General features: G+C 70.2%; 108 protein-coding genes, 5 tRNA genes and 1 pseudogene (1 of these 114 cut by a window edge). 31 read left to right on the forward strand and 83 right to left on the reverse strand.

Annotated features, from left to right (window positions below; genetic code table 11):
* Positions 1-440 precede the first annotated feature (440 nt).
* A complete protein-coding gene (locus tag ACWIHT_RS19470) occupies positions 441-1,247 on the reverse strand; it encodes a DUF4190 domain-containing protein (protein WP_456169354.1) in 807 nt (268 codons plus the stop codon).
* A 209-nt stretch (positions 1,248-1,456) separates the two neighbouring features.
* Between ACWIHT_RS19470 and ACWIHT_RS19475 the strand changes: the two genes are divergently transcribed.
* Both ACWIHT_RS19475 and ACWIHT_RS19480 read left to right on the forward strand, forming a co-directional pair.
* Positions 1,457-2,524 (forward strand): adenosine deaminase, encoded by a 1,068-nt coding sequence (locus ACWIHT_RS19475; RefSeq protein ID WP_456169355.1) that lies wholly within the window; start codon positions 1,457-1,459, stop codon positions 2,522-2,524.
* A 37-nt stretch (positions 2,525-2,561) separates the two neighbouring features.
* Positions 2,562-3,248, forward strand: coding sequence for a glycerophosphodiester phosphodiesterase (locus tag ACWIHT_RS19480; RefSeq protein WP_456169356.1), 687 nt, complete (start codon positions 2,562-2,564; stop codon positions 3,246-3,248).
* On the opposite strand, the gene ACWIHT_RS19485 is transcribed toward ACWIHT_RS19480, so the two are convergent.
* Entirely contained in the window at positions 3,232-3,600 is a 369-nt protein-coding gene (locus ACWIHT_RS19485) for a hypothetical protein (protein WP_456169357.1), read from the reverse strand. The genes ACWIHT_RS19480 and ACWIHT_RS19485 overlap by 17 nt on opposite strands.
* 136 nt (positions 3,601-3,736) lie before the next feature.
* Between ACWIHT_RS19485 and ACWIHT_RS19490 the strand changes: the two are divergent.
* A pseudogene (locus ACWIHT_RS19490) lies at positions 3,737-3,942 on the forward strand (hypothetical protein).
* Here ACWIHT_RS19490 and ACWIHT_RS19495 read toward each other — a convergent pair.
* Both ACWIHT_RS19495 and ACWIHT_RS19500 read right to left on the reverse strand, forming a co-directional pair.
* Entirely contained in the window at positions 3,924-5,795 is a 1,872-nt protein-coding gene (locus ACWIHT_RS19495; protein WP_456169648.1) for an RNA polymerase sigma factor, read from the reverse strand. The pseudogene ACWIHT_RS19490 and the gene ACWIHT_RS19495 overlap by 19 nt on opposite strands.
* A 43-nt stretch (positions 5,796-5,838) precedes the next feature.
* A complete protein-coding gene (locus ACWIHT_RS19500; protein ID WP_456169358.1) occupies positions 5,839-7,158 on the reverse strand; it encodes an alginate lyase family protein in 1,320 nt (439 codons plus the stop codon).
* A gap of 247 nt (positions 7,159-7,405) precedes the next feature.
* On the opposite strand from ACWIHT_RS19500, the gene ACWIHT_RS19505 reads away from it, so the two are divergent.
* The gene (locus tag ACWIHT_RS19505) at positions 7,406-8,599 is read left to right on the forward strand and encodes a serine hydrolase domain-containing protein (protein WP_456169360.1); all 1,194 of its coding nucleotides are present in this window, start codon (positions 7,406-7,408) and stop codon (positions 8,597-8,599) included.
* On the opposite strand, the gene ACWIHT_RS19510 is transcribed toward ACWIHT_RS19505, so the two are convergent.
* Positions 8,592-9,116, reverse strand: coding sequence for a hypothetical protein (locus ACWIHT_RS19510; protein ID WP_456169361.1), 525 nt, complete (start codon positions 9,114-9,116; stop codon positions 8,592-8,594). The two genes, ACWIHT_RS19505 and ACWIHT_RS19510, sit on opposite strands and share 8 nt — an antisense overlap.
* Before the next feature lie 60 nt (positions 9,117-9,176).
* A complete protein-coding gene (locus ACWIHT_RS19515; protein WP_456169649.1) occupies positions 9,177-9,791 on the reverse strand; it encodes a nitroreductase family protein in 615 nt (204 codons plus the stop codon).
* Between ACWIHT_RS19515 and ACWIHT_RS19520 the strand changes: the two genes are divergently transcribed.
* On the forward strand, positions 9,732-10,499 hold the full coding sequence (locus ACWIHT_RS19520; protein WP_456169650.1) for an IclR family transcriptional regulator: 768 nt from the start codon (positions 9,732-9,734) through the stop codon (positions 10,497-10,499). The two genes, ACWIHT_RS19515 and ACWIHT_RS19520, sit on opposite strands and share 60 nt — an antisense overlap.
* Before the next feature lie 6 nt (positions 10,500-10,505).
* Here ACWIHT_RS19520 and ACWIHT_RS19525 read toward each other — a convergent pair whose 3' ends face one another.
* The 7 genes from ACWIHT_RS19525 to ACWIHT_RS19555 all read right to left on the reverse strand — a co-directional run bounded on the left by ACWIHT_RS19525 (position 10,506) and on the right by ACWIHT_RS19555 (position 16,060).
* Positions 10,506-12,134, reverse strand: coding sequence for a carboxylesterase/lipase family protein (locus tag ACWIHT_RS19525; protein WP_456169362.1), 1,629 nt, complete (start codon positions 12,132-12,134; stop codon positions 10,506-10,508).
* Between the two features lie 134 nt (positions 12,135-12,268).
* The gene (locus ACWIHT_RS19530; RefSeq protein WP_456169363.1) at positions 12,269-12,754 is read right to left on the reverse strand and encodes a hypothetical protein; all 486 of its coding nucleotides are present in this window, start codon (positions 12,752-12,754) and stop codon (positions 12,269-12,271) included.
* Positions 12,738-13,229 carry an RNA polymerase sigma factor gene (locus ACWIHT_RS19535; RefSeq protein WP_200716845.1) on the reverse strand — a complete coding sequence of 164 codons (492 nt, stop codon included), beginning with the start codon at positions 13,227-13,229 and terminating at the stop codon, positions 12,738-12,740. The genes ACWIHT_RS19530 and ACWIHT_RS19535 overlap by 17 nt, the downstream gene beginning before the upstream one ends.
* A gap of 121 nt (positions 13,230-13,350) precedes the next feature.
* Entirely contained in the window at positions 13,351-13,989 is a 639-nt protein-coding gene (locus ACWIHT_RS19540; protein WP_456169365.1) for a class F sortase, read from the reverse strand.
* Positions 13,986-14,363 (reverse strand): sortase-dependent protein, encoded by a 378-nt coding sequence (locus tag ACWIHT_RS19545; RefSeq protein WP_456169366.1) that lies wholly within the window; start codon positions 14,361-14,363, stop codon positions 13,986-13,988. The genes ACWIHT_RS19540 and ACWIHT_RS19545 overlap by 4 nt, the downstream gene beginning before the upstream one ends.
* A gap of 171 nt (positions 14,364-14,534) precedes the next feature.
* Positions 14,535-14,894, reverse strand: a complete 360-nt coding sequence (locus tag ACWIHT_RS19550) for a nuclear transport factor 2 family protein (protein WP_456169367.1) — start codon at positions 14,892-14,894, stop codon at positions 14,535-14,537.
* A gap of 122 nt (positions 14,895-15,016) precedes the next feature.
* A complete protein-coding gene (locus ACWIHT_RS19555; RefSeq protein WP_456169369.1) occupies positions 15,017-16,060 on the reverse strand; it encodes an ABC transporter permease in 1,044 nt (347 codons plus the stop codon).
* A 101-nt stretch (positions 16,061-16,161) separates the two neighbouring features.
* On the opposite strand from ACWIHT_RS19555, the gene ACWIHT_RS19560 reads away from it, so the two are divergent.
* On the forward strand, positions 16,162-16,614 hold the full coding sequence (locus tag ACWIHT_RS19560) for a MarR family winged helix-turn-helix transcriptional regulator (protein ID WP_456169370.1): 453 nt from the start codon (positions 16,162-16,164) through the stop codon (positions 16,612-16,614).
* Between the two features lie 49 nt (positions 16,615-16,663).
* Here ACWIHT_RS19560 and ACWIHT_RS19565 read toward each other — a convergent pair whose 3' ends face one another.
* The 3 genes from ACWIHT_RS19565 to ACWIHT_RS19575 all read right to left on the reverse strand — a co-directional run bounded on the left by ACWIHT_RS19565 (position 16,664) and on the right by ACWIHT_RS19575 (position 19,906).
* Positions 16,664-17,854: a polyamine ABC transporter substrate-binding protein gene (locus tag ACWIHT_RS19565; protein ID WP_456169371.1), complete on the reverse strand. Its 1,191-nt coding sequence runs from the start codon at positions 17,852-17,854 to the stop codon at positions 16,664-16,666.
* 109 nt (positions 17,855-17,963) lie between these two features.
* Positions 17,964-19,220, reverse strand: a complete 1,257-nt coding sequence (locus ACWIHT_RS19570; RefSeq protein ID WP_456169372.1) for a sensor histidine kinase — start codon at positions 19,218-19,220, stop codon at positions 17,964-17,966.
* 29 nt (positions 19,221-19,249) lie between these two features.
* The gene (locus tag ACWIHT_RS19575) at positions 19,250-19,906 is read right to left on the reverse strand and encodes a response regulator transcription factor (RefSeq protein ID WP_456169373.1); all 657 of its coding nucleotides are present in this window, start codon (positions 19,904-19,906) and stop codon (positions 19,250-19,252) included.
* Positions 19,907-20,040: 134 nt separating this feature from the next.
* Here ACWIHT_RS19575 and ACWIHT_RS19580 point away from each other — a divergent pair, with 134 nt between their 5' ends.
* Positions 20,041-20,628, forward strand: a complete 588-nt coding sequence (locus tag ACWIHT_RS19580) for a hypothetical protein (RefSeq protein WP_456169374.1) — start codon at positions 20,041-20,043, stop codon at positions 20,626-20,628.
* Between the two features lie 75 nt (positions 20,629-20,703).
* On the opposite strand, the gene ACWIHT_RS19585 is transcribed toward ACWIHT_RS19580, so the two are convergent.
* Positions 20,704-22,143 carry a gamma-aminobutyraldehyde dehydrogenase gene (locus ACWIHT_RS19585; RefSeq protein ID WP_200716816.1) on the reverse strand — a complete coding sequence of 480 codons (1,440 nt, stop codon included), beginning with the start codon at positions 22,141-22,143 and terminating at the stop codon, positions 20,704-20,706.
* 190 nt (positions 22,144-22,333) lie between these two features.
* Between ACWIHT_RS19585 and ACWIHT_RS19590 the strand changes: the two genes are divergently transcribed.
* From ACWIHT_RS19590 to ACWIHT_RS19620, 7 genes are all read left to right on the forward strand, one after another.
* A complete protein-coding gene (locus ACWIHT_RS19590) occupies positions 22,334-22,849 on the forward strand; it encodes an Lrp/AsnC family transcriptional regulator (protein WP_026178557.1) in 516 nt (171 codons plus the stop codon).
* The gene (locus ACWIHT_RS19595) at positions 22,834-24,213 is read left to right on the forward strand and encodes an aspartate aminotransferase family protein (protein WP_456169375.1); all 1,380 of its coding nucleotides are present in this window, start codon (positions 22,834-22,836) and stop codon (positions 24,211-24,213) included. The genes ACWIHT_RS19590 and ACWIHT_RS19595 overlap by 16 nt, the downstream gene beginning before the upstream one ends.
* A 191-nt stretch (positions 24,214-24,404) precedes the next feature.
* A complete protein-coding gene (locus ACWIHT_RS19600; RefSeq protein ID WP_456169376.1) occupies positions 24,405-25,145 on the forward strand; it encodes an ABC transporter ATP-binding protein in 741 nt (246 codons plus the stop codon).
* Positions 25,127-26,476, forward strand: coding sequence for a hypothetical protein (locus ACWIHT_RS19605; RefSeq protein ID WP_456169377.1), 1,350 nt, complete (start codon positions 25,127-25,129; stop codon positions 26,474-26,476). Before ACWIHT_RS19600 ends, ACWIHT_RS19605 begins: the two co-directional genes overlap by 19 nt.
* A 63-nt stretch (positions 26,477-26,539) precedes the next feature.
* On the forward strand, positions 26,540-26,947 hold the full coding sequence (locus tag ACWIHT_RS19610; RefSeq protein ID WP_456169378.1) for a VOC family protein: 408 nt from the start codon (positions 26,540-26,542) through the stop codon (positions 26,945-26,947).
* A 25-nt stretch (positions 26,948-26,972) separates the two neighbouring features.
* Positions 26,973-28,094 carry an LOG family protein gene (locus tag ACWIHT_RS19615; RefSeq protein ID WP_456169379.1) on the forward strand — a complete coding sequence of 374 codons (1,122 nt, stop codon included), beginning with the start codon at positions 26,973-26,975 and terminating at the stop codon, positions 28,092-28,094.
* Positions 28,095-28,255: 161 nt separating this feature from the next.
* Complete coding sequence (locus tag ACWIHT_RS19620; RefSeq protein ID WP_456169380.1) at positions 28,256-28,933, forward strand: LAETG motif-containing sortase-dependent surface protein; 678 nt, start codon at positions 28,256-28,258, stop codon at positions 28,931-28,933.
* A gap of 52 nt (positions 28,934-28,985) precedes the next feature.
* On the opposite strand, the gene ACWIHT_RS19625 is transcribed toward ACWIHT_RS19620, so the two are convergent.
* From ACWIHT_RS19625 to rpsB, 9 genes are all read right to left on the reverse strand, one after another.
* Positions 28,986-30,047, reverse strand: coding sequence for an ABC transporter ATP-binding protein (locus ACWIHT_RS19625; protein ID WP_456169381.1), 1,062 nt, complete (start codon positions 30,045-30,047; stop codon positions 28,986-28,988).
* Positions 30,048-31,649, reverse strand: a complete 1,602-nt coding sequence (locus ACWIHT_RS19630) for an ABC transporter permease (RefSeq protein ID WP_456169382.1) — start codon at positions 31,647-31,649, stop codon at positions 30,048-30,050.
* Between the two features lie 77 nt (positions 31,650-31,726).
* On the reverse strand, positions 31,727-32,806 hold the full coding sequence (locus ACWIHT_RS19635) for a thiamine ABC transporter substrate-binding protein (RefSeq protein WP_456169383.1): 1,080 nt from the start codon (positions 32,804-32,806) through the stop codon (positions 31,727-31,729).
* 153 nt (positions 32,807-32,959) lie between these two features.
* Complete coding sequence (rlmN, locus tag ACWIHT_RS19640) at positions 32,960-34,066, reverse strand: 23S rRNA (adenine(2503)-C(2))-methyltransferase RlmN (RefSeq protein WP_456169385.1); 1,107 nt, start codon at positions 34,064-34,066, stop codon at positions 32,960-32,962.
* 100 nt (positions 34,067-34,166) lie between these two features.
* Entirely contained in the window at positions 34,167-35,372 is a 1,206-nt protein-coding gene (locus ACWIHT_RS19645) for a phosphatidate cytidylyltransferase (protein ID WP_456169386.1), read from the reverse strand.
* Positions 35,372-35,929: a ribosome recycling factor gene (gene frr / locus ACWIHT_RS19650; RefSeq protein WP_200716139.1), complete on the reverse strand. Its 558-nt coding sequence runs from the start codon at positions 35,927-35,929 to the stop codon at positions 35,372-35,374. The genes ACWIHT_RS19645 and frr overlap by 1 nt, the downstream gene beginning before the upstream one ends.
* Before the next feature lie 130 nt (positions 35,930-36,059).
* Positions 36,060-36,818: a UMP kinase gene (gene pyrH, locus ACWIHT_RS19655; protein ID WP_200685070.1), complete on the reverse strand. Its 759-nt coding sequence runs from the start codon at positions 36,816-36,818 to the stop codon at positions 36,060-36,062.
* 204 nt (positions 36,819-37,022) lie between these two features.
* A complete protein-coding gene (gene tsf, locus ACWIHT_RS19660; RefSeq protein ID WP_456169387.1) occupies positions 37,023-37,859 on the reverse strand; it encodes a translation elongation factor Ts in 837 nt (278 codons plus the stop codon).
* Positions 37,860-38,055: 196 nt separating this feature from the next.
* Complete coding sequence (gene rpsB / locus ACWIHT_RS19665) at positions 38,056-39,018, reverse strand: 30S ribosomal protein S2 (RefSeq protein ID WP_456169389.1); 963 nt, start codon at positions 39,016-39,018, stop codon at positions 38,056-38,058.
* 280 nt (positions 39,019-39,298) lie between these two features.
* On the opposite strand from rpsB, the gene ACWIHT_RS19670 reads away from it, so the two are divergent.
* Positions 39,299-39,871, forward strand: a complete 573-nt coding sequence (locus ACWIHT_RS19670) for a murein hydrolase activator EnvC family protein (protein ID WP_456169391.1) — start codon at positions 39,299-39,301, stop codon at positions 39,869-39,871.
* 77 nt (positions 39,872-39,948) lie between these two features.
* Here the strand turns inward: ACWIHT_RS19670 and ACWIHT_RS19675 are convergent, their stop codons facing one another.
* The 18 genes from ACWIHT_RS19675 to proS form a co-directional block, all read right to left on the reverse strand.
* Positions 39,949-40,506, reverse strand: a complete 558-nt coding sequence (locus ACWIHT_RS19675) for a TetR/AcrR family transcriptional regulator (RefSeq protein WP_456169651.1) — start codon at positions 40,504-40,506, stop codon at positions 39,949-39,951.
* Positions 40,507-40,624: 118 nt separating this feature from the next.
* On the reverse strand, positions 40,625-41,467 hold the full coding sequence (gene whiG / locus ACWIHT_RS19680) for an RNA polymerase sigma factor WhiG (protein ID WP_019068776.1): 843 nt from the start codon (positions 41,465-41,467) through the stop codon (positions 40,625-40,627).
* Between the two features lie 283 nt (positions 41,468-41,750).
* Positions 41,751-42,911, reverse strand: a complete 1,161-nt coding sequence (gene dprA / locus ACWIHT_RS19685) for a DNA-processing protein DprA (RefSeq protein WP_456169392.1) — start codon at positions 42,909-42,911, stop codon at positions 41,751-41,753.
* Positions 42,908-44,533, reverse strand: a complete 1,626-nt coding sequence (locus ACWIHT_RS19690) for a YifB family Mg chelatase-like AAA ATPase (protein WP_456169394.1) — start codon at positions 44,531-44,533, stop codon at positions 42,908-42,910. The genes dprA and ACWIHT_RS19690 overlap by 4 nt, the downstream gene beginning before the upstream one ends.
* Before the next feature lies 1 nt (position 44,534).
* On the reverse strand, positions 44,535-44,897 hold the full coding sequence (locus ACWIHT_RS19695; protein WP_456169395.1) for a YraN family protein: 363 nt from the start codon (positions 44,895-44,897) through the stop codon (positions 44,535-44,537).
* Between the two features lie 128 nt (positions 44,898-45,025).
* Positions 45,026-45,334 (reverse strand): DUF2469 domain-containing protein, encoded by a 309-nt coding sequence (locus ACWIHT_RS19700; protein ID WP_003965949.1) that lies wholly within the window; start codon positions 45,332-45,334, stop codon positions 45,026-45,028.
* 56 nt (positions 45,335-45,390) lie between these two features.
* A complete protein-coding gene (locus ACWIHT_RS19705) occupies positions 45,391-45,930 on the reverse strand; it encodes an NUDIX hydrolase (RefSeq protein WP_456169398.1) in 540 nt (179 codons plus the stop codon).
* The gene (lepB, locus tag ACWIHT_RS19710) at positions 45,920-46,699 is read right to left on the reverse strand and encodes a signal peptidase I (RefSeq protein ID WP_456169400.1); all 780 of its coding nucleotides are present in this window, start codon (positions 46,697-46,699) and stop codon (positions 45,920-45,922) included. Before lepB (ACWIHT_RS19710) ends, ACWIHT_RS19705 begins: the two co-directional genes overlap by 11 nt.
* Positions 46,700-46,780: 81 nt before the next feature.
* Entirely contained in the window at positions 46,781-47,752 is a 972-nt protein-coding gene (lepB, locus tag ACWIHT_RS19715) for a signal peptidase I (protein WP_456169401.1), read from the reverse strand.
* Positions 47,640-48,752, reverse strand: a complete 1,113-nt coding sequence (gene lepB / locus ACWIHT_RS19720) for a signal peptidase I (RefSeq protein ID WP_456169403.1) — start codon at positions 48,750-48,752, stop codon at positions 47,640-47,642. Before lepB (ACWIHT_RS19720) ends, lepB (ACWIHT_RS19715) begins: the two co-directional genes overlap by 113 nt.
* Positions 48,745-49,461, reverse strand: coding sequence for a signal peptidase I (gene lepB, locus ACWIHT_RS19725; protein WP_456169405.1), 717 nt, complete (start codon positions 49,459-49,461; stop codon positions 48,745-48,747). The genes lepB (ACWIHT_RS19720) and lepB (ACWIHT_RS19725) overlap by 8 nt, the downstream gene beginning before the upstream one ends.
* 45 nt (positions 49,462-49,506) lie before the next feature.
* Entirely contained in the window at positions 49,507-49,857 is a 351-nt protein-coding gene (gene rplS / locus ACWIHT_RS19730) for a 50S ribosomal protein L19 (protein WP_456169406.1), read from the reverse strand.
* Positions 49,858-49,990: 133 nt separating this feature from the next.
* A complete protein-coding gene (gene trmD, locus ACWIHT_RS19735) occupies positions 49,991-50,824 on the reverse strand; it encodes a tRNA (guanosine(37)-N1)-methyltransferase TrmD (RefSeq protein ID WP_456169407.1) in 834 nt (277 codons plus the stop codon).
* Positions 50,821-51,381, reverse strand: coding sequence for a ribosome maturation factor RimM (gene rimM / locus ACWIHT_RS19740; protein ID WP_262059125.1), 561 nt, complete (start codon positions 51,379-51,381; stop codon positions 50,821-50,823). Before rimM ends, trmD begins: the two co-directional genes overlap by 4 nt.
* Positions 51,382-51,515: 134 nt before the next feature.
* Complete coding sequence (locus ACWIHT_RS19745; RefSeq protein WP_005479813.1) at positions 51,516-51,755, reverse strand: RNA-binding protein; 240 nt, start codon at positions 51,753-51,755, stop codon at positions 51,516-51,518.
* A gap of 2 nt (positions 51,756-51,757) precedes the next feature.
* Entirely contained in the window at positions 51,758-52,177 is a 420-nt protein-coding gene (gene rpsP, locus ACWIHT_RS19750; RefSeq protein WP_399117227.1) for a 30S ribosomal protein S16, read from the reverse strand.
* Between the two features lie 285 nt (positions 52,178-52,462).
* Positions 52,463-53,059 (reverse strand): hypothetical protein, encoded by a 597-nt coding sequence (locus ACWIHT_RS19755; protein WP_019068763.1) that lies wholly within the window; start codon positions 53,057-53,059, stop codon positions 52,463-52,465.
* Between the two features lie 260 nt (positions 53,060-53,319).
* Complete coding sequence (proS, locus tag ACWIHT_RS19760; protein ID WP_456169409.1) at positions 53,320-54,735, reverse strand: proline--tRNA ligase; 1,416 nt, start codon at positions 54,733-54,735, stop codon at positions 53,320-53,322.
* 198 nt (positions 54,736-54,933) lie between these two features.
* On the opposite strand from proS, the gene ACWIHT_RS19765 reads away from it, so the two are divergent.
* Positions 54,934-55,791 carry an SAM-dependent methyltransferase gene (locus ACWIHT_RS19765; RefSeq protein ID WP_456169410.1) on the forward strand — a complete coding sequence of 286 codons (858 nt, stop codon included), beginning with the start codon at positions 54,934-54,936 and terminating at the stop codon, positions 55,789-55,791.
* Positions 55,792-55,797: 6 nt separating this feature from the next.
* On the opposite strand, the gene ftsH is transcribed toward ACWIHT_RS19765, so the two are convergent.
* From ftsH to nsdA, 6 genes are all read right to left on the reverse strand, one after another.
* Positions 55,798-57,735 (reverse strand): ATP-dependent zinc metalloprotease FtsH, encoded by a 1,938-nt coding sequence (gene ftsH, locus ACWIHT_RS19770; protein ID WP_456169411.1) that lies wholly within the window; start codon positions 57,733-57,735, stop codon positions 55,798-55,800.
* A 113-nt stretch (positions 57,736-57,848) separates the two neighbouring features.
* Positions 57,849-59,402 (reverse strand): signal recognition particle protein, encoded by a 1,554-nt coding sequence (ffh, locus tag ACWIHT_RS19775; RefSeq protein WP_456169413.1) that lies wholly within the window; start codon positions 59,400-59,402, stop codon positions 57,849-57,851.
* 223 nt (positions 59,403-59,625) lie between these two features.
* Positions 59,626-62,076: a [protein-PII] uridylyltransferase gene (locus ACWIHT_RS19780; protein ID WP_456169414.1), complete on the reverse strand. Its 2,451-nt coding sequence runs from the start codon at positions 62,074-62,076 to the stop codon at positions 59,626-59,628.
* A 25-nt stretch (positions 62,077-62,101) separates the two neighbouring features.
* The gene (locus tag ACWIHT_RS19785; protein WP_003997576.1) at positions 62,102-62,440 is read right to left on the reverse strand and encodes a P-II family nitrogen regulator; all 339 of its coding nucleotides are present in this window, start codon (positions 62,438-62,440) and stop codon (positions 62,102-62,104) included.
* Positions 62,437-63,771 carry an ammonium transporter gene (locus tag ACWIHT_RS19790; protein WP_456169415.1) on the reverse strand — a complete coding sequence of 445 codons (1,335 nt, stop codon included), beginning with the start codon at positions 63,769-63,771 and terminating at the stop codon, positions 62,437-62,439. The genes ACWIHT_RS19785 and ACWIHT_RS19790 overlap by 4 nt, the downstream gene beginning before the upstream one ends.
* A gap of 572 nt (positions 63,772-64,343) precedes the next feature.
* The gene (nsdA, locus tag ACWIHT_RS19795) at positions 64,344-65,828 is read right to left on the reverse strand and encodes a transcriptional repressor NsdA (RefSeq protein ID WP_456169416.1); all 1,485 of its coding nucleotides are present in this window, start codon (positions 65,826-65,828) and stop codon (positions 64,344-64,346) included.
* A 446-nt stretch (positions 65,829-66,274) separates the two neighbouring features.
* Between nsdA and ACWIHT_RS19800 the strand changes: the two genes are divergently transcribed.
* Positions 66,275-66,940 (forward strand): bifunctional DNA primase/polymerase, encoded by a 666-nt coding sequence (locus ACWIHT_RS19800; protein WP_456169417.1) that lies wholly within the window; start codon positions 66,275-66,277, stop codon positions 66,938-66,940.
* Positions 66,941-67,108: 168 nt separating this feature from the next.
* On the opposite strand, the gene ftsY is transcribed toward ACWIHT_RS19800, so the two are convergent.
* Positions 67,109-68,311: a signal recognition particle-docking protein FtsY gene (gene ftsY, locus ACWIHT_RS19805; protein ID WP_456169419.1), complete on the reverse strand. Its 1,203-nt coding sequence runs from the start codon at positions 68,309-68,311 to the stop codon at positions 67,109-67,111.
* 186 nt (positions 68,312-68,497) lie between these two features.
* On the opposite strand from ftsY, the gene ACWIHT_RS19810 reads away from it, so the two are divergent.
* Both ACWIHT_RS19810 and ACWIHT_RS19815 read left to right on the forward strand, forming a co-directional pair.
* Complete coding sequence (locus ACWIHT_RS19810) at positions 68,498-69,469, forward strand: LLM class flavin-dependent oxidoreductase (protein WP_200709722.1); 972 nt, start codon at positions 68,498-68,500, stop codon at positions 69,467-69,469.
* A gap of 63 nt (positions 69,470-69,532) precedes the next feature.
* A complete protein-coding gene (locus tag ACWIHT_RS19815; RefSeq protein WP_456169420.1) occupies positions 69,533-69,892 on the forward strand; it encodes a hypothetical protein in 360 nt (119 codons plus the stop codon).
* 114 nt (positions 69,893-70,006) lie between these two features.
* Here the strand turns inward: ACWIHT_RS19815 and ACWIHT_RS19820 are convergent, their stop codons facing one another.
* From ACWIHT_RS19820 to ACWIHT_RS19835, 4 genes are all read right to left on the reverse strand, one after another.
* Positions 70,007-71,428: a sugar porter family MFS transporter gene (locus ACWIHT_RS19820; protein ID WP_456169421.1), complete on the reverse strand. Its 1,422-nt coding sequence runs from the start codon at positions 71,426-71,428 to the stop codon at positions 70,007-70,009.
* 220 nt (positions 71,429-71,648) lie between these two features.
* On the reverse strand, positions 71,649-75,254 hold the full coding sequence (gene smc / locus ACWIHT_RS19825; RefSeq protein WP_456169423.1) for a chromosome segregation protein SMC: 3,606 nt from the start codon (positions 75,252-75,254) through the stop codon (positions 71,649-71,651).
* A 229-nt stretch (positions 75,255-75,483) separates the two neighbouring features.
* Complete coding sequence (locus tag ACWIHT_RS19830) at positions 75,484-75,684, reverse strand: hypothetical protein (RefSeq protein WP_019068749.1); 201 nt, start codon at positions 75,682-75,684, stop codon at positions 75,484-75,486.
* A gap of 392 nt (positions 75,685-76,076) precedes the next feature.
* Complete coding sequence (locus tag ACWIHT_RS19835) at positions 76,077-76,358, reverse strand: acylphosphatase (protein WP_317883427.1); 282 nt, start codon at positions 76,356-76,358, stop codon at positions 76,077-76,079.
* A 155-nt stretch (positions 76,359-76,513) separates the two neighbouring features.
* Here ACWIHT_RS19835 and ACWIHT_RS19840 point away from each other — a divergent pair, with 155 nt between their 5' ends.
* A complete protein-coding gene (locus ACWIHT_RS19840) occupies positions 76,514-77,803 on the forward strand; it encodes a CAP domain-containing protein (protein WP_456169425.1) in 1,290 nt (429 codons plus the stop codon).
* A 107-nt stretch (positions 77,804-77,910) separates the two neighbouring features.
* Positions 77,911-78,312, forward strand: a complete 402-nt coding sequence (locus ACWIHT_RS19845) for a winged helix-turn-helix transcriptional regulator (RefSeq protein ID WP_456169427.1) — start codon at positions 77,911-77,913, stop codon at positions 78,310-78,312.
* Here ACWIHT_RS19845 and mutM read toward each other — a convergent pair.
* The 8 genes from mutM to recG form a co-directional block, all read right to left on the reverse strand.
* Positions 78,309-79,163, reverse strand: coding sequence for a bifunctional DNA-formamidopyrimidine glycosylase/DNA-(apurinic or apyrimidinic site) lyase (gene mutM, locus ACWIHT_RS19850; RefSeq protein ID WP_200709715.1), 855 nt, complete (start codon positions 79,161-79,163; stop codon positions 78,309-78,311). The two genes, ACWIHT_RS19845 and mutM, sit on opposite strands and share 4 nt — an antisense overlap.
* 78 nt (positions 79,164-79,241) lie before the next feature.
* Positions 79,242-80,129: a ribonuclease III gene (gene rnc / locus ACWIHT_RS19855; protein WP_456169429.1), complete on the reverse strand. Its 888-nt coding sequence runs from the start codon at positions 80,127-80,129 to the stop codon at positions 79,242-79,244.
* Between the two features lie 19 nt (positions 80,130-80,148).
* On the reverse strand, positions 80,149-80,322 hold the full coding sequence (gene rpmF / locus ACWIHT_RS19860; RefSeq protein ID WP_015657589.1) for a 50S ribosomal protein L32: 174 nt from the start codon (positions 80,320-80,322) through the stop codon (positions 80,149-80,151).
* A gap of 2 nt (positions 80,323-80,324) precedes the next feature.
* Entirely contained in the window at positions 80,325-80,978 is a 654-nt protein-coding gene (locus tag ACWIHT_RS19865; protein WP_456169432.1) for a YceD family protein, read from the reverse strand.
* A 133-nt stretch (positions 80,979-81,111) separates the two neighbouring features.
* Positions 81,112-82,185 (reverse strand): ATP synthase F0 subunit B, encoded by a 1,074-nt coding sequence (locus ACWIHT_RS19870; protein ID WP_456169433.1) that lies wholly within the window; start codon positions 82,183-82,185, stop codon positions 81,112-81,114.
* 100 nt (positions 82,186-82,285) lie between these two features.
* A complete protein-coding gene (gene coaD / locus ACWIHT_RS19875; protein ID WP_456169435.1) occupies positions 82,286-82,765 on the reverse strand; it encodes a pantetheine-phosphate adenylyltransferase in 480 nt (159 codons plus the stop codon).
* A gap of 26 nt (positions 82,766-82,791) precedes the next feature.
* Positions 82,792-83,379, reverse strand: coding sequence for a 16S rRNA (guanine(966)-N(2))-methyltransferase RsmD (gene rsmD, locus ACWIHT_RS19880; RefSeq protein WP_456169436.1), 588 nt, complete (start codon positions 83,377-83,379; stop codon positions 82,792-82,794).
* An 80-nt stretch (positions 83,380-83,459) separates the two neighbouring features.
* Positions 83,460-85,667 (reverse strand): ATP-dependent DNA helicase RecG, encoded by a 2,208-nt coding sequence (gene recG, locus ACWIHT_RS19885; RefSeq protein ID WP_456169437.1) that lies wholly within the window; start codon positions 85,665-85,667, stop codon positions 83,460-83,462.
* A 168-nt stretch (positions 85,668-85,835) separates the two neighbouring features.
* Between recG and ACWIHT_RS19890 the strand changes: the two genes are divergently transcribed.
* Positions 85,836-87,662: an HSP90 family protein gene (locus ACWIHT_RS19890; RefSeq protein WP_456169438.1), complete on the forward strand. Its 1,827-nt coding sequence runs from the start codon at positions 85,836-85,838 to the stop codon at positions 87,660-87,662.
* Entirely contained in the window at positions 87,662-90,619 is a 2,958-nt protein-coding gene (locus ACWIHT_RS19895; RefSeq protein ID WP_456169439.1) for a tetratricopeptide repeat protein, read from the forward strand. The genes ACWIHT_RS19890 and ACWIHT_RS19895 overlap by 1 nt, the downstream gene beginning before the upstream one ends.
* A 3-nt stretch (positions 90,620-90,622) precedes the next feature.
* On the opposite strand, the gene ACWIHT_RS19900 is transcribed toward ACWIHT_RS19895, so the two are convergent.
* Positions 90,623-92,311 carry a DAK2 domain-containing protein gene (locus tag ACWIHT_RS19900; protein ID WP_456169652.1) on the reverse strand — a complete coding sequence of 563 codons (1,689 nt, stop codon included), beginning with the start codon at positions 92,309-92,311 and terminating at the stop codon, positions 90,623-90,625.
* A 257-nt stretch (positions 92,312-92,568) separates the two neighbouring features.
* On the opposite strand from ACWIHT_RS19900, the gene rpmB reads away from it, so the two are divergent.
* Positions 92,569-92,754, forward strand: coding sequence for a 50S ribosomal protein L28 (gene rpmB, locus ACWIHT_RS19905; RefSeq protein ID WP_004924906.1), 186 nt, complete (start codon positions 92,569-92,571; stop codon positions 92,752-92,754).
* 98 nt (positions 92,755-92,852) lie between these two features.
* Here rpmB and thiD read toward each other — a convergent pair whose 3' ends face one another.
* Positions 92,853-93,647, reverse strand: a complete 795-nt coding sequence (thiD, locus tag ACWIHT_RS19910) for a bifunctional hydroxymethylpyrimidine kinase/phosphomethylpyrimidine kinase (RefSeq protein WP_456169440.1) — start codon at positions 93,645-93,647, stop codon at positions 92,853-92,855.
* On the reverse strand, positions 93,644-94,609 hold the full coding sequence (locus ACWIHT_RS19915) for a thiamine-phosphate kinase (RefSeq protein WP_019068733.1): 966 nt from the start codon (positions 94,607-94,609) through the stop codon (positions 93,644-93,646). Before ACWIHT_RS19915 ends, thiD begins: the two co-directional genes overlap by 4 nt.
* 191 nt (positions 94,610-94,800) lie before the next feature.
* Here ACWIHT_RS19915 and ACWIHT_RS19920 point away from each other — a divergent pair, with 191 nt between their 5' ends.
* Positions 94,801-95,034: an Lrp/AsnC family transcriptional regulator gene (locus ACWIHT_RS19920; protein WP_019068732.1), complete on the forward strand. Its 234-nt coding sequence runs from the start codon at positions 94,801-94,803 to the stop codon at positions 95,032-95,034.
* A gap of 20 nt (positions 95,035-95,054) precedes the next feature.
* Positions 95,055-95,546, forward strand: a complete 492-nt coding sequence (locus ACWIHT_RS19925) for a DUF3515 domain-containing protein (protein WP_456169442.1) — start codon at positions 95,055-95,057, stop codon at positions 95,544-95,546.
* Position 95,547: 1 nt separating this feature from the next.
* Here ACWIHT_RS19925 and ACWIHT_RS19930 read toward each other — a convergent pair whose 3' ends face one another.
* The 3 genes from ACWIHT_RS19930 to ACWIHT_RS19940 all read right to left on the reverse strand — a co-directional run bounded on the left by ACWIHT_RS19930 (position 95,548) and on the right by ACWIHT_RS19940 (position 98,636).
* On the reverse strand, positions 95,548-96,705 hold the full coding sequence (locus tag ACWIHT_RS19930) for a D-alanine--D-alanine ligase family protein (RefSeq protein WP_456169443.1): 1,158 nt from the start codon (positions 96,703-96,705) through the stop codon (positions 95,548-95,550).
* Positions 96,706-96,819: 114 nt separating this feature from the next.
* Positions 96,820-97,830, reverse strand: coding sequence for an NAD(P)H-dependent glycerol-3-phosphate dehydrogenase (locus tag ACWIHT_RS19935; protein WP_456169444.1), 1,011 nt, complete (start codon positions 97,828-97,830; stop codon positions 96,820-96,822).
* Positions 97,827-98,636 (reverse strand): lysophospholipid acyltransferase family protein, encoded by an 810-nt coding sequence (locus ACWIHT_RS19940; RefSeq protein ID WP_456169445.1) that lies wholly within the window; start codon positions 98,634-98,636, stop codon positions 97,827-97,829. The genes ACWIHT_RS19935 and ACWIHT_RS19940 overlap by 4 nt, the downstream gene beginning before the upstream one ends.
* A 144-nt stretch (positions 98,637-98,780) precedes the next feature.
* Here ACWIHT_RS19940 and cofC point away from each other — a divergent pair, with 144 nt between their 5' ends.
* Together cofC and ACWIHT_RS19950 are read left to right on the forward strand one after the other, a co-directional pair.
* Complete coding sequence (gene cofC, locus ACWIHT_RS19945; RefSeq protein WP_456169446.1) at positions 98,781-99,440, forward strand: 2-phospho-L-lactate guanylyltransferase; 660 nt, start codon at positions 98,781-98,783, stop codon at positions 99,438-99,440.
* A 9-nt stretch (positions 99,441-99,449) separates the two neighbouring features.
* Positions 99,450-99,653: a hypothetical protein gene (locus ACWIHT_RS19950; protein WP_456169447.1), complete on the forward strand. Its 204-nt coding sequence runs from the start codon at positions 99,450-99,452 to the stop codon at positions 99,651-99,653.
* Between the two features lie 87 nt (positions 99,654-99,740).
* Here ACWIHT_RS19950 and ACWIHT_RS19955 read toward each other — a convergent pair whose 3' ends face one another.
* The 4 genes from ACWIHT_RS19955 to leuC all read right to left on the reverse strand — a co-directional run bounded on the left by ACWIHT_RS19955 (position 99,741) and on the right by leuC (position 103,031).
* The gene (locus ACWIHT_RS19955) at positions 99,741-100,376 is read right to left on the reverse strand and encodes an HU family DNA-binding protein (RefSeq protein WP_200713348.1); all 636 of its coding nucleotides are present in this window, start codon (positions 100,374-100,376) and stop codon (positions 99,741-99,743) included.
* A gap of 137 nt (positions 100,377-100,513) precedes the next feature.
* Entirely contained in the window at positions 100,514-100,744 is a 231-nt protein-coding gene (locus tag ACWIHT_RS19960; protein WP_019068724.1) for an SCO5555 family protein, read from the reverse strand.
* A gap of 263 nt (positions 100,745-101,007) precedes the next feature.
* The gene (leuD, locus tag ACWIHT_RS19965) at positions 101,008-101,601 is read right to left on the reverse strand and encodes a 3-isopropylmalate dehydratase small subunit (RefSeq protein WP_266862695.1); all 594 of its coding nucleotides are present in this window, start codon (positions 101,599-101,601) and stop codon (positions 101,008-101,010) included.
* Positions 101,602-101,606: 5 nt separating this feature from the next.
* Complete coding sequence (gene leuC / locus ACWIHT_RS19970; protein WP_456169448.1) at positions 101,607-103,031, reverse strand: 3-isopropylmalate dehydratase large subunit; 1,425 nt, start codon at positions 103,029-103,031, stop codon at positions 101,607-101,609.
* Between the two features lie 190 nt (positions 103,032-103,221).
* Here leuC and ndgR point away from each other — a divergent pair, with 190 nt between their 5' ends.
* Positions 103,222-103,938, forward strand: a complete 717-nt coding sequence (ndgR, locus tag ACWIHT_RS19975) for an IclR family transcriptional regulator NdgR (protein ID WP_019068721.1) — start codon at positions 103,222-103,224, stop codon at positions 103,936-103,938.
* A gap of 64 nt (positions 103,939-104,002) precedes the next feature.
* Here the strand turns inward: ndgR and ACWIHT_RS19980 are convergent, their stop codons facing one another.
* On the reverse strand, positions 104,003-104,515 hold the full coding sequence (locus tag ACWIHT_RS19980; RefSeq protein WP_456169449.1) for a DUF4188 domain-containing protein: 513 nt from the start codon (positions 104,513-104,515) through the stop codon (positions 104,003-104,005).
* Between the two features lie 79 nt (positions 104,516-104,594).
* On the opposite strand from ACWIHT_RS19980, the gene ACWIHT_RS19985 reads away from it, so the two are divergent.
* Positions 104,595-105,239, forward strand: coding sequence for a MerR family transcriptional regulator (locus tag ACWIHT_RS19985; RefSeq protein WP_456169450.1), 645 nt, complete (start codon positions 104,595-104,597; stop codon positions 105,237-105,239).
* Between the two features lie 61 nt (positions 105,240-105,300).
* On the opposite strand, the gene ACWIHT_RS19990 is transcribed toward ACWIHT_RS19985, so the two are convergent.
* The 9 genes from ACWIHT_RS19990 to ACWIHT_RS20030 all read right to left on the reverse strand — a co-directional run bounded on the left by ACWIHT_RS19990 (position 105,301) and on the right by ACWIHT_RS20030 (position 109,378).
* Positions 105,301-105,373, reverse strand: a tRNA-Glu gene (locus ACWIHT_RS19990).
* A gap of 44 nt (positions 105,374-105,417) precedes the next feature.
* Positions 105,418-105,489: transfer RNA gene (locus ACWIHT_RS19995), tRNA-Gln, on the reverse strand.
* A gap of 20 nt (positions 105,490-105,509) precedes the next feature.
* A tRNA-Glu gene (locus ACWIHT_RS20000) sits at positions 105,510-105,582 on the reverse strand.
* 62 nt (positions 105,583-105,644) lie between these two features.
* Positions 105,645-105,717, reverse strand: a tRNA-Glu gene (locus ACWIHT_RS20005).
* Positions 105,718-105,755: 38 nt separating this feature from the next.
* Positions 105,756-105,827: transfer RNA gene (locus ACWIHT_RS20010), tRNA-Gln, on the reverse strand.
* A gap of 92 nt (positions 105,828-105,919) precedes the next feature.
* Entirely contained in the window at positions 105,920-106,651 is a 732-nt protein-coding gene (locus ACWIHT_RS20015) for an HAD family hydrolase (RefSeq protein ID WP_456169451.1), read from the reverse strand.
* A gap of 61 nt (positions 106,652-106,712) precedes the next feature.
* A complete protein-coding gene (gene gltX / locus ACWIHT_RS20020; protein ID WP_456169452.1) occupies positions 106,713-108,197 on the reverse strand; it encodes a glutamate--tRNA ligase in 1,485 nt (494 codons plus the stop codon).
* Positions 108,190-108,966: a fumarylacetoacetate hydrolase family protein gene (locus ACWIHT_RS20025; protein WP_456169453.1), complete on the reverse strand. Its 777-nt coding sequence runs from the start codon at positions 108,964-108,966 to the stop codon at positions 108,190-108,192. The genes gltX and ACWIHT_RS20025 overlap by 8 nt, the downstream gene beginning before the upstream one ends.
* Positions 108,967-109,192: 226 nt before the next feature.
* Complete coding sequence (locus tag ACWIHT_RS20030) at positions 109,193-109,378, reverse strand: hypothetical protein (protein WP_456169454.1); 186 nt, start codon at positions 109,376-109,378, stop codon at positions 109,193-109,195.
* Between the two features lie 571 nt (positions 109,379-109,949).
* Between ACWIHT_RS20030 and ACWIHT_RS20035 the strand changes: the two genes are divergently transcribed.
* Positions 109,950-113,691 carry the 5' portion of a nitrate- and nitrite sensing domain-containing protein gene (locus tag ACWIHT_RS20035; protein WP_456169455.1) on the forward strand. 173 nt of this gene lie beyond the right edge of the window, so 3,742 of the gene's 3,915 nt are visible here — the first part of the coding sequence; its start codon is at positions 109,950-109,952; the stop codon falls past the right edge of the window.

Here is a 113,691-nt window from a genome sequence, read left to right on the forward strand (position 1 = left end):
TCGGCTGCGGTCGGACTCGCACTGATTGAGGGCCGGGGGCGGCTTCGGTGAGGCGAGCCGCCCGGGGGTCCGTCGGGGGAGGCACTCCGGCCGCGGCTGCACTCGCACTGGTGGAGGGGCGAGAGCAGCCTCAGCGGGGCGAGCTACCCGGGGGCCGGTCGAGGAAGGCGCTTCGGCTGCGGTCGGACTCGCACTGATTGAGGGCCGGGGGCGGCTTCGGTGAGGCGAGCCGCCCGGGGGTCCGTCGGGGGAGGCACTCCGGCCGCGGTTGCACTCGCACTGGTGGGGGGGCGAGAGCAGCCTCAGCGGGGCGAGCCACCCGGGGGGGCCGGTCGAGGAAGGCGCTTCGGCTGCGGTCGGGCTCGCGCTGGTGGACCGCCGAGGGCGGCTTCGGCGAGGCCAGTCGCCGGGGGCGTGTCGGAGGGGCTCGGCTGTTGTGGTCAGTTCTGGGGTGGGATCGGTGACGACAGGCTGGGGGCCGAGTTGTAGGACGAGGTCGAGTCGGAGTCCTGGCGGTCCTGCTCGTGCTGGTAGGCCACGAAGCTGATGCCCAGCAGGGCGATCACGGCGAGGCCGAGGATGATGCCGACGATGCCCGTGATCAGACCCGCCTGGGCCTGACCCCGGTTCGTGGCCTCGCCCCGGTCGGCTCGCTTCTTGCCCTTGACACCGAGAACGATGGCGATGATGCCGAGGACCACGGAGACGATGCCGTAGATGCAGAAGAGGCAGCAGGACAGGATGCCCAGCACCAGGGCCACGGTGCCCAGGTTGTTCTGCGGAGCCATCGGCATACCGGGCCAGCCGTAGCCCTGCGGGTAGCCGGGGTAGCCGTAGCCGCCGGGCATTCCCGGGGCGCCCGGCATACCGGGTCCGGCGGGGGCGTTGGGCGGGCCGTAACCCGGAGCGCCGTAGCTGGGGAGGCCTGGGGGTGTACCGGGCTGGCCGTAGCCGGGTGTGCCGGGAGCGGGCGGGGTTCCGGGCGTGCCGGAGGCAGGCGGGGCGAAGCCGTCGGCCGGGAGGGCGGTCATGGTCGGCTGGTAGTGCAGGGACGGCGGCGGAGGCTGCTGCCCAGCAGTGGGTGGCTGGTCCTGCGGGTGCGGCTGCTGGCCGGAGGCGGGTGGGTAAGGCCCCGGCCCGGGGGCGGGCGGCTGTGCGCCCTTCTCCAGTGATGGTCTGCTTTCCGGGGGCGCCCACGGGTCGTTGTTCGCGCCCGCGCCGCCGTCCGGCTGTGTCTGGTCCCCCATGTCCCGTCCCCGTCCCCGTCAGTCGATCGTCAGGCCGACCATGCTAGAGCGTTGCCCCGACAGTTCCGCTACACGGGCGGACTCCCCGCCCGGCTCCGCCCCCACCCGCGTCCCCGTCCACCCCGGCCTACGATGATCCCGAGTCATCGATCAGCCGATCACCCGCGTCCCGTACGGCACTGCCCGGGGCGCCGTTCCGGGGAGGAACCTTGTCCGACCACAGCGCCGTACCCGCCGCCGGTCAGGCCCGCGAGCTGCATGCCTTCATCGCCGGGCTGCCCAAGGCCGAGCTGCATGTCCATCACGTCGGCTCCGCCTCCCCACGGATCGTCTCGGAGCTGGCCGCCCGGCACTCCGACTCCACGGTGCCCACCGACCCCGAGGCCCTGGTCGACTACTTCAGCTTCACGGACTTCGCGCACTTCATCGACGTGTACTTGTCCGTGGTCGACCTCATTCGGACGCCGGAGGACGTACGGCTGCTGACCTACGAGGTCGCCCGGGACATGGCCCGCCAGCAGGTGCGGTACGCCGAGTTGACCATCACGCCGTTCTCGTCGACGCGGCGCGGGATCGACGAGCGGGCGTTCATGGACGCGATCGAGGACGCCCGCAAGGCGGCCGAGGCCGAGTTCGGGACCGTACTGCGGTGGTGCTTCGACATTCCCGGTGAGGCGGGGTTGGAGGCGGCCGAGGAGACCGTGCGGCTCGCGACCGATGACCGGCTGCGCCCGGAGGGCCTCGTGTCGTTCGGGCTCGGCGGGCCCGAGATCGGGGTGCCCCGGCCGCAGTTCAAGCCGTACTTCGACCGGGCCATCGCGGCCGGTCTGCACTCCGTGCCGCACGCCGGTGAGACCACCGGGCCCGAGACGGTGTGGGACGCGCTCAACGACCTGCGCGCCGAGCGCATCGGGCACGGCACCAGTTCCGCGCAGGACCCCAAGTTGCTCGCCCATCTCGCCGAGCACGGCATCGCGCTGGAGGTCTGCCCGACCTCCAACATCGCCACCCGTGCGGTCCGCACGCTCGACGAGCACCCCATCAAGGAGTTCGTCCGGGCGGGGGTCCTCGTCACGATCAACTCCGACGACCCGCCGATGTTCGGCACCGACCTCAACAACGAGTACGCGGTCGCCGCCCGCCTCCTCGACCTCGACGAACGCGGTGTCGCCGACCTCGCGAAGAACGCCGTGGCGGCCTCCTTCCTGGACGCGGCGGGCAAGGCCCGTATCACCGACGAGATCGACGCCTACACCTCGGCGTGGCTCGCGCCCTGACGGCCGGCGCTCCCGCGACAACCAGCACAATGGGCCCATGGAGAACGTGACCGCCGTGGGCCATCGCGGCGACCCCTACCGTGCCCGTGAGAACACCGCCGACTCACTGCGTTCCGCGCTCGAACAGGGCGCGGACGCAGTCGAGTTCGACGTACGAGTGACCCGTGACGGCGTGCCCGTGCTGCTGCACGACGAGACGCTGCAACGGCTGTGGGAAGTGGACCGGCCGCTCAAGTCGCTGTCGGTGGACGAGGTGCGCGGGCTCACGGACGGCGGGGTGCCGACGCTGGTGGAGGCGCTGGCCGCGACCGAGGGCAGCCGGGTGATGGTCGACCTGCCCGGCGCGGCCGACCCGCGCGCCGCGCGCCGGATCGTGGAGGTGATCCGCGAGTACGGCGCGGCCGACCGGGCGTACTACTGCGCGGGCGCCGACTCGATGCTCGCCGTACGCGCGGCGGACCCGTCCGCGGAGATCGCCCTGACCTGGACCTCGCTCGCGCCTCCGCGCCCCGCCGTGCTGGAAGCGGTACGGCCGCGCTGGCTCAACTACCGCTTCACACTGGTCGATCGGGACCTCGTCGCCCGGGTCCACCGCGACGGCTACCTCCTGTCGGTCTGGACTCCCGACACCCGCCGCTCGATGCGCCGCCTCCTCGACCTGGGCGTCGACTCGATCACCACCAACCGCGTCGGCGTCCTGTGCGGGCTCAGGAAGAAGGGGTGAGGGTGGCGGCGGCTGGGGCGCGCGGGCCCGCCAACTCCCCCGCCGCGAAGGGTTCGCAGCCCACGTCCCGTACCAACTGCCGTACGACCATGAGGGCTTGTTCGTTGTCGGCGCTCAGGGGGACGCCCAGAGGGCGGCCGTCGAACACCGGGGATGTCAGGCGCCAGACGTCCTCGTGGCAGAGGTTGAAGGCCTTGACGACGTGGGTCTCGGGGCCCGCGGCGGCGGAGGGAGTACCCGCGGTGAGCGGGCGGAAGCCTTCGCCGACCGGGTTCGTGCAGTCGATCAACACGCGTCCGGTGAGCGGGAGTTGGCGGGCGGCCTCGATCGCCGCCCGCCACGGCAGTGCCATCAGTACGGCGTCGGTGCCGAAGTCGGCGGCCTGGTGGAGGGTGCCCCAGGCTCCGCTCCAGCGGCGCGCGAGAGCCTCCGCCTGTGCCGAGGATTCCTATTCGCATGGCACGACGGTAGGAAACGGCTCGGGCACCATGTGGTGCGTGACCCCCGAACCCGTGTTTCTCGCCGCCTGCCGGGCCCGGCTCGCCTTCGACCTGCTCGGCAACACCTGGAACCGTGTGGTGCTTTGGGCGCGTTCGGGGCCTGGGCCTTCGAGCACGGGGACGAGGTCATGGCCGCGCAGGACGCCTCCGCGCGGGACGCCTCCGCACGGGACGGTCAGACTCGGGAGGCCTGAGCGACCGTCGCCGGGTCGGCCGGGGTGGTTCGGGTGACGTACTGGGGTACCGGGGCGTTGTCCTTTCCGGTGTCGCGGGTCAGGCCGTAGCGGGTCGCGCCCTGGGTGGGGCCGGTGGTGATGTCCTGTTCCACGGCGTCCCAGGTGGTGGGGAAGACGTTCAGGCCGTAGTCGGCGCCGCGTTCGTTGACGGTGAGGGTGACGCTGCCGTCGACGTAGAAGTACTCGTTCTGCCACATCTGTTGGGTGCCGGTGGGCAGGACGTCGTAGCCGGTGGTCTTGTTGCCCATGCCGGTGGCGGTGGGGTCGGTGGTGCTCACCGGGTCGTCCATACGACGGCCGCCGCCCGAGGCCACGTGGAAGAGCTTGCCCTTCAGAGCGGTCCAACTCGGCATGACCAGCGCGCCGGAGCGGTACTGCGGTGAGACCTGCCAGCGGACGAGGACGTAACCCTGGCCGCTGAGCGTCACGTTGTCCCCGCGGTGGTTCATGGTGGCGTGCGCTCCGCCGGTGCTGGTGACACCCGAGGCCGAGCGGTGCGGGAGGGCCGCGGGCGGGGTGTCGGGGTTCGGGGCCCGGTCCACGGCGTCGACGACCGAGCCGTAAGGGGTGCTGGTCGTCTTCGACGGGGACGGGGAGGAGGAGGGGGTGGGAGTCGGCGAGGGGGAGGCGGACCGCGCGGGCGCTGCGGTGGCGGACCGGGTCGGGAAGGTACCGGCCGTCACTACGGGGGTGATGGCCTTCGGGGCCGGGTCGTCCGGGGTGTGGGTGACGACGTACACACCGCCGGCGACGATCGTGGCACCGGCTGCCACGGCGACGGCCGGTTTGGTCAACACCCCCAGCAACTTGGCCGACCACCCGGCGGGCGCACCGGCGGAACCGGCGGCCCCTGCGGCACCCGAAACTCCCGCCGAGCCCGCCGAACCCACGGCCCCGGACCCGTGCACCGCACCCGCCGCACCCGTCGCGCCCAAGGACCCGGCCGTCCCACCCGCACCAGCAACCCCTGCCGCACCGCTTGCCCCGCCCGCCCCCGTCACGAACGCCGCCCCCGCCACCCCCACCCCAGCCGCCGCCGTCTTCGCGCCGAAGGCCAGGGACAAGGTGAAGCCGAGTGGGAGGGGGACCAAAGCGATGCCGACGAGGAGGCGTTCCGCCGGTACGACGGACTCGCGGGGGTCGCCGCAGTAGGCGCAGCCCCGCAGGTGGCGGGCCACGCGCTTGCGCCAGACCGAGTCCTGGCGGCCGTCCCAACGGGCGGTGACCTCGCGGAGTTCGGGGCAGGCGCCGTCGAGGGCGCGGACGATGGCGCGGGCGGTCTCCAGGCGTTCCTTCATGCGCTGGACGCGGACCGCCGCGTGCTGGCGGCTGATGCCGACGGCCGACGCGAGTTCGCGGCGGGTGAGTTCGCCGCCGACCTCCAGCCACCACAGGGAGAGGAGTTGACGGTCCTCATCGTCGAGCCAGCGGACCGCCTCCGCGACCTCGCGCCGCTGGCCCTCCAACTGGAGCCGGAGGACGGTCAGTTCGGCGAAGTCGGCGGCGTCGCCCGGTAGCCCGTCCGGGAGTTGGTCGGGGGACTTGCGGCGGCGGGCCCGGTCCCGGATCTGGCGCATGGCGATCGCGACCAGCCAGGACCGGAAGCTGTCCGGGTCGCGGAGCGAGCCCAGGTGGTCGACGGCGCGGAGCATCGTCTCCTGGACCACGTCGTCCACGTCGGCGTGGCCGTTGAGGGCGCGGCCGACCACGTTGTAGACCAACGGCAGCCAGCCCGCGACCAGTTCGTCCAGCGCCCGCCGGTCACCGGCCTGTGCCGCCGCGATGGTGGAGCCCCACTGCCGCCCGTCCACGTCGTTCTCCGCCCTTCCCGACCTCACCCGGTCTCCCCCGACGTCACTTGCTGTACAGCAGCGTGCCGAAGCCCATTTGGTCGAAACCGCCGCTGTTGGGGCCGTAGTCGCCGCCACCGCCCTCCGCACGCACCTTCTCAGCCATGAGGCTGATGAAGGGGGTGGTGAGGCGGCGGCGGCGCGCGTAGTGGTTGTGCAGAATCTCCCAAACCGGGCGAACGGCGCCCCGGGCTATGTCGGAGATCACAGGCTGTTCCATGTACCGGCCGTTGCCCTGTCCGCTGCGCCAGGCGTACGTCGTGAACGGCACGGCCGCGCCGAGGTTGTACTTGGCGACGTACTCGGCGGCCTTCATGAACCGGTTGTCGAGGTAGCCGTAGAGGTCGACGCCCTGGTTCCAGGCCATCTCGCAGATCGCGCCCATCAGGCCCATGCCCATCATGGTGTGGCCCTGGTCGCGGCCGCTCTCCTGCCACTGGGCGAGGTTCTGGCCGCCGTAGACGAAGGGGATGGCGTGCTTGAACGAGCCGTTGCCCGCACCGGACTTCATGTACGTCACCGCGCGCTGGAAGTCGGCGCGGTTGTCGCACAGGATGCCGGTCGCCATCAGGGACGCGACGTTGCACAGGTCCCAATTCGCCCAGTAGTTGGTGATGTTGGCGGTGTTGTGGTTGGTCAGGAAGCCGGTGTTCATGGGCAGGAAGACCGTGCGCAGCATCTTCTTGAAGCGGGTGAACTCGAAGTCCGGGTGGTCGCGGACGAGTTCGGCGGCGTTGGCGAACTGGTAGCCGTAGATGCCGGAGGCCAGGAAGCGGTCGGCGTTGCCGTTGACCGAAGTGAGCGTGGCCGACCAGGCGTTGAGGATCGCGACGGCCGTGTCACCGTTGGCCTTGGTGCCGCCGATCCGCCAGCGCAGGGCGTTCTGGTAGGCGGCGTGGATGTCGTTGTAGAGGGTGACGTAGTTCTGGCCGGTGCCGCCGCGTACGACGACGGCCTGCGGGCGGGGCTGCCAGGTGCTCGCGGAGTGCCTGTTGTCGGTGAGCCGCGTCCAGCCCTTCAGCCAGGGGTCCTTGCGGGCGGCGACGCGGACCTTGGCGCGGTGCAGGTCACCGGCGTTGTGCAGCATGCCCGGGTGCGTCAGGGCCTGCGGGCGGGCGGTCGCGGTGCCGACGGCCGCGCCCGGCTGCGCGGCGTCGGCCCCGCCACCCGAGAACGCGGCGATCCCGCCACCGACGACTCCCGCCGCCGCGACTCCGCCACCGAGCGTGAACAGGCCCCGGCGGGTGAGGCGGTGCTTGTTGGCCGGCTTGCGGGCGCCGGTCGGCCGGGGGGCGCCGGTCGGCTCGGGTGCGTTCGTTGCCATGTGGGTGGCTCCGGTGCGTGAGGAAACGGAGGACGCAGAGGGAGACGGGGTGAAGGCTTCGGCGATAACAGTTTTTGCGGCGCCGAGTTGGATCCCGTAGGGGGCAACCCCCGTAAACCCCCTTGTGCGGTAAGGGAGTTGGTCCGGGTGACACCAGGGGTGGGCGCCCTCCTCGCCGACGATCCGGGGACGGGCGTACCGGACGAGGCTGATCACCGACACCCGCCGGAGAATCCAGGAGCAGCCGATGCGCGCCCGCCGTTGCACCACCGTCCTCACCGCCTCCCTCGTCCTCACCCTCGCCCTCGCGGCCGGGCCGTTGGCCGCACCCGCGTTCGCCGTTTCCTCGTCCGCCGTTTCCTCGTCCGCCGTTTCCTCGTCCGCCTCAACTGCCTTACGGGGGACGGCCGGTCCGGATGCCGAGGCGCTGCGGGCCGCGCTCGCCGGGCTGCCGGACGCGGATGCCACGGCGGCTCTCGTGCGGGTGGGAGGGTCGGACGGGAGCTGGCGCGGGAGTGCCGGGGTGCACGATCTGGAGAGCGGGGCCGCCGCCGATCCCGACGCCCGTTTCCGGGCCGGTTCGACGACGAAGGTCGTGACGGCGGCGACCGTGCTGCGGCTGGTGGCGGCGGGGAGGATCGACCTGGACACACCGGTCCAGCGCTATCTGCCGGGGCTGCTCACGACGGCCTTCGAGCCCATATCCGTACGGCAGTTGCTGAACCACACCAGCGGTATCCAGGCTGGTGACGGCTTCGGGGACGCCTTCGAGGACCAGTACGCGCACCGCTTCGACACACTCACGCCCCGGCAGGTCGTCGCGTCGGCGGTGGCGAAGGGGCCCGAGTTCCGGCCGGGCACGCGGCAGGACTACCTCAACATCAACTACACGATTCTCGGGCTGCTGGTCGAGAAGGTGACGGGACACTCGTACGCCTCGGAGGCAACCCGGCTGGTGCTGCGCCCGGCGGGCATGCGGGACACGTACTTCCCGGGCACCGACCCGCGCATCCGGGGCCCGCACAACCACGGCTACCAGGTGGTCCAACAGGCCGACGGAACAACGGAGTTCGTCGACGTCACCGACTGGAACCAGGCGGACCGGTGGGCGGCCGGCGACATGATCTCGACGACCGCCGATCTGGAGCGGCTGATCACGGCACTGTTCCGGGGGCGGATCGTGCCGGGGCCGCAGCTGAAGGAGATGTTCACGGTGCCGGCCGGTGTCGAGGGCGCCAGTTACAGCGCCGGGCTCCAGCGGTTCGAGTACGGCGGGAAGGTGTACTGGCTCAAGTCCGGTGCCCGGTACGGCTACAGCGCGGTGGTCCTCGCCACCCGCGACCTGTCCCGCACCCTTGTCTACTCGGTCAACTCGACGGACGCCAAGGGCGAGTCGATGAACGCGGTCGCGATGCGGATCGCGCTGGCCGCCCTCAAGTAGCCAGCCCTGGCACGGGAGTTGGCGCGAGTGCCGCTTCCAGCCGCTTGATCTTCTTGCGTACGACGTACAGCGGGACGATCCCGATGACTCCGAAGGACATGTCGATCACCGTCCACCAGAGGGGAATTCTGCGGATCGGTCCGCAGATCAGGGCGAGCGGGATGATTCCGGCGCAGGCGATCATCCCGAACTCGACGACCCAGATGTTGCGGACCGGGTCGCGGTAGGGGCCGTAGAAGGCGACCGCGATGACGAGGTGGGCGAAGGCCAGCCAGTCCGTGCCGTAGAGGAGAAAGGGGTAGTCGGTGTCGGCGGTGTCGAGTCCCTGGCGTACGCGCTCGATCCAGTCCGCGAGCGCGGGCAGGTAGTGCGGTACGGACAGGGACGTCAACACGTCCTCGGTCCAGCGGAGTTCGTGGACCAGCGGGAAGGCGGTGGCGCCGCTGAGCACCAGACAGACGACGAACAGGGCAAGCCAGGCGCGGATGCCCTTCAGGAGGGCGGCTCTGTCGTTCATGGCGGCAGCCTACGCCGATAATTGAACGTGTTCAAAACAATCGGCGGGCTCTCTCGTCCGTCACCACGCGTCCCAGTGCAGCACCTCCTCGCGAGGGATCCTGCGGGCCGGGCGGAAGTCCGTGCCGAGGGTGTACGCGACAGGGATCAGGGCCGTCTGCATCACGTAGGTGTAAGGGATGCCGAGCAGACGGGCTGTCTCCTCCTCGTGGACGAGGTTGCCCGTGGTCCAGCAGGTGCCGAGACCACGGGCGCGGGCGGCGAGCATGAAGCCCCAGGCCGCCGGGAGGACGGATCCCCAGGTGCCCGCCTGCTGAAGTACGGGGGCGTCGTCGGTACGGCCCTCCACGCAAGGGACGACGAGTGCCGGGACCTCGTGGAGGTGCTCGTAGAGGTGCGCGGCGCCGGAGTAGACGCGGTCCATGTGGGCGATGTCGGCCCGGCGGATGTCGCGCTGCGAGACGGGGGCGGAGACGCCCGGCGTGCTCACCCCGGCCCGCCACAGCTCGGCGAGGGCGGCTCGTCGCTCCGGGTCGGTGACGATGACGAAGTGCCGGCGCTGGCGGTTGCGTCCGGTGGGCGCCTGGACCGCCAAGTCCACGCATTCTTCGAGGAGTTGACGGGGTACGGGACGGGTGAGGTCCAGGCGGTGGCGGACGGCCCGGGTGGTGGACAGGAGTTCGTCGGAAGAGAGGTCGAGAGTGTGGCCGGGCGGGTCTTCTCGGTGCTGGACGCCTTCGTGGGCGGACCGGACACCCTGCGGCTGACGGACATCGCACGGCGGACGGGACTCCCGGTGCCCACCGCGCTGCGGATGGTGCGGGAACTGGTGGCCTGGGGCCGCCTTGAGCGCGCGGCCGACGGTTCCTACCGCCTGGGCACCCGCATCCGGGCGCTTGGCGCGGCGGCGCCCTGCCCGCGTGGGCTGCTGGACGCGGCGCTGCCCGCGCTCCGCGCGCTGTCCGCGCGCACCGGCGGGCACGCCGATGTCGCCGTACCGGCGGACGGTACGGCGCTGTGCCTGGTCAGCGGCGAGCGGCTGCCGCTGTACGCGACGGCGGCCGGCAAGGTCCTGCTGGCCCACGGCCACGGCCCGCCCGCCACCGTCGAACGCCACACCCCGCACACACTGACCGCACCGGGCCCCCTCGGCGCCCAGCTCGCCCGCATCCGCGCGACGGGATTGGCCACCGCGCACGAGGAGTACCGGCTCGGCGAACTGTCGCTGGCCGCACCGGTGTTGAGGGCCGGCATCACCGTCGCCGCCGTCTCGGTCACGGCGGTCACCAGCACGCCCTACGACCGGCTGGGCGCCGCCGTACGGGAGGCCGCCGTCGCGGTGGGCCGGGCACTCGACGAGCCGCCGCGCGCGGGGCGACCGTAACTCCCGTCAACCACTCGCTGTCCCGAGTCTCCCCCAGAAGTCCAGGTCGTGTTCCTCGGCGAAGCCTCGCGTGGCCTTGGAGCAGGCAGCCGGGGGTGCGTTGCTCGACGGGGCCGTGTCGCAGGCCTTCAGGGACATCAACTCCCCTGTCTCCGTACGGTACTTCGGCCAGTTCGGGGTGCCGGAGCCGTTCGGGTCGCCCGTCGCGGTGAAGTGGTCCCAGAAGGTGATCATCTGGTGGGACAGCTCCAACTGGTCGTCGTCGTACGGCAGCGTCTGGCCGAGGTAGTCCCAGAGGTAGCCGAGGTCGTCGACGTGGATGGCGCCGCCGAAGGGGAAGTCGCGGGCCGTGGCGCTCTGTTGCTGGAGGCGGAAGATCGAGGTGAAGTGCGGGGTGTCGCTCTCGGCGAACTCGTAGGCGTACGTCGGCACCCAGCGCGACAGCCGTGCCATCAGCTGTTGGCGGTCGTAGGAGGTCGAGCCGTTCTGGACGACGGTCCAGGCCTGGCCCGGAGTCGGGTAGGCGGTCAGCGGGTATTCGGCGAGGACCTTGTCCGCGTTCGTGCCGTACGTCGACTTCACCGACTGGGTGTACTGGTCGGCGGTCATCGGTGTGCCGAGGTAGTCGTAGTTCTGGAAGGTGAACAGGCCGCGTTCGCTGTTGGTCTGGCCCAGCATGACCGGAACTCTGGTGAAGGCGCCGGTAGTTACGGCCGTTCCCGGGTCGGTCGGGAAGGCGGTGCCGCCGAGGGACGGGCGGACCGGGGCCTTGAGCTGGGCGGCGACGATCGCGGAGGTGGGCTTGGCGCGCAGACAGGCGAGGACGTCCGAGGCGGTGGCGCAGCCGATCTCCTGGACGAAGGCCCGGCTCTGCGTCTCACCGGCCGCCGCCGACTGGAGTGCGCAGCTGCCGCTCATGATGACCGCGCGGGCGAACAGGCCCTTGGCGGTGGGTGAGGCGAGCTGGTCGCAGACCGAACTGCCGCCCGCGGACTGGCCCGCGATGGTGACGTTCCTGGCGTCGCCGCCGAAGTGCCCGATGTTGGAGCGCACCCAGCGCAGGGCCGCCTGCTGGTCCAACAGGCCGTAGTTTCCGGCGCCGTTGGCGTTCTCGGCGCGGAGTTCGGGGAGGTTGAGGTAACCGAGCGGGCCCAGGCGGTAGTTGACGGTGACGACGACCGCGCCGGTCTGCTGGACGAACTTGCGGGGGTTGGTGTCCTGGCCCGCGCCGCCGAAGAAGCCGCCGCCGTGGATCCAGACCACGACCGGGGCGTCGGCGCTACTCCCTTGCGGGGCATAGACGTTGAGGCCGAGGCAGTCCTCGGTGGTGATCGCCTTCTCGTAGCCGGGGTCCCAGCCAGAGGGCTGAGCGCAGCGGTCGCTGAAACGGGTGGCGTCGCGGACGCCCGTCCAGGAGGCGGCCGGGCGAGGGGCGGTCCAGCGGTCGGCGGCGGTGGGGGTGGCGGCGTACGGGATGCCGAGCCAGGCGTCGTATCCGGTCCCCGCCTGTCCCTTCACCTTGCCTGCGACGGTGGACACCACCAGCGATGTGCGGTGCGAACTCCCTTGTGCGGGAGGGGACTTGAGCGCGTGTACGGCGATCGGGGGCAGAAGCCCGAGGCCGAGCACGCTCACGGTTGCCAGGATGGTGCGGACTCTGCCGCGGAGTGTCGTCGTCCTTCCCATGACTCACTTGTGTAACCGCTTGGCAATATTGTCGGCAAGATGCGCGACACGATTGGCTGCAATTGCCCCTGCGGGCGCGGGAGTTACCGCGTGCGGGTCGGTACGGCCGAAGGGGCGACGGTCCGGGTCGCGGGTGAGGCCAATGCCGATGCCGCTGCGGATGCCGATGCCGATGCCGTGGGGATCCTGGACGGTTCCGTGGTGGGGGCGCTCGTGTGGTTCGGGTCCGCGCTGGGGGTGGGTGCATGGGTGGCGGGCGGGGCGGGCGGAGTCGTAGGAGTGCTGCTCGCGGGGGGTGGGGCGAGCGGGACCGTGGGGGTCACGGGTGAGTCGTGGTGGGCCAGGCGGAACGGGAGGGCGGCGAGGACGAGGACCGCGCAGGTCGCTCCGGCGCCGGCCGCCGCGCGGAGCAGGCGGCGGCGGTGCGCGCCGCGGCGGATCGACTCGTAGCGGCCGGGGGGCGGGCCCAGGTACTCGGCGGAGGAGGGCCGCAGGATGACCGTGAGGGGGTCGTCGAGGGCGAGATCGGGCTCACGCCCCTCGTCCTCCTCGTCAAAGTGTGTGGTCAAGGCTTCTCCTCAGATGGGCTCGGAGCAGTTCGCGGGCCGCGTGGAGGTCGGCCTTGATGGTTCCTTCCTTGCGCCCGGTCAGCACGGACACCTCCCGGATCGGCATGTCAGCGTAGTAGTGCAGGAGGATCGGGACGCGCAGTCGTTCCGGCAGCGACTGGACGAGCAGTCGTACGGACGGGTCGGTCTGTTCGGTGGGCGGTCGTATCGCTTCCTCGGTGGTGGCGCGGCGCACGGCCCGGCGTTCGCGCTCCAGTTTGCGCCAGTGGTCCCGGACCAGGTTGGCGGCGGTGACGTAGAGGAAGCCGCGCGGTTCCGCGACCTTCGTCCAGCGGGCCCAGAGCCGGGTGAAGGCCTCGGAGGCGATCTCGTGGGCCGTCTCGTCGTCGTCGACGAGCCGGCGGCACCAGCCGGCGAGGCGCGGGTAGACGGCGGCGAACAGTTCGGACGCTGCCGTCTCGCGGGACCGTTTCAACATGCTCCGTAGGGGGTGGTGAGGTTCACCGGGGAAGACCCCGGACCGCCGGCGGGGGTTCCGGCGGCCCGGGATCCGAACCGGGTCAGGGGTCCGGACCGGGTCAGAGATCCGAACCGGGTCAGGGGCTCGCGGAGGTCAGGGCCGCGAAGACGATCACGTTGTCGAGGTAGCCCGTACCGGTACGGGTTCCGCCGCAGGTGATGAGGCGCAGTTCGGGGCGGTCCACGTTCCCGTACACCTCGTCCGACGGGAAGTCGGCCTTGGCGACCGTCCGTACGGCGGTGACCGCGAACACGGCCGTCGTGCCGTTCTCCAGGACGACATCGATCCGGTTCCCCGTGCGCAGCCGCGCGAGATGCCGGAAGACCCCGTCACCGTACGCGCCGACCGTCACATGCCCGAGGATCACCGACGGCCCGGTCCGGCCGGGGGTCGGCGAGTACCGGTACCAGCCCGCCCGGTCGTGGGCCGTGATCGGCGGTACCTGCACGGTGCCGTCCGTGGCCAGCCCCAGCCGCATGACCGGGGTGTCGACCCCGATGGCCGGGACGCGCAGGGTGACCGGGACGGACCGGGCGAGGGCGTGGACCGGCTTCGCGGCGGCGGACGGCGCGGCGGGCGTCGGGCTTCCCTGCTCCGAACTCCCCTGTCTCGCGGCGGAGTTCGTGGCCGGGGCGGTCCCGTCTCCGCCGCCGCAGCCGGTGAGCAGGGCCGCCGCCGACGCCGTGACGAAGGCGCGCCTGGAGAGCGAGGTCATGCCCCGGTCGCCCTCCGGCGCCGTACGACGACGAAGGCGCCGCCACCGACGACGGCCGCGGCGGCCGCTCCCCCGACCAGCGTGGTCGAGAGGTCGGACGACGACTTCGACTCCGGCGCGACACCGGTGTCCGGGGCGCCGCGGGGAACGGTGGCGACCTGGCTGGGCGCCACGGTCGGTTCGGCGGAGGGCGCGGCGCTCGGGCTGCGGGTGGGTTCGGCGCTGGCGCTGGGGACCGGGCTCGGCGCCGTGGTCGGTGCGGCGGTCGCGGCACGGCTGGGTGACGCGGTCGCCCCGTCGGCGAACGCGGGCACGGTGCTCGCCAGTACGGCGCCGCACGCGAGTGCCATGGCGCTGAGGACAGTTCGGCGCATGAATCGCTCTCTCTCGTCGGCCGGCCCGCCGGGTCCGCCGGTGGTGCACCGGCGGGGCGGGTCACGGATCGAGCGGAGAGACGAGCCGGCGGGAGAGCGGGTTGTAAAGAGCGGGCAAAGTCCTGGAGGCGTACGGGAGTTCACCCACCGCGCCGCGCCGTCCCGCGTGGCTCAGGCGTGGAGCGGGGCCAGGTCGACGTAGACGCGGAAGTCGTCGATGAGGCCGGTCTCGTCGACGTGCCACATGGTGACGGCGGGGACGGTGACGGTGTCGCCGGTCAGCCGGAAGTAGTCCACCGTCTCCTCGACGATGGCGTCGGCCCCGGTGTACCACTCACGTACGACGTTGTGGCGCAGCCCTTTGATGGTGCTGAAGAAGCCGCCGATGCCGGCCGCTATCTCCTCGGGTCCGGTCATCGGCGCGGCGTTCCCGAAGCGCATCCGGCCCTGTAAGGCGAACAGGCGGCTGAAGCCTACGGCGTCGGTCCCGTCGACCAGGGCGAAGACCCTGGCAGCGAATTCTGTGGGCATGGCGGGCTCCCTCAAGTCGAGACTCCGGTGACGGCACCGGCGGCCCGGTCCCCTTGTACGGCGTCGAGCCTAGTCGGCGCCGATCGGCCCTGGTCCGCGCCGGGGCAAGGGAGTTGACCTCTTCACGCGGACACGGCGGCCCGTTCGGCGGCCGGGGTGCCGCGGCGGTACACGTCCTTGAGGTAGAGGACGAGGGCGGCGCCGAGGATCCACACCGGGAGGATCACCAGGGCGCGGGTGAGGCCGTCGTTCTGGAAGCGGGACAGGCCCTGCATCGCGCGGACGCCGACGCCGACCGGCAGGATCTCGGAGAGCGGGCGCAGCCAGCCGGGCAGATAGGCGGCCGGCATGATGCCGCCGCTGCTGCTGTTGCCGAGGATCAGCATGAGGATCGAGGCGAGGCTGACGCCGGCCGAGCCGCACAGCCGTAGCAACACCATGGTCGTGCCGCCGACGGCCGCGCCCATCAGCGCGATGACCGTGACGAGCGGCAGGAAGGAGCCGGGCAGCGCGCCGAAGCCGGTGCTTCCGGCGATGGTCGCGATCAGGAGTCCGCCGACGATGCCGAACAGGGCCAGGCTGGCCATCCGCCAGCGGTACTGGAGGCGGGGCGCGAGCTGGTAGGTGGTCATACCGAAGAGGTAGCCCGCGAGGACCAGGCCGAAGGCCGCGTAGAAGACGGAGAGGCCGCGGGTGTCCCCTGCCGCCGCCGGGGCCACGTCCTCGACGGCGAGTTCGTGGTGCTCGGCGTGGGCGACGGAGCCGAAGGCGGTGGTGACGGTCGCGGTGACGGCGGCGCCGTTCGCGCTGCCGTAGAGGAGTTTGCCGTCGCCGAGGTAGGCCGCGTAGACCTTCCTGTCCTGTACGGCGTTCCGGGCGGCGGACTCATCGGGGTAGGTCTCGACGGCGAAGCCGCCCGGGGCGACGCGCTCCAGGTCCTGGCTCAGGTGGGTCTGCGCGGTGCCTATCTCCGTTGTGCCGACGCGGAGTTGGTGGGGGCTCGGGGCGTGGAAGGCGGCGAGGTAGACGCTGACGAACACGGTGCCGATCAGCAGCACGACCGCGACGGGGAGCAGGACGGCGCGCGTGTTTCCGGGGCCCGGGGGCGGGTGGGCCACGTCCAGGGCGTGCTTGTGAGCTTGTCGGACGGCGACTTGCTGGGACATCGGTACGGTCCTAGATTAGAAGGCAACTGATATTATTTGTACATCACAATCAGCTGCCTTACAAAAATGTTCCCGTGAATCCCCGGAAGAGGTCCCGCTCCGTGCAACATCCCGACCGCCGCACCGGCTACGTCACCTGGCAGATCGGCCAGATCATGGCGGCCCGGATGGAGCGCGCCCTGCGCCCGCTCCGGCTGACCCTCGCCCAGCACCGGGCCCTGATGCAGGCCGTGCTCGATCCGGGGGTCTCCAGCGCGACCGCGGCACGGCGCGCGGCGATCACCCCGCAGTCCATGGGCACCGCGGTCAACGGGCTGGTGGAGCGGGGGATGCTGGAACGCCGGACCACGCCGGGCGACCGGCGCACTCAGCGGCTGCACGCCACGGAGGCGGGCGTCCGACTCGCGGCCCAGGCCGCCGAAACGGTGGACACGGCCCACGCGGAGGCGCTCCAGGCCCTGACACCGGCGGAACAGGAACAGGCACACACGCTGCTGCTGAAGCTGCTCGCTTCGCTGAATCCGTCGGCGCTGGAGGGGGGTGGGGAGGAGTAGCGCGGGCACGCGATTTCACGGACCGGCCAGTGCGGGACCCCCCGCACGACTACAACCCCACGATCTTGTTCCACTCCTTCGCGAACTCCACCCGTTCCGTCGACGTGATGTCGCGGGCGATGGCGAGGTGCTTGCGCATGGTCGTGTCCGGGAAGATCAGGGGGTTTTCGGCGAGGGCCGCGGTGTCCTTGTCCTTTGAGGCCGCGAGGACGTCCTGGGCGGCGGGGACGGGGCAGACGTAGTTGACCCAGGCGGCGAGTTCGGCGGCGACCTCGGGCTCGTAGTAGTAGTCGATCAGTTTCTCGGCGTTGGTCTTGTGCCGGGCCAGGTCGGGGATCATCAGGGAGTCCGCCCAGAGCTCGGCGCCCTCCTCGGGGACGACGAAGCGGATGTCGGGGTTGTCGGCCTGGAGCTGGATGACGTCGCCTGAGTACGCCTGACAGGCCAGGACGTCACCGCTGACCAGGTCCTTGGTGTAGTCGTTGCCGGTGAAGCGGCGGATCTGGTTCCTGCTGATCTGGGTCTGGACCTGGTCGCACACCTTGTGGAAGTCCGCGGCGGTCCACTTCGTGATGTCGACGCCGTTGCCCTGCATCAGCAGCGCGAACGCCTCGTCGAGCCCGGAGAGCAGGGTGACCCGGCCCTTGAGGTCGCTCGCCCACAGGTCGGAGACGTGCCGGATCTCGCGGCCGAGCTTGCGGTGGTTGTACGCGATGCCCGTGATGCCCGACTGCCACGGCACCGTGTAGCGGCGGCCCGGGTCGAAGGCGGGCGAGCTGAGCTGCGGGTCGAGGTACTTCGCCACGTTGGGCTGCGCGGCCCGGTCCATCCGCTGGACCCAGCCGAGGCGGACGAACCGCGCGCACATCCAGTCGCTCATGACGATCAGGTCGCGGCCGGTCTGCTGGTGGTTCATGAGGGCCGGGCTGATCTTGCCGAAGAACTCGTCGTTGTCGTTGATCTCCTCGATGTAGTCGACGGAGATCCCGGTGCGCTTCTCGAAGGCGTCGAGGGTGGGCCGCTTGGTCGCGTCGTCGTCATCGGTGTCGATGTACAGCGGCCAGTTCGCCCAGGTCAGCCGCTTGTCCTTGGTGGACAGATCGGCACCGGCACGGTCTCCCGCCTTCACATAGGCGGCGGGCACACCGCACCCGGCGAGGCCGCCGAGCGCAGCGGCGGAGCCGACCGCGCGCAGCAGGGAGCGGCGGGAGGGCGAGTACGACTTCGGAGTCTTGGGCACCCGCGCAGCATGACCCGCCGACCCGTGTCCGATCAATGGACGCTGCGTCCAGCGCCTACCCGCGGACCCGACACCTTGTCGATCGGTTGTCTGTGAAGTAACCGCCAGTTCACACGGGAGGCGCGGGGTGCGAGATCCCGGCCGTCGCGGGGGCGGGAGCAGGGGTGGCGGCCGGGCTCCGGTGCTCGGCCGGGGCGTATGACGGGACGTACGGCGGGGCATACGGCGGCAGGGTCACCTCCACCACGAGGCCTCCCTGCGGACGGGTCCGCGCCCGCACCCGTCCGCCGTGCGCGGCGACGACCGCCGCCACGATGGACATCCCGAGGCCGAGGCCTTCCCATCTGCCGTCCCGCGTGCCCTCCCGCTTGCCGATCCGCTCCGCGCCGAGCCGCCGGAACGGCTGGAACAGTCCGGCGGCCTGGTCGGCCGGAATCACCGGCCCGCTGTTCTCGATCCGCAGCCCGGGCCGCCCCCGCGCATCGAGCCCGGTCCACACACTCACCCAACTCCCCTCCCCCGCCGGAAGGTTGTGCCGTACGGCGTTGTCCGTCAGGTTGACGACCAGCCGCTCGACGAGCTGTGGATCACCGAGGACGGGAGCGGATTCGAGCCGGGCGCGCACCGGCAGTTCCACGCCCCGCAGCCGCTCCCCCACGACCGTCGCGAGGTCCACGAACTCCCTTGTCTCAAGCCCGCGTTGACTGCGCGCGAGGGTCAACAGCGCGTCGATCAGCCGTTCCTGCTCCTGCCCGGCCGCCCTTACCCGGGCCAGCGCGGCCCGCAGCACCTGCGCCGAGGCGTCCGGGTCGGCGAGGGTGACGTCCACGATCGCCTGCTGGAGCGTGAGCGGGGTGCGCAGTTCGTGCGAGGCGTTGGCGACGAACTGCTTCTGCGCCTCGAACGCGCCCTCCAGCCTTGCCAGTACGGCGTCGAAGGTGTCCGCCACCGCCTTCAACTCGTCGTCGGGACCGGACACCGCGAGCCGTTCGTGCAGGTTGTCGGCGGAGATCCGGCGCGCCGAGGCAGTCATCGCGCGCAGCGGAGACAGCACCCGGCCGGCCATCAGCCAGCCCAGCGCGAGCGAGGCAAGCGCCATCACCGCGAGCGCGACACAGGCCTCGACGAGCAGTTGGTGCCGCTGGTCCGCGCGGACGGCGGCGACGACGGCGGTGACCGTCGTCGCGGCTCCGGGGCCGGACACGCCGCTCACCAGCCGCGGCCCCTCGGAGGAAGGGGCGGCCTGCCCGGCCTCGTTGTGCGCGTAGAGGAGATAGGTGAAGGCCAGCAGCAGCGCCGCGGCCACCACGAACAGCGAGCTGTAGAGCAGGGTCAGCCGCCACCGGACAGTACGCGGGCCGCGCACCCGCACCCTCCGTAGAGCCGCCCGCGCCCTCATCGGATGCGGTACCCGGCCCGGTCCACCGTCTCGACCAACGGCGGCTCCCCCAGCTTCCGGCGGAGTCTGCTGACGGTGACCTTGACGGTCTGGCTGAAGGGATCGGCGGCTTCGTCCCATGCCCGCTCCAGGAGTTCCTCGGTGGACACGACCGTCCCCTGCGCGCCGAGCAGGAGTTCGAGCACGGCGAACTCCTTGGGACTGAGCGGCAGTTGGCAGCCGTCCCGGGTGGCTTCCCGGCGGGCCGGGTCGAGCCGTAGTTCGCCGCGCACCAGGACCGGCGGCAGCGCGGGCTGCGCACGGCGGGCCAACGCCCTTATGCGGGCGACGAGTTCGGTGAACGCGAACGGCTTGGGCAGATAGTCGTCGGCGCCGAGTCCGAGCCCCGCGACCCGGTCGGCGACCGTCCCGGACGCGGTGAGCATCAGCACCCGCGCCCGGCTGTTTCCCGCCGCGAGCGTCCGGCACACCTGGTCGCCGTGGACGCCGGGGAGATCGCGGTCGAGCACGACGACGTCGTAGCCGTTGATCTCCGCGCGCTCCAGGGCCGTAGGACCGTCGAAGGCGAGGTCGACCGCCATGCCCTCGCGCCGCAGGCCCGCCGCCACGGTCTCGGCGAGTTCTTCGTGGTCCTCGACCACCAGCACACGCATGGCCGTCAGTGTGGCGGGCGGGCGGTTACACGGGAGTAAGGGCGGCCGTTCCCGTGGTGTAACCGCCGGGGCGGTTGTGTGGGCCACGTCCAGCGACACCCGCACGCAGCACGTCACATCAGCAGGAGGAAACCATGCGCGCTCTGGCGACCAGGTCGCAGCGGCTCGCCCTCGGGATCGCCGTACTGTCGGCCGCCGCGCTCGGCACGGTCACCACGTCGGCGGCCCAGGCGTCCGACACCGCGACCGCCAAGTCCCCCCGTACGGTCGAGTCCGGGACGACCGTCGTACAGGAGAAGGGCAAGGGCAAGGGGAAGGGGACGGGGACGGGCACCGCGAAACACTTCGAGCCCCCCAAGGCCGCCGCGTTCGCGGTCGCCTACCACCCGACCGCGAACGCGCCCGCCGATCTCAACACCGCGAACGGCGACTTCGCCACCTGCATGCGCGCGCAGCGGCAGTCGGCGTTCCCCCACCTCCACGCGTCCAAGGACTCGAACGGGCGCGTCCAGCTTCAAGTACGGATGACCGGCGGGGACTTCGACCCGACGACGGCCGGCTACAAGAACGCCGTCAAGGTGTGCGGCCCGATCCTGAAGAAGGCCGGCATCACCTTCCCGAACCCGGTCGACCTACCGCTGCCGGCCCCCGACAACCCGGGCAAGCCAGGCAAGGCCACCTCCGAACTGCCCTCCCTCACCCGCGCCTTCGAGAACTCCTGACCATCCGGAGGGGGAACAGCGCGGCCCCGGACGGGTCAACTCCCGTCCGGGGCCGCGCACTTGCGCTCGTGACAACTACTCGCCCAGCGACGTCATCACGTGCTTGATCCGCGTGTAGTCCTCGAAGCCGTAGGCCGAAAGGTCCTTGCCGTAGCCGGACTTCTTGAAGCCGCCGTGCGGCATCTCCGCGACCAGCGGGATGTGGGTGTTGATCCACACGCAGCCGAAGTCCAGGGCCTTCGACAGGCGCATCGCGCGGGCGTGGTCCTTCGTCCACACGGACGACGCGAGTGCGTAGTCGACGCCGTTGGCCCACTCGATGGCCTGGGCCTCGTCCGTGAACGACTGGACGGTGATGACCGGTCCGAAGACCTCGTTCTGGATGATCTCGTCGTCCTGCTTGAGGCCGGAGACGACGGTCGGGGCGTAGAAGTAGCCGACGTCACCGACTCGTTGACCGCCCGCCTCCACCTTCGCGTGCGCGGGCAGCCGCTCGATGAAGCCGGTGACCTGCTTGAGTTGGTTCGGGTTGTTGAGCGGGCCGTAGAGCACGTCCTCGTCGTCCGGCTGGCCCGTCTTCGTCTCGGCCGCCGCCTTCGCGAGCGCGGCCACGAACTCGTCGTGGATGCCCTCCTGGACGAGGACGCGCGTCGCGGCCGTACAGTCCTGGCCCGCGTTGAAGAAGCCCGCGACCGAGATGTCCTCGACGGCCTTGGCGATGTCGGTGTCCTCGAAGACCACGACCGGCGCCTTGCCGCCCAACTCCAGGTGGACCCGCTTGAGGTCCTTGGACGCGGACTCGGCGACCGACATGCCGGCGCGCACGGAGCCGGTGATGGAGGCCATCGCCGGGGTGTGGTGCTCGACCATCAGGCGGCCGGTGTCGCGGTCGCCGGTGACGACGTTGAAGACGCCCTTGGGGAGGATCGAGCCGAGGATCTCGGCGATCAGGACGGTGGAGGCCGGGGTGGTGTCCGAGGGCTTCAACACCACCGTGTTACCGGCGGCCAGCGCCGGGGCGAACTTCCACACCGCCATCATCATCGGGTAGTTCCATGGCGCGACCTGCGCGCAGACGCCGATCGGCTCGCGGCGGATGATGGAGGTCATGCCCTCCATGTACTCGCCCGCGCTTCGCCCTTCCAACATCCGGGCCGCGCCCGCGAAGAAGCGGATCTGGTCGACCATCGGCGGGATTTCCTCGGAGCGGGTCAGCCCGATCGGCTTGCCGGTGTTCTCCACCTCGGCCGCGATCAGTTCCTCGGCCCGCTCCTCGAACGCGTCCGCGATCTTCAGCAGGGCCCGCTGGCGCGCCGCAGGAGTCTCGTCCCGCCAGGCCGGGAACGCGGCGGCGGCGGCCGCCATCGCGGCGTCCACGTCCGCCGGCCCGGACAGCGGCGCGGTCGCGTACGCCTCGCCCGTCGCGGGATTGACCACCTCGGTGGTCCGTCCGTCGGCGGCGTCCCGGAACTCACCGTCGATGTAATTGCGCAGACGACGCAGCTCGGTACTCACTGCCGGCCCTCCAAGGTCTGGGTCAAGGTGTGGGTCAAGGTCGGGGTGTCCATTCACTGAGACACCCACCCTAATCGCCCAGCCCACGTTTTCAACACCCCTGATCGCATCAAGACTACGAAATCCGCAAGTCTCGACCACGTAAACAACGAATTTCATCGAAGCGGCCTTGCGGAACGGTCGAGACGTCGTGCACAGTGAAGCCGTGGCCAGTCGTAGCGCAGAACACAGGGACTCCCGCGAGTCCAGGAACGGGACTCCGCATCTGGATTCCGTCTCCCTCGCCATCATCGAGCAGCTCCAGGAGGACGGCCGTCGGCCGTACGCCGCGATCGGCAAGGCCGTCGGCCTCTCCGAGGCGGCCGTGCGCCAGCGCGTCCAGAAGCTGCTCGACCAGGGCGTCATGCAGATCGTCGCCGTCACGGACCCGCTCACCGTGGGCTTCCGCAGACAGGCGATGGTCGGTGTCAACGTCGAGGGCGATGTCGAGAACGTGGCGGACGCGCTGACGGCCATGCCGGAAGTGGAGTACGTGGTGATGACCGCGGGCTCGTACGACCTCCTCGCCGAGATCGTCTGCGAGGACGACGACCACCTGCTGGACGTCATCAACAAACGCATTCGGGCGCTGCCCGGGGTGCGCTCCACCGAGAGCTTCGTTTATCTGAAGCTCAAGAAGCAGACCTACATGTGGGGAACCCGATAACCGTGAGCAAGGACCTCAGCCGCACCGCGTACGACCACCTGTGGATGCACTTCACCCGCATGTCCTCGTACGAGAACGCGCCCGTTCCCACGATCGTCCGTGGTGAGGGCACCTACATCTACGACGACAAGGGCAAGCGCTACCTCGACGGTCTCGCGGGTCTGTTCGTGGTCCAGGCCGGTCACGGCCGCGCCGAGCTGGCCGAGACCGCCGCCAAGCAGGCGCAGGAGCTGGCGTTCTTCCCCATCTGGTCGTACGCCCACCCGAAGGCCGTGGAACTCGCCGAGCGTCTGGCCCACTACGCGCCGGGCGACCTGAACAAGGTCTTCTTCACCACCGGCGGCGGCGAGGCCGTCGAGACCGCCTGGAAGCTCGCCAAGCAGTACTTCAAGCTGGTCGGCAAGCCCACCAAGTACAAGGTCATCTCGCGCGCGGTCGCCTACCACGGCACCCCGCAGGGAGCCCTGTCCATCACCGGACTCCCGGCCCTGAAGGCCCCGTTCGAGCCCCTCGTGCCCGGCGCGCACAAGGTCCCGAACACCAACATCTACCGCGCCCCGCTGTTCGGCGACGACCCGGAGGCCTTCGGCCGCTGGGCCGCCGACCAGATCGAGCAGCAGATCCTGTTCGAGGGCCCGGAGACGGTCGCCGCGGTCTTCCTGGAGCCCGTGCAGAACGCGGGCGGCTGCTTCCCGCCCCCGCCCGGCTACTTCCAGCGGGTCCGCGAGATCTGCGACCAGTACGACGTGCTCCTGGTCTCCGACGAGGTCATCTGCGCCTTCGGCCGCCTCGGCACGATGTTCGCCTGCGACAAGTTCGACTACGTGCCGGACATGATCACCTGCGCCAAGGGCATGACCTCGGGCTACTCCCCGATCGGCGCCTGCATCATCTCCGACCGCCTGGCCGAGCCGTTCTACAAGGGCGACAACACCTTCCTGCACGGCTACACCTTCGGCGGCCACCCGGTCTCCGCCGCGGTCGGCCTCGCCAACCTCGACATCTTCGAGCGCGAGGGCCTCAACCAGCACGTCCTCGACAACGAGGCCAACTTCCTCCAGACCCTCCAGAAGCTGCACGACCTCCCGATCGTCGGCGACGTCCGCGGCAACGGCTTCTTCTACGGCATCGAACTGGTCAAGGACAAGGCCACCAAGGAGACCTTCACGGACGAGGAGTCGGAGCGCGTGCTCTACGGCTTCGTCTCCAAGAAGCTCTTCGAGTACGGCCTCTACTGCCGCGCCGACGACCGCGGTGACCCGGTCATCCAGCTGTCGCCGCCGCTGATCTCCGACCAGTCGACCTTCGACGAGATCGAGGGCATCGTCCGCCAGGTCCTCACGGAGGCCTGGACGAAGCTCTAGCCTTCGGCGATTCAGCGGTTTATACGGCCAGGGGTGCACCCGCACGAGTGAGAAGGGCGCACCCCTGGCCGTGTGCTGTCCGGGGTCACGCCCCCCGCTCCTTAGCGTGCCTGGTAACCGATCGGCCCCGTCCTCGTTCCCCCGCTCGGGGGACGCGGTACGGAAAACGGATCTGAACGAGGTGTACGCGCATGGTGGCCCCGCCGGACAACGACGTGCTCTGGGCACGTGCCCTGCACTTCCAGCACCAGGACGGAACTCCCGCGCTCGGCGGGGTCTCGCTCGGCGTCCGGGAGGGCGAGATCCTCGCGGTCTGCGGCCCGCGCGGCAGCGGCAAGACGACCCTGCTGCGCTGTCTCTCGGGGCTTGAGCGTCCGAGCCGCGGCGAGGTCTGGTTCAACAGCGTGCCCGTGCACACCATGGGCCCGATGACCCGCGAACGGCTGCGCCGCGACCGCTTCGGCTGGATCGACCCGGCGCCCGTGCTCGTCCCGGAGCTGAACGTCTGGGAGAACGCGGCCCTCCCCCTGATGCTGCGCGGCACCAGCCGCCGTCGGGCCAAGACCGCCGCCCTGGAGTGGCTGGACCGCCTCGACATCGGCGACCACGCCCGCAAACGCCCGCACGAACTGCGTCAGGCGGAGCGCCAGCGCGTCTCCATCGCCCGCGCGCTGGCCCCGGCGCCGACCGTCCTGTTCGCCGACGAGCCGACGGCCCCGCTGCACAGCGCGGACCGCGCCCAGGTCCTGCGCACGCTCACGACGGCCGCCCGTTCACACGGCATCACGGTCGTCCTCGCGACCCACGAGGCGGAGACCGCGGCCCTCGCGGACCGTACGGTGTCGCTCCTCGACGGACGCCGTGTGAACACCGTCCACCTGCCCCCGGTCACCGAGGCGGAAGGCCGGGCCGCGTGCTCGCTCTCCGTCTGACCCGCGGCTCGCAGCCCGCCGTCCAACTGCGCCGCCTGCTGGTCGCGTTGGCCTCGGCGGGCACGGGCTTCCTGCTCCTCTGCACCCTCGGCTACGCGATGGGCCACCCCGACTCCCCCGCCGCCGCGGCCCTCCGCCTCGGCTGGTGCGCGACCCCGTTGGCCGCCACCGTGTACTTCGCGATGGCCGTCGCCCGCACCGACCCGGCGACCAAACCCCGCCCCGGCCTCTCCGCGATCGGCCTCGGCCCCGCCCGCCTGATGGCCATCTCGGCGACCACGACCGCCCTGGCCTGCACCCTCGGCTCCATGCTGGCGCTCCTCTTCTTCCTCCACCTCCGCGGCGACCTCACGGGCATGCCCTTCGACGGAGCGGCAGCGGAGTTCCTGGCCTCGGAGCAGCCCCTGCCGCTCCCGGCAGCGCTGACCCTGCTGGCACTCGTACCAGTCATCGCATCCGTCTCCGTGGCCCTCGCCCTGCGCCCGCGCGACCTCCGCCCCGCCTCCGAGAAGGGCCCGGCGAGGTCGTACGGCCGCTTCGGCGTGCAGGGCCGTCCGGGTTCCCGCGAGACCTTCGGGGCGTACGGCCGTTTCGGCGCGCACCTGCGCACGGCGGCGCGCGGCGGCGAGCCGGAGGCCGAGCCGACCGAACAGCCCTCGCCGGACGGGCAGTCGGAGGCCACGAGCAACCACCCCGACCCCTCGCGCCCCCCGGCTCCCAGGGAAGCCCCCCGGGGTCTCCCCTGGGGCATCGCGGTACTGGCCGCCGGGCTCGCCGTGGAGGCGTACGCGAGCCGGGCGAAGGACGGCGGCGGGCTGTCGCTGCCCGGCGGTCTCGCCGACGGCCCCGCGAGCGTCCTGGCCGGCTGGGTGCTGACCGCGATCGGTCTCGCGCTGGCAGGCCCCGGACTCACCCATCTCTGCGGGCGGCTGCTCCAGTCCGTCGGCCCCGGCGCGCTGCGGCTGCTGGCCGGGCGGGTGCTGATGGAGGAGGCGACCCGGATCGGGCGCCCGCTGGGCGTGGTGTGCGCGGTGGCGTCCGGCGGCTTCGCGATGACGGCGCTCTACGACGCGGACGCCCCGGCCTTCGGCCCGCTGACCACCCTCGGCCTGCTGCTGGTCACCGGCTGTACGGTGGCGACCCTGCTCACCGCCGCGCTGGAGGCCAAGCACGCCCGCGCCGACACCACGGCCGCGCTGCTGCGCCTCGGTGCCCCCGCGACGATGCTCCGCAGCGCGGCGGCCCTGCGTGCGGGCGCGCTGCTGGCCCTGTTCCTGCCGCTGACCCTGTTCGTGGCCGAGCTGGCGGCGCTGCCGCTGGCCGGCCGATGAGTTTCGTACGGACGGCCGGTCTACCCACCGAACAGCACACCCGCCCGATGGGAGAGACCTCGCATGTACCAGCAGATGATCTTCGTGAACCTGGCCGTGAACGACGTCGACGCGTCGAGGAAGTTCTTCACGGAACTCGGCTACTCGATCAACCCCCAGTTCAGCACCGACGAATGCGCCTGTGTCGTGATCAGCGACACGATCGTCGCGATGCTGCTCGGCAAGCAGCGGTACAGCGACTTCACCAAGAAGGAGATCGCCGACTCGACGAAGACCAGCGAGGTGCTGCTGTGTCTGAGCGCCGAGAGCCGCGAGAAGGTCGACGAGCTGGTGGACAAGGCCATCGCGTCCGGCGGCACGGGCAGCGGTGACGCCATCGACCAGGGCTTCATGTACGGGCGTTCCTTCGACGACCTCGACGGGCACACCTGGGAGGTCATGTGGATGGACCCGGCGGCGGTCCAGGGCTGACCGGGTCACTGCCTAGCATGGGCGCGTGCAGACGAGCCCGGCCCATGCGGCCCCTCACGACGAACGCGAGATCGAGACGGTCGAGGACTTCGACGCGACCGTCTCGGCCCGCGGCACCCTCGCCGGGTACCGCGTCCAGGCCGTCGATCTGACGGACCGTACAAAGGAGTTGCTCACCACCAGCACCGCGGGCGCCGTCTTCCTCGGCTGCCCGATGCGCGAGGAGGCCGCGGCCAAGCTCCGCGCCGACGGCGCCCTGGTCTTCCCGCCGGTCCCGCATCTCCCCTTCGACCCCTACCGCGGCCATCTCTACACGCCGGACGAGCTGTTCGCCTCGCTCGACAAGGGGTACGAGGGGACTCCGGACGCGCTCGCGTACGCCTGGTTCCAGCGGACCAAGGCGGACGGCGACATATACGCCTCCATGCTGCGCGCCGTGCACGACGACTCGATCTCCGACGCCCTCGACGAACTCCTGCGCGGGGCGCGGGTGGTGGGCGTGATGGGCGGCCACGCGATGGCACGCGGGACGGAGGCCTACGGCGGTGCCGCGCGCCTGGGCCGGGAGTTGAGCCGCTCCGGGTTCACGGTGGCCACCGGCGGCGGTCCCGGCGCGATGGAGGCGGCGAACCTGGGCGCGTACGCGGCGCCGTACGAGGACGCGATGCTGGAGGAGGCCTGCGAACTCCTCGCCGGATCACCGTCGTTCAGCCCTTCCATCACCGACTGGGCCCAACGCGCCTTCGAGGTCCGCACCCGCTGGCCCAAGGGCAACCACTCGATCGGCATCCCTACCTGGTTCTACGGCCATGAGCCGCCGAACGCCTTCGCCTCGCACATCGCCAAGTACTTCGCCAACGCCACCCGCGAGGACGGGCTGTTGGCCCGCTCGAACGCGGGGGTGGTGTTCCTGCCGGGCGCGGCCGGGACCGTACAGGAGATCTTCGACAACGCGACGCCGAACTACTACGAGTCGCGCGGCGAGCCCACGCCGATGGTTCTGGTGGACCGGGAGCACTGGACGGAGCGGCTGCCGGCGTGGCCGCTGCTGTGTGCACTTGCCCGGGAACGGTCGATGGAGAGCCGTATCGCCCTCGTTGACCGGATCGAGGAGGCTCCGGAGGCGCTGAAACGCCTCGCTCATTAAAGTGCAGGTAAAGCCAACGGCCGCACACCACATATGCGTTGACACTGCTTACGCAGCACTTATAGACCAGTGAGACTCCTGGGGGTGGTGGTGCCTCACCTCGAACACTGCCTCATCTCCCCCTAAACCCCCCGCAGTTGCACATCCCGTGAAGGGCAAACGTGTCCATATCTCGACGTTCCGTACGCATCCTCGGTGTCGCGTCCGCCTCGGCCGCGCTCGCGCTCGGATTCGCGGGCAACGCGCTCGCCTGCGAAATCGGCGATTTCTCCGCTGAAGCCGGCTGCGACGGCGCCAAGGGCGTCATCACCGTGACCGACACGGACGCCTCCAAGACCGAGGCGACCGTCACCGTGTTCCTGGAGAGCAACAACGCCGACGTGCGGCAGGTCGGCGAGGCACAGACCGCCAAGGGCTCGGCCAAGGGCGTCAGCATCACCTTCGCCGAGGACTGGCAGGCGAATGCCACCTACCGTGTCCACGTCGAAGCAGGCAAGGTCAATGACGACCTCGACCTCCTGACCACCCCCTCCAAGGCCTGCGCCACGGAGTCGCCCACCCCGACTCCGACCGAGGCCTCCCCGACCCCGTCGGAGACCCCCTCGGCCCCGGCCGAGTCCGACACCCCGACCCCGTCAGCCTCGGAGAGCAGCAGCACCACCCCCGCCACGACGACGGACAACGCGCCGTCCCCGGCGGCCGGTAGCTCGAACCTCGCCGAGACCGGTGCCAACTCCAACACCGGCATGATCGCCGGTATCGCGGGCGCGTTCGTCGTCGCGGGCGGCGGAGCCGTCTACTACGGCATGCGCCGCCGCGGTGCGACCAACGGCCGCTGATCCACCCGTTGTTGTGGCCCGCCCGGTTCGTGGGGGCGGGCCACACGCATGTCTACGCGCCGTCGAGTACGACGACCTCGGCCGCGTCGAACTCCACCCCGACCGTGTCCCCGACCTCCGGCGCCGCCCGCAGCGCACACGCCGCCTCAAGCCGCGGCGCGCCCTCCGGTTGCAGCTGTACGGCGACATGCGTGCCCCTGAAGGTACGGGCGACGACCGTGCAGCGCAGGCCCTCCTCGGCGGGCAACAGGCGTACTCCCGCGGGGCGTACGAGGAGCGTGCGGGCGCCCTGCGGGGCGTCCTCGGGGACCGGCACCTTGCCCCAGGGGGTGTCGGCGGCCTCTCCGGCGACCGTGGCCCCGACCACGTTGTCGAAGCCGAGGAAGCGGGCCACGAACTCGTCGGCGGGGCGCTGCCAGACCTCAAGTGGCGTACCGGACTGGGCGATCCGCCCGTCCCGCATCACCACGACCCGGTCGGCGAGCGCGAACGCCTCGCCCTGGTCGTGCGTGACCGCGAGCACGGTCGTGCCCAACACCCCGAACAGCTCGCGGAGTTCGACGACCAGCCGCTCCCGCAGTGACCGGTCCAGCTGACCGAGCGGTTCGTCGAGCATGAGGAGCCGGGGGCGCGGCGCGAGGGCGCGGGCGAGCGCCACCCGCTGCTGCTCACCGCCGGACAGCCCCGCGACGGCACGGCGGGCGGCACCCGGGAGTCCGACGAGGTCGAGCAACTCCCCCACCTGAGCCTCCTGTTGCCGCTTCGACGCCCCGCGCATGCGCGGCCCGAAGGCCACGTTGCCGGCCACGTCCCGCTGCGGGAACAGCTGATGGTCCTGGAACATCAGACCCACCCCCCGCTTGTGCGCGGGCACGGTCGCCTGATCCCGGCCGTCGAGCAACACCCGCCCGGAGTCCAGAGGTTGCAGCCCGGCGACTGCCCGGAGCAGGGTGGACTTGCCGCTGCCGCTGGGCCCGAGCACACACACGATCTCGTGCTCGGCGACCCCGAGGTCCACGGCGTCCAGCACCGGGCGCCCGCCGAACCGTACGGTCGCGCCCGCGAGGCTGAGCAGCATGTTCGGCGACGTTTTCGGCGGCATGTTCGGCGGCATCTAGAACTCCCCCGTCCGGTCGGTGCGCAGCCGCTCCAGGACCAGCAGGGCCACCGCGCACACCACCATCAGAATCGTCGAAAGGGCCATCGCCTGGCCGTAGTTGAGATCACCGGGCCGGGACAGCAGCCGGGCCACCGCGACCGGCAGCGTCGGGTTGTCGGGCCGCGCGATGAACACGGTCGCCCCGAACTCCCCCAGCGACACCGCGAACGCGAACCCGGCGGCAATCAGCAACGCCCGCCGCACCAACGGCAGATCGACCTCCCGCCACACCCGCCACGGCGAGGCCCCGAGCACGGCCGCCGCCTCCCGCAGCCGCCCGTCCACCGCGCGCAGCACGGGCAGCATCGTCCGTACGACGAAGGGAACGCCGACCAGCGCCTGCGCGAGCGGCACCAGGATCCATGAACTCCGCAGATCCACCGGGGGTTTGTCGAGCGAGATCAGGAACCCGAAGCCGACGGTCACCGCCGACACCCCGAGCGGCAACATCAGCAGCGCGTCGAACCCCCGCACCAGCCGCCCCGCGTCGCGCCGGGTCAGGGCCGCGGCGGCGAGTCCGCCGATCACCACGGCGATGGCGGTGGCGGCGACGGCGTACTCCAGCGAGTTGCCGATCGCGGCGATCGGCGGGACCAGGAAGGTGCCGCCGTCGTCGTGGGTCAGCGCCCGGTAGTAGCCGAAGTCGGGTGTGTCGAGCGACCGTTGGACCAGCACGGCGAGCGGCAGCACGAGCAGCAGGAGGATCGAGACGAGGACTCCGGCGAGCAGGGACCACTGGCCCGCTCCACGCGGGCGGCGGGCGGTCATGGAGGGGTCGACCAGCCGTAGGGCCGTCTCCCGTCGCCGTACGGTCCAGGCGTGGACGGCGAGGATCGTGCCCACCGCGACGAACTGGACGATGGTGAGCACGGCCGCCGTGGAGAGGTCGAAGATCTCCGAGGTCTGGCGGTAGATCTCCACTTCGAGGGTCGAGAAGGTCGGGCCGCCGAGGATCTGCACCACGCCGAAGGACGTGAAGGTGAAGAGGAAGACCATCAGCGCGGCGGCGGCCACGGCGGGCGCGAGCGCGGGCAGCGTCACCTTCCGCCAGGCCCGCAGCCGGGAGGCGCCGAGCATCCGCGCGGCCTCCTCCTGACGCGGGTCGAGTTGGCCCCAGAGGCCGCCCACCGTCCGTACGACGACCGCGTAGTTGAAAAAGACGTGCGCGAGCAGGATGGCCCACACGGTGGTGTCCAGCCGTACGCCCCACAGGTCGTCGAGGAGTCCGCCCCGGCCGACGAGCGCGAGGAAGGCCGTACCGACGACGACCGTGGGCAGCACGAAGGGGACCGTCACGACGGCCCGCAGCATGTGTCTTCCCGGGAAGTCGAAGCGCGCGAAGACATACGCGCCGGGGAGCGCGATCAGCAGCGTGAGCGCGGTGGAGGCGAGCGCCTGCCAGGTGGTGAACCACAGGACGTGCCGGATGTCGGACTGGGCCAGCACATCCCCGATCCGGCCCAACTGCCAGGCGCCGTCCACCTTCAGGCCCCGCCCGACGATCGCGACGACCGGGTAGGCGAAGAACACCGCGAAGAACGCGACGGGCAGGGCCATGAGACCCAGCCGCGTCGCACTGCCCCTGTTGACAAGGGACTTACGCGGTGCCGCTTCCGCTGCTTCGGCTGCTTCGGCTACTTCAGTACGAGTGAGGTCCACGACTTGACCCACTGGTCCCGGTCGGCGGCGATCTTCGCGGGGGCCATGGTCTCGGGGTCCTTGGCCTGCGGACCGTACTCCGTGAACTCGGCCGGTACCGTCGCACCCTCGACCACCGGGTAGACGAACATGTTGAGCGGCATGTCCTGCTGGAACTCCTTGGTCAGCAGGAAGTCGATGAAGGCCTTGCCGCCCTTGGTGTTCTTGGCGTTGCTGAGCAGCCCCGCGTACTCGGTCTGCCTGAAGCAGGTGCCGTACGACACTCCGGTGGGCGCGGTGGTCGGCTTCGGGTCGGCGTAGATGACCTCGGCGGGCGGCGAGGAGGCGTACGAGACGACCAGGGGCCGGTCACCGCCCGCCTTCTTGCCGCCGGCGGAACCGGAGAACTCCTGATCGTAGGCCTGCTCCCAGCCGTCGACGACCTTGACGCCGTTCGCCTGGAGCTTCTTCCAGTACGCCTGCCAGCCTTCGTCCCCGAACTGCGCCGCGCTGCCGAGCAGGAAGCCGAGGCCGGGTGAGGAGGTGGCCGCGTTCTCGGTGACGAGGAGGTTCTTGTACTCGGGCTTGACCAGGTCCGCGAAGGTGGTCGGCGGGGTCAGCTTGTGCTTGCTGAAGTAGGCCTTGTCGTAGTTGACGCAGATGTCGCCGGTGTCGATGGCCGTGACCCGGTGCTTGGCCTCGTCGACGCGGTACGCGGGCTTGACGGTGGCGGAGCCCTTCGCGTCGTAGGACTGGAAGAGGCCGTTGTCGAGCGCGCGGGAGAGCAGGGTGTTGTCGACGCCGAAGAAGACGTCGCCCTGGGGGTTGTCCTTGGTCAGGATCGCCTTGTTGACGGCCTGGCCCGCGTCGCCGTCCTTGAGGACCTTGACCGTGTAGCCGGACTGCTTCTCGAAGTCCTTGAGGACGGTCTTCGAGACGGCCCACGAGTCGTGGCTGACGAGCGTGACGGTCTTGTCGGATCCGGAGCCGCCGCTCCCGTCCGACCCCGACCCGCACGCGGAGAGCGTGACCAGGCCGAGGCCCACGAGGACAGCACAGTACTTCTTGGTGTTCACGGTGATGACCGAACTTCCTACCCAGAATGACCTGGGCGAGGTTCAGAGGGTCTGCGGCCCGATTGCCGCACTCTCAGCGCTGCGCGCTCCCCTGTCGGATATGAAGGTGTACGTACTGGTCGTAATGGTCGTACGGGGTGGTACGGGTGAAGATTACCGCTCGGTGGCCGCGAGCTGGCCACACGCTCCGTCGATCTCCTGGCCACGGGTGTCCCGGACGGTGACCGGTACCCCGTGGGCCGCGATGGCCTCGACGAACGCCTTCTCGTCCTCGGGACGGGAGGCCGTCCACTTGGAGCCGGGTGTCGGGTTGAGCGGGATCAGATTGACGTGCACCGGCTTGCCCTTGAGGAGGCGGCCGAGCCGGTCACCGCGCCACGCCTGGTCGTTGATGTCGCGGATCAGCGCGTACTCGATGGACAGCCGGCGTCCCGACTTCGCGGCGTACTCCCAGCCGGCGTCCAGGACCTCGCGGACCTTCCAGCGGGTGTTGACGGGGACCAGGGTGTCGCGCAGGTCGTCGTCGGGCGCGTGCAGCGAGATCGCGAGGCGGCACTTGAAGCCCTCGTCCGCGAAGCGGTGGATCGCCGGGACGAGTCCGACCGTCGAGACGGTGATCCCGCGCTGCGAGAGGGCGAGGCCGTCGGGCTCGGGGTCGGTGAGGGCGCGGATCGACTGGACGACCCGCTTGTAGTTGGCAAGGGGCTCGCCCATGCCCATGAAGACGATGTTGGAGAGACGGGCGGGACCGCCCGGGATCTCCCCGTCGCGCAGCGCGCGCATGCCGTCCACGATCTGGTGCACGATCTCGCCGGTGGACAGATTGCGGTCCAGTCCGGCCTGACCGGTCGCGCAGAACGGGCAGTTCATCCCGCAGCCCGCCTGCGAGCTGATGCACATGGTGACGCGGTCCGGGTACCGCATCAGCACGGACTCGACGAGCGTCCCGTCGAACAGCCGCCACAGCGTCTTGCGGGTGGTCTCCTGGTCGGTCGACAGATGCCGTACGACCGTCATCAGCTCAGGGAGCAGGGCTTCCTGGAGCTTGGCGCGCGAACCGGCGGGGATGTCGGTCCACTCCGCCGGGTCGTGCGCGAGGCGCGCGAAGTAGTGCTGCGAGAGCTGCTTGGCGCGAAACGGCTTCTCCCCGATCGCGGCGACGGCTTCCTTGCGCTCGGCGGGCGTGAGATCGGCAAGGTGCCGCGGCGGCTTCTGGGCTCCGCGGGGGGCGACGAATGTGAGTTCTCCGGGCTTAGGCATGGCCCTACCAGTGTCGCAGACATACGAAGAGGGACTCGCCGCCCTGTGGACAACGAGCCCCTCCTCAGCAAAACCGCAGGTCAGCTGGTTTTTTGGCTTGTCAGCCGGACCCGACGAAGAGCACGAACATCAGCCACACCACCGGAGCGGTCGGCAGCAAGGAGTCCAACCGGTCCATGATGCCGCCGTGGCCCGGCAGCAGCGTGCCCATGTCCTTGATGCCGAGGTCCCGCTTGATCATAGACTCGCCGAGGTCGCCCAGCGTGGCGCTGGCCGCGACCGCGAGGCCCAGGACGAGGCCCTGCCACCAGCTGCCGTCGTCGATCAGGAACTGCATGCACAGCGCGCCCGCCACCATCGCGAAGGACACCGCTCCGAACAGTCCCTCGCGGGTCTTTCCGGGGCTGATGCGCGGGGCGAGCTTGTGCGTGCCGAAGCGCCAGCCGATGGCGTACGCCCCGGTGTCGCTGACGACCGTCAGCAGCAGGAACGTCAGGACCCGCCAGGCGCCGTCGTCGGCGGTGAGCATCAGGGCGACGAACGTGGCCAGGAACGGCACGTAGAACGCCGCGAAGACGCCCGCCGTGACGTCCTTGAGGTAGCCCTCCGGCGGTTCCGTCATCCGCCATACGAGGACGGCGAGCGCCGTGAGCGCCATGGCGACCCAGGCGCCCTCGGCACCCCGGACGTAACCGGCGACGACCATCGCGGCCCCACCGACCGCCAGGGGCACGAGGGGCGCCTTGATGCCCTTGCGCTCCTGGAGCCGCGAGGTGAGCTCCCACAGACCGACCACGACCGCGACCGCTATCACTCCGACGAACGCGGCCTTCACCACGAAGAGGGAGGCGACGATCACCACGGCGAGCCCGACCCCGACCCCTATGGCCGCACCCAGGTCCCGGCCCGCGCTCTTCTTCTGCGGGGCGGGCGCCGGTGGCGGGACGTCGGGCATGGGCTCCGGATTCTGCGGCACCGCCCCGAAGGGCTGCGCCTGCGGCGTGTCAAAGGGCTGCGTCCGCGGGTCGTACGACGGCGACTGCCGTACGTCGTACGGCGGTCGCTGCGTCTCGTCGCGGAACGTCTCGTCGCGGAACAAGGGGCCGCTCAGCCGAGCGGCCCCCCGGTCGTCATCCTGGTGTCCGCCGTATGCGGGCTCGTCGGGCACGATGGGCATGGGGCGAGTCTGCTGCGCCTCAGGCGCATCGTACGTGGGACCCGCCGGGGCAGCCCCCTGGACAGGCCCCTGGTCGGACGGCCCCCAGTACCCGGCTTGTGGCGGTGCCCCCCAGGAAGAGTCGTTCATCAGACCTCTAGCAGCTCCGCTTCCTTGTGCTTGAGGAGTTCGTCCACCTGGGCGACGTACTTCGCCGTGGTGTCGTCGAGCTCCTTCTCGGCGCGGCGGCCCTCGTCCTCGCCGATGTCGCCGTCCTTGATCGCCTTGTCGATCGCTTCCTTGGCCTTGCGGCGGATGGAACGGATCGAGATCTTGGAGTCCTCGGCCTTGGTCTTGGCGACCTTGATGTACTCCTTGCGGCGCTCTCCGGTCAGCTCCGGGAACGTCACACGGATGATGTTGCCGTCGTTGCTCGGGTTGACGCCGAGGTCCGAGTCCCGGATCGCCTGCTCGATGTTGCGCAGCGCGCTCTTGTCGAACGGGGTCACCACGGCCATGCGCGGCTCCGGCACGGAGAACGAAGCCAGCTGGTTGATCGGTGTCAGTGCGCCGTAATAGTCGGCCACGATCTTGTTGAACATCGCCGGGTGCGCACGGCCGGTGCGGATCGCGGCGAAGTCCTCCTTGGCGACCACGACGGCCTTCTCCATCTTCTCCTCGGCTTCGAGGAGGGTCTCTTCGATCACCACTTGCTCCTGCGTGTCTTGAGTAGGCCCGGCTGCTGTGCTGTGTCGGCGTCGGCGGCCGGCTGCGTCGCGTCTTCTTCCTGCACGGTTCCCGACCGGCAGGACATTGTCCATCCCCCGGTCAGGGTGATCAGCCCTGGCTGCCTTGGTCACCCACAAGCGTGCCGATCTTCTCACCCTTGACGGCGCGGGCGATATTGCCCTCCGCCAGAAGCTCGAAGACCAGGATCGGAAGCTTGTTGTCGCGGCACAGGGTGATGGCGGTCATGTCCGCGACCTTGAGGTCCTGGGTGATGACCTCGCCGTAGCTGAGCGCGTCGAACTTGACGGCCTCGGAGTTCGTCTTCGGGTCGGAGTCGTAGACCCCGTCCACACCGTTCTTGCCCATGAGCAGCGCCTCGGCGTTGATCTCCAGGGCGCGCTGGGCGGCGGTGGTGTCGGTGGAGAAGTACGGCATGCCCATACCGGCGCCGAAGATGACCACGCGGCCCTTCTCCAGGTGGCGCACGGCCCGCAGCGGGATGTACGGCTCGGCGACCTGGCCCATGGTGATGGCGGTCTGGACGCGGCTGTCAATGCCCTCCTTCTCCAGGAAGTCCTGGAGGGCGAGGCAGTTCATCACGGTGCCGAGCATGCCCATGTAGTCGGAGCGGGCCCGGTCCATGCCGCGCTGCTGGAGTTCGGCGCCACGGAAGAAGTTGCCGCCGCCGATGACGACGGCGACCTCCGCTCCGTCCCGGACGACGGCCGCGATCTCACGGGCGATCTTGTGCACCACGTCGGGGTCGACGCCCAGGCCCCCGCCGCCGGAGAAGGCCTCTCCGGACAGCTTCAACATGAACCGGCCGCGTACCTTGCCGTCGTCGCTCTTCTGGGCCTTGGTGGTCATGACGTTCTCGCCTCTTTTACGTGGTCGCACATACGAAGAAGGCCACTGCCGGTGGGGTGTCTGTCGCATCCCATGCTCGGCAATGGCCTCCTCGTCAGATCTGCTGTCGTCCGCCACGCGCGCGTGCGCGACGGCGTACCGGGCCGACTGCGTACGACCCTAGCGGGATTCCGCGGGGCGCCGCGCGTCGATCGCGGTACGGACTCAGATGCCGACCTTGATGCGCGTGAAGCGCTTCAGGGTGACACCCGCCTCGTCCAGAACCTTCTGGACGGACTTCTTGGGGTCGAGCGCGTACGGCTGACCGAGCAGCGTCGCGTCCTTGAAGAAGCCGTTGACGCGACCCTCGACGATCTTGGCGATCGCGGCCTCGGGCTTGCCCTCGGCGCGGGTGACCTCCTCGGCGATACGGCGCTCGGACTCGACGACCTCGGCCGGCACGTCGTCCTTGGCCAGGTACTTCGGCGCGAAGGCGGCGATGTGCTGGGCGACACCGCGAGCTACCTCGGCGTTCGGCTTGTCCAGCTCCACAAGCACACCGATCTGCGGCGGCAGGTCGGGCATCGTGCGGTGCATGTACGCGGAGACGTAGCCGTCGGAGTACTGGGCGAAGCGGTCCAGGACGATCTTCTCGCCCAGGTTCGCGTTGGCCTCGTCGACGAACGCCTGGACCGTCTTGCCGGACTCGATCTCGGACGCGAGGAGCGCCGCGATGTCGGCCGGGGAGGTCGCGGCGACGTGCTGCGCGATCTGGTTGGCGACGGACTGGAACTTCTCGCCCTTGGCGACGAAGTCCGTCTCGCACTTCAGCTCGACCAGGACACCGGAGGTGTTGTCGTCGGCGATGACGGAGACCACGGCGCCGTTCTCGGCGGAGCGGCCTTCGCGCTTGGCGACGCCCTTCTGGCCCTTGATGCGGAGCGCCTCGACGGCCTTCTCGACGTTGCCGTCGGCCTCGTCCAGCGCCTTCTTGCAGTCCATCATGCCGGCGCCGGTGAGCTCACGGAGCTTCTTGACGTCGGCGGCGGTGTAGTTCGCCATGATCTGAAAATCTCTTCTCGGAGTTCGAAGTCTCGAAGTCGGCGGCGGCCGCGTGGTGAGCGGGCTTCCGCCAAAGATCTACGGGCTACGAAGATCTAGGGGCTGTGAGTGAACGGCGGGTGGCGCGGTCGGCACCACCCGCCGTCACTTCAGCTCAGCCCTTTGGCCCGGAAGGTCAGGCCGTTGGCCGGAGGGGTCAGGCCTGCTCGGCGTCGGCGACCGGAGCGGCCTCGACCTCGGCAGCGGCTTCGGCGGCGGGCGCCTCGACCTCGGCAGCGGCCTCCTCGACGGCGGCCGGAGCCTCGGCCTGCTCGGCGTCGGCGACCTTCTCCGTCTCGGCGGAGGTCTGGACCTCGGCGTCGGCGGCCGGGGCCTCGTCGGCCTTCTTCTCGCCTTCGAGCAGGTCGCGCTCCCACGCGGCGAGCGGCTCGCCGGCGGCCTTGTCACCCTTGGCCTCGGCGGCGACACCGGAGCGGCTGATGAGGCCCTCGGCGACGGCGTCGGCGATCACGCGGGTGAGCAGGGTGACGGAGCGGATCGCGTCGTCGTTGCCCGGGATCTTGTAGTCGACCTCGTCGGGGTCGCAGTTCGTGTCGAGGATGGCGACGACCGGAATGTTGAGCTTCCGGGCCTCACCGACCGCGATGTGCTCCTTCTTGGTGTCCACGATCCAGACGGCGCTGGGAACCTTGGACATCTCGCGGATACCACCGAGGGTCTTCTCCAGCTTGGCCTTCTCGCGCGACAGCACGAGAAGCTCCTTCTTGGTGAGACCGGACGCGGCGACGTCCTCGAAGTCGATCTGCTCCAGCTCCTTGAGGCGCTGCAGACGCTTGTAGACGGTGGAGAAGTTGGTGAGCATGCCGCCCAGCCAGCGCTGGTTGACGTAGGGCATGCCGACGCGGGTGGCCTGCTCGGCGATGGCCTCCTGCGCCTGCTTCTTCGTGCCGACGAACATGACCGTGCCGCCGTGGGCGACGGTCTCCTTGACGAACTCGTAGGCGCGGTCGATGTACGACAGCGACTGGAGCAGGTCGATGATGTAGATGCCGTTGCGCTCGGTGAAGATGAAGCGCTTCATCTTCGGGTTCCAGCGACGGGTCTGGTGACCGAAGTGGACGCCGCTTTCCAGCAGCTCCCGCATCGTGACGACGGCCATGGCCGTTCTCCTTGAGTTTCTCGGTTGTGCCGCGGGTGCCGGGACGGCACTCGCGCCTGACGCCCACGTGCGCGTGCCCAGAGGACCGAGGAGCGCTGACATCGGATTCGTCTCTCGACGGAGGACCGGATGTCGGGGCGTGCGAAGTCGACCCGGTGACCCGGATCGCCAAAGGAAGTGTACGGGACCCGCGAGGTACCGGGTGACGCCGTTGTCCACAGGCACCCGGCGGTCCACAGGTCCCGGCCATGATCGCCACGGGTACGGCACGGTTTGTGCCATGCGAACGCGACCTCTACCCGTGGCCCTGACCCTGCTCCTGGGCCTCCTGCTGACCCTCCTGACCTGCGCGGCCAGGGCGGACGACAGTCCTCCACCACCCTCCGGTCCCCCGCCCCCTCCCGTCCCGGCCATCGCCCGCACCTGGCCCGTCGGCTCCCACCCCTTGGTCCTACGAGGCTGGGAACCCCCGGCGACGCTCTACGCCCGCGGCCATCGGGGCGTGGATCTGGCGACCCCGGCGGGCGCTCCGGTACGGGCGGTGGCACCGGGCCGGGTGTCGTTCGCGGGGCGGGTGGCAGGGAGAGGGGTGGTCGCGGTGGAACTGACGGGCACGGACCTTCGCACGACCTACGAACCGGTGACCGCGACGGTGAAGAGGGGGGACGAGGTGGAGGCGGGCGAGTTGGTGGGGACGGTGGAGCTCACGGGCTCACACTGCGGCGCGACTCCGTGCGTGCACTGGGGCTTGCTGAGAGGGGAGGTGTACTTGGACCCGCTGGGTCTACTGCCACCGTGGCTGCTGAACAGGGGGCCGTCACGCTTGCTGCCGGTGCTTGGAGTGCCCCTTTAGGGGCGCGGGGCTGCATCGATTTGCGGCTCCGCCGCGTGGCGCGACCAGCCCCCACCCACCGGGCCCGCAGGCAAAACTCAACCCTCAACGCCCCGCAAAGCCATACTCACCGCAGCCTCAGTAATCACCGAAGGATCCTCCGCGGCCCCCAGCTCGATCCGCCGCACAGCCGCGTCGACAACCCCCTGAAGCAACATCGCCGCCAACCGCGGCTCCGCATGCCCCATCTCCGCCAGCGCCTCGACGATCATCGCGACCAGCCCACCGTGCGCGGCGCGGATCTTCTCCCGCGCCCCGGCGTCCAGTTCACTCGCGGAGATGGCGACGACGGCCCGATGCCGCCGGTCCCCGACCAGGGCAAGCTGCTGCCGCACATACGCTTCGACCTTGCCCTCGGCGGAGCCGGCCCGCTCCATCGCCACCGACACATCCGACGCCCAGACGGGGAAGTCGACCTCGCAGAGTTCCTCGACGACGGCGGCCCGGGAGCGGAAGTACTCGTACACGGAGGACCGCGCGAGACCCGTCCGCTCGGCCAGGGCCGGGAAGGTCAGCGCCTCCGTCCCGCCCTCGGACAGCAGGGAACGAGCCGCGTCCAGCAGGGCGGCTCGCTGCATCGACCGGTGCTCGGCCACGGAGGCCGCTCGAATCCTTGGCACGTCAACCACTCTACGGACGGTCCACCCCCGGCGGGAGTGACCTGGGCCATGCAGGCACGATTCTGCGAGGTCGAGAAGGCGGTACGGCTTTCGCTCAACGGCCGAAACTCGCCAGCTTGGCGCGCAGCTGGAGCACCGACTTGGTGTGGATCTGGCTGACCCGGCTCTCGGTCACCCCGAGCACGTTGCCGATCTCGGCGAGGGTCAGCCCCTCGTAGTAGTAGAGCGTGACGACGGTCTTCTCCCGCTCGGGCAACGTGTTGATCGCCCGCGCCAGGAACCGCCGCAGCTCCCGCCCCTCGGCCACCTCGACCGGGTTGTCGGCGGCGGTGTCCTCCAGGGTGTCCATCAGGCTGAGCCGGTCGCCGCCCTCGCCGCCGGCGTGCAGCAGCTCCTCCAGCGCCACCACGTTGGCCAGCGACAACTGGCTGAAGACGGCGTGGAGTTCGTCCACCGCGATGCCCATCTCGGCGGCCACCTCGCCCTCGCTGGGGGTGCGCCTGAGCCGCGCCTCCAGCGTGGCGTACGCCCGCTCGACGTTCCGCGCCTTCTGCCGCACCGAGCGGGGGATCCAGTCGAGGGCGCGCAGCTCGTCGATCATCGCGCCCCGGATACGGGTGATCGCGTACGTCTCGAACTTGATCTCCCGCTCGATGTCGAACTTCTCGATGGCGTCGATCAGTCCGAACACCCCCGACGACACGAAGTCCGCCTGCTCGACGTTGGGCGGCAGCCCGACGCTCACCCGTCCCGCGACGTATTTCACGAGCGGCGAGTAGTGCAGGATCAGCTGCTCCCGCAGCCGCTCGTCGCCCGTCGTCTTGTACGACCGCCACAGCTCGTCGAGCGTCGAGGGAGCGGGCGGCCGGACGCTGCCACCGTCACGGGCGGCTGGGGGGATCGCCGCCCGGTCGGACCCGGAGGTGTGCTGAGGCATTCGTCGCCTTGTGCCGTTCTGCAGTGAAGTGGGGTTGCCTGGGTGAGCTGTCGGAGTGGTGTGGAGTTACCAGCCTGTTGGCCGGTCTGTGCCGGAATCCCCGTGAGCGTAGCGTGACTGGAGTGTCGCGGTGTGCGAAGGGAAGGGCTCGGACCGGCCACGGACGCGTTCGACAGGGCGCCGGAACGGGTCGCTCCAGTCGCTCTGCGTGATCATCGGAATGCGCCAACTGCGGGAATTCCCAAGGGTGTCGGGGATCCCCCGGACGGCCGAACACACTCGGTCAGCGGCGCCCCCGATCCGGCCGGACCGAGATCATCGCCTGGCGTGTCAACTTCCAGCCGTCGCCGTGTCGTTCGACGTAACCAAGTGCTCGGAGTTCGTACAGTCTCGCGACCGCGTCGTCCTCCGTGGTCTGCGCACCCCGGGCGATCTCCCGCACCGTTGCCGCCCTGTTGCCGGGGAGCGCGGCGAGGATGCGGCGGGCGGCCGGTTCCAACAGGTCGCGCGGGAGCACCGGTCCGCGCCTGTCCGGGGCCAGTTCGCCCATGTCACCGACCAGTTCGACGACTTCGGCGGCGTCGGTGACCAGCACCGCGTCCCCGCGCAGGAGTTCGTGCACACCGGCGGACAGCCCGCTGGTGGCCGGGCCGGGTACCCCTATGGTGTGGCGCCCCAACCGCTGCGCCGCCCGGGCCGTGACGAGCGATCCGCTGCGATACGCGGCCTCGACCACCACGGTGCCTCTGGTGAGCGCGGCGATCACCCGGTTCCGGAGGATGAACCTGCTCGGTGTCGGATGCTCGCCGGGCGGCAACTCGCCCACCACGAGCCCCTGTTCGGCGATCCTGCCGATCAACTGGGCGTGGCCGATCGGATAGGGCCGGTCCACTCCGCAGGCGAGTACGGCGACGGTGGCACCGCCCGCGCCGAGGGCGCCGCGATGTGCGGCACCGTCGACTCCGTAGGCACCCCCGGACACGACGATCCAGCCGTCCTGGGCGAGGTCGGCGGCGAGGGTGGCCGCCATGTGTGCGCCGTACTCGGTGCAGGCGCGGGCACCGACGACGGCGACCGACTTGAGCGCCCACACCCGCAGGCTGGGCCGGCCGCGCACCCACAGTCCGACGGGCCGCGCGTCCCCGAGGTCGTCGAGCTGGGCGGGCCACTCGGTGTCGCCGGGGCACACGTACCGCACCCCGGCCTCCTCCGCGACCTCCAGGTCCCGCCCCGGCTCGACCGACTCGGCCCGCGCGCGCAGCCCGGCCCACCGTTTGTCGGTGACCCCGGTGAGCTGTGGCCCTCCGTCCCGCAGCCGCCGGGCCACTTCGGCGGCTCCCAGTTCACGAATCCACCGACCGGCCACTTCGTCGCCGGGTTCGACGACCCGGGTGAGGAGGACACGGGCGTGGAACTCGTCGCCCGGGTCCTCGTGCGCGGTCATACCAGCGCCCCGAGGTTCATCGACGCGCCTCGTGAGACACCGGTGCGCAGTTGCAGGGCGAGGAGCACGTCCGTGTCGTCGGGCCGGTCGTGACCCTTGAGGTCCGCGACCGTCCAGGCCACCCGCAGGACCCGGTCGATCCCGCGCGCGGTCAGCGCGCCCCGCTCCAGACTGCGTTCGGCCTCGTCCATCGCCCCGCGCACGGCGTGCCAGCGGGTGCGCAGTTCACTGCCTGGCACCTCGCTGTTGGTGTGCCAGGGAGTGTCCGCGAGGCGTGCCGCCGCCCGCTCCCTCGCCTCCCGCACCCGGTCCGCGACCGTCGCCGTGGTCTCTCCTCGCGCGCCGTACGCGCTGAGTTCCTCCCGCGTGACGCGGTCCACCGTGACCCGTAGGTCCACCCGGTCGAGCAGTGGGCCGGAGAGCCGGGCCTGATAGCGGCGGATCGACATGGACGGGCAGTCGCAGAGGTCCTCCTTCTGGGAGTAGCGGCCACAGGGGCACGGATTGGCCGCGAGCACCATCTGGAACCGCGCCGGGAACCGCACCACACCCGCGCTCCGGGCGATGACCACGTACCCCGACTCCAGTGGCTGTCGTAGCGCGTCGAGGGCCTGGCCGCTGAACTCCGGAGTCTCGTCGAGGAAGAGAATTCCCCTGTGCGACAGGGACACCGCTCCGGGCCTCGCCATATGGGATCCGCCCCCGACGAGGGCCTGCATCGTGGCCGAGTGGTGCGGGGCGCAGTAGGGGGCGACGTCGATCAGCGGTTTCCCCGGAGGCAGCAGGCCCGCCACCGAGTGGACCGCCGTGACCTCCAGGGAGTCCTGTCGGCTGAGGCGGGGCAGGATCGCGGGCATCCGCTCGGCCAGCATGGTCTTGCCCGCACCCGGCGGACCTTCGAGGAAGAGGTGGTGTCCGCCGGCCGCGGCGATCTCCGTCGCTGTGCGCGCCGGGATCTGCCCGACGACATCGGCGAGGTCATGACCGGGGTCGTAGTGTGCCGCTCCCATGCTGTGCATGCCCGTGGCCGCCCCGGTGCCCGGCATGCGCAGCCCGGCGAGGAGTGGATCGGGCCGTCCCAGGTCGTCCGGTTCCTCGTCGGGGACGGGCTCGTCCGCGAGTACGGCGATCAGTTGCCGCAGGCTGCGGACGCCCAGCACGGACACCCCGGGCACGAGGGACGCCTCGGCGGCGGCGCACTCCGGCACCACCACCTGCTCGTACCCCGCGTCCGCCGCCGCCAGCACCGACGGCAGGATTCCCCGGACCGGGCGGACCCTCCCGTCGAGTCCCAGCTCTCCGATCATCACGATGTCGGCGAGCACCCGGGGATCGATCCGTTCGGCCGCGCCGAGTACCGCCGCGGCGACGGCCATGTCGAAGCCGCTGCCGCTCTTCGGTACGGACGCCGGGCTCAGGCCCACCGTCAGTTTCTTCTGCGGCCAGGCGGCGCCCGAGTTGACGACCGCGGCCCGCACCCGGTCCTTGCTCTCCGTCAGGCTCTTGTCGGGCAGTCCCACCAGCGTGAACGCGGCGACGCCGGGTTCGAGGTCGGCCTGGACCTCGACGACCACGCCCTCGACGCCCACCAGCGCCACCGAGCACGTACGAGCGAACCCCATCTCAGACCACCCCCCGCGCGTGCTCGACGACGGCTGCGCCGCGGCCTGACACGAGCACGCCCACCAGGTCGATGCGGACACCACCCGGTGGTGCCCCTCCGTGGGCGTGGATCCAGCATTCGGCGAGGCCGCGCAGGCGCTCCGCCTTCTCGGGGGTCACCGCGGCCATCGGGTGCTCGTAGGCACCGACCCGCCGTGTCTTGACCTCGCAGACGACCAGGACGTCGCCGTCCCGCGCCACGATGTCGATCTCGCCGGACCTGCCATAGCGCCAGTTGCGCTCCAGGACCGTCATACCGGCCGCGACCAGCCGTCGTGCGGCCACCGTCTCGCCGTACTTGCCGAGTGCACTGCGTGCGTTCATGTCGGCACCACCTCCGGCGCCAACCGTCACGCGGAACGGCCCACCGAGTGGATCTTGGTGGACCGTTCAGTGCTTGTGGAGAACTCCGTCACCCGCACGAGCGACGGGCGCCCCGCGAAGAGCCGCCGTCAGCCGCCCGGCAGCTCCAGATCGCTCTTGTTCAGCTCCTCGATGTTCACGTCCTTGAATGTGAGGACCCTGACCTGCTTGACGAAGCGAGCCGGTCGATACATGTCCCACACCCAGGCATCCGCCATGGACACCTCGAAGAAAACCTCGCCCTGGACCGAGTGCACCTGCATCTCGTAGTCGTTGGTGAGGTAGAAGCGCCGTTCGGTCTCGATCACGTATTTGAACAGACCGACGACATCGCGGTACTCCCGGTAGAGCTTCAGCTCCATCTCGGTCTCGTACTTTTCGAGGTCCTCGGCGCTCATGGCATGTTCCCCTTCAGCCGTGCGATCCCACCATTGTGCGCCAGTCCCGTGCGCCCCTAGACGATTTCCGTGTCAAGGGTCACCGGCCCGGCCGGGGGCCCTTCGTCGATCAGCCTGCGGAGCAGCTCGGCGAGTCTGGTCGGATACACCGTCTCATGCGCCCGCTCCAGTTCCCGGCACGTCCACCAACGTGCTCCGGAGACGCTGCGCCGCTCCAGCTCGGTGAGGGCCGTGGCGCCGGGCACCCCGTCTGCCGTGGCGGGCGTCCTGGCCAGGTAGTACCACTCGTCCTGGTCCCAGCGGCGGCCCGCGAACGGGAAGGAGCAGGTCCGGGTCCACAGCACCGGGCCGAGTTCCACCCGAGTGATCCCGGTCTCCTCCGCCAGCTCCCGCAGCGCGGCCTCCTCGTGGGTCTCGTCGCCCTCCAGGCCGCCGCCGGGCGTGAACCACCAGTCGTCGGCCGGATCGTCCGGCTCGTGGCCGTGCAGCAGCAGGATGCGGTCCTGCGGGTCGAGGAGGATCACCCGGGCGACCCTGCGCAGCCCGCCCTCGTACGAGTCGCCGTACGCGCCCTCCTCGGTGGCCTCAGCGGGCACCGGCGGGCTCCGTACGGGTCCGGGTGCGGCGGCCGGCCAGCAGCTTGGCGACCGGGCCGTAGGCACCGCCGCCGAGGACGAGCACCGCGCCCGCGACGATGAGGGCGACGACCGTGCGCAGCGGGCCGGTCTGGGAGAGGCCGCCGAGTTCCTCGAAGCCGGTGGGGCGCTCCAGCATGCCCTTCATGGGCCATACGACGGCGTCCACGCGGGCGTTCACGGCACTGCTGGCGACGGTGCCGCTCGCCACGTCCGTGAGGTGGGCGCTGGAGTCCAGGGAGCCCTGGCGCTCGTCGCCGAGCAGGAACAGACGGCCCTTGGGGACCTTCACCGTCGGGATCGTCTTGTCCTCGACCGCGCCGCCCTTGAGGTAACCCTCGTCGATCTGCTTGCCGTTGACGACCAGCTTGCCGTCCGTGCAGCAGGAGACGGTGTCCCCGCCGACCGCGACCACGCGCTTGACCACGGGCGCGTTCGTCACCCAGGTCTTGTCGGTGAAGACGACGACGTCGCCCCGGCGCACCTCGCTGCCGTCGATGCGCTGCGCCAGCACCCGGTCGCCCATGTCGATGGTCGGCGTCATGGAACTGGTGGGCACCGTGTACGGCCGGTAGACCACCGCTCCCCAGCCGAATCCGCCGAGGAACAGCACAAGGCCCAGTGCGACGGCCAGTCCGGACAACCGCTGTCCGGTCCGGCTGCCCACCGGGCCCTTGCCAGTGCCACCGCCGGTACGCGGGGCCGTACGTGTTGCGCTCTCGCCACCCATGGGTCCGCACCCTACCCGGCGGTACCGAGGGTGGTCAGCCCTTCCTCCGGGACCGAGGTCACAAGCTCTACAAGGCCTTTACTAGGCCTTGGCGGACCGCCTGCGGCGCCACAGGGCCAGCGGCAGCACGCCGACGAGGGCGAGGCCCTCCGGAGCGGCCGTCAGGAGGCGGGAGGCCGAGGCCCGGGTGTTGATGCCGGTCTGGTCGAAGGTGTCCGGGATCGGCAGCGTGCCCCAGCGGTTGATGGGCCAGGCCTTGACGATCGCGCGGCCGACGACCTCCTTCACCGGGACCATGCCGTGGTACTTGTCGGACTGGTTGTAACGCGAGTCCCGCGAGTTCTGCCGGTGGTCGCCCATCACCCAGATGTAGCCCTTGGGGACCTTGACGGTGAACTGGCCGCCCTGGTCGTCGTTGGTGCACGGGGTGTTGCCCGCGTAGACGTACGGCTCGTTCAGCGCCTTGCCGTTGACCGTCAGCGGGCCGGTGCCGCTGCACGCGACCGTGTCGCCGCCGACGCCGATGACCCGCTTGATGAGGTCCTTCTCCTGGGCGGACGGCATCAGGCCGATCCAACTGAGCACCGTCTGAAGGGCGTTGGGGTTCGCCGCGGGCTCGCCGTCCAGCCAGTGGCCCGGGTCGTGGAAGACGACCACCTCACCGCGCTCGGGCTTGGAACCGAACCACGGGGTGAGCTTGTCGACCAGGACGCGGTCACCCTGCTGGAGGGTGTTCTGCATCGAGTCGGAGGGGATCGAGAACGCCTGCACCAGGAACGTCTTGATCAGCAGCGCGAGGACGAGCGCGATGACGATGAGAATCGGCAGCTCCTTCCAGAAGGAGCGCGGCTTCTTCACCGGAGGGGTCGAGTCGCCCGACCCCACTTCCTCGGTCCGGGTCGCGTCGCCCGGCGCCGTACCGTCCTCGTCCGCTCCGGCGTCACTCCCGGAGGTCACGGCGCTGTCCGCGGCCGGGACGGGTGCTTCCACGGGATGTCCCTGGTGCTCCTCGCCGTCGTGTCCGGACCGTGCGCCAACCGCCACATCCCCCACGCCAACTCCTTACTCTGTGCCGCCGCCTGCCCCATCCTCGGCGCAGGCCCACCACTCCCATAACGAGCGGGAGTTCCGCAGGGCTCGGGAGTTGGACCGATCCGTTCGGATCGACCGGGGCAACCCTATGCGACAGTTCGGGACCGGCGGTCGTCCCCGACACCGAGTTGGAAACCGATGCGAAGGTTTTAGGTTCGTTCAGGCTGGTCCAGTGGCCCATCGGCCAGGCGATCATCTTGGCCCGCCCCACCACCGAGGTGAGCGCGACCGTGCCGCCGTAGCTCGTGTTCTGGTGTGCGCGGGAGTCCGCCGAGTTGCCGCGGTGGTCGCCCATCACCCACAGCCGGCCCTTGGGGACGGTGATGTCGAACGCCGTCTCGGACGGCGCGTTACCGGGATACAGGTAGTCGGCCTCGGTCAGGGGAACCCCGTTGACGGTCACCCGCCCTTGCGCGTCACAGCACTTGACGTGGTCACCGCCGACGCCGATGACCCGCTTGATGAGGTCCTTCTCGTTGTCGGACGGCAGCAGGCCGATGAACTGGAGCCCCTCCTTGACCTGCTTGATCACGACGGGGTCGTTCTTCTTGGTGGTCTCCTCGTCTCCCAGCCAGCCGCCCGGGTCGTGGAAGACGACGACGTCGCCGCGCTTGGGCTCGGAGCCGAACCACGGGGTGAACTTGTCGACCAGGACCCGGTCCCCGATCCGGATCGTCTGCTCCATGGAGCCCGACGGGATCACGAACGCCTGGACGAGGAAGGTCTTCAGGACGAGCGCTATGAGGACGGCGACGCCCACCAGGAGGGGTATCTCCCGGACCGCGCCGCGCCTGCGCCGCCGCTTGACCTTGCGCTGGAGCTTGCGCCGCTCGGCCCGGCTGCGGCCGGCGCCGCCCGCCGGGGCGAGCGCGCCCGCGCGCCGGAAGCCGGTGGGCAGCAGGTTCTCGTTCCCGAAGTTGCCGCCCGGCGCCGCGCCGCGCGGTTTGCCGCGGTTACCCATGGGCGCCGTCCGCGGCGGGTACGCGCGCGTAGGCACCGGGTCGGACGAGGTGGGTCCAGTGCCCGGCGGGCCAGACGATCCAATCGGCTCGTCCGATGACGTCACCAACGGGAATCATGCCTCCGCCCGGGTCGCCCAGGTGATCCCGGGAGTCGCTTGAGTCGCCGCGGTGGTCACCGAGGACGAAGAGTGTGCCGGAGGGCACCACCACGTCGAACGGCACGCTGGACGGGGTGTCACCGGGGTACAGGAACGCCGTCTCGTCGACCGACCGCCCGTTCACCTGGAGCCTCCCCTTCTCGTCGCAGCAGACCACGCGGTCTCCCCCCACACCCACAACGCGCTTGATGTAGTCGGCGTCCCCGAAATAGCCGGTGCCGTCGAACACAACGATGTCGCCGCGCCTCGGATGGGCACCAAAACGGTACGCCAACTTATTTACGAGAACGCGGTCGCCGATCCTCAATCCGGATTCCATGGATCCGCTGGGAATCTGGAAAGGCTGGACCAAGAAAGTGTTGAGCAGCAGCAGAAACACCAGACAGACCAGGGCAGTCAGGGTGATCCGGCCACCGGGCAGCCATTCGACGACACGCGACAGCAACGCGAAACGCGACCGCCCCTCCGGTCCTCCGGTGTCCGAGATGTCCTCGGAGTCGGAAGGGCGGGAGGAGCGGTCGCGCTCTGTCGGCTGTGATTCGGTGTCCATCGGAGCCAGATGCTATCCGGCCCCGGTATGAACCCCGCAGGGCGACTAGTTGTCGCGCTTCTCCTTGATCTTCGCGGCCTTGCCGCGCAGGTCACGGAGGTAGTACAGCTTCGCGCGACGGACGTCGCCACGGGTCACGAGCTCGATCTTCTCGACGATCGGGGTGTGCACCGGGAAGGTACGCTCCACGCCGACGGAGAACGAGACCTTGCGGACCGTGAAGGTCTCGCGGACGCCGGAGCCCTGGCGACGGATGACTACGCCCTTGAACTGCTGCACACGGGAGCGGTTGCCCTCGATGACGCGGACGTGGACGTTGACGGTGTCGCCCGGGCGGAAGGCCGGGATGTCGGTGCGCAGCGAGGCGCCGTCGACGGTGTCGAGCAGGTGGGACATTTCGTCTGCTTTCTTCGCCGATGCCACAGGTCATCAGCGGGAGCTGGGTTTCCGGAAGGATGCTGTCCGTGCCGGGGCGGGCGTCGTGTCCCCCTGTGGCAGGGGCGCACGCCGGACGACGCACAACAGCGGTCTATTCTTCCACGCCGTCCGGCCTGCGCCAAAATCGGCCGTACGGCTCCCCCGTCGGGTCCGGGGCCCAGCCCAGGATCGAGAGCATCTCGCGGTCCTTCTTGTCGAAGGCCTTGGGCTCGCAGCGCTCGATCAGGTCGGGCCGGTGGGCGGCCGTGCGCTTCAGCGCCTCGTCGCGCCGCCAGCGGGCGATCTTTCCGTGGTGCCCGCTGAGCAGCACGTCCGGGATCTCGCGGTCGCGCCAGACGGGCGGCTTGGTGTAGATCGGCCCCTCCAGGAGGTTGGCCATGGCCCCGGGCGCGAAGGAGTCGTCGCGGTGGGACTCGGCGTTGCCCAGGACACCGGGCAGGAGCCGTGCCACGGCCTCCGTGACGACCAGGACGGCCGCCTCTCCGCCGGCGAGGACGTAGTCGCCGATGGACACCTCGTAGACGGGCATACGGGTCGCGTACTCGTCGATGACCCGTCGGTCGATGCCTTCGTAGCGGGCGGGTGTGAAGACCAGCCAGGGGCGCTCGGAGAGCTCCACGGCGAGTTCCTGGGTGAAGGGCCGGCCGCTGGGGGTGGGCACGATGAGTGCGGGCGCGCCGGAGCCCGTCTCGTAGCCGTCGGCGAGGACGGAGTCCAGGGCGTCGCCCCAGGGCTCGGTCTTCATGACCATGCCGGGGCCGCCGCCGTAGGGGGTGTCGTCGACGGTGTTGTGGCGGTCGTACGTCCAGGAGCGCAGATCATGCACGTGCACATTCAGCTGTCCACGCGCGCGTGCCTTGCCGACGAGGGAGACGTTCAGCGGTTCGAGGTACTCGGGGAAGATCGTGACGACGTCGAGCCTCATGCGTCCGTGTCCTCCGAGGAGTCTTCCCGGCTCGACACGATCTCCGCGCGGTCGTCGATCAGCCCGGGCGGCGGGTCGATGACCGCGCGCTGCTCCTCCAGGTCGATCTCGATCACGATCGACTCGACGAAGGGGATCATCACCTCGCTGCCGTCGGGCCGCTCGACGATGAAGAGGTCCTGGGAGGGCAGGTGCGAGATCTCGGTGATCCGGCCGACCTCCTCGCCGTCCTTGGTGACGACGTCGAGGTCCATCAGCTGGTGGTCGTAGTACTCGTCCTCCTCCTCCGGCAGCTCCTCCGGGTCGATCTCGGCGATCAGGAGGGTGTTGCGCAGGGCCTCGGCGCCGGTGCGGTCACTGACGCCCTCGAAGCGCAGCAGGAGCCGGCCGCTGTGGACCCGGCCGGTCTCGATGGTCAGGGGGCCGGTGGCGGCGGGTTCGGTGGCCAGGACGGCTCCGGGGGCGAGCCTGAGTTCCGGCTCGTCGGTGCGTACCTCGACGGTGACCTCGCCCTTGATGCCGTGGGCGCGGCCGATGCGAGCGACTACCAGCTGCACTGTGCTTGCTCTCCTGTTTGCGACGAGTACGACGAGTACGACGAGTACGACGACCAGTACGAGGACTGGTTACGACAACGGGCCGGGGACGGCCGGTGTGGCCCTCCCCGGCCCGAGCCGGTGTGCGAAAAACGTCAGCGGACGTGGTCCACGTCGACAAGGTCGACGCGTACACCCCGGCCGCCGATTGCGCCCACGACGGTGCGCAGAGCGCGAGCGGTGCGGCCGTTGCGGCCGATCACCTTGCCGAGGTCGTCGGGGTGCACCCGGACCTCCAGCACGCGCCCGCGACGCAGGTCGCGCGAGGCGACCTGCACATCGTCGGGGTTGTCGACAATGCCCTTCACGAGGTGCTCAAGAGCCTCCTCAAGCACGCTCAGGCCTCAGTCGACTCGGACTCGGCGGCGGCCTCGTCCTTCTTCTCAGCCTTCTTCTTCTGGGTGATGGCCTCGCCCTTGCCCGCGTCGTCGCCACCGAGGGCGTCGAACACGGGGCGTGCGGCCTTCGGCGCGGCCACGAGCAGCGGAGCCGGGGCCGGCAGGCCCTTGAACTTCTGCCAGTCGCCGGTGAGCTTCAGGATGGCGAGGACGGGCTCGGTCGGCTGCGCGCCGACACCCAGCCAGTACTGCGCGCGGTCGGTGTCGACCTCGATGCGCGAGGGGTTCTGCACCGGGTGGTACAGACCGATCTCCTCGATGGCCCGGCCGTCACGGCGGGTACGGGAGTCGGCGACGACGATGCGGTAGTGAGGCGAACGGATCTTGCCCAGACGCTTCAGCTTGATCTTGACTGCCACGGGAGTGGGTTCTCCTGGTTTTGACGTGGTTGGGCACGGCAGATGGCCGCGTGGGGTTGCGGTACCCGAGTGCCCGATGGACGCGTCAGCCGGAGGCGAGAGGGTTCCTGTGCGGCTGTCGAGTACAGCTAGCCATTGTGCCACACCCTGGCGGTTCGCCCGACCGGGGAGCATGCCCCCGCATGCCCCGGCCCATGCGGAAGCGACACCCGGCGCCGGGAGGTGACCGGCGCGGGTGTACGCAACCCGCCCTGCGGGGTGCGGCTGCCACGAGCAGCCGCGCCCTCAGGCCGCGCCCACGACCTCCGGGATGCGGAAGGGCTTGCCGCAGCCCCCGCACACGATCGGCGCCTGGGCCAGCACCGACGGGACGACCCGTACGTTACGACCGCAGTCGCACACCGCCTTGACGCGGACGCCCCCGCCGGACGAACCGTGCCGGGCGGCCGGGCCGCGGAAGGTGCGGGAGGTGTCGGCGGAAGTGGCGACGGTGTGGGCCTTCAGCGCGCGCTGGAGACGCTCCATCGTCGGCCGGTAGCGCCGCTTGGCCTCGGGGTTGAGCTGGACCAGCGAGAAACCGCTGCTGGGGTGCGGTTCGTCGGGGTGGTCCAGGCCCAGCTCCTCGGCGATCGCGAGGAATCTGCGGTTGTGGTAGCGGCCGGCACGGGACGTGTCGCGCACGCCGCGCGCGGCGGCGATGCCATGGACTGCCTCATGGAGCAGTCGCTCGAAGGAGAGTTCGTGTCCGCAGGCGGACGACGACTCTCCGATCAGGGACTCGGGCGCGGCCAGATCGGGCAGTTCGGGGTGGTACCGCTGAATGTCGGCCCACGCCTCTGCCAGCTCTGCGGCGAGAACAGGTGGTGTCTGTGTCGTGCTCACGTAATGACAACGAGCCGGAGTGCCCCTGTGTTCCGATTCCGGGCCATCCCAAATAATTTGCACGTACCCGTCAGTTGGCACTGATGCGTCCTGACGAGGGCAGGTGCGCTGATCTGCGGAGAAGCCTCACAGCTCATACCAAGCTGGTGCGTAGTCCGAGATACGACCCGGCGCGTAGACGGTGTCCGCGCGCCGGGGGAGCTGTTGTCCGCCGTTGCGCAAGAGGCCTTTCGGTCGCTCTGCCGCCGGAGCCCGCTACTTCAGTAAGTGCGCGCGACGACCGCGACGTTACCGGGTGCCTTGTCGGCGTCCGGTACCGACCCGTCCTCGGCGACCAGACACCGTACGGTGACCGCGTGCTCGGCCAGCTCGGCCTCGCCTTCTTCGCCCAGTGTCGCCCACGGGATGCGCGCCCAGCCGCCGGAGGTGGCGGCCTCGACGGCCTCCCCGATCGTGGACACCTCGGAGGTGCGGGACTCGCGCCGCTCGCGGGACTGCTTCAGCAGCAGCGCCTGGTCCTCCTCAAGGATGACGGGAAGCCGCTCCACTAGGGAGTCGATCGCCACCGGCTCCTTGCCTCCGGGGATGCGGCGGGCCAGCATCGCCGTGCCGTTCTCCAGGTCACGGGGCCCGATCTCGATCCGTACGGGGACGCCCTTCAGCTCCCAGTCGACGGCCCGGCGCCCGAAGGGGACGTCCGTGCGGTCGTCGACACGGACCCGCACGCCCGCCGCCTTGAGCTGGTCCCCGAGTTCGCGGACCTTGGCCAGAACCGCCTCGTCGCCCTTGATCGCGAGAACGACGACCTGGATGTGCGCCAGCCGCGGCGGCACCCTCAGTCCGTCGTCGTCGCCGTGCATCATCACCAGGGCGCCGATCATGCGGGTGGTGGAGCCCCAGGAGGTCTGCCAGACCAGTTCCTGCTTGCCCTCCTTGGACAGGTACTGGGTGTTGAAGGCCTTGGCGAAGTTCTGGCCCAGCTCGTGACTGGTCGCCATCTGCAACGCCTTGCCGTCGCCCATCATCCCTTCCAGGGTGAGCGTGTTGATCGCGCCCGCGAACCGCTCCTTGACGGTCTTGCGTCCCGGTACGACGTCCATCGCGAGGACGTTGACCATGAAGTCCTCGTAGACCTTCCGGTGGATGTGCGCGGCGAAGTCGCGCGCCTCCTCGTGGGTCGCGTGCGCGGTGTGGCCCTCCTGCCAGAGGAACTCGCTCGTGCGGAGGAAGAGCCGGGGGCGCAGCTCCCAACGGACCACGTTCGCCCACTGGTTGATCAGCAGGGGCAGGTCGCGGTAGCTCTGCACCCACTTCGAGAAGTACTCGTTGATGATCATCTCGGAGGTGGGCCGGACGACCGCGGGCTCCTCAAGCTCCTTGCCGCCGCCGTGCGTGACCACGGCCAGCTCGGGCGCGAAGCCCTCGATGTGGTCGGCCTCGCGGGCGAGGTAGGACTGCGGGATCAGCAGCGGGAAGTACGCGTTCTCGGTGCCCGTCTCCTTGATCCGGGCGTCCATCTCGGCCTGCATCCGCTCCCAAAGGCCGTACCCGTACGGTCGGATGACCATGGAGCCGCGCACTGGGCCGTTGTCGGCCAGCTCGGCCTTGCTGATCAGATCCTGGTACCAGCGGGGGAAATCTTCCGCCCGGGGCGTGAGTACGGGTGCCTTGGCCATGTCGAGATCGTACGGGCCCACGTTGCCGTCATGTGAATTCTCGCCACTCCCACAGAGAAGCCACAAGCCGGGCCCCACAAACCCTGGACGCCGTAGCGAGCGCGGAGTTTGCTGGCATACGGGGGAAGTGCGAGCGCACATCACGGGGGCCTCGGAAACGGGCACGGCCACAACTCTCGGCGGATTGGGGCGCTTTCGATGACACCTACGCTCGTGCGGCACTACCTGCCTCATACGGGGCCCGCGCCCCGTGTGGACCTGGGTGCACGCGCGCGTGACTGGTCCGAGATCCAGGAGCGGATGCTGGTACCGCTCTACGAAGCCGTCTACGAGCGACTCGAAGTGGGGCCCGGCACCCGGCTGCTCGGCCTCGGCTGCGGCTCCGGGCTCGCCCTGCTGATGGCGGCCTCCAGAGGCGCGTCGGTGACCGGTGTCGAGCGCTCCTCCCCCGAACGCCTGGCCCTCGCCCGGGAGCGACTCCTGCCGGACCCGTGGTCCCCACGCGCGCGTGCGCACACCCGGCTCGTCTACGGCTCCTCCAGGGACGCGGGCGACGCGGAGACGCCCGCGTACACCCTGGTGACCGCCTTCGAGCCCATCGGGTGTCTCGCGGGCGACGCGGAGGGACTCGGTGAACTGCTCGCGTCCGCCACGCCGTTGACCGGGCACGGGACGCCCGTGGTGCTGGCCGGCTGGGGTCCGCCGGAGCGCTGCGCCACGTCGTCCGTGCTGCGGGTGGCCGCGAGGATGGCGGATCCGCTGCGCAGCGCGGGCAGTTGGCGCCCCGCCCTGCGCGACGACCTGGAGGAGGTCGCCCAGCGCGCCGGACTCAGGCCCGACGGCTCCGGGCGGGTGTCGTGCCCCTTCGGGTACGCCGATGTGGAGAGTGCCGTACGAGGGCTGCTGTCCACGGGGCTCTTCGACGCGGCGATCGCCGCGACGGATCAGGTGCAGGTGGAGAAGGAGTTGGCGGAGGCGTTGCATCCGTATCGGCGGCAGGACGGCACGGTGTGGATGCCGAACGTCTTCCGGTATGTGATCGCGCGTACGACCTGAGGATGACTACGGCTCTTCCTTGAAGAGGCGCGTGACGCCCGCGATGCGGTACGCGTCCGTCTCCTCCAGCGTCTCGTTCTCCAGGAGTGCCTCGGCGAGCGAGTCCAACTGGCCGCGGTGGTCGCGGAGTTTGCGGATCGCCTCCTCGTAGCACTCGTCCACGATGCGGCGCATCTCGTCGTCGATCACGTCCAGGGTCTGCGGTGCGGCGGCGAGGCCGTAGGCCTGCTGGGCGTCGTTCGGGAGGGCGGAGAGGCGGCCGACGCGCTCGCTCATGCCCCAGCGGGCGACCATCCCGCGCGCGATGTTGGTGACCTGTTCGAGGTCGCTCTCGGCGCCGGTGGTGATCACCCCGTAGACGACCTGTTCCGCGGCCATGCCGCCGAGGGCGCCGATGATCCGGCCGCGCAGATACTCCTCGGTGTACGCGTACTTGTCGGAGTCCGGGGTGGAGAGCGTGACGCCGAGTGCCCTCCCGCGCGGGACGATGGTGATCTTGCGGACCGGGTCGGCGCCGGGCTGGAGCATGCCCAGGAGGGCGTGGCCGCTCTCGTGGTACGCGGTGCGCCGGCGTTCCTCCTCGGGCATCACCAGCGGGCGTTCGGCGCCCAGTTGGACCTTCTCCAGGGCCTCCGAGAGGTCGGCCTGCGTGACCTCGCTCTGCTTGCGCTTGACGGCGAGGAGGGCGGCCTCGTTGGCGAGGTTGGCGAGTTCGGCGCCGGTCATGCCCGGGGTCGTACGGGCGACCTGGGCGAGGTTCACGTCCTTCGCGAGCGGGATCTGCCGGGTGTGGATCTCCAGGATCGCCTTCCGGCCACCGCGGTCGGGCGGCGAGACCACGACCACCCGGTCGAAGCGGCCGGGGCGGGTCAGCGCCGGGTCCAGGACGTCGGCGCGGTTGGTGGCCGCGATGACGATGACGCCCTCGGAGCCGGAGAAGCCGTCCATCTCGGTGAGGATCTGGTTCAGGGTCTGCTCGCGCTCGTCGTGACCGCCCATCCCGGAGCCTCCGCCACGCGCCCGCCCGATGGTGTCGATCTCGTCGATGAAGATGATCGAGGGGGCCACCTTGCGGGCCTCCGCGAACAGTTCACGCACGCGTGAGGCACCGACACCGACGATCATCTCGATGAACTCGGAGGCCGACGCCGAGAAGAACGGCACCCCCGCCTCCCCCGCGACCGCCCGCGCGAGCAGCGTCTTGCCGGTGCCGGGCGGGCCCGCGAGGAGCACGCCCCGGGGCATCTTGGCGCCCATCTTCCGGTATTCGTCGGGGTTCTTGAGGAAGTCGACGACGTCGTTCAGCTCGCCCTCGACCTCGTCGATACCGGCCACGTCCTCGAAGGTCGTGCGCTGCTTGCCCGGCTCCAGCTCGACCGGTTTCGGCGGGGCCTTGCGGCCGAGCATGCCGCCCGCGCCGCCGAGCCCCGAGCTCATCCGCCGTGCGATGAAGAGCCACAGAACGACCAGCAGCAGCATCGGGGCCAGCGAGATCAGCAGATTGGCCAGAAAACTACGGTGTTGTACGACCGGTTCCGCCGTGACCGTGACGTTGTGCTTGGTCAGGTCCTCCCAGAGCTGGTCGTCCGCGAAGGTCGGCCGCTCGGTGTCGAACTTGGTGTACTTGCCGCCGCCGTCCGGGTTGTCCTGGCCCTTCTTCAGCTGGCCCTGGATCGCGTTGCCCTTGGCGTAGATCTTGGTGACGTTGCCCGCGTCGACCTGCTTGCTGAACTCCGTGTACGAGATCGTCGGCTCGTCGCCCTCGTTGAAGAAGGAGAGGATGAGGTTCGCGACGAGGTACACCACGAGCGCGGTGAGGATGAGACTCCACCAGCCGCCGCGCATCTTCTTCCCGCCCGGCGACGGCTTCGGGGGCTCGTCCGGGGTGCCTTCCGTTCGCCAGGGCTGGTCGGGGGACTTGCGCGGCGGCGCGGGGTTGGTCATACCGGCAAGTTACGACACGCGCCAGGCGTCGGCACGCCCGGCATACGCCGAGGGCGCCCTTCCGGAGAGGGGCGCCCTCGGTGACGTAGAAGACGAGCGTGACAGACGGACTGTCAGCCCATGAACTTCTTGAACTCGTCCGGCAGCTCGAAGTCCTGGGCGCCCTGCTGCGGCAGACCGAACGCGTTGCCGCCCTGGGCGGCACCGGCCTCGCGGCGCTGCGCCTCCTCCAGCTCCTGCTGCTTGCGCTTCATCGGGTTGCCGGAGCGCTGCTTGCCCTTGGCCTGCTTGGGCTGCTTCTTGGTGCGGCCGGGGCCGCCGCCCATGCCCGGCATCCCCGGCATGCCGGGCATCCCGCCGCCCTGCGCCATGCGGGACATCATCTTGCGGGCCTCGAAGAACCGCTCGACCAGACCCTTCACGGCGCTGACCTCGACGCCGGAACCCTTGGCGATACGGGCGCGGCGCGAGCCGTTGATGATGGTCGGCTCGGCGCGCTCGGCGGGCGTCATCGACTTGATGATGGCCGCCGTACGGTCGACATCGCGCTCGTCGAGGTTGTTGATCTGGTCCTTGATCTGCCCCATCCCGGGCAGCATCCCGAGCAGCTTGCTGATGCTGCCCATCTTCCTGACCTGCTCCATCTGGGACAGGAAGTCGTCCAGGGTGAAGTCCTGGCCCTTCTTGGACGCCAGCTTCGAGGCCATCTTCTCGGCCTCTTCTTGGCTGAACGTCTTCTCCGCCTGCTCGATCAGGGTGAGCAGGTCACCCATGTCGAGGATGCGGGAGGCCATCCGGTCCGGGTGGAAGGCGTCGAAGTCGTCGAGCTTCTCGCCGTTCGACGCGAACATGATCGGCTTGCCGGTGACCGAGGCGATCGACAGGGCCGCACCACCGCGGGCGTCACCGTCGAGCTTGGAGAGCACCACGCCGTCGAAGCCGACGCCGTCGCGGAAGGACTCGGCGGTGTTGACCGCGTCCTGACCGATCATCGCGTCGACGACGAAGAGGATCTCGTCCGGGCTGACCGCGTCGCGGATGTCCGCGGCCTGCCGCATCAGTTCCTGGTCGATGCCGAGGCGGCCCGCGGTGTCCACGATCACGATGTCGTGGACCTTCGACTTGGCGAACTCGATGGAGTCCTTGGCGACCTTGACCGGGTCCCCGACGCCGTTGCCCGGCTCGGGCGCGTAGACCGCGACACCGGCGCGCTCGGCGACGACGCTCAGCTGGTTCACCGCGTTCGGGCGCTGGAGGTCGGCGGCGACGAGCAGCGGCGAGTGCCCCTGGTCCTTGAGCCACTTGCCGAGCTTGCCCGCGAGGGTCGTCTTACCGGCACCCTGGAGACCCGCGAGCATGATCACGGTCGGCGGGTTCTTGGCGAAGCGGAGTCGGCGGGTCTCGCCGCCGAGCACCCGGACCAGCTCTTCGTTGACGATCTTGAGGACCTGCTGGGCAGGATTCAGCGCCTTGTTGACTTCGGAGCTGAGGGCACGCTCCTTGACATTCTTGATGAACGTGCGGACAACGGGCAGGGCAACGTCGGCTTCGAGGAGGGCGATGCGGATTTCGCGCGCCGTGGCGTCGATGTCCGCTTCGCTCAAGCGCCCCTTGCCGCGCAAGTTCTTGAAGGTCGCTGAAAGGCGATCGGAGAGAGTATCGAACACGGCGGAGTCGGTCCTCGGAGTCGGGGGCAGTGTGGGCGTCTTCCAGGGTATCTGGCCGCGCAAGACAATCGTCCCCGCCTGCTGGGTTCAACGGGCGGGGACTGACAGAAACCCCGCGTCGGCGGGGAGCAAGTATCGCCTCCGAGGATCGTGGCGAGTTCCTCAGGACCACCCCCGCAGCTGCGAGGAGCACATACGGTCAATGCATAGCATGACCTCACGGTCAGGCCCGCAACGTCTCCTCCAGCTTCCGCGCCACCGCCGTCGCCTCGTCCCCCGGCAGAGGCGTGCCCTGCCCCCCGGTGACATAAAAGGCATCCACCGCGTTCGACCCCAGCGTGCTGACGTGCATGCTCCGGACCCGGACCTTCGCCTCGTCCAGTGCCCGGCCGATCCGGTGCAGCAGCCCGGGTGCGTCGGGTGCGCGCACCTCGATGACCGTGGCGTGCTGGGAGGCGGCCGGGGCGACCGTCACGCGGGCCGCCGGTGCCACGACACCCCGGCGGCGCGGGTACGCCGCGTCCCGCTCGGCCAGCCGCCCCGCGATGTCCAACGACCCGTCCAGGGCCCGTACGAGATCCGCGCGCAGCCGGGCGGCCTGGGGCAGGGAGCCGTACTCGGCGGCGACCCGCCAGTTCAGCAGCAGGACCGAACCCTCCACGCCGTCCGGCAGGTCCAGCGCGCGCAACTCCGCCGTGCGGACCGTCAGGCGGTGCATCGCGAGCACACCCGCCACCGCCGGGAGTACGCCCGGCTGGTCCGGTACGGCGATCAGGAGTTCCACGCCGAGGGGTTCGGGGTCGCCGACGGGCTCGTCCTCGGACGGGGGTTCGGTCTGGGCGCGCAGCGCCAGCACCGGGCCGCCCGTCGCCACCGCCTCGATCGCGAGCCGTTCCTGTTCCGCCGTGGCCGCGCCCGCCTCGGGCTCCTCGGGGGCGTCCCCGGAGAGGACCGCGGCGACCCGCTTCACCAGGTCGGCGACGAGGGAGGCCCGCCAGGACGACCACGCGGCCGGGCCGGTGGCCAGCGCGTCCGCCTCCGTCAGCGCGTGCAGCAGCTCCAGCGTGCCGGTCGTACCGACCGCCTCGGCGACCGAGCGGACCGTCGCCGGGTCCTCCAGGTCGCGCCGGGTGGCCGTGTCGATGAGGAGGAGGTGATGGCGTACGAGCGTCGCGAGTACGGCGACGTCCGCGCGGTCGAAGCCGATGCGGGCGGCCACGTCCTTGGCGATGATCTCGCCGGCCACGGAGTGGTCGCCGGGCCAGCCCTTGCCGATGTCGTGCAGCAGCGCGGAGACCAGCAGGAGGTCGGGGCGGCTGACGCGGCGGGCGAACTCCGAGGCGCGGACGGCGGTTTCGATCAGGTGCCGGTCTACGGTCCAGATGTGCACGGCGTTGCGCTGCGGGCGGCAGCGCACCCGCTCCCAGTCCGGGAGGAGGCGGGTGATCAGGCCCTCCGCCTCCAGCGCCTCCCATACGTCGACCGTGGGCTGGCCGGAGCCGAGCAGCGTCACCAGCTGTTCGCGCGCCTCGGCGGGCCAGGGCGTGGGCAGAGGGCGCGCGGTCGTCGCCATGCGCCGTACGGCGTGCAGCGAGAGCGGGAGTCCGGCCTGCGCGGCGGCAGCGGCGGCGCGGAGCGGGAGGACGGGGTCGCGTTCGGGGCGGGCGGCGCGGGCGAGCACCACCTCGCCGTCCTGCTCGACCACGCCTTCGGCGAGCGGCGAGCGCTCGGCGGTCGGCTTGGCGCCCCCGCCCAGCATGGCGCGCAGCCTCGGCCGCACGGCACGGGACCGCAGCACGCGCCCCACCTCACGCCAGGTGACATCACTGGCGTACGACACGACGCGTGCCGCTTCGTAGACCTGGCGCAGCAGGGTGTCCGCGTCGAGGAGGCCCAGCTCGGCGGCGACCTGGTCCTGTTCCTGGAGCGCGAGCCGGTCGGTCGCGCGGCCGGTGGTGAGGTGCAGGGCGTCGCGCACGTCGAGGAGACGGCGGCGCGCGTCGGCGAGGCCCTCGCGCGGGGCGTCGGCGAGCCAGGAGGCGGCTACGGCGCGCAGCGCGGTGGCGTCGCGCAGGCCGCCGCGGGCCTCCTTGAGGTCGGGTTCGAGGAGGTACTGCAACTCGCCCTGGCGCTGGGCGCGTTCGGCGCAGAGTTCCTGAAGTTCGGGGAGGCGCTTGGGCGCCTGGTTGCGCCAGTCGGCGAGGACGGCCGTGCGCAGGGAGGCGGTCAGGCCGAGGTCGCCGGCGATGTGGCGGGCGTCGAGGAGGCCGAGTTGGACCTTGAGGTCCTCGCCGGCGGTCTTGCGCGCCTCGGCGGGCGTACGGACGGAGTGGTCGAGGGCGAGGCCGAGGTCCCAGACCGGGTACCAGATGCGGTCGGCGAGCGCGGCGACCGCGCCGGAGTCGGAGCCGTCGTGCAGGAGGAGCAGGTCGAGGTCGCTGCGCGGGGAGAGTTCGCCGCGGCCGTAGCCGCCGACGGCGACCAGGGAGACGCCCTTGGGTGCTTCGTTGCCGGCGGTGAAGAGGCCGGTCAGCCAGTCGTCGGTCAGTTCGGCGAGGGCCGCACGGCGCGGCGGCCCGGACCGCGCCCCCTCAGTGAGGAGGCGCAGCCGGGCCGCCGCGTAGCCGCTGGGTCCGGAGTCCTCTGCATCCTTGCGCACGTCCGTACTCGTCACCCAGCGACTCCTGTTCTGTTGCTTTTTACAGCGCGTCCGGTCCGCGCTCGCCGGTCCTGACCCGGACGGCCGTCTCGACCGGGAGGGACCAGACCTTGCCGTCACCGATCTTGCCGGTTCGGGCGGCCTTGACGATGACGTCGATCAGCTGCTCGGCGTCGTCGTCCTCGGCCAGCACCTCGATGCGGATCTTGGGGACCAGGTCGACCGTGTACTCGGCGCCCCGGTAGACCTCGGTGTGTCCCCGCTGACGACCGTAGCCGCTCGCCTCGGTGACCGTCAGACCGTGGACCCCGAAGGCCTGGAGGGCTTCCTTGATCTCGTCGAGCCGGTGGGGCTTCACGACGGCGGTGATGAGCTTCATGCGTCCACCTTCTTCGTCTCCGTGGCGGTGGCGAGCGAGCCGCCGCCGAGGCCGCCGCCGGCGCCGCTGAAGTCGTATGCGGTCTCGGCGTGCTCCGCCTGGTCGATGCCCGCGACCTCTTCGTCCTCGGTGACCCGCATGCCGATGGTCTTGTCGATGAGGAAGGCGAGGACCGCGGAGGCGACCAGGGAGTAGCCGAGGACCGCGCCGACACCGGCGAACTGCTTCCACAGCTGGGTGAAGGAGTGGTCGCCGTAGAAGACGCCGGTCGCGGCGGACTGGCCCTTGCCGGTGGCGAAGAAGCCGATGAGCAGGGAGCCGAGGATACCGCCGACCATGTGGACGCCGACGACGTCGAGGGAGTCGTCGATGTTGAACTTGTACTTCAGGCCGACGGCCGCGGCACAGCCGACACCGGCGATGGCGCCGACGGCGATCGCGCCGATCGGGGAGACCGCGCCACCGGACGGGGTGATGGCGACCAGACCGGCGACGGCACCCGAGGCCGCGCCCAGCGTGGTGAACGCGCCGTGGCGGATCTTCTCGTAGGCGAGCCAGGCGAGCATGGCGGCGGCGGTGGCGACCTGGGTGTTGACGAACATCAGCGCGCCGACGCCGTCGTCGTTGCCGAGCCACGAACCGGCGTTGAAGCCGAACCAGCCGAACCACAGGAGACCGGCGCCGAGCATGACCAGCGGAAGGCTGTGCGGACGCATGGGGTCACGCTTGAAGCCGACGCGCTTGCCGATGACCAGGATGACGCCGAGGGCGCCGGCACCGGCGTTGATGTGGACCGCGGTACCACCGGCGAAGTCGATCACACCGAGCTTGAAGGCCCAGCCGTCGGCGCCCCACACCCAGTGGGCGACGGGGACGTAGACGACGGTCAGCCACAGGGCGACGAAGAGGCACCAGGCCGAGAACTTCACGCGGTCGGCGATGGCACCGCTTATCAGGGCCGGGGTGATGACGGCGAACATCATCTGGAAGACCATGAAGACGAAGATCGGGATGGTGTAGCCGGGCCAGAGGTCCGTCAGTCCGACGTCGCTCATGCCGAGCCAGTGGGAGTCGTAGCCGATGAAGCCGTTACTCGAACCGAAGGCGAGCGAGAAGCCGTAGAGGACCCACAGGATGGTGACGATCCCGATGCTGATGAAGCTCATCATCAGCATGTTCAGGGTGCTCTTGACCCGGACCATGCCTCCGTAGAAGAAGGCGAGTCCCGGTGTCATGAGCAACACCAGGGCGGAACAGATGAGCATGAAGCCTGTGTTCGCGGAGGACAGTTTGGGTGCCTCCGCGGCAAGCGTGATGGCGGCTGATGCCATCGGCGTCTCCTCGTCGGTTGTACGGCCCCGTGCGGGCGAAGCCTGGATGCGGTCCGGTCAAGGCGGGGGGTCCGGTTATGCGCCATGAGATTGGCGCAGCGCGGTTTCGGTCGAAGCCCCACGTTGTTTCGCCGGGGTGACGAAGGCGCCGTGCGTGTTACGCGTCGATGAACTGCCGGATCTCCGGCCGGGCGATCGTTATCGTCGCGCAACCTTCCCCGGCGGCGGGAAACCGGCCGCGGCCGGAGTTCCGGCGGCGGGCGCGGGGGCGCCGGGGCATGGGGTCCTGGCCCCTTCGGCGTGCTCCCGCGGCCCGTTCGGGAGCCTCCCGGCGAGCCCGCCGATTCCGGCCGGACCACCGGGGCCGCGCACCACCGCGCGGACGGTCTTTCGAATACGAGTCACAAGGGGCCGGACGGTCCTTTGACCACCCGGCCCGCACTGCCGTACCGGCCGCCGCCCGATCCGCGGACGCACATGAAACCGGCCGCGGTCGGCCTTCCGATGACCTGGCATGGGGGAGCCGAGTCGGGCTGTTCGGGAAGACCGGCCGCGGCCGGGGCCTGGGTGGGTCAGACCGCCTCGGCGGTCTCGGGGAGCTCGATGGCGAGCCGGTCGGTGAGGTCGATGACCTCGGCCAGTTCGCCGAAGTCGCGGACGGCCGTGTCGATGGTCTTTCGGATACGAGTGTTCACGCGCTCGGAGCGCACCTTCTTGGCGACGGTCATCGCCTCGGCCGCGAGCACCGCGCCCTGCTCCGGCTCCCGCTGCAACAGGTGCACGGTGGCCATGCCGATGAGATTGAGCGCGTACGACCGCTTGTGGTCGTCGTCCTTGGCGAAGAGGTCCACCGCCCGCTGCATGACGGGCTCGGCCAGCGAGGCGTAGGCGGGGCTGCGGCCGGCGACGTAGGCGAGGTCGCGATAGGAGTGCGAGTTCTCGCCGTACAGCTCGGCCTCGGAGAAGAAGCGGATCCAGTCCGGGTCCGGGTCGTCCCACTCGTGCACGTCGGCGAAGGTGTCCTCGGCCATCCGGACGGCCCGCTTGCACTTCCCGGGCTGCCCCATGTTGGCGTAGGCGCGGGCCTCCATCGCATACAGCATCGACTGGGTGCGCGGACTGGCGCAGTCCCGGCTGCCGTACTGCGCGAGGTGGATCAACTCCAGCGCGTCGTCGGGCCGTCCGAGGTGGATCATCTGGCGGCTCATGCTGGACAGCACGTACGACCCGAGCGGCTTGTCGCCCGCTTCCTTCGCGGCGTGCAGGGCGAGGACGAAGTACTTCTGCGCGGTGGGCTGGAGCCCCACGTCGTACGACATCCACCCGGCCAGCTCGGCGAGTTCGGCGGCGACCTTGAACAACTTGCGGTTGGTGGCGTCGGGTTGGGACTCCTGGAGAAGGTCGGTCACCTCGTGCAGCTGCCCCACGACCGCCTTGCGGCGCAGGCCGCCGCCGCACTGGGCGTCCCACTTGCGGAACATCGCCGTGGTGGACTCAAGCAGCTCCAACTCCGGCTTGGAGAGCCGCCCGACGTGCCGGGAGGAGCCCGACGGCTCGGGCTCCGGCGGGAGGGCCGAGGGGCCGGGGACCAGCCAGCGCTGCATGGGTTCGATGAGGGACGGCCCCGCGGACAGGGCCAGCGAGGTTCCGAGGAAGCCGCGCCGCGCCAGCATGAGGTCGCTGCGCGAGAACTCGCTGAGCAGCGCCACCGTCTGCGGGGCCGTCCAGGGCAGGTCGACGCCGGACACGGACGGTGCCTGGCGGGCGGCGCGCAGGCCCAGGTCCTCGACCGAGACGACACAGCCGAAGCGCTCGGAGAACAGCTCCGAGAGGATCCTCGGGATCGGCTCGCGCGGGTTCTCGCCGTCCAGCCAGCGGCGCACGCGGGAGGTGTCCGTGGAGATGTGGTTGGCGCCCAACTGGCGTGCCCGGCGGTTCACTTGGCGTGCCAGCTCGCCCTTGGACCAGCCGCTGCGCACGAACCACGAGCCGAGCAGCTCGTTGGGGCGCTTGTCCGTACTGGCCGCGGTCGTCCCGCCTCCGCCGTTGCCGCCCACTGGAACGCCCCCATCCCTGGAACCACTTGTCGCCGCTGTGCGCCAAGCCCTATCAGAATGCCGGTAAATACGGCTTCCCGTCCCGCACTTGTCACCCTTCGAACGAGATGACGAGTTGCCTCCGGCATACCCACAAGTGCATGTGCCCCGAGGACTTGTGCACACAAAGTAATCCTACGATCACCCGTCCAGCCACGGCGATCCCGGAAACGCCACCATTCGCCACCCCTTCGAATGAACCTACGGTTGCCTCCGCACGATTCACTTGACATAGGACGGCCGGAGGTGGGCGCAGCGGTGCACGCGGGGGCGCGTGCCGCCGAACACACCACCCGGGATGCTCCTGGGCGCCGCCTGGACCCAGCGGCACCGGGTAGGCGTGGACGCAGAGTGACGATCCGCATCCGTCTCGTAACCACCGGTGCGTCGGACCCGTTGGAGGGGGCATGGGCTTCACGATCGGCAGCAGCCGGGGTATCCGCGACATCCGGTCCGGCACGCGCCGTCGCGGCCGCACCTCGGAGTGCACGGCCGTGGCCGAGTTCACCGGGCTGTGGGGCTGGGACGTGGTCGCGGGCGCGCGGGCCGCGGGCGGCGCGTGTTCCTGCGGCGACACCAAGTGCCCCGCGCCGGGCGCGCATCCCCTTGCCTTCGCCCCCGAGGTGCGGGCAGGCGCGACCCTCGACGAAGTCACCGAGGCCTGGGCCGAGTTGCCGGGCGCGTCGGTGATGCTGCCGGTGGGCCGCGCCTTCGACGTCATCGAGGTGGCCGAGCCCGCGGGCCGACGCGCACTCGCCCGCCTGGAGCGGATGGGCCTCCCGCTCGGCCCGGTGGCGGCGACCCCCGACCACCGCGCCCACTTCTTCGTGGCCCCCGGCGCAGCCGCCGAACTCCCCTCCCTCCTCTACCGCATGGGCTGGGACGACCCCACCTCCCTCGACCTGCGCGGCCTGGGGCCCGGCACCCACATCACGGCCCCACCTTCCGACCGAGCAGGCCTGGGCCCGGTCCGCTGGCTCCGCTCCCCCGCCCTCGACTCGGCAACAAGGCCCCCGGCGGCACGCTTGCTCCTGGGCACGCTGGCGTATGTGGCACACAGGTCGCGCGCATAGGTCGTAGAACGACGAAGTGCCCGTCCCTAATGGTGAGTTGAGGGACGGGCACTTCTTGGGAGAGGGCCGACTAAAGCGCGCCCTTTAGGGGCGCGGGGCTGTGACATTTGCGGCTCCGCCGCGTGGGCGCGACCAGCCCCCACCGCCCCGCAGCGAACAAACAGCCGATCAGTCCCCAATAAGGGCATCGACAAACGCCTCCGGCTCAAAGGGCGCCAAGTCATCCGCCCCCTCACCGAGCCCGATCAACTTCACCGGCACCCCCAGTTCCCGCTGCACGGCAACCACGATGCCCCCCTTCGCCGTACCGTCCAGCTTGGTCAGCACGATGCCCGTGATGTCCACGACCTCGGCAAAGACCCGCGCCTGCACCAGCCCGTTCTGCCCGGTCGTCGCGTCCAGCACAAGCAGCACCTCATCGAGCGGCGCATGCTTCTCCACGACCCGCTTGACCTTGCCCAGCTCATCCATGAGCCCGGTCTTCGTGTGCAACCGCCCGGCCGTGTCGATGAGGACGACGTCGACCCCCATCTCCTTGCCCTCCTTCACCGCGTCGAACGCGACGGAGGCGGGATCCCCGGCCTCGGGCCCGCGCACGGTGTGGGCACCGACCCGCTCGCCCCAGGTCTGCAACTGGTCGGCCGCGGCGGCCCGGAACGTGTCGGCGGCACCGAGCACGACCGTACGGCCGTCGGCGACAAGCACCCGGGCCAGCTTGCCGGTGGTCGTGGTCTTGCCGGTGCCGTTGACCCCGACGACCATCACGATCCCGGGCTTGCGGTCCTCAGGCTCGGTCTTCACGGTCCGGTCGACATCCGTGCCGACCAGCTTGAGCAGTTCCTCGCGGAGCAGCGCGCGCAGTTCCTGCGGGGTCCGGGTGCCGAGCACCTTGACCCGCTCGCGCAGCGCGTCGACCAGCTCCTGGGTGGGCGCGACGCCGACGTCCGCGGTGAGGAGGGTGTCCTCGATCTCCTCCCACGTGTCCTCGTCGAGGTGCTCGCGGGACAGCAGCGTGAGCAGCCCCTGCCCGAGCGCGTTCTGCGAGCGGGAGAGCCGGGTGCGGAGCCGGACGAGCCGTCCGGCGGTCGGCTCGGGGACGTCCAGTACGGGGACATCCGGTACGGGCGGTTCCTCGACGGCGACCGGGGCCGAACCGTCGGGAAGATCCACCTCCTCTATGGTCCGGCGCGCTTCGTCGCGCGGCGTCTCGGCCTCGTCGCCGATGTGCGGCTCGGCCGGCGGGGCGGTGATGTCGGGCACGGAGGTGGGCGGCGGGGGCAGCGGCTTCTTGCGCCGACTGCCGACGACGAGCCCGCCGAGCGCACCGAGCACGACCACGGCGATGACTACAGCAAGGATGACGGTTTCCATAACCCACCCAGTATCAGCCATGGGCCTGGCCGGGGCCCAGCGCGGGCGGCGCGCGGCCGGGTGGTCGGCGTCGGGGGCACCGTCACCGCCACCATCGCCCGGCCCCAAACCGCCGCAGTCACACCCATGGCCATCTGACATACCGTCAGCTAACGTCCCCCACCACACACGGAAGGGGGACCTCCCATGCCCGTCTCGGTCGTCCGCTTCAACCTCGTCGAACCCGGCGCCACCCCCGCCTCGCTGAGCGCCCGCTACCGGGCCGCCTTGGAGATGACCGCGTACGCCGACGAGCACGGAATCACCACCGTGCAGACGGAGGAGCACCACGGCGTCGCCAACAACTGGATGCCGTCGCCGTTCGCCTTCGCGGGCGCGGTCTTCGGCGCCACCCGACACATCGCGGTGACCGTCTCCGCGGTCATCGGCCCGCTGCACGACCCGCTCCGGCTGGCCGAAGACATCGCCGTACTGGACCTGTTGAGCGGCGGACGGCTCGTGACCGTGGCCGGGATCGGCTACCGCCCGGAGGAATACGCCCAGTTCGACGTGGAGTGGAAGCAACGGGGCAGGCTCCAGGACGAGTTGCTGGAGACGGTCCTGAAGGCGTGGTCCGGCGAGGAGTTCGAGTACCGGGGCCGTACGGTACGGGTCACCCCGCGCCCCTTCTCCGACCCGCACCCCCTGCTGCTGGTCGGCGGCTCCTCCAAGGCAGCCGCGCGCCGGGCCGCCCGGTTGGGCCTGCCGTTCTTCCCCAGCGCGCATCTGCCGGACCTGGAGGCCTACTACAAGGACCGGCTCGTCGAGTACGGCACCGAGGGCTGGACCATGATGCCGGGTGCGGAGACCCCGCTGCTGCACATCGCCGAGGACCCGGACCGGGCCTGGGCCGAGTACGGCGCGCATTTCCTGCACGAGGCGCGGACCTACGCCTCCTGGCAGTCCGGGGAGATCCGCTCGGCGGTGAAGTCGGGGGCCACCACCGTGGCCGAGCTGCGCGCGGAGGGCGTGTACCGGATTCTCACTCCGGACCAGTGCGTGGCGCTGGGCCTGGACAACCTCGTACTGCATCCGCTGGCGGGCGGGATGCCGGTCGACGAGGGATGGCGCAGCCTGCGGCTGTTCGCGGAGCGGGTGCTGCCGGTGCTCGGGGAGTGAGCACCGGGTGACTCTTACCCGTAACCGGTGGACCGGCCGGTCCACCGGTGGTCCACTGCGGTCATGACCTTGGCAGTGGATGTGTTCCTGCGTGACGCGGACGGCCAGTGGAACGTGCTCGACGTTCCGGAGGGGTGCAACGACTCGGCCGGCTTCGAGAACTGGCGGGAGACCGTGTGGGGTTCGCCGGCCGTACGGTCGCTCGGTGCCACGTACCTTCCCGTGCTGGCGTCCAGCGATCTGTACGTCGAGGCCTCGGACGTACCGGAGTTCCTGCGCGAGGTCGCGCTGCTGCGGGCGCATCTCGACGCTGTCGCCGCGGCCGTGGGAGAGGCTCCCGACCTGGTCGGGAGCCGCCTGGACAACATCGAGTCGGCCGCCCTGCGCGCCCGGGAGATCGGCGGCGGCGTACTCATCTGGTGAGCTCACAGCCGTAGGACGGAAAAGGGATTCGGGGAGACGGGCGGCGGGGGATGGAGCCCGTCTCCCCGAGCTTGTGGGGCCCGCCTTCGCGGGCCCGGTCCGTGGGAGGGCCGGTCAGCCCATGTCCTCCAGCTTCTTGCCCTTCGTCTCCTTCACGAACTTCAGGACGAACGGGATGGAGAGCGCGGCGAAGACCGTGTAGATCACGTAGGTCGCGGAGAGGTTCCAGTCGGCCAGCGACGGGAAGCTCGCGGTGATGGCCCAGTTGGCGATCCACTGCGCGGAGGCGGCGACGCCGAGGGCGGCGGCGCGGATCTTGTTCGGGAACATCTCGCCGAGGAAGACCCAGACCACGACACCCCAGGACAGGGCGAAGAAGAGGACGAAGACGTGGGCCGCGACGAGCGCGGTCCAGCCCTGGGCACTGGGCAGCTTGCCGTCGACCAGATGGTACGAGAAGGCCCAGGCCTCCAGCGCGAGACCGACGACCATGCCGACCGAGCCGATGAGGGCCAGTGGCTTACGGCCGATGCGGTCCACGAAGATCATGGCGATCACGGTGCCGATGATGTTCACGATCGACGTCGTGAAGGAGTAGAAGAACGACTGCGTGGGGTCGACGCCGACCGACTGCCACAGCGTCGAGGAGTAGTAGAACGCGACGTTGATGCCGACGAGTTGCTGGAAGGCCGAGAGGCCGATGCCGACCCAGACGATCGGCTTGAAGTAGAAGCCGCCACCGCCGAGCAGGTCCTTGAAGGTCGACTTGTGCTCGCTCTTCATCGCGTGCTCGATCTCGGCGACTCGGGCGTCCAGGTCGATGTCGTCGCCCTCGACCTCGCGCAGCACCGCGTGGGCGCGGTCCAGCTTGCCCGCGGAGATCAGGAAGCGCGGGGACTCGGGGATCGCGAAGGAGAGCAGGCCGTAGAGGATGGCCGGGATCACCATGACGCCGAGCATCACCTGCCAGGCCTCCAGGCCCATCAGCTTGCCGCGCTGGTCGCCGTCGGCGGCGTTCAGCAGACCCCAGTTGACCAGCTGCGAGATCGCGATGCCGATGACGATCGCGGCCTGCTGGAAGGAGCCGAGCCGGCCGCGGTAGGCGGGCGGCGAGACCTCGGCGATGTAGGCGGGGCCGATGACGGAGGCCATGCCGATGGCGAAGCCGCCGATGATCCGCCAGAAGGCGAGGTCCCAGAGCGCGAAGGGCAGCGCGGAGCCGACGGCGCTGATCGTGAACATCACCGCGGAGATCTGCATACAGCGGATACGGCCGATGCGGTCGGCGATACGGCCGGCGGTCGCGGCACCGATCGCACAGCCGATCAGGGCGATCGCGATGACCTGGGCGAGGGCCGCGGAGCCGATGTCGTAGCGACTGCGGATCGCCTCGACGGCGCCGTTGATCACGGAGCTGTCGTAGCCGAAGAGGAAGCCGCCCATCGCGGCCGCCGCCGCGATGAAGATGACGTGCCCGAGATGTTCGGGATGAGCCGACCCGGCTCCTGACTGAGGTGCCTGCGCAGTGCTGGTCACGTGTAACTCCTGAGGCCACCGGCGTCGCTGCCGGGGTGCGGGGGGCGACCCTTCCAGTGGCGCACAGCTTCCCGCTGCCCACCACCTGAAGGTAAAAGCAACGCTGAAGAGACTATGCCTTCAAGTTTCGAAGTCAACAGGGGGTCTCCTGTGAAGTTCAGCGCCACAGATCGCCGCAGGTGGTCACCTCGCATTCAAGACTTGAACACTTGGTGGAGGTCTAGCGAAGGCGCTGCGAGATGACCTTCGAGACCCCGTCGCCCTGCATGGAGACGCCGTACAACGCGTCGGCGACCTCCATCGTGCGCTTCTGGTGGGTGATCACGATCAGCTGCGAGGCCTCCTGAAGCTCCTGCATGATCCGGATCAGCCGCTGGAGGTTGGTGTCGTCGAGAGCCGCCTCGACCTCGTCCATCACATAGAACGGGCTGGGCCGCGCCTTGAAGATCGACACCAGCAGCGCCACGGCGGTCAGGGACCGCTCCCCGCCGGAGAGCAGCGAGAGCCGCTTGACCTTCTTGCCGGGCGGCCGGGCCTCGACATCGACACCCGTGGTCAGCATGTTGTCGGGATCGGTCAGGATCAGCCGCCCCTCGCCACCCGGGAACAGCCGGCTGAACACACCCTCGAACTGGATCGCCGTGTCCCGATACGCCTCGGTGAAGACCTGCTCGACGCGCTCGTCGACCTCCTTCACCACTTGAAGCAGGTCGGCGCGGGTCTTCTTCAGGTCCTCCAGCTGCTCGCTGAGGAACTTGTGCCGCTCCTCAAGCGCCGAGAACTCCTCCAGCGCGAGGGGGTTCACTTTCCCGAGCTGCTGGTACGCCCGTTCGGCCGACTTGAGCCGCTTCTCCTGCTCGGCGCGGTGGAACGTACGGGGCTGGTTGCGCGGATCCTCCGGGTCCTCCGGCAGCACCTCGCCCTCGGCGGCGAGCGAGGGCGGCACGAGCTGGTGCGGCCCGTACTCCTCGATCAGCCCCGCCGGCTCCACCCCCAACTCCTCCAGCGCCTTGGTCTCCAGCTGCTCGATCCGCATCCGCTTCTCGGCCCCGAGCACCTCGCCCCGGTGCACCGAGTCCGTCAGCTTGTCGAGCTCGCCCTTGAGGTCACGCCCCTGATTGCGGGCGGCGGTCAGCTCCTGCTCCCGCCGCGCCTTGGCGGCATCGGCGGCGGTACGCTCCGCGTCGGCACGTCCGAGGGACACCTCGACATGCGCGAGCAGCTGCCGCGCCCCGAACGCAACAGCTTCGGCGACCGCGGCCTCATGCCGCAACCGCGCGAGCCGCTGCTCCGCCCGAGCCCGCGCCTCACGCTCCGCCCGGGCCCCCCGATCCAGCGAATCGGCCCGCCCGGCAAGCCCCTTGACCCGCTCCTCATGCGTACGGACCTGAAGCCGCGCCTCCATCTCGGTCTGCCGAGCGTTGGCCCCATCGGCCGCGAGCCGGTCCCGCACGGAGGTGTCGGGCTCCTCCTCGACCGGCATCTCCTCAGCGACAGCCAGCCGTTCGGCCAGCACTTCAGCCTCTTCTACGGCCTTGTCGAGCGCGTCCTGGGCCCGTGCCGCCGCCGCGGTCGACCGCTCGGCCTCGCCCGCGGCGCCCCGCGCCTGTCCCGCCAGTCGGCCCAACTGCTGCGCCACGGCCGACTTTTCGCGCTCTGCGGCGCGGCGCCGCTCCCCCAACTCCTCCACCAGCGCGGCACATTCCTTGCGGCGATCGGCCGCGGACTGCTGGGCGGCGGTCAACTCCTCGCAACGGACGGCCAGTTCCTCCAGTTCGGCGGCGGCTTCGTCCACGGAGGCCTGTACTTCGAGGAGGCTGGGGGCACCGGCTGAGCCGCCGTGGGCGAAGTGGGCGCCGAGGAGGTCGCCTTCGGCAGTCACTGCGGTCAACTCGGGGTGCGTATATACGAGTTGCTCGGCGTCTTCGAGGGTGTCCACTACGACGATGTTGTGGAGGAGGCGGCGGACTGCGGGGGTGAGGTCCGCGGGGGCGCGGACCAGGTCTGCCGCGAATTGTCGTTGGGCGTCTACAGGTACATCGTGGCTGGGCGCGCCCCGCGGCGGAGCCGCAAATGGATGCTGCCCCGCGCCCCTTTGGGGCGCCGGCTCTCCCGCCAGTAGCAAAGCCGCCCTCCCCCCATCCTGCTTGCGCAGCAGGCGGATTGCGTCGGCCGCCGACGCAGGCGTCGTCACCGCGATCGCGTCCGCCGCCGCGCCGAAGGCTGCCGCCAGGGCGACCTCGTGGCCCGGGGTCACCGTCAGCAGTTCGGCCGCCGGGCCCAGCAGGCCCGTGAGGCGGTCCCGGGCGTCGAGCAGTATCCCCGTGCCGTCCTTCCGCCGTAGGCCCAGTGCCAGTGCGTCGCGGCGGGCCTGGGTGGCGGCGCGTTGGCGTTCCGCGGCGGTGGACGCCTCGCGGGCGGCGGACTGGGCGGCCTCCGCCTCCGCCAGTGCGGCCCGGGCCGCCTTGTGCTGTTCGGAGAGTTCCTCGTCGCCCGCGTCGAGGCCGTCGACCTCGGCCTGGAGCGTCTCGTACTCCTCCTGTGCCGCCGTTGCCCGTTCCTGAGCCTCGTCGCGGGCGGCGGCGAGGCGGTCGATCTCGGCCTGGGCGGAGGCGGCACGTGAACGGGCCGCGTTGACCTGGCCGTTGAGCCGGGCGAGGCCCTCTCTGCGGTCGGCGATGGAACGGGCCACGTCCTTCAACCGCCGTTCCTCGGCGATGAGTTCACGCTCCAGTTCGGAGCGGTGGGCGACCGTTTCCTCCAGGGCGTGTTCGGCGGCCTCCAGGGCCGCTTCCAACTCAGCCTCCTGCTCGCGGATCCGGGCGGCCTCGCGCTCCATGTCCTCGGGGTCACGGCCGCGCCGTTCCTCGGGGGGCGCCGAAGTCGCGCTCTTCACGCGTGCGTCGGCCAGTGAGATCGTGCCGCGTACCCGCTCGGCCAGCTGGGACAACTCGTACCAGGTCTGCTGGGCGCGCTGGAGGCGCGGGGTGAGCTGCCGTACTTCGTCCTCCAGGAGCCCTTCGCGCTGGAGCGCCTTCCTCAACTCCAGTTCGGCGGCTTCCTTGCGTTCCTTGAGCGCGGCCTCGTCGGCGATCTCGGTGTTCAGCGCCTGGCGGAGTCGTACGAGATCGTCGGCCAAGAGCCTCAGGCGCGCGTCTCGGAGGTCGGCCTGGATGACGGCGGCGCGGCGGGCTACGGCGGCCTGGCGGCCCAGGGGCTTGAGCTGGCGGCGGAGTTCGTCGGTGAGGTCCTGCACGCGGGCGAGGTTGGCCTGCATCGCGTCCAGTTTGCGGAGCGCCTTCTCCTTGCGCTTGCGGTGCTTGAGGACGCCGGCCGCCTCCTCGATGAAGGCGCGGCGGCCCATGGGGTCGGCGTGCAGGACGGAGTCGAGCTGGCCCTGGCCGACGATGACGTGCATCTCGCGGCCGATGCCGGAGTCGGAGAGGAGTTCCTGGATGTCGAGGAGGCGACACGTGTCGCCGTTGATCTGGTACTCGCTGCCGCCGTTGCGGAACATGATCCGCGTGATGGTGACCTCGGCGTACTCGATGGGCAGCGCGCCGTCGGAGTTGTCGATGGTCAGGGACACCTCGGCGCGGCCCAGCGGGGGGCGGCCGGTGGTGCCGGCGAAGATGACGTCCTCCATCTTGCCGCCGCGCAGCGACTTGGCGCCCTGTTCGCCCATGACCCAGCTGAGCGCGTCCACGACATTGGACTTGCCCGAGCCGTTCGGACCGACGACACACGTGATCCCCGGCTCGAACCGGAGCGTGGTCGCCGAGGCGAACGACTTGAACCCCCGCAGGGTCAGGGCCTTGAGGTGCACGGCGCTGGACTCTACCTTCCGCTGCTCGCTCTCTCCATGAACGTCCGGTTCCCCGCGGTTTCGCCCTTGAACGTGCAGGGCACACCAAACGTTAAAGAGGGTGGAGGCTTGCGGGGGAAAGAAAGAAGGGACGCCGAAGCGTCCCTTGCAAACTCTGACAACTTAGCGGTTGATACAGGCCGCCCAACCACTGCTTGTCATGATGCGGTGCAGTGATGCGGTGCAGTGATCAGGTGAGCGCGGGCTCCGCCTGGCGTGCGTCGAGCTCAAGAAGCGAATCGTGAGTTGCGGCAGCCGTCAACGCGTCGTTCTCTTCCTGGATCCGTACGAGCTCGGATTCCAGGTCCTGGACGCGTTGCTGGAGCCGTCGCATCTCGGCGAGGAGTCGCGGGTCGGAGCCGCCGACGTAACCGAGAAGCGCCTTTGCCATGATGGATGGTCCTCCACACTGAGTGACCGACCGAAGCGGTGTGGGTCGTGAGGGAATCGCACCCGCGATGCTTGACACAATCAAGGGTTGCTCTGCTGTTCTTCCATGCCAAACAGCTAAGGTGCGCGGGGTTTTCAGCGTCTCACCAAAATGTTTGACGGTCAACACGATCACGCCCCGTATTGGCGGGCGACCCGGGGGCGCGCGGCCCTGACCGGGCGGCGCTGCGGCTCCTGCGGGGCCTGACGGGACTGGCGATCATCCTTAGGTGCGGAGCCTGCCAGAGCGAGTCGTTCTTGGCAACCACCAGGCCCTTTCCACTGTGGGCAGGTGCGGGTGGCATGTCCCCGCGCTTCCGTCAGGGCCGCTTTACACCTTTTCGCAGAATGTGCTCAGCGGATCGCGAAGCCGTCGTAGCCGCCGCGAGGTGTGTCCCAGATCTCGGTGACGCCGTCCACGCGCCCGGGCGTGTCGTGTCCCTGGAGCCAGTCGAGGAGTCCTTCGCAGCCTTCGCGCGATCCCTCCGCGACCACTTGCACGCGTCCGTCGCCCAAATTGAGAGCAAAACCACTCAGGCCCCCGATCTCCAGAGCCTTGGCACGGGTAAACCACCGAAAACCCACACCTTGCACACGCCCTCGCACCCAGGCGACCAACCGCACATCCTCGCTCATGGCTGCAACCTAACCGGCCAATGTCTCTCCGGACACTTGCTCCCCTGGCGCCATGCGGTACCGTCCGCCCCAATGAATCTCATATGAAACTCACTCGATCGAGTGAGCTGGGTCACCGCACGGACGAGTTGACCGCAAGGACGAAAGGCAAGGACATGGGACGCCACCGACGCTCCGCCGCCGGCCGCGCCGCCACGAGCCGCGCCACGGGGGTCACAGAGACGCACGGCTCATACACGAGCGGCTACGACCCGCATGACTCGTACGACTGGAACGACCGCGCCGACGGCTCCGACTGGAACGCCGCCGACGGCTCGACGATCGGCATGGCGCCCTATCTGCACCCGGAGGGCCCCGCCGAGTTCCACCCGAACCGCCAGGCCCACACCGACCGCCAGGCCCACACCGACCACCAGATGCGCCCCGACAGCCAGGTCCGCGCGAACCGCGGGGGCGAGGCCGGCTACGAGGCCCCTCCGAAGTCGGAGGCCCGGCTGCGGGCCGAGAGCCGACTGAAGTCCGACTCCCGGATGAAGAGCGAGGCCTATCTCTTCGCCACCGAGGAGGACTACGCCGTGGTCTTCCCCGAGGCGGCCACCTCCCGGGGCGACGGCTCACGCCCGGCCAACGGCCGTGGGCGCCGCCGCAAGCGCAAGGCCGTGACACCTGTCAAGACGGGCCTGATCGGGGTCTCCGCCGCCGTCGCCATCGGCACGGTCGCGGTCGCCGCGGGCGCGATGCCGGGGCTGGACAACTACAAGCTCGGCGGCGGCGGCAACAGCGACAAGGTGCAGGCCGCGGGCTCGCCGTCCAACTCGGCGACCGAGCAGGGCGGCACCTCCGGCAGCGCGGAGTCCCGTGACTCCGGCTCGTCCACGAGCCGTGACGCGGATCGCGCGGCCTCCCCGTCGGCGGCTCCGACCAAGTCCGCCACGGCTCCCGCCACCAAGGCCCCGGCGAAGAAGCCGGCGGCCACCCCGACCGAGGAGCCGACGACCTCGACTCCCTCGGCGAAGCCCACCCCGACGCCGACACAGTCCGCCGACACTCCGGTGACGGTCTCCGCGGAGGCCGCCGCCGAGGCCGAGGTGCTCAAGCTCGTCAACGAGCAGCGCGCGATCGCCGGTTGCAGCCCGGTGGCCGCCAACAGCTCGCTGACCACGCTGGCCGAGAACTTCAGCCAGCAGATGGCCGACGAGGACTTCTTCGACCACACCGACCCCAGCGGGGCCACCCCGTGGGACCGGGCGGAGAAGCTCGGCATCACCAACCTCGGCGGCGAGAACATCGCCCGCGGCCAGGCGGACGCCGCCGCGGTCATGGACGCCTGGATGAACAGCCCCGGCCACAAGGCCAACATCCTGAACTGCGACTTCAAGACCCTGGGCGTCGGTGTGCACTTGGGCACCGGCGGTCCGTGGTGGACGCAGGACTTCGGGTACTAGTCCGACGCCGACAAGCACCGGCCAACACCAGCAAGCACCGGCAGGGAGCGCTAACCAACGGTTAGTGCTCCCTTCTGGTTAGCGCTGCGTTCGCGTACGCTGAAGAAATGGACAGCACCCAGGAGCGTACGGAGGAGCAGAACTACCCGTACAGCGTGTTCGCCAAAGCCTGCCCCTCCCGAGCCACCCTGGAGCACATCACGGGCCGCTGGGGCGGACTCACCCTGTGCGCGCTACAGGAGGGCTCGCTGCGCTTCAACGAGCTGCGGCGGCGCGTCGACGGCGTGAGCGAGAAGATGCTCTCCCAGACCCTGCACCAGCTGGAGCGCGACGGCCTGGTGCTCCGCGACGCCCAGCCGACGAACCCGCCCCGCGTGGACTACGAACTGACCCCGCTCGGACGCGCCGTCGCCGAACACCTGAAGGGACTCGTCGACTTCATGGAGAGCCGCATGGACGACGTCCTCGCGGCCCGCACGCGCTACGACGAGACGCGGGACGGCCGCTAACTCCTGGGCGCCCGCTGGCACTTCGGGCAGAAGTAGCTCGACCGGTTCATCCACGCCTGCCGCTTCATGGGCGTACCGCAGCGTCGGCACGGCAGGCCCTCGCGGCCGTACGCGTCGAGCGAGCGGTCGAAGTAGCCCGACTCGCCGTTCACGTTGACGTACAGGCTGTCGAAGCTGGTGCCGCCCACGTCGAGTGCCGCGGTCATCACATCCCGTGCGTGGCCCAGGAGTTCGGCGGTGCGCGGGCGGGTGAAGGTCGCGGTCGGGCGTTCGTAGTGGACACGGGCCCGCCAAAGGGCCTCGTCCGCATAGATGTTGCCGACTCCGCTGATCAACGACTGGTCGAGCAGGGCCCGTTTGATGGTCGTGCGCTTGCGGCGCAGGGCCTGGTGGAACAACTCGTCGTCGAACAGGGGGTCCAGGGGGTCGCGCGCGATATGCGCGATGACGTCCGGCAGCCCGTCCGGGGTGGTGTCGTGCAACGACAGCCCGCCGAAGGTGCGTTGGTCGACGAAGCGGAGTTCGGTACCGAGGGTGTCGGCGAACCGGACCCGGATGCGCAGGTGCTTCTCGTCCGGGAACTCGTGCTGCTGGACGAGGAGTTGACCGCTCATCCCGAGGTGGGCCAGTACCGCCTGGTGGGTGTCCTCAAGCGGCAGCCACAGGTACTTGCCGCGGCGGCTCGGGGTGCCGATGCGATGCCCCTTGAGCCGGTGCGCGAAGTCGTCGGCGCCGGCGACATGACGTCGTACCGCACGCGGATGCAGTACCTCGGTGTCGGTGACGGTGCGCTGGGCGACCCACCGCTCCAGACCTCGCCGGACGACCTCGACCTCGGGCAACTCGGGCATGGGCATCCCCTGGTGGTCACGTGAACGATCCGAGCGCCCGCCCCATTCGGGGACAGGCGCTCGGGTCACACTGTTCGGTCAGGCGGACGCCGACGACGGGTCGGCGCTCTCCTCGGCAGGCTGCTCAGCGGCCTCGGCGACGACCTCGGCGGACTGTTCGGCCGCCTCCTTCGCCTTCTTGGCGGTCTCGACGGCCAGTTGTCCGGCCGCTTCCTCCGCCTTCTTGGCGCGCTCGTCCGCGTCGGCCCGGATGGACCGCCAGGCGGACTCGGCGGCCTGCTGCTCCGCCTCCTTCTTGCTGCGGCCGGTGCCGGTGCCGTACGAGACGCCTCCGACGCGGGCGGCAGCAGTGAAGGTCTTCTCGTGATCGGGGCCGGTCTCCGTGACCAGGTACTCGGGAACACCGAGTCCTTCGGTCGCGGTGAGCTCCTGGAGACTGGTCTTCCAGTCCAGGCCGGCACCGAGGTTCGAGGACTTCTCGATGAGCGGGTCGAACAGGCGGTGCACCAGTTCGGAGGCCGCGTCGAGGCCTTGATCGAGATAGACCGCGCCGATCACCGCTTCAAGGGTGTCGGCGAGGATGGACGCCTTGTCCCGGCCGCCCGTGCCCTCTTCGCCCCGGCCGAGCCGGATGAAGGAGCCGAGTTCCAGACCGCGACCGACCTCCGCCAGCGCACGAGAATTGACCACCGCGGCCCGCAGCTTGGCCAGTTGGCCCTCGGGCAGGTCGGGGTGGGTCGTGTACAGCGTGTCCGTGACGACGAGGCCGAGCACGGAGTCCCCGAGGAACTCCAGCCGCTCGTTCGTCGGCAGACCGCCGTTCTCGTACGCGTACGAACGGTGGGTCAGCGCGCGCACCAGAAGGGCGGACTCAAGGTGATACCCGAGCCGCCCTTCCAACAGCGTGTGGGACGAGGCCGTGTCCGCCTGCTTCTTGGCGACTGAGTCCGCCTTGACATCAGACATGGAGCCTCTCACCAGCCGCTCAGACCTCTAGGACCTGGCGCTTGTTGTACGTGCCGCAAGACGGGCACGCGATGTGCTGCTGCTTGGGCTCGTGGCAGCGCTCGCACGCAACCAGAGGGGTGACCGCAGCCTTCCACTGCGACCGGCGGTGGCGCGTGTTGCTGCGCGACATCTTCCGCTTCGGAACAGCCACGGCTACTTCTCCTGCTTCTCGTTGGCGCGCGCCGGTCGGGGCGCTTCGCCACTGATCTCGTCCTTCTCGCCGTCTTCGAGTGAACCGGCGAGTCCCTGCAATGCCGCCCAACGGATGTCGACGGCGTCATGGTGGTGGTCCGGGTCGTCCGCGAGCCGCGCTCCACACTCGGAGCACAGGCCCGGACAGTCGTCCTGGCACACCGGCTGCATCGGCAGTGCGAGCACCACCGCATCACGCAGCACGGGTTCGAGGTCGAACAGGCCGTCCTCGATGAAGAGCCTGTCCTCGTCTTCCTCGGCGTCGTCGACCGGCTCCGCTGTGGGGCGGCCCCGGTCGTCGGCGTCAGGGTACGAGAACATCTCCTGGAATTCCGCTTCGAGCGACAGCTCAAGCGGCTCCAGACACCTTACGCACTCCCCCTTGGCCTGTGCACGGGCGGTGCCTGTGACAAGCACCCCTTCCATGACCGACTCAAGGCGGAGGTCGAGCTTCACCGGGGCGCCTTCCGGCACTCCGATGACTCCCTGGATCCCGAGATCCTTGGGAGCGTCGATCGAACGGGTCAGGCGCTGGAGCGCACCAGGACGCCGCCCCAGCTCGTGAGTGTCGAACACGAGAGGGTTGCGGTGGTCAAGGCGGGCGTTCAGGGCCATTCCTGTCTTTCGGTCTGCTGAGCTCAAGGAGCGCTGCCCTTCGGTGCTTCCGGGCAGCGTGGATCGCGGACGTACACGCGACCGAAGAGCCAGGATACTGGACCTTTCGCTCACGGCCCAATCCGGTGGTCCCTTACAGGCCTCGGCCCTGCTCGTACGCCCGCAGCTGCTCGGCGCTGATCATGCCGGTGTCGAAGAGACTGGTCTCGTCGAGGGCGTAGCCCTGCTGTCCCTGTTGGTCCAGCTGCTGGGCCTGCTGGAGCTGGTTCGGGTCGTACACGGGCTGCTGGCCGGTGTCGTAGCCCTGGTAGGCGTACGGGTCGGCCTGCTGGTACCCGTAGGGGTCCTGCTGCTGGGGCTGGGCGTACTGCTGCTGATAGCCGTACTGGTCCTGCTGCTGGCCCGGCTGCTGGTAGTCGTAGGCCGCCTGCGGGGCGTAGTCCTGCTGCTCGGGCTGGACCGGGGTGTTCGAGACCGGGGTGTCCGTGACGGTCGCGAGGTCGGCGAGGTAGTCGGCGTCGCTGGTGTGCTGGACCTGGCCGCCGTCGGCATCGAAGGCGAGGGCGCCGAGGTCGTCGCTGGCAATCCGGCCGTGCAGCTTCTGCCGGCCCTTGCCCACGGCCTCCAGGGTCTTGGCGAGGACCGCCTCGAAGGCGCCGAGCTTGACGTCCACGTACGCGTCGGCGTCGCGGCGCAGGGTCTCCGGGTCGTGGCTGCGCTCGGGGGCGTCCTCGTCCTCGTAACCCTGGTCGTCGATGCCGGGTCCGGTGCCGAGCAGCTTCTCGCGGCCCCGCCCGACCGAGCCGAGGGTCTTGGTGAGGACGACCTCGAAGTTGGCGAGCTTGGAGTCGACGTAGTCGTCGGCCTCAGCCCGGACCTCCTCGGCCTCCTGGCGGGCCTCGGCGAGGATGCGGTCCGCCTCGTTCTGCGAGCGGCGGGCGACCTCGGTGTCGGAGATCAGCGAGCCGCGCTCGGCGTGCGCGGTCTGGATGATCCGCTCGGCCTCCTGGCGGGCCTGCTCGACCATCTCGTGCCGGCCGCCGATCAGCTCCTGCGCCTCGGCCAGCGAGTCGGGCAACGCCGCGCGCACCTCTTCGAGCAGCGTGAGCAGCTCGGCGCGGTTGACCACGCAGGAGGCCGACATGGGCATGGACCGGGCGCTGGAGACCGAGGCGACGATCTCGTCGAGCTTCTTCTGCACGTCCACCGTGTGCTCGCCACTCTCTACCGACGTGTTGGAGACGGACGGGGTCGACTGTACGACCCCTCCCGTCCCGCCCGACACCGGGTGACGCACAGTCAGTCCCTCAGGCCTTGCCGATACGGCCCTTGAGCGCGTCCAGGACCAGCGGGGGGACCAGGTGGGAGATGTCGCCGCCCCAGGTCGCGACCTCCTTGACCAGCGAGGACGACAGGAAGCTGTAGGTGGGGCTGGTCGGGATGAACAGGGTTTCGACGCCCGAGAGTCCGTTGTTCATCTGGGCCATCTGCAACTCGTAGTCGAAGTCGCTGACCGCGCGCAGGCCCTTGACGATGGCCGGGATGTCGCGCTGCTTGCAGTAGTCGACGAGGAGGCCGTGGTACGCCTCGACCTGGACGTTGCCGAACTCGGCGGTGACCTCGCGGATGAGTTCGATCCGCTCGTCGACGGTGAACAGGCCCTTCTTCGACTGGTTGATCATCACGACGACATGCACGACGTCGTACAGCCGGGAGGCACGGGCGATGATGTCGAGGTGTCCATTGGTGATGGGGTCGAAGGACCCCGGACAAACAGCGCGGCGCACTTGATTTCCCTCGCTCTCCGGTCCGGTCATCGTGCGTCTTCGCACGTAGAGGCGGCGCGACCGTACCAAAAGGTCCCCTCGCCGTAGCGACGGGCCCGGATCCCTTCGAAACCGTCCGGCCACCCGAATTCGCCGCCTCTGGTGCTGCGCTCCACGGTGACGAGCGCGTCCGGCGCGAGCCAGCCCCCCGACCGGAGTGTGAGGAGAATCTCCCGAAGATCGTGATCTGGGACAACATACGGCGGATCGAGAAACACGATGTCGTACGGGTCGGTCGGCGCCGCCGTCTGGACGACCTGCTCGGCCTTGCCCGCCCGGACCTCGGCGCCGGGGAGGCCGACGTTCTTGACGTTCTCCCTGATGACCCGGGCGGCCTTGGCGTCGGCCTCGACGAGGAGGGTGTGGCCGGCTCCTCGGGACAGGGCCTCCAGGCCTACGGCGCCCGAGCCCGCGTAGAGGTCGAGGACCCGTTCGCCGTTCAGGGGGGCGCCCAGGAGGGACTGCCAGGTGGAGAAGAGGCCCTCGCGTGCGCGGTCGGAGGTGGGGCGGGTTCCGGTGCCGGGCGGGACGGCGAGTCGACGTCCACCGGCTTCGCCGGCGATCACGCGGGTCATCTTGGGTCCTTGCTGGTGGGCGGCTTCAGGTATCAGTGTGGCTGGTCGCGCGGTTCCCCGCGCCCCTGGGTGTCTCCAGTTCACCCCTTTTCCAAGTACTGCTCCCTCTCCTCGTCCAGGAGGGCGTCCAGGGCTGTCCGCAGGCCGGAAAGTCCCGTCAGTTCCGGATCACTCGCCACCACCGCCGTCGCCTCCTCCCTCGCCTCCGCGATGATCTCCTCGTCCTCGATGACCGACAGCACCCGCAGGGACGTACGGGCACCGGACTGCGCCTGACCCAACACATCGCCCTCTCTCCGCTGTTCGAGGTCGATGCGGGAGAGCTCGAAGCCGTCGAGGGTGGAGGCGACGGAGTTGAGACGTTGGCGGGCCGGGCTGGCCTCCGGCATCTCGGAGACCAGGAGGCAGAGGCCGGGAGCGGAACCGCGCCCCACCCGGCCTCGTAGCTGGTGGAGCTGGGAGACGCCGAAGCGGTCGGCGTCCATGATCACCATCGCCGTGGCGTTGGGCACGTTGACGCCGACCTCGATGACCGTGGTGGCGACCAGGACGTCGGTGTCACCGGCGGCGAAGCGGCGCATCACCGCGTCCTTGTCGTCGGGGTGCATACGGCCGTGCAGCACCTCGATCTTCAGTCCCTGGAGGGGGCCCTTGGCGAGCTGGGCGGCGATGTCGAGGACGGCGAGCGGTGGGCGCTTCTCGGCCTCGTCCTCGGCGGACTTCTTCTTGCCGGCCTTCTTGGGGTCGTCCTCCTCGTCGCCGATGCGCGGGCAGACGACGTACGCCTGATGGCCGTTGCCCACTTCCTCGCGCACGCGCTCCCAGGCGCGGGCCAGGAAGTGGGGTTTGTCGGCGGCGGGGACGACATGGCTGGCGATGGGTGAGCGGCCGGCCGGGAGCTGGTCGAGGACCGAGGTCTCCAGGTCGCCGAAGACCGTCATGGCGACCGTGCGCGGGATGGGGGTGGCGGTCATGACGAGGAGGTGCGGGGGCTGTTTGCCCTTGCCGCGCAGGGCGTCGCGCTGCTCGACGCCGAAGCGGTGCTGTTCGTCGACCACGACCAGGCCCAGGTCGTGGAACTGCACCTTGTCCTCGATCAACGCGTGCGTGCCGATCACGATCCCGGCCTCGCCGGTGACGAGGTCCAGGAGTGCCTGTCGCCGGGCGGCCGTCCCCATCGACCCGGTGAGCAGCGTGACCTTGGTGGCCCGCTCGGCCCCGCCCAGCATCCCGCCCTCGGCCAGCTCCCCCATCATCTCGGTGATGGACCGGTGATGCTGCTGCGCGAGCACTTCGGTGGGCGCGAGCATCGCGGCCTGCCCGCCCGCGTCCACCACGGCGAGCATGGCTCGGAGGGCCACCATGGTCTTCCCGCTACCCACCTCCCCCTGTAGCAGTCGGTGCATCGGATGCTCCGTCGCCAAGTCGTCGAAGATCTCCTTGGAGACCTTCAACTGCCCGTCCGTGAGGGTGAACGGGAGGCGGTCGTCGAAGGCCGTGAGGAGGCCGTCGGGCGATGGTTTGCGGGCTACTGCCGGGAGTTGGGCGTCCGTATGGCGGCGGCGGGCCAGGGCTACCTGGAGGACGAAGGCCTCGTCCCACTTGAGGCGGTCGCGGGCGGCTGCGATGTCCGCCTTGGTGTGGGGGCGGTGGATCTTGAGGAGGGCTTCCGGGAGGGAGATCAGGCCGCGGCCCTCTCGGAGGGAGCCCGGGAGGGGGTCGACGGCCTCCTGGGCGCTGGGCAGGGCTGTCTGGAGGGCCTTGCCGATCTTCCAGGACTCCAGTTTGGCGGTGGCGGGGTAGATGGGGATCAGGGTGCCCGCCCAGGTCTCGACCGCTTCCTCGGTGTCGCCCTTCAGCAACTCGTATGCCGGATGGGCGAGTTGCAGTCGGCGGTTGAAGACGGAGACCTTGCCGGCGAACATCGCGCGTGTGCCCGGCAGGAGTTCCTTGTGGGGTTTGTGGACTCCCGAGCCGAAGAAGACGAGTTGGAGCCGGCCGCTGCCGTCCGTGATCGTGACTTCGAGTCGCTGGCCCTTGCCCCGGGGGGCCTTGCTGGACGCGAAGGTGTGCAGCCGGGCGTCGGCGACCTGGGCGACCACGGTGACGTGCTCGTCCATCGGCAGGTCGGCGAGGTGCGTGAGCTGGCCGCGCTCCTCGTATCTGCGCGGGTAGTGGTGCAGGAGGTCGCCCACTGTGTGCAGGCCGAGATGCTCGGCCATCACCTTCGCGGTGGCGGGGCCGAGCACCTTTTTGAGTGGTTCTTCCAGTGCGGGCACGAGATCCATTGCACACCACGCCACTGACATTGCCGTATACGTCTCCCGAAACCCCTGGTCAGGCGGGTCGTTCGGGCCTAGGATGACGCGCTCCGGCCATCCCCCGCGGTCACCGCCTCACAGGGACCGCCCGACCCTCGCGCCGTTCGCACCTTCCCCCACCTCGGCGCTGCGACGATGGATTCCCAGACCTCACAGTCATCCCAGGCATCACAGTCACCTCACACGTTCCAGGTCGACCTGCGCGGTCTGGTGGACCTGCTCTCCCATCACCTCTACTCCAGCCCCAAGGTCTACCTGCGCGAACTGCTACAGAACGCCGTGGACGCGATCACCGCCCGCCGGGTCGAACAGCCCGACTCCCCTGCTCTGGTACGGCTGTACGCCGACGGGGGCACCCTGCGCGTCGAGGACTCCGGCGTCGGGCTCACCGAGGCGGACGTGCACAACCTCCTCGCGACGATCGGCCGTAGCTCCAAGCGCGCCGACGGGCTCCAGGAGGTCCGCTCCGATTTTCTCGGGCAGTTCGGCATCGGGCTGCTCGCCTGTTTCGTGGTCGCCGAGCGGATCCGGGTCGTCAGCCGCAGCGCCCGTACGCCCGACGCGCCGCCCGTGGAGTGGACGGCGACGGACGACGGGTCATACACCGTGCGGACCCTGCCCGCCGCCGAGCACCCCGAACCGGGCACCACCGTCCATCTGGTGGCGCGCGCCGGGGCCGGTGAGTGGCTCGCCAAGGAGCGGGTGCTCGCGCTGGCGCGGGACTTCGGGGCGCTGCTTCCGTACGACGTGCGGGTGGACGGTGAGGCGATCACCGATCTGCCGGCGCCCTGGGACCGGCCGTATCCGAGTCCCGGCGCCCGGCGTGTGGCGCTGGCCCGGCACTGTCACGAGCTGTTCGGGTTCACGCCGTTGGACTCGATCGAGCTGTCCGTGCCGCTCGCCGGGATCCGCGGGGTGGCCTATGTGCTGCCGTCGGCGGTGAGCCCGGCGCAGCGTGCCACGCACCGGGTGCATCTCAAGGGCATGCTGCTGACCGAGCGGGCCGAACAGCTGCTGCCCGACTGGGCGTTCTTCGTGCGCTGTGTGCTGGACACGGACAGTCTGCGGCCCACGGCCTCGCGCGAGTCGCTGTACGAGGACGAGACGCTGGCCGCCGTGCGGGAGGCGCTCGGGGAAAGGATTCGCTCCTGGCTGACCGGGCTGGCGGGCGGTGATCCGGAGCGGCTGGCCGCGTTCCTGTCGGTGCACCACCTGGGGGTGAAGTCCCTGGCGCGGCACGACCCGGAGATGCTGCGCACGATGCTGCCGTGGCTGCCCTTCGAGACGACCGACGGACGGGTCTCCCTGGAGGAGTTCGCGCAGCGGCACCCGGTGGTGCACTTCACGCGGACCGTCGAGGAGTACCGGCAGGTCGCCCCGATCGCGTCCGCGCAGGGCATCGGGGTGATCAACGGCGGCTACACCTACGACGGCGAGCTGGTCGAGGCGCTGCCGTCGGTGCGCCCGGGGACGGTGATCGCCGAGCTGGACTCGGACACCGTGACCGCGCATCTGGACTCGGTCGATCCGGCCGAGGAGCTGGCGCTGGCGGACTTCCTGGCCGCCGCGCGGGCCAAGTTGGACCCCCTGGGGTGTGATGTGGTCCTCCGGGCGTTCCATCCGCTGTCGGTGCCCGCGCTGCATCTGGACGACCGGTCGGCCCGGCACGAGCAGGCCCGCGCGGAGGCCGAGGAGCAGGCCGACGACCTGTGGGCGGGCATTCTCGGCTCGCTGCGGGGCAGTGCGCCACGCGCGCGTCTGGTGCTGAACCATCTCAACCCGCTGGTCCGGCGGATCAGTTCGCTCAAGGACAGGGACCTGATCGGGACGGCCACGGAGTCGCTCTACGGGCAGGCACTTCTCATGGCGCAGCGACCACTGCGCCCCGCCGACTCGGCACTGCTGAACCGGGCGTTCATCGGCCTCCTGGAGTGGGCCACACACGGGGAGGGCGACCACTGATGACAGGGATCACGGACTTCGACGCGCTGCGCCGGGCGATGGCCGAGAACTCCGAGGAACCGGAGGGACCGGCCCGCAACGCGCGCGCGGAGCAACTGCTGGGCGAGGCGGAGAAGTTGGACATCCCGCTCGCCGTGATCGAGGCGCTCGGACACCAGCTGAAGGTCTACAACTACAGCTCCGAGAAGGACAAGATGTTCGTCCCCTTCGCGCGCCTGCTGCGCATGTGGGACGAACGGCCCGAGGACTTCGACGAGTACGAGATCCACTCGCTGCACTGGGTCTTCAAGTGGATGTCGTCCGGAATGCTCGGCCAGCCGCACATCCCGCTCGCGTCGATCGAGAAGTGGCTCGCCGAGATGGAGCACCGCTACCGGCTGGCCGGTCACTCCGAACGGGCGGTGCGCAGCGCGGAGTTCAGTGTCGCCTCGCACGTCGGGGACCAGGCGCGGGCCGAGCGGGCGTACACGGCGTGGCTGGCCGCCGACCGGGACACCATGGCCGACTGCCACGCGTGCGAGCTGCACAGCCAGGGCGAGTGGCAGGTCGAGCGCGGGCGGGACGCCGAGGCCCTCGACCTGTGGGGCCCCGTCCTGGAGGGCGAGTTCACCTGCGCCCACGAACCCCACACCGTCCTCGCGTCCTCCCTGGCCCCCCTGCTGCGCCTGGGGAGGGCCGACGAGGCACGCGCCCACCACCTGCGGGGCTTCCGGCTCGTACGGCCCATGGAGAGCATGCGGGGCGCGTACGCGGACCATGTGGAGTTCTGCGCGCTGAGCGGCAACGAGGCGCGCGGTCTGGAGTTGCTGGCGGAGCGTCCGGCGTACTTCACTGACTCCGGGAACCCGCGCAGCGGGCTGGAGTTCCTGTCCGCGGTGACGCTGCTGATGGACCGGCTGACGGAGTTGGGGCTCGGCGACCAGCGGGTGCCGGGACCGGCCGGCCGGCCCTGGACGGCACGTGAACTCGGCGCCCACGCGCGCGTGGAGACCCTCGCGCTGGCCGCCCGCTTCGACGAGCGCAACGGCACGGTCCATGTCGGCGACCGGGCACGCGCGCGCATGGATCAGCGCCCCCTGGTGGAACGGCTGCCCCTAGGAGTGCGTTCGGCGGGCCGACCGACCACGGCACCGGTGACCGTCCCCGCCCCCGGACCGGCACCGGAGAAGGACCTCCCCGCGCTGCTCGCGGAGGCACGCCGTCTGTCGGACACGCTGCAACCGCACGCCGTGGAGGCCTGGTTGGCGGTCGCGCGGGCCGCCGAGGGCGTCGAGCTGGCCGCCCTCGACCGCGCGGAGATCGCCGACCATCAGGCGATGGACCGGGGTCCCGAGGGCCTCGCCCTGTTCGAGCGCGCGGCCGAGCTGTACGCGGAGGCGGGCGACCCCGGGGAGGCATGGGCGGCACGCGCGCGTGGAGCGTACGTACGCGCTCTCAAGGGCGAACTCGACGAGGCCCTCGCGGCGATCGCCGAGCCGTACGACGGGGTGCTCGCCCTGTACGCCGAGGGCGCCACGGGCGTCCGGCAGGCGGCGGGCGTGCTGATGAGCCGGGCGCGCGTCCTGATGCGGGGCGTCCACGAGGACCCCTCGGGGGACTCCCCCGACGCCGAGGTCCTGGCCGCCGCCGAGGCCGCCGTACGGGAGGTGCTCGCCTTGGTCGACGGGCACACCGGGGATGACGTGCGGCTGGCCGCGCGGGCCGCCGAGGGGCAGGCGATGCTGGCCGAACTCGCGCTGCGGGGCGGGGACCCGGTGACCGCCGTCCGGCTGTTCGCGAAGGCGTCGACGGCGTTCGTGGACGCGGGGCTGCCGTGGTTCGCGGTGGAGTACGAGGCCCGGTTGGCGGGGCTCGCCCATCAGCTCGGTGACATCGCGGAGACGGAGCGGGCGCTGCGGGCCGCCCTGGAGCACGGCGGGCCGTATCTGGAGGCGCCGGGGCGGGCACAGCTGCACCTCCAGCTCGCCGAGGTGCTCGGCGGCCGGGGCCGGTCCCAGGAGGCGGCGGAGCACGCCCTGGAGGCCGCGCACTGGTCCGACGAGGCGGGCGAGGGCCCGACGCTGGGCGCCTGGGCCCGGCACCAGCTCGGCGGCTTCCTGCTGCGTCAGGGCCGGTGGGCCGAGGCCGCGGAGGTGCTGGAGTCGGCGCTGCCCGACCTGAGCGCCGAGACGCACGGCGACGGCGCGGTCGTACAGACGCAGTGGTGGCTCGGGGACTGTCTCAGCGAGCTGGGTGAGCACCGCGCGGCGGCCGAACGGCGGTTGCAGGCGGCCGAGATCGCCCGGCACTGGCCCGAGCAGCACGACCACGCGACGCTCGCCCATCTCGCCGCCGAGTCCCTGGGGCAGGCGGAGCTGCACACCGAGGCGGACCAGGCGTACACGCGCGCGGGCGACCTGTGGCGGTCCCTGGGGAACGTGCACGGGCTCGTGCGTTCGCTGCGCGCCCGGGCCTGGCTGGCGTTGCGCGCGGACCTGGCGGACCAGGGCCAGGACGGCGCGCGGGAGTTGATGTCGGCCGCGATCGAGGAGTGCGAGGCCGCGCTGCTGGTGACGGACGACGAGGAGGCGCGGCAGCGGCTCACCGGTGAACTCGGCCACACGCACCGGCAGTTCGGCGAGCTGCTGGCCCGTTCGGTCGCCGAGGAGGCCGAGGACACCGCGATCCAGGGCGCGTTCGAGGACGCGCTCACGCAGACCGCGGAGGCCGTCGCCGTTTTCGCCGCCCTCGGGGAGGGCGCCGTGCACACCCGTACCGCCGCCGAACTCGCCGCGGGCTGGCTGGAGGCGGACCTCAGCCGTCCCGCGGACGCGGCGGCACGCGCGCGTGGCGTGCTGAAGGCCTACGAGGGTGCCGACGACGGCGACGAGACGGTACGGGCCCGTCGCGACGAGGCGCGGCAGCTGCTCCAGCTGATGGAGGAGCAGAACGACAACAAGCAGAACGACAACAAGTAGTCCCTACTCGACGCCGATGAGCAGCAGGGCGCCCTGGCGGCCGCCGCGGTACACGACCGTGTCGACGGCGAGGTACGACTCGCGGACGTGGACCTCCAGGACGTCGGCGACGCTCTCGGGGGCGTCGTCGCCCAGGACGAGCGTGACGAGTTCGCCGCCCGCCGCGAGCATGCGGTCCAGGACGGCCCGGGCGGTGGCCGTGACGTCGGCGCCGATCACCGCAACGTCGCCGTCGACGAGGCCCAGGACGTCCCCGGCCTGGCAGATGCCGGCCATGGTCCAGGACTGGCGTTCGGCGACGGCGACCTCGGCGTAGCGGGTCGCGCCCGCCGCCGAGGTCATCGAGACGACGTCCTCGTCGAAGCGGCGCTCGGGCTCGTGCACGGCGAGCGCGGCGATCCCCTGGACCGCCGACCGGGTCGGGATCAGCGCGACCCGGATGCCCTCGGCACGGGCCTGCTCGGCCGCTGCCGCCGCGGTGTGCCGCAGGTCGGCGTCGTTGGGCAGCAGCACGACCTCACGCGCGTGTGCCCGCCGCACGGCCGCGACCAACTCCCCGCTGGCGGGCGGCTCCCCGGGGCGCGCGAGCACGGTGGTCGCGCCCGCCTCACCGTAGAGCCCCGCCAGTCCCTCGCCCGGGACGACGGCGACGACGGCCCGCTGGGCGCGCTCCCGGGGCGGCCGTTCGGCACCGGTGGTGTGGACGTCGCCGAGCCCGAAGTGGGTGATCCGGATGCGGTACGGCCGCCCGGCCTCGACGCCCGCCTCGACGGCGGCGCCCGCGTCGTCGACGTGCACATGGACGTTCCACAGGCCGTCGCCGCCGACCACGACGAGCGAGTCACCGAGCGCGTCGAGCCGGTCCCGCAGCCGTGTCACGGCCGTGTCCTCGGCCTCCAGGAGGTAGATCACCTCGTAGGCGGGACCGCCCTCCTGGAGCGCCTCCGGACCGTCCTCGCAAACAGCCGCATCAGGAGCACCGGTAGCACCAGCAGCCGAAACGGCCTCCACGCGCGCGTGCCCCCGGAAGACGGGCGCTTCCCGGGTGAACGTCTCCACCAGCGCGGCCAGCACCGCCACCAGCCCGCGTCCGCCCGCGTCGACCACTCCCGCGCGCTCCAGGACGGCCAGCTGCCCCGGGGTCGCGGCCAGCGCCGCGCACGCCCCGTCGTAGGCGGCCCGTGCCACCGTCCCGCAGTCGCCCTCGGTGTCGTCGGCCGCGTCGGCCGCCGCCGAGGCGACCGAAAGGACCGTGCCCTCGACCGGGTGCGCCACGGCCTGCCGGGCGGAGTCGGCCGCGTGCCGCAGCGCGAGCCGCAGCCCGTCCCCGTCCGTGTGAGCCGTCTCACCGTCGGCGGCGAGCACCTGGGCCATACCGCGCAGCAGCTGCGCGAGGATCGTCCCGGAGTTGCCGCGCGCCCCTATGAGGGCCCCGTGGGCCATCGCCCCGGCGGCGTCGGCCAGCGGCGGCTGCTGCCCGGTCAGGGTGCCGTGTCCGGCGAACACCGCCTCGACGGCCGTGACGGCGGACTCCATGGTCAGGTAGAGGTTGGTGCCGGTGTCCCCGTCGGCCACGGGATACACGTTGATGGCGTCGATCTCCTCACGCGCACGACCCAGCGCGCGCAGCGCGAGACCGCACCAGGTACGCACCGCGAGAGCATCGAAGAATGTCTGCGGCACCTGCGGCACCTGCGCCTCCTTGAGCTGCTGGACTGGCACGCAGCGTAGACCCCGGAGGGGGCCGGGCCCGAGGAGGGCCGGAGCAGGCCCTCGACCAGGCATGGTAGTTTCGTTGAACCGGCGCAGTCGTTGTATGCTGCTCCGGTTGCCCGATCCCGATCGGGCCATCCCCCCTGGCAGTGCCACTTCAGATCCTAGATCCTGATCCCGGCATGCCGGGATCATCCGTAAGTGCATCTGTGCATCTGAAGTCTTTGGAGTGACCCGTGGCTGCCAACTGCGACGTCTGCGGCAAGGGGCCGGGCTTCGGCAACAACATCTCGCACTCGCACCGCCGTACGCCGCGTCGCTGGAACCCGAACATCCAGCGCGTTCGTACCGTGGTCGGCGGGACGCCGAAGCGCGTGAACGCTTGCACCTCGTGCATCAAGGCCGGCAAGGTCTCGCGCTGACGTACTGCTAGCGCGCGGCCACTGCTGGTTCGCTGCATCGAGCCGGTCCACCTCATGTGGGCCGGCTTTTTGCCGTGCCATGTCAGAAGAGCGGCGCTTCAGGAAAGCCCGCGCCGCAGCGCCCATCCATGATCCACCGGCCCGATCCCGCCCCCCAGCGCGAACCCCGCCGCGATCGCCCCGGTGACGTACTCCTTCGCCGCCGTCACCGCCTCCGGCACAGACCGCCCCATCGCGAGGTACACGGCGATCGCCGAGGCGAGCGTGCACCCCGTGCCGTGGGTGTGCCGGTTGTCGTACCGGGGCGCGCGCAGCCAGTGTTCCTCGGTGCCGTCGGAGAGCAGGTCCACGGCGTCGCCGGACAGATGCCCGCCCTTGACGAGCACCCACCGCGGCCCGTACGCCAGCACGGCCGCCGCGGCCTCCCGCAACCCCGCCTCCGTCTCGACCCGCACCCCGGTGAGCTGCGCCACCTCGTCGAGGTTCGGCGTCGCCACGGTCGCCACCGGAAGCAGCTTCGTGCGTACGGCGTCCAGCGCGGAGTCCGCCAGCAGCGAGTCCCCGTGCTTCGAGATGCCGACCGGGTCGACGACCGCCGGGGCGTCCGTCCCCGCGAGCAACTCCGCGACGGTCTCGACGAGTTCGGCCGACGCGAGCATGCCGGTCTTCACGGCCTGTACGCCGATGTCGTCGACGACGCTTCGGTACTGGGCGCGCACCGCCTCGGCCGGAAGTTCCCAAGCGCCTTGCACACCAAGGGAGTTCTGCGCGGTGACGGCGGTGACGACGCTCATGCCGTGCACGCCGAGCGCGAGCATCGTCTTCAAGTCGGCCTGGATTCCGGCCCCTCCACCGGAGTCGGAGCCGGCGACCGTAAGGACGTTGGGCTTCACGACTCGATGTCCCCGAAGTGGTCCCAGCCGCCCTTGCTGGTCCACGGCGCTCCGTCGACCGTCACCTGGGGCAGCGCGGAGGGGTTGAGGACCTCACCGATGACCTTCCAGCGGGCGGGCAGTTTCACGTCCGGGGCGAAGGTCGCCACGATCGCGTGGTCCTCTCCCCCGGTGAGCACCCACTGGATGGGGTCGACGCCGACGGCCTGCCCGATGTCGTGCATCTGGGTCGGGATGTCGATCGCGCCCGAGCGGATGTCGATCCGGACCTTGCTCGACTCGGCGATGTGCCCGAGGTCGGCGATCAGCCCGTCGCTGACGTCGCACATCGAGGTCGCCCCGAGCCCGGCCGCCGCCGGACCCGCGTGGTACGGCGGCTCGGGGCGCCGGTGCGCCTCCACGAACGCGCGCGGCGAGCGGAAACCCCGCGACAGCACCGCGTAACCGGCCGCGGACCAGCCCAGCCAGCCGGTCACCGCGACCACGTCACCGGGCTGCGCACCGGCCCGGGTGACCGGCTCCCGGCCGCGCAGATCGCCGAGCGCGGTGATCGACACCATGATCGTGTCGCCTCGTACGACATCGCCGCCGACCACCGAGGCGCCGGCGACCTGGCACTCGTCGCGCAGGCCGTCCATCAGCTCCATGGGCCAGGTGACCGGGAGTTCGGCCGGCACGACCAGGCCGAGCAGCAGCGCGGTCGGTACGGCGCCCATCGCGGCGATGTCCGCGAGGTTCTGCGCGGCGGCCTTGCGTCCGACGTCGTAGGCGGTGGACCAGTCGCGGCGGAAGTGCCGCCCCTCCAGCAGGATGTCGGTGCTCGCCACGACCCTGCGGTCGGGCGCGGCGACGACCGCGGCGTCGTCGCCGGGGCCGACCCGGACCGAGGGAGTGGTGGTGAGCCGGGAAGTGAGCTCCCTGATGAGCCCGAACTCCCCCAACTCACCGACGGTGCCCTTCATCGTTCGTCCTCTTCTCGTGACGGCAGCGCCCGGTCGCGAGCCGTCGGTGTGCTCGGTACGGTCGAGGTGACCGTCGACTTCAGTCGTGCCCACGTCCCGGCACGGCCGCGGGTCTCCCCGCGGTGAGCGGCGACGCGATACCGTGGCGTTCCTTTTCCCCACATGATCCTCGTGGCCGCCCTGGAGGTTCCGTGGTACAGGCGTACATCCTGATCCAGACGGAGGTCGGCAAGGCGTCGACCGTCGCCGACACGATCAGCAAGATTCCCGGAGTGATCCAGGCCGAGGACGTGACAGGACCGTACGACGTGATCGTGCGCGCCCAGGCCGACACCGTCGACGATCTCGGCCGCATGGTGGTCGCCAAAGTCCAGCAAGTGGACGGGATCACCCGCACCCTGACCTGCCCGGTGGTGCATCTGTAGCCCCCGTCTACCCTTGGCCGGTGAACTCTCTCCGTCACCGGCGCCGTTCTGTCATCGGGCTGTCCGTGCTCGCCCCGCTGATCACCCTCGCGGGCTGCTCCTCGGCAGACGACAGCGCGTCGGCGGCGGTTCCCTCACCGGGCGCGAAGGTCACCGGGCTGTGCCGGAATCTGGACAAGGTGCTGCCGTCGAAGATCGACGGCCAGGGCCGCCGGGATCCCGAGCCCGCGTCCGCGCTGACCGCGGGCTGGGGGAACCCGGCGATCATACTGCGCTGCGGTGTCGTGCGACCCGCGAAGATGAACGACCCGGAGGCCGACGGCGTCGAGGTGAACGGGGTCGGCTGGCTGCTCCAGAAGCAGGACGACGGCTCGTTCCGTTTCACCACGACGCTGCGGAAGGCGTACGTCGAGGTGACCATTCCGAAGGAGCGGACCGGAGACGGCCTGGCGCCCCTGGTGGACCTGGCGAAGGCCGTCGAGAAGGCGATCCCCGCGGGGATCGCCGACTAGCTCAGCGCAGTCCGGTCGAGCGGCGCAGCGCGGCGCGGATCAGAAGCTCCACCAGCTCGGGGTAGCTCACCCCGCTCGCCTGCCACATCTGCGGGTACATCGAGATCGGTGTCATGCCGGGCATGGTGTTGATCTCGTTGATGACGAACTCGCCGTCCTCGGTGAGGAAGAAGTCCGCGCGGACGAGCCCCTCGCAGGAGGCCGCCTCGAAGGCCTCCACCGCGAGCCGCTGGACCTCGGCGGTCTCCTCGGGCGTCAGCGGGGCGGGCACGATGCCGGGCGTCGAGTCGATGTACTTCGCCTCGAAGTCGTAGTACGCGTGGGCGTCCGGCGGCGGGATCTCCGAGGGCACGCTGGCCCGCGGCCCGTCCTCGAACTCCAGCACCCCGCACTCGATCTCGCGTCCGCGCAGCGCGGCCTCCACGAGGATCTTCGGGTCGTGCCGCTGCGCCTCCTCGATCGCCTCGTCGAGTCCGGACAGGTCGTCGACCTTGGTGATGCCGATCGACGAACCCGCGCGCGCGGGCTTCACGAAGAGCGGCCAGCCGTGCTCACCGGCGAAGTCGACGATCTTCTTACGCGCGGCCGATTCGTCGTGCTCCCACTCGCGCGGCCGGATCACCACGTAGGGGCCCACCTTGAGGCCGAACGAGGTGAACACCCGCTTCATGTACTCCTTGTCCTGGCCGACGGCCGAGGCGAGCACACCCGCACCCACGTACGGCACACCGGACAGCTCCAGGAGTCCCTGGAGGGTGCCGTCCTCGCCGTAGGGGCCGTGCAGGACGGGGAAGACGACGTCGACCTCGCCGAGGGCCTTGGGCACGGATCCCGGTTCGCTCAGGACGACTTCGCGGTTTCCGGGGTCGAGCGGGAGCACCACTCCGCCCTCGCTCGACTCGGTGAGCTGGTCGACGTCGGGCGTACGGCGGTCGGTGATCGCCATGCGTTCCGGTGCGTCGGCGGTGAGGGCCCAGCGGCCTTCGCGGGTGATGCCGATCGGCAGGACGTCGTACTTGGTCCGGTCGATGGCCGCGAGGACGGCGCCGGCGGTGACCACGGAGATCCCGTGTTCGGAGCTGCGGCCGCCGAACACGACGGCCACACGCGGCTTGCGAGGCGGCTGCTCAGGGCTCTGGGAGAGGTTCTCGGTGCTCATATCGCGATGAGAGTACCCGGTGGCCCTGCCCTTAGTCAGCGTCCGTTGACGGCGGGCGGTTCGTACGGCGCCCTGAAACGGGCGGTCGGACAGCGCCCCGACCCAGCGGAGCGTTCAGCGTCGCTCGGGCTTCGCGCTGCGCGACATCAGCTCCTTGACCGCGACCACCGGCGACTTCCCCTCGTGCACGATCTCGAAGACCGTCTCGGTGATCGGCATGTCGACATCGTGCCTGCGGGCCAAGTCCAGTACGGACTCACAGGACTTGACGCCCTCCGCGGTCTGCTTGGTGACCGCGATGGTCTCCTGGAGGGTCATGCCCTTGCCGAGGTTGGTGCCGAAGGTGTGGTTGCGCGACAGCGGCGAGGAGCAGGTCGCCACCAGGTCGCCGAGGCCCGCGAGCCCGGAGAACGTGAGCGGATCCGCGCCCATCGCGATCCCGAGCCGGGTCGTCTCGACGAGACCCCGGGTGATGAGCGAGCCCTTCGCGTTGTCCCCGAGTCCCATGCCGTCCGCGATGCCGACGGCGAGCCCGATCACGTTCTTCACCGCGCCGCCGAGCTCGCAGCCCACGACGTCGGTGATGGTGTACGGCCTGAAGTACGGGGTGTGGCAGGCGGTTTGGAGCCGGCGGGCCACGGCCTCGTCGGTGCAGGCGACCACCGCGGCGGCCGGCATCCGGGAGGCGATCTCGCGCGCGAGGTTGGGTCCGGAGACCACGGCGATCCGGTCCCGGCCGACCTTCGCGACATCCTCGATGACCTCGCTCATCCGCATGACGGAGCCGAGCTCGACGCCCTTCATGAGGGAGACGAGGACCGTGTCGGGCGCCAACAGGGGTGCCCAGTCGGCCAAGTTGGCGCGCAGGGTCTGCGAAGGGACCGACAGGACGGTGAAGTCGGCGTCGGCGGCGGCCTCGGCGGGGTCGGTGGTGGCCCGCAGGTTCTCCGGGAGTTCGACGCCCGGGAAGTAATCGGGGTTCGTACGCGTGGAGTTGATGGCCTCGACGACCTCCGCGCGACGCCCCCACAGCGTGACCTCGCACCCCGCGTCGGCGAGCACCATGCCGAAGGCCGTGCCCCATGAACCGGCGCTGAAAACGGCCGCCTTGACCGGCTTGCTCACGTGCCCTGCCCCTCTTCCTGCTCGACCTTCGGCTCGGTCGCCGACTCGGCCCTGGACTCCAACTGCTCGGTCTCCGCGGCCGTCCGGCGCCGCTGCTCGATCCGCTCGCGGCGCGGATCGTAGGGCGTCTCGGGTGCCTTGGCGCCGCGGATCTGCTCCAACAGGCGTGTGATGTCGGCCATGATGACCTCGGTCGCCTCTTTGAGGAGGTCCGGGCTCATGTCCTTGCCGTAGAAACGCGTGAGGTCCACCGGCGGGCCCGCGAGCACATGGCTGGTCTTGCGCGGGAAGACGTGCAGCTTCTTGGCGTACGGCGGCAGCAGTTCGTTGGCGCCCCACTGGGCGACGGGAATCACCGGGCACTTGGTCTGGAGGGCCACGCGCGCGGCACCGGTCTTGGCGGTCATGGGCCACTGGTCGGGGTCCCGGGTGATGGTGCCCTCGGGATAGAACGCGACGCATTCACCGCGCTCAACGGCGTCGATCGCGGCGCGGAAGGCGCTCAGCGCGTCCGTGGTCTCGCGATAGACGGGGATCTGTCCGGTGCCGCGCATCGCGGCGCCGACGAATCCCTTGCGGAATAGCCCGCTCTTCGCCAGGAATCGCGGAACGCGCCCGGTGTTGTACTGAAAGTGAGCGTACGCGAGGGGATCTACGTGTGAATTGTGGTTCACCGCGGTGATAAATCCGCCCTCGGCCGGAATGTGTTCCATTCCACGCCAGTCCCGCTTGATCAGAACCAGCAGCGGCGGTTTGCAGAGGACCGCTGCGAAGCGGTACCAGAACCCGATTCTGCGGCGGGGCACGCGAACACCTTCCTCTAGGACCTGGGGGGCCGCACAAGTGTCGCCCCAGGCCGTCGGTCTGTCGAGAACACCGTACGCCCCGCCACCGACAACGCCAGGGGCGCCGGGTGACAATGACCGTGACAAGAGAGGGACGGAACCCGCGTGCAGTGGACCTTGGTCATACCCCTGAAGTCTCTGGCGCGAGCCAAGACCAGGCTCTCGGACACGGCCGGCGACGGGCTGCGGCCGGGGCTGGCCCTCGCCTTCGCGCAGGACACCGTGGCGGCCGCGCTGGCCTGCCCGGCGGTCCGCGATGTGGCGGTCGTCACGGGCGACGCCCTGGCCGGGCGCGAACTGGCCGCGCTGGGCGCCCGTATCGTCGCGGACGAGCCGGGAGACGGCCTGAACGCCGCTCTGCGGCACGCGGCGACGGTCGTGCGGGTTTCCCGACCCGAAAGCGCGGTGGCGGCCCTGAACGCCGATCTGCCGGCTCTGCGCCCCTTGGAATTGGCGCGGGTCCTGGACGCGGCGGCGGAATTCCCGCGCGCTTTTCTCGCGGACGCCGCCGCAATCGGCACCACCTTGCTCACCGCGCGCGCGGGCCGTGAATTGCGTCCGGCATTCGGCACCGATTCCCGCGCCCGCCATCGCGCCTCCGGCGCCGCCGAACTCGCCCTGGACGCGGTGGATTCCGTACGGCAGGACGTGGACACGGGTGAGGACCTGCGCGCGGCGCTGGCCCTGGGCGTGGGGCCGCGCACGGCGGCGGCGGCCGCGGGGCTGCTGATTCCGGGACGGCCGGGGGCGGTGGGCGGGCAGTAGGCTGCGGCCATGCAGGCGACCGCTTTCACCTACGACGCCGGGACCCGTACCGGCAGTGTGCTGCTCGACGACGGCACCCCGGTGTCCTTCGACGCCGCCGCGTTCGACGCGGGCGGGCTGCGGCTGCTGCGGCCGGGACAGCGGGTGCGGATCGAGACCGAGGGGCCGCGGGACGGCCTCAGGGTCACACTGGTGACGCTGCAAACCTTCTGAACGCCCGTGCACGGGCCGTGAACACGCCGCGGGCCGGACTCCCATGGGGAGTCCGGCCCGGCGCGTGAGTGCCGTGCGTTCCGCCGACTAGCGGGTGGCGGTGGCCTTCTTGGCGGTGGTCTTGCGTGTGGTCGACTTCTTGGCCGGGGCCTTCTTGGCGGTGGCCTTCTTGGCCGCCGCCTTCTTGGCGGTGCCGGTGGCCTTCTTGGCCGCCGTCTTCTTGGCCGTCGCCGTGGTCTTCTTGGCGGTCGCCTTCTTGGCGACGGTCTTCTTGGCGGTGGCCGTCTTGGCCGCCGTCTTCTTCGCCACGGTCTTCTTCGCGGTGGCCGTCGCCCTCTTGGCGGTGGTCTTCTTGGCCGCGGCCTTCTTGACCGTCGCCGAAGCGGTGCCGCTCAGGCTGCCCTTGGGCGCCTTCTTGACGGCGACCTCGCCACCACGCGGGAGCTTCTTCGAGCCGCTCACCAGGTCCTTGAAACCCTGGCCCGCGCGGAAGCGCGGAACGGAGGTCTTCTTGACCCGAACCCGCTCGCCCGTCTGGGGGTTGCGGGCGTAACGGGCCGGACGGTCGACCTTCTCGAACGAACCGAAGCCGGTGACCGAGACCCGGTCCCCACTGACGACGGCACGGACGATGGCGTCCAGTACCGCGTCGACCGCCTCGGCGGCCTGCTGACGGCCACCGACCTTGTCCGCAATCGCTTCTACGAGCTGCGCCTTGTTCACGTCTTCCCCTTCGGAGACATTGCCGGAACGAAAGTGTTCAGGCTTTTCCGCACGTTAGGCAGATATATACCGCAAATCAAACACGAAACGGGCTAATCACCCGTGCGCCGCAACGAACTCGGCTGTCCTGGACTTGTTCAGCGTTCCTCTTCGGGGAATCGACCCGCGTCGAGGTCGGCCGTGAACCGGTCCAGTCGCCTTGTCGCGTCGGCGAGATCGTGCTTGGCCGCGGCCGTAATGACCAGCAGCTTCCGGGCCAGCGCCATCCGTACGCCCTCCGGGACTTGCAGTGCGCGCACCCTTGTGTGCGCTTCCTTGAGTTGGTCCGCGACTGCCGCATAGAGCTTGAGTTGGCCGTCGTGTTCCATGCACAGATTGTGCCATCTGGGGCGAGTTGTCGCCTGCGGGGGTCGCAACTGGTGCCTCGAACGGCCTGACGGAGCCCGGCGGCAGCCTTGGCTCAAAGCTGCGCCTACCCAGTCAACACCCTGTCTAACATGGGAAGTTGAGGGATGCGTTGGAGGCGCGCGGGGCCGTTCGAGTGCAGACATGGCTGTACCCCCAATCGTGGCGATCGGGGGTACAGAGGGTGTCGCGGTGGCCGGATCTCGACCTGGTGCGGGGGTTGGGGTCAGACCTGGACCGTCCGCGGCTTGTACGAGGGGCGCTTGGCCTCGTACGCGGAGATGTCGCCCTCGTTCTGGAGGGTGATGGAGATGTCGTCCAGTCCGTTCAGCAGCCGCCAGCGGGCGTTCTCGTCGAGTTCGAAGGCGGCGGTGATGCCCTCGGCGCGCACCTCACGGGCCTCCAGGTCGACCGTGATCTCGGCCTGCGGGTCCTTCTCGGCGAGTTCCTGCAACGCGTCCACGATCTTCTGCTCCAGAACGACCGTGAGCAGGCCGTTCTTCAGCGAGTTGCCGCGGAAGATGTCGGCGAAGCGGGAGGAGATGACAGCCTTGAAGCCGTAGTTCTGGAGCGCCCACACGGCGTGCTCGCGGGAGGAGCCGGTGCCGAAGTCGGGTCCGGCCACCAGGACCGTCGCGCCCTTGCGCTCGGGGCGGTTGAGGATGAAGTTCTCGTCCTTGCGCCAGGCCTCGAACAGCCCGTCCTCGAACCCGTCCCTGGTCACCTTCTTGAGCCAGTGCGCGGGGATGATCTGGTCGGTGTCCACGTTGCTGCGGCGCAGCGGGACGGCCCGGCCGGTGTGCGTGGTGAATGCTTCCATGACTCTCAGACTCCAGCGGGCACAGGGGCGTCGGACAGATCGGCGGGCGAGGCCAGGTGGCCCAGCACGGCGGTCGCGGCGGCGACCTGCGGCGAGACCAGGTGCGTACGGCCGCCCTTGCCCTGCCTGCCCTCGAAGTTGCGGTTGGAGGTGGACGCGGAGCGCTCACCGGGCGCCAACTGGTCCGGGTTCATGCCCAGACACATCGAGCAGCCCGCGTGCCGCCATTCGGCGCCGGCCTCCTTGAAGACGACGTCCAGGCCCTCGGAGACGGCCTGGAGACCGACCCGAGCGGAGCCGGGAACGACCAGCATCCGTACGCCGTCGGCGACTTTGCGGCCCTCGACGATCGCCGCGGCGGCCCGCAGGTCCTCGATCCGGCCGTTGGTGCACGAACCTACGAAGACGGTGTCGACCTTGATGTCGCGCAGCGGCTGGCCGGCCTCCAACCCCATGTATTCCAGGGCCTTTTCGGCGGCGAAGCGCTCCGAAGCGTCTTCGTACGAAGCCGGATCGGGGACGGACGCCGAAAGCGGCGCGCCCTGACCGGGGTTGGTGCCCCAGGTGACGAACGGCGCCAGCGAGGGACCGTCGATGACGACCTCGGCGTCGAATTCGGCGTCGTCGTCGGTCTTCAGGGTCTTCCAGTACGCGACGGCGGCGTCCCAGTCCTCGCCCTCGGGGGCGTGGGCGCGGCCCTTGATGTACGCGAAGGTGGTCTCGTCGGGGGCGATCATGCCCGCGCGGGCACCGGCCTCGATCGACATGTTGCAGATGGTCATCCGGGCCTCCATCGAGAGTTTCTCGATGGCGGAGCCGCGGTATTCGAGGATGTAGCCCTGGCCGCCGCCGGTGCCGATCTTCGCGATGATGGCGAGGATCAGGTCCTTGGCGGAGACGCCGTCGGGCAGTTCGCCGTCGACGGTGATGGCCATGGTCTTCGGGCGGGCCAGCGGCAGCGTCTGGGTGGCCAGCACGTGCTCCACCTGGGAGGTGCCGATGCCGAACGCCAGCGCGCCGAAGGCGCCGTGGGTGGAGGTGTGGGAGTCACCGCACACGACGGTGGTACCGGGCTGGGTCAGACCCAACTGCGGTCCTACGACGTGGACGACACCCTGCTCGACATCGCCCAGGGAGTGCAGGCGCACGCCGAACTCGGCGCAGTTCTTGCGCAGCGTCTCCAGCTGGGCCCGGGAGACCGGGTCCGCGATGGGCTTGTCGATGTCGAGGGTCGGGGTGTTGTGATCCTCGGTGGCGATGGTGAGGTCGAGGCGCCGCACGGGACGCCCGGCCTGGCGGAGACCGTCGAAGGCCTGCGGGCTGGTCACCTCGTGCAGCAGGTGCAGATCGATGAAGAGGAGGTCGGGCTCGCCCTCGGCGCGCCGGACGACATGGTCGTCCCAGACCTTCTCCGCGAGTGTCCTACCCATCGCTTTCCCTCCGGCCGGCGAAACAGCGCCGGCCCAACTAGAGATCTTGAGGAGACGGCGCTCGCACCCCTGGTTCACGGGCAGCCGCCGCCTGGCCCGTTTGGTACGCGGGCCGCTGTGCCTACAAGAGTTGCGCGTCTCACGAAAAAAGGAACTTGCGTTTCACAGAGTGAGACGCGAGTATCGTTTCATGGACAACAGTAGCGGCGTCGGCGTCCTGGACAAGGCAGCCCTTGTCCTGGGCGCTCTGGAGTCCGGTCCGGCCACCCTCGCGGGTCTGGTCGCGGCGACCGGGCTGGCACGACCCACGGCACACCGGCTGGCCGTGGCCTTGGAACACCACCGCATGGTGGCGCGCGACATGCAGGGCCGTTTCATTCTCGGCCCCCGCCTCGCCGAGCTGGCCGCGGCCGCCGGCGAGGACCGGCTGCTCGCCACGGCGGGCCCGGTGCTCACGCATCTGCGGGACATCACCGGCGAGAGCGCGCAGCTCTACCGCCGCCAGGGCGACATGCGCATCTGCGTCGCCGCGGCGGAACGCCTGTCCGGACTCCGGGACACGGTCCCGGTCGGCTCGACCCTCACGATGAAAGCCGGCTCCTCGGCCCAGATCCTGATGGCCTGGGAGGAGCCGGAGCGCCTGCACCGCGGCCTCCAGGGCGCCCGCTTCACCGCCACGGCCCTGTCGGGCGTACGGCGCCGGGGCTGGGCCCAGTCCATCGGCGAGCGCGAGCCGGGCGTCGCGTCCGTCTCCGCGCCCGTGCGCGGCCCCTCGAACCGCGTGGTGGCCGCGGTGTCCGTCTCCGGCCCCATCGAGCGCCTGACGCGCCACCCGGGCCGAATGCACGCCCAGGCGGTCATCGACGCCGCCGCGCGCCTCTCCGAGGCGCTGCGCCGCACCGGCTGATCCCCCGGAACACCACAGAAGGGCCTGCCTCAACGCCGCGGCAGGCCCTTCGTCATGTCCGGACCTACTCGGAGGTCACCCGCTCCGACCGATACGCGAACCGATCCTTCGCCCGCCTCCCCCGCCGCTCCACCGGCACCTGTCCGTGCGCCGCCGCGAGCCCGAAGGCCGGCATGTCGGCGTAGATCGCCTCGTACGACCCCTCCGGCACCACATAGCTCTCGTGCCACAGCCCCACATGCCCGCGTACCTTCCCCGCCTTCTCCTTGCGGTTGATGATCGCCCACGCCTTGTGGTGGAGCATGTCGGGCGAACTCGCGTACGCGTAGAGCTTCTCCTTGGACTCCCAGTACTGGACGACGTAGTACGTCCGCGGGGACGCCGTCAGCAGCACGTGCCCGAGTAGTCCGCGACCGGGATCCTTCCCCAACTCCCGCAGCATGCGCGGCATCGCGAGGAGCACCGGCATCCAGTGGTGCACGGCCCAGAAGCGGTTGATGCGCATGCCGATCAGCAGCACCACCACCTCCCCCTCGGCGGCAGCGGTGGTACGGCCGTTGACGGTCTTCGCGAACATGGCGCCCCCTTGTTGGGTACCGGCACTATCCGATGACCCGTGTTTGGATAGTGCCGGTATCCGAGAAAGGGCGCAAGACATGCGGCTGTCCGAGTTGAGCGAGCGCAGCGGTGTGTCCATCGCGACGATCAAGTACTACCTGCGCGAAGGCCTGTTGAGCCCCGGCCGCCAGGTCAACACGACGACCGCCGAGTACGACGAGGAGCACTTGCGCCGACTGCGACTGGTGCGCGCGATGATCCAGGTCGGCAGGCTCCCCGTGGCGACCGTCCGCGAGGTGCTCGGCCATGTCGACGACGACTCCCTCGGCCGTACGATCCGGCTGGGCGCGGCACTTTGGGCGTTGCCGCAGGTTCCCGAGCCGGACGCGGAGGACGAGTACGTCCAGGCCGCGCACCGCGAGGTGGACCAGCTCCTGGAGACGCTGGGCTGGTCCAACTCCCAGGCGCTGGTGACCATTTCACCGTCGTACCGCTCACTGGTGGTGGCGGTGGCGGCACTTCGCCGGCTCGGGTACGACTGGCCCCCCGAACTGGTCGTGAACTACACCAAGTTGATGCATCAGGCGGCCGTCCTCGACCTGGACTTCGTGGAGACGCATCCCTCGGAGGCCGAGAAGGTGGAGACGGCGGTCGCGGGCGCGATCTTCGTCGAGCCGGTGCTCCAGGCGCTGCACCGGTTGGCGCAGGAGGAGGAGTCGGCGCGGCGGTACGGCTTCGAGTGAGCGGGAAGTGAGCGGGACACGCGAAAGGCCCTCCATCGAAGTGGAGGGCCTTTCGTCTGCGTACCCCCGACCGGATTCGAACCGGCGCTACTGCCGTGAGAGGGCAGCGTGCTAGGCCGCTACACAACGGGGGCGTAGATCATGCAGGCGTTGAAAACTACACAGCCGCAGATCAGAGCTGGTCTACCAGGACTCGAACCTAGAATGACGGTACCAGAAACCGTAGTGTTGCCAATTACACCATAGACCAAGGCATTTCGAGGTAAAACGTACCCCCGACCGGATTCGAACCGGCGCTACTGCCGTGAGAGGGCAGCGTGCTAGGCCGCTACACAACGGGGGCCCTAGCGATCCTGCATGGAGGGCGGCGGGTGCGACCCGGACCGCCTTCCTGGGAAGGATCTGTACCCCCGACCGGATTCGAACCGGCGCTACTGCCGTGAGAGGGCAGCGTGCTAGGCCGCTACACAACGGGGGCGTTGCAGATGCTGTGTTCAATTCAAGGCATCTGCGATGCTGGCCTACCAGGACTCGAACCTAGAATGACGGTACCAGAAACCGTAGTGTTGCCAATTACACCATAGGCCACTAAAATGCAAGTCCTTCTGGGGACCTTGTTCCAGTTGACGCCTCCGGTTCCCTGGCCTTTCGGCCCGCTCTCCGGCGGCGCAGGAACAACATTACCTGAAGGTGGACGGGGCTCCAAAACGGGTATCCGTGCCGAGCAGAGCGGGGAGTTCGGCCAAGGATCCGATCCTGTGCCGCCCCACCAGGGCCTCGACGGAGGCGTGCCCGTCGTGGCGGTCGATCCAGACGGAGAGCAGACCGGCGTCCGCTGCGCCCCGCCCGTCGATCTCCGGGTGATCACCGACATACGCGACTTCGTGCGGCGGCAGTCCCAGCGCCTCGCAGGCCGCGAGGAAGGCGCCGGCCTCGGGCTTGGAGACGCCCAGCTCGGCCGCGCACAGGATGACCTCGAAGCGGTCGTGGACCCCGAGGGTGCGCAGCTTTCGGTCCTGCACGGTGAGGCTGGAGTTGGAGAGGACCGCGTGGCGGTGACTGGCCGCGAGGGTGTCGAGGACGGGCAGGACGTCCGGGAAGAGGGCCCAGGCCGTCTCGTAGTGGGTCTTGTAGCGCCGGAACCAGTCCTCGGCCTCGGCGTCGGTCAGCGCCCGGTCCAGGAAGTGCCGGACCCGGTCGAGCCGCTGCCCCTCGAAGGAGACCTCCCCGGCCGAGAACCGCGCCCAGTGGAACTCGGTGGCCAACCGCCAGCGCTCCAGGGCCGCCACCAGGCTCTCGTGTCCGTCGAGCAGGCCCTCGGCCGCCAAGTGCTCGCGCATGGCCGCGCGGTCCGCGCCGGTGTAGTCGAAGAGGGTGTCGTCGACGTCCCAGACCACGGCCCGAATGCTCATGATCCGACAATAACGTGGGCCCCGAAGCGCGTCAGCGCCCCGGGGCCCACGTTGTCGACGGTCAGGCCGCCAGTTTCGCCAGGGCCGCGTCGATCCTGGCCAGGGTCTTCTCCTTGCCCAGGATCTCCAGGGACTCGAAGAGCGGCAGGCCGATCGTGCGGCCGGTGACGGCGACACGGACCGGGGCCTGGGCCTTGCCGAGCTTGAGGCCGTGGGTCTCGCCGGCGGCCAGGACGGCCTCCTTGAGGGACTCGGGCGAGGCCCAGTCCGCCGACTCCAGCTTCTCGCGGGCCGTACGGAGGAGGGCGTCGGAGCCCTCCTTCATGGCCTTCGTCCAGGACGCCTCGTCCTCGACCGGCTCGGCCAGGAACAGGAAGTCGACGTTGTCCGTGATCTCCGACAACACCTTCAGGCGGGTCTGCGCGTGCGGTGCGACGGCCTGCCACTTGGCCTCGTCGAAGTCCTCCGGCGCCCAGGGGGCGAACGGGGCGCGCAGCCACGGGGCGCAGCGCTCGGTGAAGTCCTTCACGTCGAGCAGCCGGATGTGGTCGGCGTTGATCGCCTCGCACTTCTTCAGGTCGAAGCGGGCCGGGTTGGGGTTCACGTCGGAGATGTCGAAGGCCGCGACCATCTCGTCCATCGAGAACACGTCCCGGTCGGCCGCGAGCGACCAGCCCAGCAGGGAAAGGTAGTTGAGCAGTCCCTCGGGCAGGAAGCCGCGCTCCCGGTAGAGGTTGAGCGAGGACTCGGGGTCGCGCTTGGAGAGCTTCTTGTTGCCCTCGCCCATCACGTACGGCAAGTGCCCGAAGGACGGTACCGACTTGGCGACGCCCAGCTCGATCAGCGCCTTGTAGAGGGCGATCTGACGGGGCGTCGAGGAGAGCAGGTCCTCGCCTCGCAGGACGTGGGTGATCTCCATCAGGGCGTCGTCGACGGGGTTGACGAGCGTGTACAGCGGGGCGCCGTTGGCTCGTACGATCCCGTAGTCCGGGACGTTCTCCGGGGTGAACGTCAGCTCGCCGCGGACCAGGTCGGTGAAGGTGATCGTCTCGTCGGGCATCCGGAAGCGGACGATCGGCACCCGGCCCTCGGCCTTGTACGCGTCGACCTGCTCGGCGGTGAGGGCGCGGCAGTGGCCGTCGTAGCCGGAGGGCTTGCCGGCGGCGCGGGCGGCGTCGCGGCGGGCGTCCAGCTCCGCGGTGGAGCAGTAGCAGTCGTAGGCGTGGCCGGCGTCCTGGAGCCTCTTCGCGATGTCCTTGTAGATGTCCATGCGCTGCGACTGGCGGTAGGGCGCGTGCGGGCCGCCGATCTCGGGGCCCTCGTCCCAGTCGAAGCCCAACCAGCGCATGGCGTCGAGGAGTTGGCCGTAGGACTCCTCGGAGTCGCGGGCCGCGTCGGTGTCCTCGATGCGGAAGACCAGCGTGCCCTGGTTGTGCTTGGCGAAGGCCCAGTTGAACAGGGCGGTGCGGACCAGGCCGACGTGGGGATTGCCGGTCGGCGAGGGGCAGAAACGGACACGGACTGCTGGGGCGGATGCGCTAGCCACGCTTGACAACCTTGTTGGTGAGAGTGCCGATGCCTTCGATGGTGACGGCGACCTCGTCGCCGACGGTGAGCGGTCCGACGCCTGCCGGGGTGCCCGTGAGGATCACGTCGCCGGGGAGCAGCGTCATGGCCTCGGTGATGTTGACGATCAGGTCCTCGATCGAGTGGATCATCTCGCTGGTGCGGCCGAGCTGGCGCTGCTGTCCGTTGACCGTGAGCTGGATGGTGAGGTCGCTCGGGTCGAGGTCCGTCTCCACCCAGGGGCCGAGCGGGCAGGAGGTGTCGAAGCCCTTGGCGCGGGCCCACTGCTTCTCGCGCTTCTGGACGTCGCGCGCGGTGATGTCGTTGGCGCAGGTGTAGCCGAGGATGACGTCCTTGACGCGCTCGCGGGGGACCTCGCGGCACATCCGGCCGATGACGACGGCCAGTTCGGCCTCGTGGTGGAGGTCCTCGGTGAAGGAGGGGTACTGGATGTCGTCGCCGGAGCCGATCACGGAGGTGGACGGCTTGAAGAAGGCGAAGGGGACGTCCGGCACCTCGTTGCCCAGTTCGCGGGCGTGTTCGGCGTAGTTGCGGCCGTAGGCGACGATCTTGTTCGGGAGCACCGGCGGCAGCAGCCTGACCTTGCTCAGCGGGACCTTCGTGCCGGAGAGTTCGAAGTCCGCGAACGGGATGCCCTTGATGATGTCGAGGACGAGCTCGTCCGGCTTGTCGCCCTCGACCGCGCCGAAGGCGACGCTCCCGTCGATGGAGAATCTGGCGATGCGCACGGGATCCCGGCACCCCTCACTGAGCTGGCTGGAGTCTGACGCTCCAGGCTAACGCGGTGCGGGGGCGGTGCTTCGCCGATTAAGTCCTCTCCGGCGGATCAGGTCGCGGCAGAGCACCGGCGCCGGTGGACGCGGGCGAGTGCACGCCGCCCCCGCAGTGCTTCGGTGCGTGCTCCGGGGGCCGACCAAAGGCTCGGGAAGTGCCAGGCGGAAGCCTGTGCAGCGACTACTCCGCGGCGGTGGCGACCGGGATCTCCATGAGGATCGTGCGGCGCGGGTTGGCGGTCTGGGCCGGCAGGTCGAGCGAGTGCTCCGGCTGCTCCGGCGTCCGCAGTTCGTCGGCGTCGGAGAGGTGCGCCAGTGTCGTGCGTCGCGGGTTGGCGATGTTGCGGAACATCATCGTCGTCTTCACTGTTGTAGTCGACCCTCGTCAGTCCGTGGGTGGGTGGTTGACAGATTGTGCCCTCATGTAAAGCGTCAGGCTAAACATCCAATTCCCGGCCGAACGCGTGAAGACCCCATGATCCGCATGTGAGTTTGCTCACCACCCTGTGGGCATACCGACCAATTCGGACCCGCAACTCACCTCAACGAAACGGACATTGGCCCCCTGAAGCTGCTATTCCGCTCCTGATCATGGCGACTTGGGCACAACCCACACCCCAAGGGATGGTGGGGATTTGCCCACTTTGGAGTGAATAGCTTTCTACGTCTCGTGACACTGTCCTCACGGGGTGTCACACAGGTCACAGCCTGGCCTACGGGCCTTGTTGGAGATCCGGCACTGTGCTGGAATTCCACGGACCGCCGCAGAATCAGCCCGGCGCGCAGGGGGCGCAACGCAGCGCCGAGGGCGGCGGAAGGGGGAGCAGCGCCGGTCACTCACGACCACACATGGGGTGCGCGTTCAGGGCGCTCCCCAAGACGCCGACACCGTCCTTCCGTTCGCGCGGGGGACGCCTGGTCCAGAGGTTGCGACGCTAGTGCAGGGACGTTTCAAGAGGGATGGCAGTGCTCCGGCGGAGCCGGAGCCGCATGGCGGGGCTGGCCCCAACACCGGCAGCTCCTCGCCCCAGCACGCCCAGAACCCGGGCCCGGCACCGTCAGGTGAAGGCGGGGCCCCCGGGCGCCCCGGTGTGTCCGCAGCCCCGACCCCCACGCCCTCGGTGAAGCCGCCGAGCGGCACCCCCGGACCCGGCTCGCGCGTCGCTCTGCGCAACTGGCGCATCTCCACGCGCCTGGTGTCACTGCTCGCGCTCCCCGTGGTCGCCGCCACCTCGCTGGGCGCCCTGCGCATCAGCGACTCCATGACCGACATCCAGCAGCTCGACAACATGAAGCTGCTGACGGACATGACCAAGCAGGCCACCGAGCTGGCCACCGCGCTCCAGGAGGAGCGCGACCAGTCCGCCGGTCCCCTGTCGCACGGCGTCAAGGCCACCGACTACCAGATCAAGGGCTACGAGGAGAAGACCGACCGGGCCCGCGACAACTTCATCAACTCCTCGGAAGAGGTGGACAGCGCCAGCAGGAACGGAAACCTGCAAGGCGTCCGGGAGACCGTCGTCGGCCTCGCCACCGAGCTGGACAACCTCGACCGGATCCGCAAGACGGCGTACCAGTCGAAGGCCAACTCGACGCAGACGGTCGACGCCTACCACCGGCTGATCACCCAGCTGCTCGACCTCTCGCAGGACATGGCGGAGGCGACCAGCAACCCGGAGATGATCCAGCGCACGCGCGCCCTGGCCGCCTTCTCCTCGGCCAAGGAGTTCGCGTCCGTGCAGCGCGCCGTCATCGCGGCGGCCCTGCCGGCCAACAACACGACGACCGGCAAGCTCTCCGACAACGACCGGCTCTACGCCGACTCCGCGCTGGAGAGCGAGAAGTCGGACCTGAGCATCTTCCGCAACATCTACGGCGACCAGGGTGCCGAGGAGCTCATCCAGCCGATCGAGGACGGCAACGCCACGATCGACGCCGCGGACAAGTACGCGGAGCGCGCCCTCGCCAACACGAACGGCCTGGCCTCGCTGGACAAGCGGTCGTACAAGGACTGGATAGACGACAGCTCGACGAAGATCGAGCAGATGAAGAAGATCGAGCACACGCTCCTTGAGGACATGGAGCAGAAGGCCCGCGAGCTGCGCTCCGCCTCCGAGCGCGAGGCGATCATCTCCGGTGCGCTGATCCTGCTCGTGCTCGGTGTCTCCCTCGTCGGCGCCTTCGTCATCGCCCGGTCCATGATCCGCTCGCTGCGCCGCCTCCAGGAGACCGCCAACAAGGTCGCCCAGGACCGGCTGCCCGAGCTGGTCAAGCAGCTGTCCGAGTCCGACCCGCAGGACGTCGACACGTCCGTGGAGTCGGTCGGTGTGCACTCCCGGGACGAGATCGGCCAGGTGGCCGCGGCCTTCGACGACGTGCACCGCGAGGCAGTCCGCCTCGCCGCCGAGCAGGCCCTCCTGCGAGGCAACGTCAACGCGATGTTCACCAACCTCTCGCGCCGCTCCCAGGGCCTCATCCAGCGTCAGCTCTCGCTCATCTCCGAACTGGAGTCCCGCGAGGCCGACCCGGACCAGCTGTCCTCCCTCTTCAAGCTCGACCACCTCGCGACCCGCATGCGCCGTAACGGTGAGAACCTCCTGGTCCTCGCCGGTGAAGAGCCCGGCCGCCGCTGGACCCGTCCGGTCCCGCTGGTCGACGTGCTCCGCGCCGCCGCCTCCGAGGTGGAGCAGTACGAGCGCATCGAGCTGTCCTCCGTGCCGACCACCGAAGTGGCCGGCCGCGTGGTCAACGACCTCGTGCACCTGCTCGCGGAGCTGCTGGAGAACGCGACCTCGTTCTCCTCGCCGCAGACCAAGGTCAAGGTCACCGGTCACGCGCTGCCCGACGGTCGCGTCCTGATCGAGATCCACGACACCGGTATCGGCCTCTCCCCCGAGGACCTCGCGGCGATCAACGAGCGGCTCGCCTCGCCGCCCACCGTGGACGTCTCGGTCTCCCGCCGCATGGGTCTGTTCGTGGTCGGCCGGCTGTCCCAGCGCCACGGCATCCGTATCCAGCTGCGCCCCTCCGACTCCGGTGGTACGACCGCGCTGGTCATGCTCCCGGTCGATGTCGCCCAGGGCGGCAAGAAGCCCGCTCCGGGCAAGCAGGGCCAGCCCGCTGTCGGTGCTGCGGCTGCCGCCGCCGGTGCCGGTGCCGGTGCGGCCCGCCGGGGCAACGGTCAGGGCGGCTCCGCCCTCGGCGCGGGCGCTCCGGCGAACGGCGGACTGCTCGGTGCCGGTGCCGCTCCGCGCGGCCAGGTCGGTTCCGGTCAGGGCCCGCGGGCCGCGCTGCCCGGTGCGGGCGGTGGACGTCCGGGTGGTCCCGGTGGCCCGGGTGCGCCCGGCGGTGCGCGTGGCCCTCAGGGTCCCTCGGCGCCGCAGGGCCGTCCGGCGGCCGGTTCCGGTGCCGGTCTCTTCGGTCAGGCTCCGGGCGCCCCCCAGGGCCTTCAGGCGGCCGGTACGGGCGCTCCCCAGGGCTTCGGCGACGGACGTCAGGACGCCTTCGGCGGGACCCCTCCGCAGCAGCAGAACGGCGCGGTTCCCCCGCAGCGTGCGAACAACGAGCCCGAGCCGCCCCGCGGCGGTGGCCGGCGCCGTGGGCGTCAGCCGCAGCTCCCGCCGCGCGGTGGTGCGCGGGCCGAGCTGCCGGGCGGCAACAACCAGCGCCCCAGCTGGAGCGACGAGAACGCGCAGCCCCCGCTGGGCCGCGGCAACCTCGACGCCCCGCGCGGTCACGACGAGCGCGACGCCGAGCAGACCTCCCGGATGCCGCGCATCGACGACCGTCAGGGCCCCGGCACGCAGGAGATGCCGGCGATCCCGCGCATGGACGCGCAGGACAGCAGGCAGTTCCCGCGCCCGGGCACCAGCGGACCGCAGGACACGGGCTCGTTCCCGCGTCCGGGTACGAGCGGACCGCAGGACACGGGTTCCTTCCCCCGGCCGAACGTCAACGGGGCCCAGAACACGGGCCAGTTCCCGCGTCCGGGCGCCAACGGGTCGCAGTCCAACGGCCAGTTCCCGCGGCAGGACTTCGACACCCCGCGTCCTGGTTCCAACTCGCAGCAGAACGGCGGCCAGTTCGTCCGCTCGGACGTCTTCGGTGCTCCGAACAGCCCGGCCAACAACCCGTCCAACCCGGCCAACACGGGACAGTTCGCCGTCCCGCAGGCCTACGACGGCAGTTCCACCGGCCAGTTCGCGACTCCCGGTTTTGACAACGGGTCCACCGGTCAGCACAATCTGCCGGGCCGTCAGAACCCCGGGAACACCGGGCAGTTCGACCGTCCGCAGGTCAACGGGAATCGCAACGGCGCCGACTTCGGCACCGCGCGTCCGCCCGCCCCGCAGCGTCCCACCCGCCAGGAGCCCGAGGCGTTGCCGCCTGCCACGGGTCCCGGTGACGGCAGGACGCCGCTGTACGACACGCTGGAGACCAACTGGTTCCACGGCCAGCAGGCGGAAGCGCAGAGCCAGAGCAACGGCTCCGCGCCCGCCCCGCAGCCGCAGGCACCGATGGCCCCGGCGACACCCCCTCAGCGTCCCACGGGCGGTACCTGGCGCAGCTCGCCGAACGACGATCTCGTTCGGCAGGCGGAGCGCGTAAGGCAACCGGCCGCGGGCGGCGTCACCACCTCCGGCCTGCCGCGCCGGGTGCCCAGGGCGAACCTCGTCCCGG

It is taken from the genome of Streptomyces sp. NPDC002276 (assembly GCF_053891435.1).

Coding starts and splice junctions, on each gene's coding strand:
- ACWIHT_RS19470 (WP_456169354.1), bottom strand. CDS start 1,247: ATGGGGGACCAGACACAGCCGGACGGCGGCGCGGGCGCGAACAACGAC.
- ACWIHT_RS19480 (WP_456169356.1), top strand. CDS start 2,562: ATGGAGAACGTGACCGCCGTGGGCCATCGCGGCGACCCCTACCGTGCC.
- ACWIHT_RS19485 (WP_456169357.1), bottom strand. CDS start 3,600: ATGGCACTGCCGTGGCGGGCGGCGATCGAGGCCGCCCGCCAACTCCCG.
- ACWIHT_RS19500 (WP_456169358.1), bottom strand. CDS start 7,158: ATGGCAACGAACGCACCCGAGCCGACCGGCGCCCCCCGGCCGACCGGC.
- ACWIHT_RS19505 (WP_456169360.1), top strand. CDS start 7,406: ATGCGCGCCCGCCGTTGCACCACCGTCCTCACCGCCTCCCTCGTCCTC.
- ACWIHT_RS19510 (WP_456169361.1), bottom strand. CDS start 9,116: ATGAACGACAGAGCCGCCCTCCTGAAGGGCATCCGCGCCTGGCTTGCC.
- ACWIHT_RS19540 (WP_456169365.1), bottom strand. CDS start 13,989: ATGACCTCGCTCTCCAGGCGCGCCTTCGTCACGGCGTCGGCGGCGGCC.
- ACWIHT_RS19545 (WP_456169366.1), bottom strand. CDS start 14,363: ATGCGCCGAACTGTCCTCAGCGCCATGGCACTCGCGTGCGGCGCCGTA.
- ACWIHT_RS19550 (WP_456169367.1), bottom strand. CDS start 14,894: ATGCCCACAGAATTCGCTGCCAGGGTCTTCGCCCTGGTCGACGGGACC.
- ACWIHT_RS19555 (WP_456169369.1), bottom strand. CDS start 16,060: ATGTCCCAGCAAGTCGCCGTCCGACAAGCTCACAAGCACGCCCTGGAC.
- ACWIHT_RS19575 (WP_456169373.1), bottom strand. CDS start 19,906: ATGCGTGTGCTGGTGGTCGAGGACCACGAAGAACTCGCCGAGACCGTG.
- ACWIHT_RS19580 (WP_456169374.1), top strand. CDS start 20,041: ATGCGCGCTCTGGCGACCAGGTCGCAGCGGCTCGCCCTCGGGATCGCC.
- ACWIHT_RS19600 (WP_456169376.1), top strand. CDS start 24,405: ATGGTGGCCCCGCCGGACAACGACGTGCTCTGGGCACGTGCCCTGCAC.
- ACWIHT_RS19610 (WP_456169378.1), top strand. CDS start 26,540: ATGTACCAGCAGATGATCTTCGTGAACCTGGCCGTGAACGACGTCGAC.
- ACWIHT_RS19625 (WP_456169381.1), bottom strand. CDS start 30,047: ATGCCGCCGAACATGCCGCCGAAAACGTCGCCGAACATGCTGCTCAGC.
- ACWIHT_RS19630 (WP_456169382.1), bottom strand. CDS start 31,649: ATGGCCCTGCCCGTCGCGTTCTTCGCGGTGTTCTTCGCCTACCCGGTC.
- rlmN (WP_456169385.1), bottom strand. CDS start 34,066: ATGCCTAAGCCCGGAGAACTCACATTCGTCGCCCCCCGCGGAGCCCAG.
- ACWIHT_RS19645 (WP_456169386.1), bottom strand. CDS start 35,372: ATGAACGACTCTTCCTGGGGGGCACCGCCACAAGCCGGGTACTGGGGG.
- pyrH (WP_200685070.1), bottom strand. CDS start 36,818: ATGACCACCAAGGCCCAGAAGAGCGACGACGGCAAGGTACGCGGCCGG.
- tsf (WP_456169387.1), bottom strand. CDS start 37,859: ATGGCGAACTACACCGCCGCCGACGTCAAGAAGCTCCGTGAGCTCACC.
- rpsB (WP_456169389.1), bottom strand. CDS start 39,018: ATGGCCGTCGTCACGATGCGGGAGCTGCTGGAAAGCGGCGTCCACTTC.
- ACWIHT_RS19670 (WP_456169391.1), top strand. CDS start 39,299: ATGCGAACGCGACCTCTACCCGTGGCCCTGACCCTGCTCCTGGGCCTC.
- whiG (WP_019068776.1), bottom strand. CDS start 41,467: ATGCCTCAGCACACCTCCGGGTCCGACCGGGCGGCGATCCCCCCAGCC.
- dprA (WP_456169392.1), bottom strand. CDS start 42,911: ATGACCGCGCACGAGGACCCGGGCGACGAGTTCCACGCCCGTGTCCTC.
- ACWIHT_RS19690 (WP_456169394.1), bottom strand. CDS start 44,533: ATGGGGTTCGCTCGTACGTGCTCGGTGGCGCTGGTGGGCGTCGAGGGC.
- ACWIHT_RS19695 (WP_456169395.1), bottom strand. CDS start 44,897: ATGAACGCACGCAGTGCACTCGGCAAGTACGGCGAGACGGTGGCCGCA.
- ACWIHT_RS19700 (WP_003965949.1), bottom strand. CDS start 45,334: ATGAGCGCCGAGGACCTCGAAAAGTACGAGACCGAGATGGAGCTGAAG.
- lepB (WP_456169400.1), bottom strand. CDS start 46,699: ATGGGTGGCGAGAGCGCAACACGTACGGCCCCGCGTACCGGCGGTGGC.
- lepB (WP_456169403.1), bottom strand. CDS start 48,752: ATGGGTAACCGCGGCAAACCGCGCGGCGCGGCGCCGGGCGGCAACTTC.
- lepB (WP_456169405.1), bottom strand. CDS start 49,461: ATGGACACCGAATCACAGCCGACAGAGCGCGACCGCTCCTCCCGCCCT.
- rplS (WP_456169406.1), bottom strand. CDS start 49,857: ATGTCCCACCTGCTCGACACCGTCGACGGCGCCTCGCTGCGCACCGAC.
- trmD (WP_456169407.1), bottom strand. CDS start 50,824: ATGAGGCTCGACGTCGTCACGATCTTCCCCGAGTACCTCGAACCGCTG.
- proS (WP_456169409.1), bottom strand. CDS start 54,735: ATGGCCAAGGCACCCGTACTCACGCCCCGGGCGGAAGATTTCCCCCGC.
- ACWIHT_RS19765 (WP_456169410.1), top strand. CDS start 54,934: ATGACACCTACGCTCGTGCGGCACTACCTGCCTCATACGGGGCCCGCG.
- ftsH (WP_456169411.1), bottom strand. CDS start 57,735: ATGACCAACCCCGCGCCGCCGCGCAAGTCCCCCGACCAGCCCTGGCGA.
- ACWIHT_RS19785 (WP_003997576.1), bottom strand. CDS start 62,440: ATGAAGCTCATCACCGCCGTCGTGAAGCCCCACCGGCTCGACGAGATC.
- ACWIHT_RS19790 (WP_456169415.1), bottom strand. CDS start 63,771: ATGGCATCAGCCGCCATCACGCTTGCCGCGGAGGCACCCAAACTGTCC.
- ACWIHT_RS19800 (WP_456169417.1), top strand. CDS start 66,275: ATGGGCTTCACGATCGGCAGCAGCCGGGGTATCCGCGACATCCGGTCC.
- ftsY (WP_456169419.1), bottom strand. CDS start 68,311: ATGGAAACCGTCATCCTTGCTGTAGTCATCGCCGTGGTCGTGCTCGGT.
- ACWIHT_RS19810 (WP_200709722.1), top strand. CDS start 68,498: ATGCCCGTCTCGGTCGTCCGCTTCAACCTCGTCGAACCCGGCGCCACC.
- ACWIHT_RS19815 (WP_456169420.1), top strand. CDS start 69,533: ATGACCTTGGCAGTGGATGTGTTCCTGCGTGACGCGGACGGCCAGTGG.
- ACWIHT_RS19830 (WP_019068749.1), bottom strand. CDS start 75,684: ATGGCAAAGGCGCTTCTCGGTTACGTCGGCGGCTCCGACCCGCGACTC.
- ACWIHT_RS19835 (WP_317883427.1), bottom strand. CDS start 76,358: ATGAGCGAGGATGTGCGGTTGGTCGCCTGGGTGCGAGGGCGTGTGCAA.
- ACWIHT_RS19840 (WP_456169425.1), top strand. CDS start 76,514: ATGGGACGCCACCGACGCTCCGCCGCCGGCCGCGCCGCCACGAGCCGC.
- ACWIHT_RS19845 (WP_456169427.1), top strand. CDS start 77,911: ATGGACAGCACCCAGGAGCGTACGGAGGAGCAGAACTACCCGTACAGC.
- mutM (WP_200709715.1), bottom strand. CDS start 79,163: ATGCCCGAGTTGCCCGAGGTCGAGGTCGTCCGGCGAGGTCTGGAGCGG.
- rnc (WP_456169429.1), bottom strand. CDS start 80,129: ATGTCTGATGTCAAGGCGGACTCAGTCGCCAAGAAGCAGGCGGACACG.
- ACWIHT_RS19865 (WP_456169432.1), bottom strand. CDS start 80,978: ATGGCCCTGAACGCCCGCCTTGACCACCGCAACCCTCTCGTGTTCGAC.
- rsmD (WP_456169436.1), bottom strand. CDS start 83,379: ATGACCCGCGTGATCGCCGGCGAAGCCGGTGGACGTCGACTCGCCGTC.
- recG (WP_456169437.1), bottom strand. CDS start 85,667: ATGGATCTCGTGCCCGCACTGGAAGAACCACTCAAAAAGGTGCTCGGC.
- ACWIHT_RS19890 (WP_456169438.1), top strand. CDS start 85,836: ATGGATTCCCAGACCTCACAGTCATCCCAGGCATCACAGTCACCTCAC.
- ACWIHT_RS19895 (WP_456169439.1), top strand. CDS start 87,662: ATGACAGGGATCACGGACTTCGACGCGCTGCGCCGGGCGATGGCCGAG.
- ACWIHT_RS19915 (WP_019068733.1), bottom strand. CDS start 94,609: ATGAAGGGCACCGTCGGTGAGTTGGGGGAGTTCGGGCTCATCAGGGAG.
- ACWIHT_RS19930 (WP_456169443.1), bottom strand. CDS start 96,705: ATGAGCACCGAGAACCTCTCCCAGAGCCCTGAGCAGCCGCCTCGCAAG.
- ACWIHT_RS19950 (WP_456169447.1), top strand. CDS start 99,450: ATGCAGGCGACCGCTTTCACCTACGACGCCGGGACCCGTACCGGCAGT.
- ACWIHT_RS19960 (WP_019068724.1), bottom strand. CDS start 100,744: ATGGAACACGACGGCCAACTCAAGCTCTATGCGGCAGTCGCGGACCAA.
- leuD (WP_266862695.1), bottom strand. CDS start 101,601: ATGGAAGCATTCACCACGCACACCGGCCGGGCCGTCCCGCTGCGCCGC.
- leuC (WP_456169448.1), bottom strand. CDS start 103,031: ATGGGTAGGACACTCGCGGAGAAGGTCTGGGACGACCATGTCGTCCGG.
- ndgR (WP_019068721.1), top strand. CDS start 103,222: ATGGACAACAGTAGCGGCGTCGGCGTCCTGGACAAGGCAGCCCTTGTC.
- ACWIHT_RS19980 (WP_456169449.1), bottom strand. CDS start 104,515: ATGTTCGCGAAGACCGTCAACGGCCGTACCACCGCTGCCGCCGAGGGG.
- ACWIHT_RS19985 (WP_456169450.1), top strand. CDS start 104,595: ATGCGGCTGTCCGAGTTGAGCGAGCGCAGCGGTGTGTCCATCGCGACG.
- ACWIHT_RS20015 (WP_456169451.1), bottom strand. CDS start 106,651: ATGAGCATTCGGGCCGTGGTCTGGGACGTCGACGACACCCTCTTCGAC.